We start from the raw sequence: 115,343 nt of genomic DNA, 5'->3' as shown, positions 1-115,343 counted from the left end.
GGCGCTGCTCTACATCGAATTTTCCGCCGAGCAGTTCCGTAGCATCCCGGCCGTGACGGTCGAGACCAAGCTGAAAAAAATGCAGGTGCCGAGCAACTACGATCCTGTGTCGCGCTCGTACAGTGGCGTTTGGGACGGCACCTTTAAGCAGGCCTGGACCGACAATGCTGTATGGATGACCTACGACATCACCACCGCCGATCGTTTTGGCCTGGGCCGTCGCATCAAGCCGTGGATGGTGGACAAGTGGGAGCTGTATCGAATTTCCCAGTACTGTGACCAACTGGTGCCGGACGGGAAGGGCGGCCAGGAGCCGCGCTTCATCTGCAACTTGAACCTGCAAAGCAAGGCCGATGCTTGGTCGCTGCTGCGCGATATCTCGGCGATCTACCGAGGCATGACCTACTGGGCCCAAGGCCAGGTGTTCACTCTCTCGGATATGCCGCGTGCTACCGACTTCGACTTTGCCTACACCCGAGCAAACGTCATCGACGGCAAGTTCACCTATTCCAGCGCATCGGAGCGGACCCGCTACACCCGTGCGCTGGTCAGCTACGACAATCCGCTGAACAACTACGACACCGATGTCACCGCGGTGACCGACCAGAAGCTGCAGCGGCGCTACGGCGATAACCCGCTGGAGATCAGCGCTATCGGCTGCACCCGCGAATCGGAGGCCCAGCGCCGCGGCAAGTGGGCGTTGCTGACCAACTCCAAGGATCGGGCCGTAACGTTCAAGGTTGGCTTGGATGGCCGTATCCCGCTGCCTTGCTACGTGATCCCGATTGCTGACGAGCTGCTGGCCGGCCGTGCCATTGGCGGCCGTATCTCAGCTGTAAACGGCAAGGTCATCAAGCTGGACCGCGACACCCAGGCCAAGCCCGGCGACCGACTGATCCTCAACCTGCCTGACGGCAAGTGCGAGGGGCGTACCGTGGAGGTGGTCAGCGGGCGGCAGGTCACGGTCACCGTGGCCTACTCAGTGCCGCCTGAGCCGGAATTGGTGTGGGCGCTCGATGCTGACGACTTGGCAGTCCCGCTTTACCGGGTGGTCAGCGTGGCCAGGCCAGAGCCTGGTGTTTTTGAAATATCGGCCGTTCAGTACGACCCGAGCAAGTTCGCGCACATCGACACTGGTGCACGGCTGGAAGAGCGCCCGATCAGTATTATCCCGATCACCGTGGTACCGCCGCCGGCCAGCGTCACGCTGACGTCGAGCTACGCGGTTAACCAGGGCATCGCCATCAGCACCATGAACATCTCTTGGCCCGCTGTTGCTGGCGCTGTCGCCTACGACGTGGAGTGGCGGAAGGACAACGGAAACTGGATCAAGGTGCAGCGCACAGGCTCGACGAGCGTGGACGTCACCGGCATCTACTCCGGGGCCTACCTGGCGCGTGTGCGTGCGGTGAGTGCGTTCGAAATCTCGTCGATCTGGAAAAACTCCAGCCTGACCAATCTGGAAGGAAAGACCGGCCTGCCGCCGGCGGTGTCGTTCCTGACCACCACCAGCCTGATCTACGGCATCGGCATCCAGTGGGGCTTTCCACCAGGTGCCGAGGACACCCAGCGGACGGAGCTCTGGTACAGTCAGTCGCCCGACCTGACGACGGCGGTCAAGCTGAGCGACTTCAGCTACCCGCAGGCCTCGCACGAGATGCACAGCCTGTTGGCCGGGGCGAGTCTGTTCTTCTGGGCGCGCCTGGTTGACCGGACTGGCAACGTCGGCCCGTTCTTCCCTGTGCCCGGCGCCGTCAACGGTCAGGCCAGCAGCAAGCGGAGCGATTATGAGGCGTACTACGCCGAGAAGATCGGTAAGGGCGCCCTGTACCAGAGCCTGCGCGAAGAGATAGAGCTCATCACCGGCGACGGCCCTGGCTCAGTAAATGAACGCCTCGAGGAAGCCAAGCAGGAGCTGGAAGATCTGATCAAGCAAGTGAGCGATGCCCTCGCTTACGACCCGGAAAAGCCCTATCTGAAGGGCGACATCGTGCGGCTGGATCAACGTCTCTACCAAGCGAAAGGCCCTGTGCCTGTGGGCGCAACGCCGCCTGACGCTACGTACTGGATAGATATCGGCACCATCCTTGAGACCACTGATGCACTGGTGTCCCAAGTCCAGATCATCGAAACGAAGATCGAGGAAATCGACGGCAAGGTGTTGGCCACCGCCACCTCAGTTGAGGCGTTACGCTCAGCTGCCCGTGGTGATGATGGCGCCGGCGATCTAGCCGACGCCATCAAAGGCTGGACTTCGACGGCAGATCTGGCGGTCGAGCGTAAAACCCGAGCCAGCGAAAACGATGCGATGGCTCAGCAGCTGCTCACCCTGGGCGCCCAGGTCGGTGACAACAAGTCGTCGCTGACCGTCCTGGAACAGGTGGTTGCCAGTAATCGCGAGACGTCCGCAGCGCAGATCAACCAGCTTAAGAGCGATCTATCTGCGGTCGATCAAAAGGCGACCGGCAATGCACAGGCGCTCAACAGCCTCGACACAAAAGTCACCAACCTGGACGGGAAGATCACATCCCAGGCATCGAGCAACGAGGCGCTGCGGGCTTCGGTTCGTGGGGACGATGGCTCTGGTGATCTGGCAGGGGCGATCAAGGCATGGGAGTCCACCGCAGCAATTAGCACGGAGAGGAAGGTGCGAGCTTCTGAAATTGAGGCCCAGGCCAAGGTTTCGGAGACGCTGCAGTCGAGCATCGGCGAAACCAGTGCTTCAGTTCAGTCGGTGAGCGAGACAGTGGTTAGGCTGGACGGGAGGGTTTCAGCTCAGACCACCATGAAGGCCCAGACCATAGTGGATGGGAGGAGGGTGGTGTCTGGTTTGGCGTTCGGTTCGAACGGAGAGCAGTCGGAATTCCTTATCTTCGCTCAGCGCTTTGCGGTGGTGAACGAGGTGAACGGAAAGGTCGACCCGATGTTCGTCATCGAGAACGGCCAGGCTGTTTTCAATACGGCAATCATCAGCAAGGCGATCATTCAGGAAATTGTTCTGGGGATGGTGCTCCGCTCTCCGGCAGTGGATTCGCTTGGACGTCCGCTTCTGGAAATCAACATTCCTGCTGGCACGTTCACGTTGCGAAGCGCGGGCACTGGTGGTTCATCGCTGCTCAACAACGACGGATTGACGGTGTTTGATGCAGGCGGTGTTGACCGCGTATCGGTCGGGAGGCTTTCGGTATGACTTTCGGTATGCGGATCAAGGGGCCTACAGGCGTCGTTGAACTTGATGAAACGTCATTCACAATGAGGGTGGTGTATTCCGAAATAATCACGCCTCAAACTTGGGGGGCGAAGTTTATAGATATAGCGATCCCTGGAATTACCCCTCAAAACGCGGCCGCTTTTCCGACGCCAGTACAGGCAGTCAATTCGCTATTCGACGCGCAGGTAGAACCCGAAGTCCTGAATGGATTGGTGCGAGTATGGAGAACCATTAAGGGTGATCCATACAACACATCTGCGATAACCATTACAAGGCAGCGTCTGACAGTCGTGAGGTTTAAGTAATATGGCAGAATCTTATGGTTTGGTCTTTAAGGCCGGGGACGACAATCGAGTAGTAATTGATTCGGAATATTCGAGACTTGTTGTAATGTACAAGGGTAGGTATGTTGGAACCGAGGAAGACGGTAATTCCTCGTCAACATACTTCCCTTCACCTATCACAACCCAAGAGCAGCCACTTGTTTTTATTCGGCCTGATAGTGCAAGCGGCATCATCGGGATGAGCAACCTTGAAATATTTGGATCTGCGGGTAACTGGACGGGGTTCAGGGTCCGTATTTTCAATATGTATACGATCAAGCCCGTTGGGCGTTGGTTCGTTGCTGGATACGTGGCGCAGCCATTAGCTACATTTGGTGTGCGGCTTCGCGATGCAAGCCGCAAAACTATTTTCGATTCAGGCACACCTGCCGCTCAGTTTGTCAGGGCTAGTAACACGTGGACTTATGCAGGTAGCGGTACGACCGGCCAAGGCGTGACAATAACGTACTTCAATTCACAATTTAACTTGAATGAAGACGAGTACATGCTAATAAATAACCTATGCATGCAGGCGGTGACAATTGCCTCAGGAACAGCGAATCGCCAAATTGCAGCTATGTGGAACTACCCAAGCAGAATTCTTACTCTGGGGATGATTGCGGTACAGAACGCGATTGTCACTGGCATAACTGTGATGGTTGGAAGGATTTCACAATAGCATCAGGCGGGCTGTTAAATATCAATTAACTCTTGGGGAAACCTATGTCGTCTTGGTTTACAGAAGGAACGGTAACAGTCACCAACGGGAATACCGTGGTGAATGGTGTTGGCACGAAGTTTTCTAATTGCCGATCTGGAGATATGTTTGTCGGTCCTGATGGTGGAATCTATCAAGTCGTTAACCCATCTAGTGATCTTGCCCTATCAATCACACCCGCTTATCGCGGGGCAACTGCTGCCGGAGTCTCTTACGGCGTCGTACCCGTGAACGGCTATCCCAAAGCTCTGGCTGATGCAGTCAATCTTATGGTGCAGCAGTGGGGCGCAACCCTGGCTGGCCTTGGCCCGGTCGCAAGTATGACCACTGTGCCGGTGGCAAACGGTGGTACCGGCGCTACGAATGCAGCAACTGCCCGAACTAACCTGGGTCTGGGTTCGGCAGCCACACGTTCAGTGGGCGTCGTAACGGGCAACCTGATTGAGGTTGCGGCAGCGCCGGCTGTGGTAGGCAACTCATCCTTTGCAGTCGATGGCAGCCGGTTCATCTCCCATCTGGACGGCACTACTACAGGCGGCGCACCTGGCGCACCTAACGCGGTTGGGTTTCGCTCAAGGTTTGCGGATAACAGCCTTTGGGCTGTTGACATCGTTGCTGGCGTTTACCAGACCGCCGCCGGTCTGTACTGGCGTCAGGTGAACGCAAGCGGTGTGCCCCTGGGTTGGCGACAGGTGTACGACACGACAAATACCACCCGTGCCCAAGACGGCACTCTCAAGGCGATTTAATCATGGCAAGAGCAGCAATCAATGTTATTGGCGAGACCGGTGCGAAGTTTGATCTCACCTCTCTCGGTGGAACAGACGTCGACAGTTACCGTTCCGGTGTCGGGGTGTATTGCGTCACTGGCACTCTGGGCATAGTTCCTTTTCCGCCATTAGATCAGGGCTGGGGCTACTCACTACATCCTTCGGAGAACACAGCGAAGGTCGATATCGCTTTCGCTGAAGGCCTGTTGACCGTGGCCGTCACTATGGATGGCGAACCCTACGATCTGAAAACGATGGTCACGCTTCACATCCTGGTGCCCGATATTCCGCTGGAGGAAGTGCCGGAGCTTCCGTCGATTGTCGTTGATCCTCTGGAGGCTGCCCAGGCCGAGATCATCCGTCTTCGAGCCATCGCAGATTACGCCGTTGCGCCACTACAGGATGCGGTGGACGTCGACGAGGCCACGGATTCAGAGGTTGCCCAGCTTAAGGGCTGGAAGAAGTACCGCGTTGCGCTGAGCCGAGTGCCCGAGCAGGAGCAGTACCCGGACGCTATCGAGTGGCCCGTGGTTCCGGCCTGACCGCCGACCTGGAAACCATCACCGCCTTGTGCGGTTTTTTTTCGCCTGGAGAAAAGCATGAACGCAACCGAGAAAGACCGGGACATCCTGGCGCGCACGCTGTGGGGAGAAAGTAGAGGTGAGGGTTTTGAGGGCCAGATCGCCGTGGCCTGGACCATCCGCAACCGTGTGTTCGACGGCAAAGCTAAATCATGGTGGGGGGAGGGCTACGCCGGTGTATGCCTGAAACCCTGGCAGTTCAGCTGCTGGAACCAGAACGATCCGAACTACGCCTACCTGAGCGGTGCCAAGCAGATCCCGGCGGCCCAGTTTGCCCAGGCGCAGCGTGCGGCTGACCAGGTGATGTCTGGTGCGGTACCGGATCCAACCGGCGGCGCCACGCACTATTACGCAACCACAATGCCCAAGGCCCCGGCTTGGGCGGCAAAGGCCACGCAGACGCTGCGCCTTGGGCATCACGTCTTTTTCAAGGATGTGCCGTGATGGCACCCTTGCAGAAGCTGGCTTGCCTTGGGCTTGCGGTTGTCCTTCTGCTGGTGTTGGGCGCTGGCGGTGGTGCGTGGCTGGCGGCCTGGCATTATCGGCCGCTACTCGACGCCGCGAACACCAACCTGGTCAGAGCTCAGTCGGCGCGTAACAACTTGGAAGCGCTGGCGGGAGAGCAAGGCAGGAAACTGGGCGAGCTTGTCCTGGCCGGCGACCTGCGGGAGCGAACTGCCACCCAGGCTCAGGCAAAAGCAGCGCAAGAGGCCCAGCCCGACTACGCCGCTGCCAATCAGTTGTTGCGGGAGCGAACCGGTGGCGACCCAGAACAGGCTGCTGAGGCCATCATCAATCAGGAGTTGGGGTTATGAAGTCTTTTCTGGTGCTGTTAGCGCTGGTGCTGACTGGCTGCGCTGGCAGGGAGCCAGAAGTGCGCACTGTCCGCGTGGAGATGCCGGTCCTGGTTCCGTGCAAAACAAAGGAGATCGCTGTGCCGCCATGGGCAGCTGCTGGACTGAAGAAGTCCGACAGCCTGGAAGTAAAGGTTCGGGCGTTGTTGGCCGAGCGTCGACAGCGGATTGGGTACGAACGGCAATTGGTAGCGGCGGTTGGAGCTTGCAGGGACGAATAAGACGTTACGCGTACTCCACCTCAAGGGTCATTTTTCCGTTACTCCCCATCATTGCAGAGATGTTTACACCCTCAACCGGAATATTGAGATTTGCACCTGCCTCTTGATCAATAGTTACTTTGATCCTTTTTGCGCCACTCTCTTTTCCTTGCTTGATAATTTCAACGGCCGCTTTCCCTTGGCTTTCAACTGAGGTGCTTTCTGAGTTTGCTTTAAGGAGTTGCTCTCCAGCGAAGAGAGCTGTCGCTAGCGGATTAACCAGCCACGCAAAAACGCTGCCTTCACGAAAAAAATCTGCGGCAGATTTAAGCCCGGAGGGTGTGGTGACGTCGAATTCATCCTTCATTTTTACTCCTGGCATTTTGCCATCCATTGATTTGGATAGCTTACCGAAAGCCTTATCGGCGTGCCAGACGTAAGCCAGGGCTTATTGCTCGGTGACTGGCTTGATCAGATCTGGCCCTTTATTTCTGACATTGCCCACGGCGTTGCTGACCTTGAACCACTCGAAAGTCTCGGTCGGCTCGCCTTGGTGCAAGAGCATCTGCTCGGCGCGCTCTTTGGGTGTGCCAGGATCCAACCATTCCCGTGCCAGGTCCGGAGTTAGGACCACCGGCCGGCGGTCGTGAATGTCCACCATCCCCCCGGCACTGTCGGCGGTGATGATCACGAAGCCGTCATGCTCGCCCGGACCTTCATCGGCGTCAGGCAGTTGGCCAATGGCAGCGCAGAGTATCGGTGCACCATCCCTCCGACGGATGAGGTAGGGCTGCTTTTTTGGGCCGCCTTCGTCTACCCACTCAAACCAGTTGTCGATAGGTGTGATTGCCCGGTGCGGCCAGATGGCCCGGAAGAACGGGCCATGGGCTACCTTCTCCACGCGAGCATTGATTGGCGCTGCCCGGTCTTTTGCCCAGTGTGGTCGCCAACCCCAGCGAACTGGATCGGCGTGTAGCAGGTCTCCCTGCAGGTGCAGCAATGCAACCGTCGTTGATGGCGCCACGTTGTACCGCTCAATCGGCTGATCGCCCACAGAGTTCGCCAGAGCATTGGGCATGCTCAGCGCTGCAACGAAGTCGTGGATTCCCCGGTACTGCGAAAGCCTTCCGCACATAGGCACCTCTCCGTCTGTCGAAATCCCCTACAGAAAAATTGACCGCAAGCCGGCCGCAAAGTTAACTGTACATTCGCACAGTATGTGTAGAAGGCTGCATCATGAGCTTTACCATTTTAGGTCCTATATCCGAAGGCGGCACGAAGCTGCCTTTCTGCTCGTTTCGTGTACCTGCTGGGTTCCCATCACCGGCAGCCGATCACATCGAGCAGCACATCTCATTGGATGAGGTCCTAAATATCAGGGCGCCGCACGTCTATCTGATCGCGATTACTGGCGAAAGTATGCAAGGGGCGGGAATTTTTGAGGGAGACCTGGCTGTTGTGGATCGGTCAATTGAGCCGGCCCATGGGCACGTTGTCGTGGCTCTCTTGAATAATGATCCTGTTTGCAAGCGACTGTGCAAGCGTGGGAAAGAGGTGATTCTTCTGTCAGAGAATCCGAAATACCCAGCGCGGTATGTCCTGGAGGGGGATGAGCTATCGATCTGGGGCGTGATCACCAGCACGGTGCGCAGTCATGTCTAACGCGCCGGTCTTCGCGCTGATTGACTGCAACAGTTTCTATGCGAGCTGCGAACGGGTCTTTCGTCCAGATCTGGCAAAGGTGCCTATCGTCGTACTGAGCAATAACGATCTGAGGGGTAGAAATCGTTAGTAAATCCTGTAGAGTCCGCGCCACCTTCTGAACCCCTTTGGAACAATAGTTTCCAGACTTCATAAGGCAATCCATTGGTGGTGGTTTAGGGCAGCGGCATGAGGCTGGTATTCGCAACAAAAGACCTAGCATTGGCAGGTCGATCCTTTGAAGGCTTTCCTTTGCTGATCGGGTCAGAGGGATGGCCAGTCGAGCCAGCCCAGTCCTTCCTTTGGCACACGCTCATCGAGTCAGGTGAGGCCCTAAGCGATTTGACTTGGGAAGCCTATGGGCGGCGTCTGTACGATTATTTCGCCTTCCTGGAGGCCAATGGTTTGGCCTGGAACGAGGAAAGCCCGGCCCATGGTCTGAGCATCCTGTCGAGGTACAGGGATTGGTCTAGCGGAGAATTAGCGCTTGATCCCAAAACGGTGAACAGTCGCTTGGCCCTGATTGTGAAGTTCTACCGATGGGCCAAGCAGCGCAACCTGATAACCGTGCTGCCCTTCGGGGAGAAAAGGGTCAGGGTGGCTCCACATTCCGGTCTTCTCAGTCATGTTGCTCAACCCGGAGCCGAGAGCACGAAGGCTTCGGTGATGGTGCGTGACCGAAAGCGCCTGACCAAATTCTTGACCAAGGATCAAGTCAAGGTATGCGTTGCCTTGGATACTGATCCAAGCCACCAGATATTATTTCACCTCATGGTGCGTACAGGGCTTCGCTCCTGTGAGGCCAGGTCTTTTCCTCTCAAATATGTGTTCAACCCTAGGTTAAAAAATGGACTGCGCCCAAGGCAAATGGTCAGCGTTGCTCTTGATCCTTCAGACATGCATATCAAGTACGACAAGCCCAGGACTATCGATGTGCCATGGTCGCTGATGGAGAGCATGTGGTCTTATTCCCTTCACCAGCGAGAGGTTCGTAAGTCCAATGGTGATGGAGGTGTAACTGCGCTACTCCTAACTAATGAAGGCAGGCATTATTCAAAGGATTCCGTAGTGGACGTTATGAAGTCCTATGAGCGAAAGTGCGGCTTCTATGTTCGGGCTCATATGCTACGCCACACTTACGGGACTTATACCTTGCTTGCCCTTAGAAAAAGCAAAGAATTTGAAGGTGAGCCGCTGTTGTATGTCAGAGACAGGTTGGGGCATTCAGATGTTCAAACAACGATGATCTACTTGCACCTCATCAACCAGCTGGAGGCTCAATCCGTTCTTGCGCATGAGGACGAAATTGACATGATGTTCACGGCTGACTCCACTAAGCGCACCTGAGGTAGTTACGTTGGCCCGGCAAAAGAACTATAAGGCGGCCCTGCAATCCGTCACGAAAGGATTCGAGGCTGTCGAAGATAGCATCAAAATTGATTTGCCGAGAAACCCGAGAAATCATAGGCAGCTCGACCACTCTCAATACCTAGGTTCGGGCTTCGACGCCTGGGCAATTCAAAGCATTTACGTTATCAGGGCGTTGCTGCAAGGAGGAAACTTCTCCGTAGCCACTTTGATTGGTTACTCTGTGAACGGGTTGAGGTTCTTTCTGAGTTTCTTAGGTGGAGGCTCGGTCGAGTCGCCACCCACAACGCCGAACGGCCTGACCAAACGTCATTTGGAACGTTATATCTCTTGGCTAAAGCTAAAGTACCCCAATGGCTCGACGGCTAAGAACTACTACACCAGCTTTAAGTCATTGGTCATTGTTCTAGCTGATTATGGATTTGTAGAAACCGATACTGACGATCTCTTGCCGCCAAATCCATTCCCCAACAATGCGCGGAATACGAAAGACGCAGATCCGCTCACCATGGGGGAAATGCAAAGGCTACTCGGGGCATTAAAGTCCGACCTTGTTGCTATCCATAAGGGCACGTTCCTTGGCAATGGAGCAGAGGCCATGGCAGTGATGCTACTAATCACGGCGGCAAGATCAGGTATTAATACCACGCCACTTTTAGAAATGACGAGAGATGCCCTAAAGCCTCACCCGTTTGTGCCAAATCTCAGATTGATAACTACTATCAAGCGGCGGGGCAAAGGTGCGCAGAGTAAAACAATACGTCAAACTAATCTGCTAGACGATTACAGCGCCATTCCGCTCGATGGGGTTGCAGTCTTGAATAAGGCCCTTGAAATCAGCAAGCCACTTGTGGCGCTGGCATCCGAGGAGATTTGTTCATATGTATGGTTGTATCGCTCAGGGCAACGGGGTGGGGCGAACAATATTGTTACCCTTACGCCCGGCGCTTTATACGTGACTACCAAAAATATTTGTGAGCGTCATGCACTTCAAGACGATCTAGGTAATCGACTGCATGTCACGCTTAGTCGGCTGCGGAAGACTATGGAAAGCCGTTTGTGGAAGCTGAGCGGTGGAGACATTTTAGAAGTGTCCTCTGTCATGGGCCATACGCCAGGCGTTGCGGATAATCACTACTTAAAAATTAATGATGAAATTAAGACCGAAGGCGCAACTTTTGTCGGGGAGGCTTTTCCAGACAAGCTACGGGGCATCCACGTCACACCTACCCCGCCAGGCGGCTGCAAAGATAGCCTTTATGGTAGTCGGGCGCCCAAGGATGGCGTAAATCACTGTTCGGAGTTTATTCACTGCCTCGGTTGTCCCAGCTATGCGATTGTAGGCACACAGGAGGACTTATACCGGCTGTTCAGTTACCAACAGTTCCTTTACGCCGAAGTCGAATATTTTCTCACTGATGAGTGGGAGGCATGGCGTAGGCGGCAGTTTGACTATATTAAACTTATCAATGAGTTCACTTCACGAAAATTTGATGCCGCTTTGGTTAAGCGAGCAAAGGCAAAGGCTGAATCATCTCCGCACTTGTTCTGGGCTAAAAAGATCGAGTTCATGAAGAAAAGAAGGGGCGGCGGGATTTGAACATAAGAAGCACGAATGCGTTGTTGAAGGCATATGATGTCCTCATTGCGCAACCGGTGACAGCCAATGGTCTGAGTCCCGCAGAACGAAATGCTATTGTGATCAGTGCCATCGTTAATGACCGTGGGGAAACTCTGGTGCTTAGCAGGTTTGGCGATGCGCAGTGGGATCTTCGTCCGTTTTTTGATCAGGCCAATGTTGCCCATTCCTATAAATTTATCAATTGGGATATGAGCATGCCTCGGGCGCTCATTGATGACTGCAAAGCTGTTGCTTACGCATGGTTTAAGCGAGGTCTACCTAGCTCCAAGCCTCCTATCGCACGGGGTATCACTACTTTCGCTGTTGCAAGTGTGATGCCCTTTATTCGTTGGTTGAACAATCTGGGAGTTTCAAGGTTTGCGGATGTTCGTCCGATCCATATCAGTAATTATGTTTATCATTGCAAGAATGAATTAAAGTTAAGGCCGCTCCCGCTCTATGGACGGTTACGGGTTATTGATTTCCTTTGGGTATTTGCTGCTGATACGATTTTTCCCCTTCAGAGTGATCCTTGGGGTAACTCTAAATTATGGCGAATTTGCGGAGTTAGCAAAGTAAAAGGATCGGCTTCTGCTAATAAAAACGTTGGGCGGACGGATATTATTCCTTCTGGTGAACAATCTAAAATTTTCAACTATTGCGAAAGTATCGTTCGGGAGATGAAAGCTGAGTTAGCGGTCAGTGGTATAGGATATCATCCTAGTGATGAGCGAATGTCGATTCGATGCAGAGATGCTGTGCTGTATATAGTTTCAATCACTAGCGGCATGCGTAATGACGAGGCCATTGGGATTGAGGTTGGCGCTTGGCGTAGAGAGATCAAAAATGGAGTTAAATTTTGCTGGGTATCCACAATAGAACATAAGACGGGCAAGGGGCGCGTAGAGTATCTCGTCCCAGAATTGACTCTAGATGCACTGGAGCTTTTGGCCAAATACTCGGTTCCTATCAGGAAAGAACTGGAACTAGAGATTAGAAATCTTGCAAGAACTATCGATCCCAGTAATCCCACCGAGCACCTTCTGAGGCTGGAAAAGGCTCGCAGGGACTCGAAGAAACTATTTTTGGGGCGACACGCCCAGGGCGGTAAACTTCAGGATAAACATGTTGAGGCGCTTAGCGGGCAAGCATCCAATGCTGCGTTTGACCGTATAGCTAAAGCCGCTGGAAGTGATTGGCCATTGAGGACGCACCAATGCAGGCGAACCTATGCAAGGTGTTTTGTTGAGTCCCGTATGGGTCGCACTTCGTTAATCTACCTAAAGTGGCAGTTCAAACACAGTAGCATGAGCATGACTCAACTCTATGCATCCAATCCGCAGCAAGACCTGACGCTTTTTGATGAGATCTTTCAGCAGATGACAGAATTTAAAATCGATCTGATCGAATCATGGCTCGGTGACCAGCCCTTGGCTGGGGGCGCAGGCGAAAAGATTGTGGAATTGCGGGCGATCCCAATCAAGGATAGAGCAGCTCTACTTGCCCAGACCGCTCCACATGCCAACATTCGTGCGACTGGACACGGATGGTGCATTGCCACGGAGCGGGGCTGCGGAGGTGCTGGTCTATATGAGGCCACACGGTGCCCAGGGTGCAAAAATTCAGTCATCGATGAATTCTTCGCTGGCACCTGGCAGGACATTTATATCCAGCAGCAAGAGTTGATTAAGATCGAAGACGCGGGCCCTGCCGTTACGCAGCGAGCAGCGCGCGATTTGCAAGTCGCACTCGACGTCATCACCAGTTTGGGGCTCTCTCCCATAAACGATGAGACGGACGAGGCTGTAAATGGTGAATAAGTCTACTCAGGATCAGACACCAGCCCGTTCAAGGTCGAAGACCCTCGCCGCGCTAGATAAGGTCATTGATGGCCTCGTCGCAGGCAACGAAAAGCTCTCCATTGCTTCGGTTGCCCGAGCAGCAGGTGTTACGCCGGGTCTCATTCATAATACCTACCCAGCGGTGGCGGAAAAAATTCGCACTCTCATGGGCAAGTCGGTGCGCGCCCAGCGAGACTCGAAGCACCAAGCACTGATGAGTGAGAAGGAGAAAAACAGGGCGCTTCGTGCGGAAAACGACCAGCTTTTGGCGGAGCTTGCCCGAATCGCTTCTGTAAACCAGCGCCTCCTTTTCGAAATGGCTGAGTTAAAAGCGGTCTCCAGCGGAAAGGTTGTGGCTCTGACTCAGAAGCCCAGCAGATAAACGGCCTTTCTGCCTGTTCAGAAATACCGTGGTCAATCCAATCGAGGCTATTTGGCTATTGCGGCACCTGCGAGAACACTGCTACGGCTAAGAACTATGATGCCGCCAAACGCAGCCAGGATCGAACCGATCAAGACCCCAACTTTGACTTCATCAATCAAGTGAGCTGATCCGGCAAACGCCAGGTTGCCAATGAATAGGCTCATGGTGAAGCCAATGCCACACAACAGCGCCACGCCGTAAAGCTGAGTCCAGGTGCTTCCTTCTGGTAACTTGGCCAAGCCCAGACGAATGGCTAAGGCCGCCAATAGGAAAATGCCTATCTGTTTGCCCACCAACAAGCCGAGCGCAACACCCAGCGGAACTGGATCGACCAGGTTTTCCATGGAAATACCTGCCAGTGAAACCCCAGCATTTGCGAAGCCAAAAATCGGCACCACAGCGAACGCTACCCACATGTGCAGCTTTTCTTCTAGGAACAGCAGTGGAGACCGGGCTTCCTCTTCAGGCTTGCCCATTGGGACGCACAGCGCTACAGCGACACCAGCAAGGGTGGCATGCACCCCAGATTGCAGCACGAAGAACCACAGCACACCACCGACAAGCAAATATGGGAGCAATCGTCTGACGCCCAATCGATTCATTGCGATCAGAATGACCAGAGTTGCGAGCGATGCCAGCAACATCGGCATGGAAAGACCAGTGGTGTAGAAAAAAGCGATGATGACCACAGCCCCCAGGTCGTCAATGATCGCCAAGGCAGCGAGAAAAACCTTCAGCGAAGTCGGGACTCGCTTACCCAGCAGCGACAAGACGCCCAGGGCGAATGCGATGTCGGTAGCGGCTGGGATGGCCCAGCCCTTCAAGGTCTCAGTATTACCCCAGTTTATTGCGATGTAGATCAGCGCAGGCACAACCATGCCGCCTATAGCACCAAATCCCGGCAAGGCACGCTGGCCCCAGGTGGAAAGCCCACCTGCCAGCACTTCTCGTTTGATCTCCAGGCCGACCATTAGAAAGAAGATGGCCATCAGGCCATCGTTGACCCAATGCTCGACAGACATGCCCAACCAGACACTGTGCAAGGCTGCGAAGTAACCTTGGGATAGAGGCGAATTAGCGACAATCAGCGCAGCCAAAGCTGCCCCCATCAACACAAGACCTCCAGCGGATTCCGATGACAGGAAGCGAGCCAAGATTGCAGCCGCTCTAGGGGTTTCTGCGGAAGTTCTATTGTGGGTCATCAGTTTCCTTGCGCTTTGATCTAAAGCGATTATTTTAACATCCGAGGTTTATCAATATGGCTGAGCAAATAGCCTGTAACAGTTATTGTCCTAGGCTAAGATAAGACTCAACCTATCCCCTAGGGCTCTGGAACGCGTGGTACAGAGTTATGCTCCGAGCAGAACATTGACTTGCAGGCTAGTCAGGGCTTTTTAGCTATGACCAACAAACCTGCCACGATCAAGCCCGCACCGGCGATCATGCGCAACGTGATGATCTCTCGAAGCACCAGGCCGGCGAGCAGCATGGCAACGACCACGCTACCTTTATCGATCAGTGCCACCGTGGCGACATCCCCGACTTTCAGTGCCTTGTAGTAGAAGATCCATGACAAGGCAGTGGTGACGCCAGACAGTCCTAGCCAATACAGATTTCGGCTTGTGATGTTGGCCACTTCCTGTGTCGGAACAGCCCAGGCGGCGAATACGAGTACAAAGGCACACACGAACAGGGTTCGAACTGTTAGACCAAGCTCAGCTGAAATGCCTGCGAGTCCCATCTTGGCGATCACAGAAGTAAACCCGGCAAAAAACATTGAGATGAAGGCATAAGCCACCCATTTTTCCATGCGCGTGTTTCCATCGATATTTAATGTTCCGGGCGACTGAGAGGCCAATTACAAATCACGCGCCCCTCAGTTCGACTCCCGGCTGAATTCCAACTGGCGGAAGAGCTATTTGGGGATATATGCAGCTACCGATTTGCGAATCTCTTCCCGCGCCTCATCTGAGCTCCCCCAGCGGCCCATCTTCACCCACTTGCCTGGCTCCAATGTTTTATAGTTTTCGAAGAAGTGCTGGATCTGCGCGAGGAGTAACGCAGGGAGGTCTGAGCACTCCTTGACGTCGCTGTACATAGAGCTGAGTTTTTCATGAGGCACTGCGATCACCTTGGCATCCGCTCCGGCTTCGTCAGTCATGTACATCACACCAACCGGGCGACTGCGGATTACAACACCAGGTGAGACGGGATATGGGCAAATCACCAGAACGTCGAGAGGATCGCCATCGTCGCTCAGCGTGTTCGGGATAAACCCGTAGTTGGCCGGATAGAACATCGGTGTGCTGAGGAAGCGGTCAACAAAAATTTGTCCGCTCGGCTTGTCCACCTCGTACTTAATCGGCGAGTGGTTTGCAGGAATCTCGATAACGGTGAAGAAGTCATCGGGGATTGCGTTACCAGCTGGAATGTCCGCGTAGCTCATGCTCATATCTCCAAGCGTCTATGAAAGGCTAAGGCCGCTGACTTTTTTGCCAACGGATACACGTGATTCGATTTTTACGCTGACCAAACCAACAGATTTCCCGGCTGCAGGACGAATGACTTCCTGATCGCATCCAAGTCAGTCCATGGTCGCGGAGATTTCGAGCTGTCCTCATCACAGTCAAAGTGGTGTGCGAACGGTTGGCGCCGCACTCCAAGGTGACGTCGACTTCAACGGTAGGGTTGCCGCGTGAATCGAGAATTTCACGTGCATAAATGGCCTGAATTTGCGTTTTCATAGATCTTCTCCAAGTAACGATTCGGGAACGTCATTAACCATGTGAAACCGTTGAGAGGCCTCTATGTCGGACGTCAGCTCTCCATGAGTATCCTGAACAGCTGCACTGCCGACACCGCAATTGCGGGAACCAAGAAGCCTCCAATAATTAGTTCAGGAATCTCTCCCACCAAGGGTATGAACTGCCCTCCCTTTGCCATCTGGAAAAGCTCCATCATTTGGTTTGAAGCAACCATTACAGAGCAGCAATACGCCGTTTGGGCTTGTAGCCTGGCGCGCCTTTGATTTAGCAGATAAAAGGTCAGCAAGGACACTCCAACGCTTACGATGAAAAGCGCGGCGAACTCATAGACAGATCCTGTGAAAAACCTGCCCATCACAAGCCCGAATACGATGCTCAGCGTCACTGCGCTCATGTGGTCTCCCAATTCTCTAAAATGATTTTGATGAGCCGACGTCGGTGAGCTCCATTTCGCGATCTCATCTTTGGATTGCCAACCGCCATCGCGCTCAATGTTGCTGTGCTCTCAGCTCGTAGCCCGGTACGCAGGTCTGGGCTACGTCGGCCTTGCAGGACTTCTCACTGGGCATACGCATCGTGACCAATGCGCCTTCGAGCGAGGTGACGATGTACCACCCCTCGCTCGAGACCTTTTGACTGCCTGCGATGCCGGCCAGAAAAAGTGACCAGAAAACCAGTCCTACGAGAAGCGTCTTGTTGTCACGAGCCCAGTTAGCAGGGGCTGGCTGTGGACGTAGGTTATAAACTCGGTACATGGCGTTATCCTTTTTATTGGTTGTCCAACAAGGTGCGTTTTTTAGTTTTTCGCCTGGCCCACTCGACCGTATTCGATGGGCAATTTGATATAGCTCAGTGAAAACGACTCCTTGGCCAATGCCTCCAGCAACCTGTCGCACCCAATTTCATCAGTGGATATAGTCACCGTGACGGGATGATCGGCACCGCTGAGGGAATGCGCCGTATGCAAATGCCCCAAATGATCTAGCCCCTCCGTACCGCTCACCAACGTCGCACCCAACGCGCCCTCTCGCTTGGCGAACTCGACCAACCACTCTCCCAGTGGAAGGTGCTGGTAGTTGGTACTCTGTTCGGTGAAAAACGTCAGCTGAAAGCCGTTCATAGCTACATCCTCTAATGTGGCGAGTGACCGACGCTTCGGTCGGCCTTACTTCTTCATTTCCGAGCTGTTTTCAAACTGAATTACGACGCGTTAGTGAGCGGTAACTCACATAAGAGAAGAACTGCTCGCACCTTGCGTAACTCGTCAGCGTGGTCGCGCAGGAATGCGCGCAGCTTGTCCTCTGTATCTAGCAATTCCAGACACTGGGGATGACGCATATCGCCAAGCTCCGGGTGATGATGGGAGATGCGATGGCCTGGCAAATAACCTGCAGAAATCGTCTTGAGCATGACCTGCTCAATTTTTGCTTTTTGAGCAACTTTAAGGAGGTGCTGGGCTAGTGCAGGTGCGCTTAGGTGGTGCCAGAAGCTGGTCACGCGAGCCCGGCTAGCGCCAGGAAAATAGAGTTGCAAAGCTGTCAGGCGATCTTGGTGATGTTCAATCATTTCTCTTCCCCCACAAGAGTCACTTTCCGCTCGCTGGCGGATTCACTTTGAGCATGAAATTGCTTGAAATCAGAGAGCCGGATTTCCTCCGGAAGAGGACGGTGATGCTTGCTGTGGCCGACGCGCTGGGCGTGATAGATCCCGGTGTGTCCGGATACGAGGTAACTTGCGATACAGGCAATGGCTGCAAGCGGAGCAATTTCGGGCCCGAAGAGCTCCATGGCCATAACGATGGTTGCCAGTGGCGTATTAGCTGCACCGGCAAAGACGGCGACAAAGCCGATACCAGCCAGCATGCCGAAGGGAAGGTGCAAGAGGGGAGCCAGCGCATTCCCCAAGGTGGCACCGATGTAAAACAGCGGTGTCACTTCACCGCCTTTGAATCCAGTGCCCAAGGAGACAACGGTGAACACCATCTTTCCAAGCCAATCCCAAGGGGCCATTGGCATTTGAAAGGATTGGACGATGCTCGGAATGCCTAGCCCGATGTACTTATCAACGTCGATGTAATGGTTACTACCGAGCGCCCACACTGCGACTGCGATCAGCAGGCCGCCGGCAAAGGGTCTTAATGGTGAATAGGTGATAAGCCGCTTAACGAAGGCTCCGAGCTTGTGGGTCGCTGTCGCGAATAGCAGGCCGGTAAGGCCAAAGACAATCCCAGCTACCACCACAGCCATGACACTCCACAGCTGCACCGGAACCACTTCGCCAATGACGTAATGCGTGTGAACCACGCCCCAGGCTTGCCCCACCTGGTCAGCAACGATTGCCGCAACCACGCAAGGGAAAAGCGCGTCGTAACGCATACGTCCAATGGCCAATACTTCAAGTCCGAATAAAGCCCCGGCAAGAGGGGTGCCGAAGACGGACGCAAAGCCAGCACTAATACCGGCCATGAGAATCACCCGACGGTCTTCGCGGCGCAGACGGAAGACATGCGTCAGTTGATCGGCAAGGGCACCGCCCATTTGCACCGCCGTCCCCTCACGTCCCACAGATGCACCAAAAAGGTGGGAAACCACGGTTCCGATCAGCACCATCGGTACCATGCGCAAAGGCACGATCTTCTTAGGATCATGGATCTCATCGATGATCAGGTTGTTTCCGGCATCAACGGGTTTGCCTATCAAGTGATATGCAAGTCCCACAGCAAAGCCGGCCACTGGCAGGAGCCAGATCACCCAGGGATGGGTTTCTCGCCACTGGGTGGCATGATCCAAAGAAAGGAGGAATAACGCAGAAGCAGAGCCTGCCAAAAGAGCTACAAGACCAGCAAGCGCAAGCCATTTCGCTATATAGGGCAGTAAGTCGAGTTGTTCAGGTCGTCGAAATTTAGACATTTGGCCAGCCACAAAAAAGTAAGTGGGCCTGACCAAAAAGGGAATCTGAGCGCGAACGCCTACAGACCTGATTGATCAGGTTTCTGTAGGCATCATCAGCTGCTACGGGCGCAGCGGTTGGTTAATGGAGGAATGCCATCTCCAATCCGTCGATCTTAGCTAGCTCCGCTCAAAATGTAAAATCATGTTACGGAAACAACAAGCACAGGAAGATCTCTTGAAGCCTAGCTTGGTAAAAGGATGCCGGACTAGGTGGTTTTTTTGCCGACGAAGCCCATTTCAATTGGAGTCTTTATGTAAAACACCGAGATTTCCTCAAGCTCCAATCGTACGAACAACCGTTCAGATTCGTCCTCGGTGATAGCCATGCGAATCTCGGTAGGCTGATCCGCCAGTTCAAAAAAATGGGAGGAGTGCAGCCGACCGGTATGCCCAAAACCCTCGATACCCGTAGATAGGGTCGCACCACGTAGTCCCATTTCTTTCGCCAAATCAACGATCCAGTCGCCGAGCATCTTGCCCTGATAACGACGGTTCTGTTGGGTAAAGAAAATCACCAGGAAACCTTTCATTTTCATCTCCTCAGCGCGTACCGATAATTTGATAGGACAGAAGCCCGGCAGCCGTCATCGTCAGCGAGCCCACGACGTGTAATGAAATTGAGCCGAACGCCCAGAGCAATCTGCCTTCCTGGATCAGGGCAACTGTTTCTGCCGAAAACGTAGAAAAGGTGGTGAGCCCTCCACAGAAACCCGTGATGATCAGCAGGCGCCACTCAGGGCTCAGAGTCGGGGATGCGGCCAAAAACGCGATTGCTAAGCCGATGATGTAGCCCCCGATCATGTTTGCAATCACAGTGCCTGGGGGAATCGTGGGGAACAATGCGTTTAGCTTCATACCCAATAGCCAGCGCAACCAGGCACCGAGTGACGCGCCAACGGCGATAACCAAAAGTGATTTCAGCATGGTGGGCTCACCTCGTCAGACCTAGGCCAAATAGGTAACAGGTAAGCACAAAAAAAGAGAGGCGACTGGGGTCGTAGGATCATAATCCTGTCCTAGCTCAGGGACAGGGAGCGGATACACCTACGCACCCTGTCCAGGGTTCACGTAGGCATCATCAGCACTAGGCGGTTAAAGGAGGAATGCCATCTCCTGAAATCATCGTATATCAGCCCCCTCAGAAGTATCAAGGCATACCAAACTTGAATTCAAGGAATACATCGGGGATATCGCGGCGGTGGCGGCTCTCGACAAGGTGGTGCTCAGACTCCGTCGTGTATGTGCGCGGTCGACATCATTGGCATGAACCAAGCGACCTCCATGCTGGTGGATCGGTTCGGCGTCCATGACAAACCTGACGTCATCGATACTCTGATGCGTGATATCGAGGCCTGACTTCGACGAATAACTCTCGATGTGCGCCTCCAGGACGGACGCCACGAGCGTCAAACTATCTATGCCGAATTGCCTTCGTCTGTGTGAATCAAAAGGCTTATTTGATCCCGCTGAATCGCCAAAACCATAAAAAATGTTAGTGGTGTATTTTCAATATAAATCAATATGTTATCTTCCGCTAACTGTTAGTGTCATTCAGATCAAACGATGGCTGCGTCATTGCCCGCAGCTACGACGCCAAGCCGTTTATCAAGATGGGCGAGCCGTATTTTCTAATCAAACACAAGCTGAAGCAACACGGCATCATTCCCTTCTCGTCTAACTACGCGCTCTATGGCGACATGAGCGAGCGAGTGATGACTCTGATCGAATCGATGGTTCCTGCCGTTGAAATTTACAGTATCGATGAGGCATTTGCTGACCTATCGGGTATTCCCGGGCTGGATGCTTTGGGTCGTCAAATCAGGGAGCGGGTGCTGCGCTGCACTGGCATTCCAGTGGGAGTTGGAATAGCGAGCACCAAGACCTTGGCCAAGCTGGCCAACCACACGGCAAAGCGATTGCAAGCTCAAACCGGTGGTGTAGTGAACATCACCGATCCGGTCAAGCGCGATTGGGTCCTGCGTAATACTGACGTCTGCGAAGTGTGGGGCGTAGGCCGCAAAATGAAGCTCCACCTCGACGCCATGGGCATAAAGTCAGCGATGGACCTGGCCAGGGCAGATCCTCGGACGCTCCGTAAGAAATTCAGCGTGGTGATCGAAAAGACGGCGCGGGAGCTGGCCGGCACATCGTGTCTGGAACTTGACGAGCCCGACCCGCCCAAGCAAGAAATATGCTGCAGCCGGATGTTCGGCAAACGGCTGACCGATCTGCCGCCGATCAAGGAGGCGGTGGCCACCTACATGATGCGCGCCTCAGAAAAGCTTCGCGCCCAAAACTCACTTTGTAAAAAGGTCCGCGTCTGCATCCGCACAGGCATGTTCAACCCCGAGGAGGCGAAGTATGCCAACGGCGTGGTGGTCGATATGCCGTACCCCACCGATGACGTGCGCCTGCTCACGAAAGCCGCCGTCGATGCGCTCGACAGGATTTTCCGGCCGGGTTTCAAATACAGCAAGGCCGAGGTAATGCTGCTCAACCTGTGCCAGCCAGGCGAATACACCGATGATCTTTTTGCAATATCGCAGCCGACCGAGGCAACCCAGGTCATGACGGTTCTTGATCAGATCAATGAACGCTGGGGAAGGGGAACGCTTCGATCTGCCAGCGTACCTACCAACCCTGACTGGGGTATGCGTCGAGAGATGATGAGCCAGAGCTATACCACTAAGCTGGACCAACTCTGGACGGTGGCCTGCAAGTAGCGCTCATTCCTCCGTCATAAGGACAGCCAGAGACATTTTGATGAATTCTTCATTGTGGCCGATTGTGAAAAGGGCGCCTCGCACATTGTCTGCCACCTCGGCGGAGCCACGTTGCTCAACCCAATTTGACAGCTCCAGGATGGACGCTTCGAGGGCAAGTTGGTTTTCGTAGAGTTTGGAAAGCAGGGAAGGGATTAGGTCTGAGTTCGGCATCGTTGTTCCTCCGTGGAGCGAACAGCGTAGCAGGCAAATTATTGAGTGGGGAGATCGTTCGGCAGGACGCCGGAGGAGGGGGAAATCATTTCCGCAACCCAATGCACGCCCCTTGATACATGCGGGCTGTAGGCTTGGTAAAAACTCTGAGTTGCGGAAAAGATAAATAGCTAAGGTGTTGATTATTATAGTTAACTCGGCAGTCTTGAAAACCGGCGGACGTTAATAGCGTCTCCAGGGTTCGAATCCCTGGTTTCCCGCCAAGATTTACACGAAAGCCTCGCGAAAGCGGGGCTTTTGCGTTTCTGGGGGTTGGGTGTGCTGATAATCAAACAAATGCTGTTTGTCGCATTCATACCTTTCAAAGACGAACCGCCATTCGTCTAACATCCGGCACTCTTCATCCGTTGCTACCTCTCAATCTTAAGCACGGATATCCCGAGCGATAAACGGAGAGAGCCAGCATGGAAATCAACGAAAAAGCCCCAGGCAACATTTCCCAGCAAGCGGTTACCCGGGGCACCGATAACGAGACAGGGCATGACCCTCGGCGCGATGAGGACAATGTCCCGCTGCCGCCGGACGACGAGGCACCGCTTGAGGAAGACATGTCGGATGTAGACGCGGCCGATTCCGTAGCAAGTGAACATCCCGACACCTGAAGGCGTTCAGGCAAACGAGCCCGGCCCTGTGCCGTAATGCGGTTGTAGGAGCGAGCTTGCTCGCGAAAAACGTCAACGATAACGCGTGTTTCTTGATTGAACGCGGCGCCTGTGAGTTTTTCGCGAGCAAGCTCGCTCCTACAGAGTGGGCGCTTGATGGCTCGGGTAGCGTGGTCTCGTTCACCTCGTTGCTGTAGTCCTATGCTGATCCGACCCGCACCGCTGCACTTTTTTGCATTTTGCTGATCTACCCCTGTCCCAGCCACCCGACTCCTGCGCGTGGCCCACAGATCAGACACGGTGCCGATGGATCGAACGTTAACTGTTTCCACCTCCCGATGGCCGCTGCTGCTTGTTGCGGTTTTCGCGCTCTGCGCAACAGGCTGCAGCCAACAACAGGGCCGCGATATCGCCAGGCAGTTCAGCGATGGCAAGCCCGATGAGTTCTTCCAGACCAGCGTCGACCGCATGGCCACCCTGGGCATGCGTGACAACCTGCAAAGCCTCTACTTGCTGATGAGCAAGCTCTACCTGCGCAACCCCAATCAGTGGCGTCAATCGGGCTACCCGGATGCGGTGACTGCCGCCCGGCAAATCCGCCAGGCCATCGAAAATCGCCAACCCTTGCCCGCACTGGGTGACCGGCGTGACCTGGCTGCCCTGAGCTATTCCCTGAGCCCCGACTTTCGCGGCGACCGCGTCGGCGCGTTCATCTATGCGATTGGCAGCATGCTCGTGACCGCCCACGGCGGGCGCACGCAGTTTTATGTGACCGACTCGATCAACCCGCAGTTTGTCAGCAATGCCGCGCGCAATATCGAAAAGGCCACCTGGTTGCTTAGCCAGCGTCAGGATGCCAATGGCGTGTTGCTGTTGTTTTCCAATGAAATATCGGAGGAGGGCAGTAACCTCAGTTTTGCCGTTGAGTTCGGCAAGATCGTCGCGCGTTTGGACCTGCTTACCCAAATCCTCGATGAGCGTTACCGACGTATCGGCCTCAATTACGCACAAAGCTTGTTGCTGATGAATTTCCTGCCGGTGCAATAAGGCCCATCGCATCGACCAATCGGTGCGGTGTTTCCCTTTCCGCTGTAGGAAGCGGCCTATCTTGCCTTTCGCGGCTTGAAACGCTTGCCTGCGGGCAATAGCCTCGGATTTTTCTTAAACACGAGGCCCTACCTTGGGTAAACGAAAAACGGTTTGGCCCACGGATCGCGAAATACGCTTGCGGTTTATCCTCTATGCGGTGATCGACGCCGCGACGGCCCAGGGCGTGTCTGCCGAGTTATTGCTGCCGGCGCATAAGTTATTGCGTGACTCGCCCACGGAGGCCCAATTGCGCGACACCTTGGGGGAGATTCTCGCCACTGACGAAATGTATGGCTTTCGCTTTGCGCCGGGGTCGGATGCAGATGATCTGCTGCGGGCATTGGCAACTACCGATGGCTAAACTGATTCATCCCTGTTTTTGATACGCCCCTGTCCGTCATTAAGGAGTGACTCGACGGGCGTGCCTGCCTTCCCATCACTGTTCGCGTGGTGGGCTTGGCCCGGCACGTTCCCGGATTCCAAGGACCTGCCCCCAATGCTGCTGCGCCACCCCCCGTTTATTTTTGCCGCCTTGACCCTCAGCTCGCTGGTACAGGCCGAAGGCCTGCAATTGGCGCCGGTTGAAGTCACCACGGCCGAGGCCAGCGCCGCAGAAATCGCCCAGGCGCAGCTCAAAAGCGTGCCCGGTGGCACTAATTACATCGATATGGACAGCGTGCAGCAGGGACGGGTCAGCAGCAACGAGGATGTCTTCAAATACCAGGCTGGTGTGTACGCCAAAGCGGCCAATAACGAAGGGGTGAAGGTGTCCATCCGTGGCTCGGGCCTGAACCGCGCCCCCGGTGCCCATGCCTCCGGCCTGTATGAAATGTTCGACGGCCTGCCGCTTACCGGCCCAGGGGGTACGCCTTATGAGCTGAAGGACCCGCTGTGGCAAAGCCGGGTAGAGGTGCTGCGTGGCGCCAACGGGTTCGATCAGGGCGCGTTGGCTTTGGGCGGTGCGGTCAATTACGTCACCCGCACCGGCTTGGATGCGCCCAAGCTGCAAGTGCGCTATGAGGTCGGCAGTCGCGGCTATGCTCAACGTGAAGTCAGTTCGGGGCAAGTGCTGGGGGACGCCGACTATTACATCAGCCTCACCGATTCGGCGTCCGACGGTTATCAGCACCAGAGCGCTGGTACCGGCAAGGGCATCGCCGCCAACTTTGGCTATCGCTTTAACCCGGACCTGGAAACGCGCTTCTACTTGCGTTATCGCGAAACCACCAACGATTCTCCCGGCAGGCTCACGCGTGACCAGATCAGCCATGATCCGCGTGCCGCCAACAGCCTTAATGCCGCCCGCGACTCAAAACGCCTGCAACCGGGCTCCACCTGGATCGCCAACAAAACCACCTTGCGCTTGGACGATAATTCACGGGTCGAGGTCGGACTGGCCTACCACGATTACCCCATGGACCTGCGCGAAGGCACCAACCGCCTCAAGGTCGCCTACACCGATATCAGCGGCACCCTGAATTACATCCGCCAGGACAGCCTGTTCGGCCATGCCAGCACCACCACCGTGGGCCTGCGTACCACCCAGGCGATGCCGAACAATGGCGCGTCGGAATACGTCCGCATCCCTGCGGGCAACACCGCCATTTATGCCCCGGGCACCAAGACCCGCGACTACAGCTATCTGGGCTCCGATACCGTGCTGCATGTAGGCAATGAGCTGGAACTGGTGGAGGATCTGTGGCTGACCACCGGCCTCGCCGCCATCTACACGCGCCGCGAAACCCAGGTCACGTATCCCGACGGCCAGGCGCCGATCAGTCAGCATGATTGGGATTACGCGCCGCGCATTGGCCTGCGTTACGACTTCACCCCGCAGCTGCAGATTTACGGCAACCTGAGCCGCTCGGTAGAGCCACCGCACGCATGGTCGATGATCTGGGGGTCGAACAAATATTTCGGCAAGGGCAGTGGGGCAGCCACGGGGTTACAGCGCGAAGGCGTGAAGCTGCGTAATCAGACCGCCACCACTCTGGAAATCGGCGGGCGCGGTGAAGCATGGCTCGGCCAGTGGGACCTGGCCCTCTACCGCTCCGAAGTGCGTCACGAATTGCTCTCCGTGGAAACCCAGGCCCAAACCGTCAACAGTAGCGCCATCATCGCCGAATCCAACGCCAGCCCCACCGTGCACCAGGGTGTGGAGCTGAGCCTGCTCAGCCCGCTGTGGGACGGCGGCCGCAGCGGTAAGCTCGACCTGCGCCAGGCCTACACCTTCAGCGACTTCCACTACCGCGATGACGACCGCTTCGGCGACAACACCTTGCCCGGCATTCCCAAGCACTACTACCAGGCGCAACTGCGCTACAGCCACCCGACGGGTTTCTACACCAGCCTCAACACCGAGCATGCATCACGGGTAGCGGTGGACTACGCCAATTCCTACTACGCGGCGGCCTACACCACCCTCGGCGCCACGTTCGGCTATGACGCGCCCAAGCAGGATTGGCAAGCCTGGGTCGACCTGCGCAACCTCACCAACCGCCGTTACGCCAACACCGTCACGCCGGGCTACGACGACAACGGCATGGACGCGGTGCGCTCTACCCCTGCGGATGGGCGGGGTATCTACACCGGCGTTTCCTGGAGCTGGCGTTAAATCAGCCTTCGTGTTGGCGCAGGCGCTTGTACAGTGTGTTGCGGCTCACCCCTAACTCCCGCGCCAGGTGGGAGATGTTCCCGCCCACGGCTTCCAGGCGCTGGTTCAGGTCAAGGCGTTCATCCAGGTGTTCGGGTTTGGACTGCGGCAGCGTCGCCTGCAAATCCACGAAGAAATCATCGGGCAGGTGCTCTGCGCGGATCGGCTGCTCTTCGGCCATTGCCAACGCCACCTGCAACACGCTGCTCACCTGGCGTAAATTCCCCGGCCACGGGTGTTGCTCAAATAGCCTCAGCACCTCGGCACTCAGCCCGGCCCATTGCGTCGGCTCGCGGTGTTGCTGCCACAGTTGCTGGAACAGCGCCTGCTTGTCGGTACGCTCGCGCAACGGCGGCAATTCCAGGGTCAGGCCGCCGATGCGGTAGTACAAGTCTTCGCGAAAGCGCCCAGCCTGCACCAGCTCGCGCAAGGCGCGGTTGGTCGCCGAGATGATGCGCAGATCCACCGGGAACACCTCGCTGCTGCCCACCGGTTGCACGCAGCGTTCTTGCAGCACCCGTAACAGGCGGGCCTGGGTCGGCAGCGGCATATCGCCGATCTCGTCGAGAAACAGCGTGCCCTTGTCCGCCTTGCGGATCAGGCCGATGCTGCCTTTCTGGTTGGCGCCGGTGAAGGCGCCTTTTTCGTAGCCGAACAGTTCCGATTCCACCAGCTCTGCGGGAATCGCCGCACAGTTCACTGCGATCAACGCCTGCCGGCTGCGGGAACTGGCCTGGTGCAGGGCTTTGACGAACACCTCTTTGCCCACGCCGGTCTCGCCGTGAATCAACAACGGAATGTCTTTTTCCAGCAGGCGCTCGGCCTGGCGCACGGCTTTTTCCACGCGCACATCGCCAAAATGCAGGGTCTGGAGGTTGATCGAGGTCGGTGCTGGCGGCGGCGGTTGGCTGAACACCCGGGCCTGCACCGGCATCTGCTTGGGCCGCTTCAACAGGCACTGAAACCTATTGCGTCCCGCCGCGTGCAAGGCGAAGGGCAGCCCTTCCGGTTGGTTGAGCAACTCCAGCAGCGAGACCTTGAACAGGCTGTCGATCATCACCCGCGACAGGCTGATGCCCAGCAGGTTATCTGCACGCCGATTGGCCGACAGCACCTGGCCGCTTTCATCAAAGATCAGCAGGCCGGCCCATTGGCTGTCGAGGTTGCTCAAGCCGGTGTTGAAGGTCAGTTGGAAGTGTTCGCCGCGAAACAGGTTGAGGATCAGCCGGTTTTCCACGGTCTGGCTCATCATCTTGACCATGCCCAGGGTGTGGGAGGGCGGCAGGTAGCTGTCGCTGGACACATCCAGCACGGCGATGATTTCGCGCTGGGCGTCGAAAATCGGCGCTGCGGAGCCGGTCATGAAGCGGTTGGCCTTGAGGAAGTGCTCATCGTGCTCAATATGCACGGCCTGGGCGCAGGCCAGCGCGGTGCCGATGGCATTGGTGCCGCTGGCGCGTTCCATCCAACTGGCGCCGGGGCTGAAGCCACGGGCCAGCGTGGGTTCGATAAACCGCTGGGTACCCCACGAGGTCAGCACCTGGCCCTGATTGTCGGCGAGCATGATCAGGCAGTTGGAATTGCTGAGAATGTTTTCGTAGTAGGGCAACACTTCCTGGTGGGTGGTCTGTACCAGGGAATGCTGGCTTTCCAGCAGTTGGCGAATGCCCTCGGCGGGCAGTTGGTCAAAGCTGGGGGCGCTCTGGTGGTCCAGGCCATAGGCGCGGCAACGGCGCCAGGATTCCTGGATAAGGGTGTCGTGGGTCAAGGGTTCGGCCATCGTGCGACCTTCATTTTTATTGTTATTGTTTTTGCATATCTAACTGAAGAAACCGATTCAAACTGTGGGAGCGGGCTTGCTCGCGAATGCGGTGTATCAGTCGACCGATGATTGACTGACCCACTGCATTCGCGAGCAAGCCCGCTCCCACATTTAGTCTGTGTTGGTTATGAGAGTGTTGTTCACAACTGTTCATTGTCAACCCCGGCAGTGTTCAGTTGTTCAGCCGGATTGTTCACTCCTGAACATCATGATTCACCCATTTCCTTACACATCAAGCGCTTGCGGTTTTGGCACGAAACTCGCTCTGACAATGGACCAGATTCATTCCAATAATAAAAAAGGTCGTGTCATGTCATTGACCCTGGAACATGTCTCCCGCGTTGTCGACGGCCAAACCTGGATCGACGACGCCAACCTGCGGTTCGAAGCCGGTTCTTTCAACGTCCTGCTCGGTCGCACCCTGTCCGGCAAGACCAGCCTGATGCGCCTGATGGCCGGCCTGGACAAGCCCGACAGCGGCCGTATCCTGATGAACGGCGTGGACGTCACGCAAAAGCCGGTGCGCCTGCGCAATGTGTCGATGGTCTACCAGCAGTTCATCAACTACCCGACCATGACCGTGTTCGAGAACATCGCCTCGCCGTTGCGCCAGGCCGGTGTGTCCAATGAGGTGATCCAGAGCAAGGTGCTGGAAACCGCCAAGATGCTGCGCATCGAGAAATTCCTGCAGCGCCACCCCCTGGAGCTGTCCGGTGGCCAGCAGCAACGCACCGCCATGGCCCGCGCCTTGGTGAAGGACGCCGAACTGATTTTGTTCGATGAACCGCTGGTCAACCTGGACTACAAACTGCGCGAAGAGCTGCGCCAGGAAATGCGCGAACTGTTTAAGGCGCGCCACACCATCGCCATTTATGCCACCACCGAGCCCAACGAAGCCCTGGCCTTGGGCGGCACCACCACCATTCTTCACGAGGGGCGGGTGATCCAGAGTGGCAAGGCCGCCGAGGTCTACCACCAGCCGCAAACCGTGCTCGCCGCTGAGCTGTTCTCCGAGCCGCCGATCAACCTGATGCCAGGGCGCATCAGCGGCAACGAAGTGAGCTTCGCCAATTTCGTGCATTTCCCACTCAATGTTGACCTGCGGCCCATCGGCGAAGGCGATTTCCGCTTTGGCGTGCGCCCCAGCCATATCAGCCTGGTGCCCAGCAACGATGATGACCTGGAGCTGGCGGTGACCGTGGAAGTCGCCGAGATCAGCGGCTCGGAAACCTTCCTGCATGTGCGCAGTGAGCATTTCCTGCTGGTGCTGCACCTGCCGGGGGTGCATGAGTACGATGTCGACGCGCCGATCCGCGTGTATATCCCCACCCACAAACTGTTTGTGTTCGATGGTCAGGGCCGCTTGGTCCAGGCCCCCGGGCGCCGTGTCGCGAGGGTTGCCTGATGGCCGAGATCCATTTGCGCAACCTGGCCCATAGCTACAGCCCTGCGCCCGCGGGGCCAGAAGACTACGCCATTCGGGAAATGAACCATGTGTGGGAGCAGGGCGGAGCCTATGCCTTGCTCGGGCCGTCAGGCTGCGGCAAGTCCACGCTGCTCAATATCATTTCCGGCCTGCTTAGCCCGTCCGAAGGTCAGGTACTGTTTGATACCCAGGTGGTCAACGAGCTCACCCCGGAGAAACGCAATATCGCCCAGGTGTTCCAGTTCCCGGTGGTGTACGACACCATGACGGTGTTCGACAACCTGGCGTTCCCGCTGCGCAACCAGGGCATGGCCGAGGCGAAAATCCATAGCAAGGTGCAGGAGATCGCCGAAGTCCTCGACCTGCAAAACCTGCTGAGCAAAAAAGCCCGCAACCTCACCGCCGACGAAAAACAGAAAGTTTCCATGGGCCGTGGCCTGGTACGCGATGACGTGTCGGCCATTCTCTTTGATGAGCCGCTGACGGTGATCGACCCGCACCTGAAGTGGAAACTGCGGCGCAAGCTCAAGCAGATCCATGAGCAGTTCAATATCACCATGGTCTATGTCACCCATGATCAACTGGAAGCCTCCACCTTCGCCGACAAGATCGCGGTGATGTATGGCGGGCAGATCGTGCAGTTCGGTACGCCGCGTGAATTGTTCGAGCGGCCCAGCCACACCTTTGTCGGTTATTTCATCGGTAGCCCTGGGATGAATCTGATCGAGGTGCAGGCCAAGTCTGGCGGTGTAGGGTTCGCCAATACCCTGTTGCCACTGTCCGAAGCGTTGCAGCAACGTCTCAACACCACTGACTACAAAAAACTCCAGGTTGGTATCCGCCCGGAATTTATCCACGTGTGGGACGAGCACAACCCTGACGCCCTGCAAGCCGACGTCGTCCATGTGGAAGACCTCGGCACCTACAAGATCATGACCCTCAACCTCGACGGCGCCACGCTCAAGGTGCGCCTGGCCGAGGACAAGCCGGTGCCGGAAGGCAAGGCCTCCATCAGTTTCCCCGCGCAATGGCTGATGCTCTACGCCGACGATTACCTGCTGGAGGTGGCGCCATGAACAAGGTGCAGAACAACAAGGCCTGGTGGCTGGTGTTGCCGGTGTTCCTGCTGGTGGCGTTCAGTGCGGTGATCCCGATGATGACGGTGGTCAACTATTCGGTGCAGGACATTTTCGATCAGTCCAGCCGCTATTTCGTCGGGGCCGACTGGTACAAGCAGGTGCTGCTCGACCCACGCCTGCACGATTCGCTGCTGCGCCAGTTCATCTACTCGGCCTGCGTGCTACTCATTGAGATCCCGTTGGGCATCGCCATCGCCCTGACCATGCCCACCAAGGGCCGCTGGTCCTCGCTGGTGCTGATCATCCTCGCCATTCCGTTGCTGATTCCGTGGAACGTGGTCGGCACCATCTGGCAGATTTTTGGCCGTGCCGACATCGGCCTGCTGGGCTCGACCCTCAACACCATGGGCATCAGCTACAACTACGCTGCCAACACCATGGACGCCTGGGTCACCGTGCTGGTCATGGATGTGTGGCACTGGACCTCATTGGTGGCGCTGCTGTGCTACTCAGGTTTAAGGGCCATTCCGGACGTGTACTACCAAGCTGCGCGGATTGATCGTGCATCGGCTTGGGCGGTGTTCCGACATATCCAGTTGCCGAAGATGAAAAGCGTGCTGCTGATCGCGGTGATGCTGCGGTTCATGGACAGCTTCATGATTTACACCGAACCCTTCGTGCTCACCGGCGGCGGGCCGGGTAACGCCACCACCTTCCTGAGTCAGACGCTTACCCAGATGGCCGTCGGCCAATTCGACCTGGGCCCGGCGGCGGCGTTTTCCCTGGTGTACTTCCTGATCATCCTGTTGGTGTCCTGGCTGTTCTACACCGCCATGACTCATTCCGACGCCAACCGCTGAGGCCGCCAACATGAGCAAACGCAAGCTGATTCCATTACTGATATACATCCTGTTCCTGCTGGTGCCGATCTACTGGCTGCTGAACATGTCCTTCAAGAGCAACACCGAAATCCTCGGCGGCCTGACCCTGTTTCCGCAGGATTTCACCCTGGCCAACTACAAGGTGATCTTCACCGACCCAAGCTGGTACACCGGTTACCTCAACTCGCTGTACTACGTGAGCCTGAACACGGTGATCTCCCTGAGCGTGGCGCTACCGGCAGCCTATGCGTTCTCGCGCTATCGTTTTCTGGGTGACAAGCACCTGTTCTTCTGGCTGCTCACCAACCGTATGGCGCCGCCGGCAGTGTTCCTGCTGCCGTTTTTCCAGCTGTATTCATCCATTGGCCTGTTCGATACGCACATCGCCGTGGCCTTGGCCCATTGCCTGTTCAACGTGCCGTTGGCGGTGTGGATCCTGGAAGGCTTCATGTCCGGTGTACCCAAGGAAATCGACGAAACCGCCTACATCGACGGCTATAGTTTTCCTAAGTTTTTCGTGAAGATTTTTATCCCGCTGATTGGCTCCGGTATCGGCGTTACGGCGTTTTTCTGCTTTATGTTTTCCTGGGTCGAGCTGCTGCTGGCGCGCACGCTCACCTCGGTCAACGCCAAGCCCATCGCAGCGGTGATGACCCGCACGGTGTCGGCCTCCGGCATTGATTGGGGCGTGCTGGCAGCGGCGGGGGTGTTGACCATCCTGCCGGGCATGCTGGTGATCTGGTTTGTTCGCAACCACGTGGCCAAGGGCTTTGCCCTGGGCCGGGTCTAGAGGAGTCGATGATGGAATGGATGGCCTGGACCACCCCCACAGCGCTGTTCTTTGGCGGTATTGCCCTGATTCTGGCGGGCATGACCACTTGGGAATTGCGTTCGCCGAGTATCCCCCGGCGCGGGTTGCTGCCGATCAGCACCACCCGTGGCGATCGCTTGTTTATCGGTCTGCTCGGCAGCGCCTACCTGCATTTGCTGGTCATTGGCGTTACCGACTGGAGCATCTGGGTGGCGTCCGCGCTCTCCCTGGTATGGCTGTTGAGTGTGATGCGTTGGGGCTAGCTGTGCACACCTCTGTAGGAGCGAGCTTGCTCGCGAAAATCGTCAACGATAACGCAGTGCTCCTGGTAGCCCGCGGTGTCTTTGCGTTCTTCGCGAGCAAGCTCGCTCCTACAAGGGAGGTGGTTGCCGATAGCCCCGTTTGAAATTAACCTGGAGGTCTCTATGTTGAATAAAAACAATAAGCTGCGACATAGCATTTCATTGGCTGCCGTACTGGCCCTCAGTGGTTTGAGCGCTTCGGCCTGGGCCGATGCGTATGAAGATGCCGCAAAAAAATGGATCGGCAGCGAGTTCAAACCCTCGACCCTTACCGAAGCCCAACAGCTGGAGGAGTTGAAGTGGTTTATCAAGGCGTCGGAGCCGTTCCGTGGGATGAAGATCAACGTGGTGTCGGAAACCCTCACCACCCACGAGTACGAGTCCAAGGTGCTGGCCAAGGCCTTCAGTGAAATCACCGGCATCAAGCTGACCCACGACCTGCTGCAGGAAGGCGACGTGGTGGAGAAGCTGCAAACCCAGATGCAGTCCGACAAGAACATCTATGACGGCTGGGTCAACGATTCCGACTTGATCGGTACGCACTTTCGCTACGGCAAGACCGAATCCATCACCGACCTGATGGCCAACGAAGGCAAGGATTTCACCTCGCCCACCCTGGACCTCAAAGACTTTATCGGCCTGTCGTTCACCACCGCGCCGGACGGCAAGATCTACCAGTTGCCCGACCAGCAGTTCGCCAACCTCTACTGGTTCCGCGCCGACTGGTTCGAGCGGCCGGAGCTGAAGGCCAAGTTCAAGGAGAAATACGGCTACGACCTGGGTGTGCCGGTGAACTGGTCCGCGTATGAAGACATCGCCAAGTTCTTCAGCGAAGACGTCAAGGAAATCGACGGCAAGCGCATTTATGGGCACATGGACTACGGCAAGAAAGACCCGTCCCTGGGCTGGCGTTTCACCGATGCCTGGTTCTCCATGGCCGGCGGCGGCGACAAGGGCTTGCCCAACGGCTTGCCGGTGGACGAGTGGGGCATTCGTGTGGAGGACTGCCACCCGGTGGGCTCCAGCGTCACCCGTGGCGGCGACACCAACGGCCCGGCAGCCGTATTCGCCACGCAGAAATACGTGGACTGGATGAAAGCCTACGCGCCACCGGAAGCGGCGGGCATGACTTTCTCCGAATCCGGCCCGGTGCCTTCCCAGGGCAACATTGCTCAGCAGATCTTCTGGTACACCGCGTTTACCGCCGACATGGTCAAGCCGGGCTTACCGGTGGTGAATGCCGACGGTACGCCGAAGTGGCGCATGGCGCCGTCGCCGGTCGGGCCGTATTGGGAAAAAGGCATGAAGAAGGGCTATCAGGACGTAGGCTCCTGGACCTTCCTCAAGTCCACACCCGAGAAGCAGAAACTCGCGGCCTGGCTCTATGCGCAGTTCGTGACCTCCAAAACCGTGTCGCTGAAGAAAACCATCGTTGGCCTGACGCCGATTCGTGAGTCCGATATCAACTCCCAGGCCATGACCGACATGGCGCCCAAACTCGGGGGGCTGGTGGAGTTCTACCGCAGCCCGGCCCGCACCGAATGGTCCCCGACGGGCACCAACGTGCCGGACTACCCGCGCTTGGCGCAACTGTGGTGGAGCAACATCGCCGCAGCGGCCAGCGGCGAGAAAACCCCGCAACAGGCGTTGGACAACCTGGCCAAGGAGCAGGACGCGATCATGACGCGCCTGGAACGCTCCAAGGTGCAACCGGTGTGCGGCCCGAAAATGAACCCCGAGCGTGACGCGCAATACTGGTTCGACCAGCCGGGTGCGCCGAAGCCGAAACTGGCCAACGAGAAGCCCAAGGGCGAAACCGTGAACTACAACGACCTGCTCAAGCAGTGGGAGGCGGCGCGTAAGTAATTTCGCTGAATGAGCGGAACACAACGGCACGCTGGCGTGCCGTTGTGTTTTTTTGTTTGTGGGTGAGCCACCTGCATTTCATCTGGTGGTCCGAGACAGCCTGCTAGCTTGGGACTAAACTGCTGAGCATTCATACAGGAGGTCATCTCATGGGTGTTCCACTTTCCCCAATTGTTTCCGAATTTGAAACTGAGGAGCAGGCAAGTAGCCATGATCTTTGGTTTCGCGCCAAAGTCGAAAAAAGCTTGGCCAACCCCGGACCCGGTGTACCCCATGACGAAGTCATGGCGAGGGTTGAGGCGATTATTCTTGAAGCAGAACGCAAGCAGAGGGTCAAAGCCTGATGTTGAGTGTTGTTTGGCTTGATGAGGCTATCAGCGACCTGATTGACATCGTTACTTTCATTGCAGCAGAGAATCCTGGGGCTGCGCGCCGTATCAAGACACGCCTTGAAGGTGCGCCTCTGCCACTGACCGAGCATCCTTACCTGTATCCGAACGGGCGTGTGCCCGGCACTCGGGAGGTCGTCGTTCACCCCAATTACGTCCTGGTGTATCGAGTAACGGCGGAGCGCATCGAGATAGTCAACGTGTTGCACGCTCGGCAGGAGTATCCCTGATTTCCCCTCATATCGCGTTGGGCACGACTATTGATCCAATGCCCCCATCGCAATAACACCGCGACCGCTTGTCTCCAGGTTAACAATCCCATCTGAATTTTCCGCACCTCTCAAGGTTCTGCATCTTAGAAGCGCATGTTTTTCAAGCGCTCTTGCGGGGCCACCTTGTGGGAGGCCCGTTGTAACGGACTTTGCGGAAACTGCCATCATGACACTCCTTACAGCGCTGTCTGGCCAGCCGGCCTCTCTCACTGATTCGGCCCAGGGCCGCCATCAACGGGTCTACCAACAGCTGCATGGCGAAACCCAAGACGCCGCCGAACTGGCGCGTGAATACCTGCACGATCAATTGGCCCTGGTAGAGGCAACCGATTGCGACTTGCCAGAGGCGCCCGAACAGCTGCTGGCCTGGGTCGAGCAGCGCTGCGCCGAGGTGGCCCAGGCCTATGCCGACTATCTGGAACAGCGCCGAAACGGTGGGCCGCGGCGGTATTTCCAGAACAAGGCCCATGCGTTGTATTTCCTGCAGTGCGTGGCGCCGACCAAACAGGTGGACGGTGCCTGGCTCTACGGCTTGCTGCGCTATTGGCAAGACCTGCGCTTTGACGGCCTGCTCACCACTTACCTGGAAGAATTGGGCGACGGTGAAGCCGCGCAGAACCATGTGGTGATCTACCGCAAGTTGCTCAGCGAACACGACGCCGACAGCGAAGCCGGCCTTGAGGATGACCATTACCTGCAAGGCGCGCTGCAACTGGCGCTGGGCATGTGCGCTGACGAGTTCCTGCCGGAAGTCATTGGCTTCAACCTGGGTTACGAACAGCTGCCACTGCACCTATTGATCAGCGCCTATGAACTCAGTGAGTTGGGCATCGACCCTTATTACTTCACGCTGCATGTCACCATCGACAACGCCAGCAGTGGCCACGCCTGCAAGGCCGCACAATCGGTGCTGAACCTGTTGCCGCTGGGTGAGGGCAGGGCAGACTTCTATCGCCGGGTGGCCGCAGGCTACCGTCTGAATGATCTGGGCCTGGGTACCACGTCTGTCATCAAACAGTTCAACCTGCAGGACCAAGTGGTGGCGATGCTCGAACGCAAGCGCGCCTTCGGCCAGCACATGCATTCGGACTATTGCCGCTTCGAAGGCCAGACCGTCAACCAATGGCTGGCCCAGCCTGGGCAGATCGGTGCGTTCCTCAAGGCCCTGGAAGACAAGGGCTGGATCCAGCACAACCAGGACCCCGCCAACAGCCGTTTCTGGCAACTCATCGAGGGTGCTGGCGCCGCGATGTTCGGGGTGTTCAGCGGTTATGAAAAACAACTGATCCATGACTGGATCGCCGGTGAATGGGTGGCCAGCGAACGCGTGGCGCCCGTACGGCCGGGACGCGGCAGCCGGTTTTCCCGCGAGCAGCATCGCCCGGCGGACCCGGATACCCAGGCACTGGCGGAGTCGTTGTGCAACTTGCCCGATGTGCAACAGCTCAATGCGCTGATCCCATGGCTGTCGGCACGCCGTCATTGCACGCCTGCCGGGCTGTATGCCACTCGCCGCTTTATCCAACTGCGTGCGCGCCTGCGCTAAGGAATGTGCCTATGTCTGCGCAACAACTGGCTGATCGTGCCTTGTTGAACCTGGGCCGGGGGTTGAAGGAGGGCGGTTATCGCTTTATCACACCGACGCCCTTGACCCATGAGCGTGTCTATCGGCGGCTGGCGACGCCCCTGGCAATGACGCTGCGCGATGTGTTCGGGTGGTCGATGCCGTTCGATCAAGGCCTGTTGCCCGAGGCCTTGCGTGAGGAGTTGCAGCAAGCGGATGTGATCGAAAAACACGGCGCGCTATGGCGCAGCACGGTGCGTTGGTCGAGCCTCGATGAGCTGTTGTTCGCTCATTCGCCTTATCCCACCGACCAGGCGGACGCGGTGTTTTTCGGCCCCGACAGCTACCGTTTTGCCCAGGTGATCGAAGCCTACCTGCAACAGCGTTTCGAGCCGCTCAAGCGCGCTGTGGACATTGGCTGTGGCGCCGGTGTTGGCGCGCTGGTGATTGCCCAAGCCCGGCATGACGCCCAGGTGCTGGCAGTGGACATCAACCCGCGCGCCCTGCGCATGACCGCGGTGAATGCCGAGCTGGCCGGGTTGAATAACGTCAGCGTTTACCACAGTGACGTGCTGGCCAGTGTGGAGGGCGAATTCGACCTGATTGTCGCCAACCCGCCGTACATGAAAGATGACCGTCAGCGCGCCTATCGCCATGGTGGTGGCGCCCTGGGGGAGCAGTTGTCGCTGCGCATCGTCAGTGAGTCCATCGGGCGGCTGGCCCTGGGCGGGAGCCTGCTGCTGTATACCGGGGTGGCGATGGTGGCCGGCAGCGACCCTTTCCTGGAGGCGGTCAAGCCACTGTTGGGCAGCGACGCCTACGGCTGGACCTACCGCGAACTGGACCCGGACGTTTTTGGTGAGGAACTGGAAAAGCCAGGCTATGAGCAGGTGGAGCGCATCGCCGTGGTCGCGCTGACTGTCACCCGATTGCGCTGAATGCCGATGCTCACCTTTGGTATTGAAGAGGAATACTTCATCACCGACCTGCACAGCCGTCAGATGGTCGGCGAGCCGTCTGCGGCGGTGCTGGCGGCCTGCCGCGAAGCGATTGGCGCGGGCTTCTCCTTTGAGATGTTCCAAGGTCAGATCGAGGCGGCCTCGCCGGTGTTTACCTCCAGCGCCGAAGCGGCGGATTATTTCTCGACTGTGCGCGGCAACCTGGCGCAATCCCTGGCTGAGTTCGGTCTCGGTGTGGTGTGCGCCGGCAGCCACCCGCTGGCCGATTGGCGTGGGCAACGGCCGACCGATCAGGCGCATTTCCGGCAACTGTTCGACGATATTCAATACGTAGCGCGGCGCAGTGTGTTGTGCGGGCTGCATGTGCATGTGCAGGTGCCGCAGGCGTTGGACCGCATCGCGGTGATGAACCAGGTGTCGCCGTGGTTGCCGTTGTTGCTGCTGCTCAGTTGCTCGTCGCCTTTCTGGGACGGCGCGCCCAGCGGCTTTATGAGCTACCGCCAGGCCGCGTGCGACGAGTGGCCCCGCATGGGCGTGCCGGAGCACTTTAGCGACTGGGCCGAGTACCTGCGCTACCTGGCCCTGTTGCAGCGCATTGGCGCGATCAAGGCCGATGGCAATGGCTGGTGGGGCATCCGCCCCGCGGCGCGTTACCCCACCCTGGAACTGCGCATGACCGACGCCTGCCCACGGCTGACGGACGCCTTGGCCCTCGCCACGCTGTTTCGGGTGATGGTCACCCACGCCTGCGCGATGCAGCGCCCTGGCGCCAGGTTCAATACCGAAGCGAGCTGGCTGCTCAAGGAGAATCGCTGGCAGGCCAAGCGGTATGGGACTGCTGGCACCTTTGCGTTGGACGACACCGGCACCCTGGGCAGCGCTGAGCAATGGCTGCAATACGCCCGACAGACCTTTGCCGCCACCGCAGAGGCCATCGGCGAGCCGCTGTTGTTCGATACCTTGGATGCCTTGCTGCAACGCGGCAACAGCGCGACCGAACAGTTGCGTTGGCACGCCCAGGCCCAGGCCAGCGGCGCCGAGGCGCTTGGTAGCTTGCGCCAGGTAGTCGACCTGCTGTTGGCCCAGACGCGCGGCGACCATTGATCGGGTGTCGCTCTACGTCGAAGGAACACTGAGGGGCTGCTCTGTCCTTAATTAGTAACCCCTCAACGGCAGGAGCGCAGAGCATGCGAGCGATGACTTACCAGGGCGCACACAAGGTGCAGGTGGATACCGTGCCCGATCCGATCATTGAACAACCCGACGACATCATTCTGCGGGTCACCGCCACCGCGATCTGTGGCTCGGACCTGCACCTGTACCGTGGCAAGATCCCGACCGTGGAGCATGGCGATATCTTCGGCCATGAGTTCATGGGCATCGTCGAAGAAACCGGCCCGGCCGTCACCGCCGTGCAAGCTGGCGACCGTGTGGTGATTCCGTTTGTGATTGCCTGTGGCGATTGCTTTTTCTGCCAGCTCCAGCAATTCGCCGCCTGTGAAACCACCAACGATGGGCGCGGTGCGATCCTGAATAAAAAAGCCATCCCACCGGGGGCCGCACTGTTCGGCTACAGCCGTCTGTATGGCGGTATTCCTGGCGGCCAGGCGGAGTGGGTGCGGGTGCCCAAGGCCAACGCCGGGCCGTTCAAGGTGCCCGGCACCTTGGCGGATGAGAAGGTGCTGTTCCTCTCCGATATTCTGCCCACCGCTTGGCAGGCAGTGACCAATGCGGGCATTGGCAAAGGGTCCAGCGTGGCGATTTATGGCGCCGGGCCGGTGGGCCTGCTCAGTGCGGCGTGCGCGCAGATGCTGGGCGCCGAGCAGATCTTCATGGTCGACGACCATCCGTACCGTTTGGCCTACGCGCAGAAAATGTACGGGGTGATCCCGATCAACTTCGAAGAAGACGAGGACCCGGCTGACACCATCATCCGCCAGACCGCCGGCATGCGCGGCGTCGATGGTGTGGTGGATGCGGTGGGTTTCGAGGCCAAGGGCAGCACCACGGAAACTCTGCTTACGGCCCTCAAGATCGAGGGCAGCAGCGGCAAGGCCCTGCGCCAGTGCATCGCTGCCGTACGCCGCGGTGGCGTGGTCAGCGTCGCCGGGGTGTATGCCGGGTTTATCCATGGCTTTATGTTTGGCGATGCTTTCGACAAGGGCCTGACCTTCAAGATGGGCCAGACCCATGTGCAGCGGTTCTTACCGGAGTTGTTGGAGCATATCGAGCTGGGGCATCTGCACCCGGAGGCGATCATTACTCACAGGCTGCCCCTGGAGCAGGCGGCGCGGGGGTATGAGCTGTTTGATAAAGCCGAAGAGGAATGCCGCAAGGTGATCCTTCTGCCGGGTGGGAGCGACCGGCCGCTGACCGAACCGCTGGACGAACTGACGCCTGAGTTGCGCGTACAAGGGGTTCCCGGGTTCTAGGCCAATACCCGGAAAATGGGGGGGCTTGCCTGCGATAGCGGTGGTTCAGTTGAATATTCAGTGACTGACACGCCGCCTTCGCGGGCAAGCCCGCTCCCACAGGAGATCTGTGCCAGGCGCTGATTCTGTGGGCAATACCTGACCAATGTGGGAGCTGGCTTGCCTGCGATGGCGGCCTCCCAGCCGACACCTATCTACCTGACACCCCACAATCCAACTGTGGGAGCGGGCTTGCTCGCGAAGGCGGCCTGACAGCCGGCGCCAATCTACCTGACACCCAGCAATCAAACTGTGGGAGCTGGCTTGCCTGCGAAGACGGCCTGACAGCCAACACAGTTGGATTGTGTACATATCCATTCCTGCGGTAACGGCCACCTAGGGTTCCGCCCTGACGGCGGCTCACTTTTGAACAGCGCAAAAGTAAGCAAAACGCTCTTGCCCCACCACTCGGCACCTCGCTTAGGCTCGGTGTGCCCGTAATCCGCCAGTGATTTGGGGGGCCGCCGCCACGCGCCATCCATGGCGCGGGGCGGCTAAACCGGCATCCCTGCCGGTTTACCCCCCAAATCCCTGTCGAATTCCGGCCAGCGTGGTTTGACGGGGCGCCTGAGATCAAAAGCAGAGCAAGATCAAGAGCGGCTCGCTTCGCATCGTGGTTACCGACTGCGCCTACAGCCCACAGAGTTGTATGCTGCGATGGCGGTGTGGCAGTCACTGCATCTGTTACTGCACTACCGCTATCGCAGGCAAGCCAGCTCCCACATTGGATCTTCTTTGCCTAGAAAGATGTGTTCCCCCCAACATTAGCCTGTGTCAGGCCATGGCTTGCGGCTGGATGCGCAGTTCGCCGTCCACATCCTTGACCAGCCCACTGGCCACAAACAACGGCGCCAGGCGTTTGTGCAACTGCGGCTCGACGAATTCCTTCACCGTATCCAGCGCCAACACACCACTGAGCGGCAGCTCGGCCTTGGTGTACGACAACCAGGCCTTTTTCAACGCCATCAGTACATCACTGCCCGCCGTTGAAGCGAAGCGGCGGTGCACGGGCTTACCCTCGAAGGTGAAGGTGTGTTGGAACTCATAGCCGCTTTCATCACCACCGCTGGCCGTGCAGCGCACGCAGGTGCAAGGGCCGTCGCCGAAGGCGCTGCGCAGGTAGGCGTTGAAGTCCACCACGGGCTTGAGTGACAGGCGCTTATCAACCTCGAACAGGTCCCCGGTCATTTTTTCGTCAGTGTTCAACGTCCATTTCCTCGCAGTCGGTTGCTGTGTTTCAAAGCGCGGCACAATACCAGCCGAGCGTGGGGTTGGGGATTATTTGCATCGTGGGAAAGGGTCAGCGGAAGAATTCACCGGGGGTGGAGTCAAACTGCTGACGAAACGCATTGATAAAGGCTGAGGTCGATTCATAGCCACAGCCCAATGCCACATCCGTCACCCGCTCGCCTTGTTCCAGGGCGGGCAGGGCGCTTAACAGGCGCAGGCGCTGGCGCCACGCGCGGAACGTCAGCCCGGTGTCACTCAGGAACACCCGACTGAGGGTTTTTTCGCTGACTCCAAGCTTGCGGCTCCACTCGCCCAACGTGGTCTGTTGCTCGGGGTGCAGGTTCAGGCTGCGGTAGATCTGCCGCAGCCGCGGGTCGTGAGGCAGCGGCAACATCAAGTCCACCTGGGGCGCGGCGGCGAGTTGGTCGAGCAGTACCTGGGCCAGGCGTCCGTCTGGCCCGTCTTCGGTATATTCCACCGGCAGTTGGCTGAAGTTGCGGATCAACTCGCGCAACAAACTGCTCACCTCCAGCACCTGGCAACGCTCGGCGGCCCAGGCGGTGACGCTGCAATCGAGGTACAAGCTGCGCATTTCCGTATGGGGCGAACTGAACACCCGGTGGGGCATGCCGGCCGGGATCCACACTGCGCGCTGGGGTGGCGCGACGAAACGGCCGACGCTGGTCTGGATCTCCAATACCCCGGAAATCGCGTAGGACAACTGCACCCACGGATGACTGTGCCGTCGCGTCAGCGCACGGTTGGGCAAGGATTCAGTGCGCCCGTACACCGGCCGTGGCAGGCTGGAAAGCCCAGGGACACTGCGGCGAACGGCTTTTTCATGTCCTTTAGGCGGCATTTACTGGCTCATTGGCGTTAGTCGGTAACAGGTGGTTACGTTAGAGTCGTCGCGACGCTCTTGGCAACCCCTGGAAGAATTGCTTATGACCCGGCCCCGGTTTCTGCCCGACAACTTCACCCTCACCCTGATCGCCACGGTGATCCTCGCCTCACTGCTGCCCGCCAGCGGCCAGACTGCCGTGGCGTTCGGCTGGGTCACCAACCTGGCCATCGCGCTGCTGTTTTTCCTGCACGGCGCCAAGCTGTCGCGCAAGGCCATCGTCGCCGGTGCCGGCCACTGGCGCCTGCATTTGCTGGTGTTCAGCCTGACCTTCGTGCTGTTCCCGCTGCTGGGCCTGGCGCTCAAGCCGCTGCTGTCGCCGTTGATCGGCGACGAGCTGTACATGGGCATGCTCTACCTCTGCGCCTTGCCGGCCACCGTGCAATCGGCGATTGCCTTTACGTCCCTGGCTCGCGGCAATATCCCTGCGGCTATCTGCAGCGCGGCGGCGTCCAGCCTGTTCGGTATCTTCCTGACACCGCTGCTGGTAGCGCTGCTGCTCAACGTGCACGGGGATGGCGGCTCCACAATCGACGCGATTGTCAAAATCAGCGTGCAGTTGCTGCTGCCGTTCATTGCCGGGCAGATCGCCAGCCGCTGGATCGGTGGCTGGGTCGGACGTAACAAAGCCTGGCTCAAGTTTGTCGATCAAGGTTCGATTCTGCTGGTGGTCTACGGGGCTTTCAGCGAGGCGGTCAACGAAGGTATCTGGCACCAGATCCCGCTGTGGGAATTGGGCGGGTTGGTGGTGGCCTGCTGCGTGTTGCTAGCACTGGTGCTGGTGGCATCCACGGTGCTGGGCAAGGCGTTTGGCTTTAACCAGGAGGACCGCATCACCATCTTGTTCTGTGGTTCGAAGAAAAGCCTGGCAACCGGCGTGCCGATGGCGCAGGTGCTGTTCGCCGGGGCGAGCATGGGCGTGTTGATCCTGCCGTTGATGCTGTTTCATCAGATCCAGTTGATGGTCTGCGCGGCGTTGGCCCAACGCTATGCCCAGCGGCCGGAGAGCATTCCTGAGTTGATGGGGCAGGTGGATCCGTGACGCACCTCTCATTCGCGGGTAAATAAGCTCAAGTTAACCGGCGTGCCGACGACTTACTTCTTAACTAACCCAAGAAGGAGTGTCGGCATGAACGTTCATCGTGTAGCGGTAATGACTGGCCTTCTGGGGCTGTGGGCAAGTACCTGCGGCGCCGCACAAACCGTGGGGCAGGGCACCATCAGGTTCAGCGGCGCCATTGTCGAGTCAGGGTGTGCGACAAATGCGCGCAGCGGTTCGGTGATGGAACTGCGCGGCTGCGCCCAATCCACTCGTGGTAGCCGAATCGAGGTGCGCAGTGTCGCGCCGGTGGCCAGTATCGACGCACCCCATGTGCGGCTGGTGGCGGATACCGGCGAGGGGCGCTATTACGATCAGCGTTACGTGTTGGTAGACCGCGCCGGCAAGCTCATCCAGTCAGGCAACTACATCATTACCATGACTTCGCCGTAGGTCGTCGAGCGACGATCCGCAGCAACAGCGGTGCGAGAAACCTATAGAATGCTCGGCGGCGGCGCTTGTCCTGGGTGGCCGCTTGATCATCGTCAGAGTACCGCGCCCGTCAATGAGCCTTTCAGCCGCAACCCCCCAAGCCAACTGGCAACCGGTCATCGCCCTCGCGCTGGCCGCGTTTGTGTTCAATACCACCGAATTCGTCCCCGTCGGGCTGCTCAGCGCCATCGGCGCCAGCTTTGACATGCCCGTGGCCAGCGTCGGCCTGATGCTCACCATTTATGCGTGGATCGTGTCGCTGACCTCGCTGCCAGTGATGCTGCTGACCCGCAACGTCGAACGGCGCAAATTGCTGATCGTGCTGTTCGGTCTGTTTATCGCCAGCCATATCCTCTCCAGCGTCGCCACCAGTTTCGGCTTGCTGATGGTCAGTCGGGTCGGCATCGCCCTGGCCCATGCGTTGTTCTGGTCGATCACGGCTTCCCTGGCTGTACGCCTGGCGCCAGAGGGCAAGCAGGTGCAGGCCCTTGGCTTGCTGGCCACCGGCACATCCCTGGCGATGGTGCTGGGCATTCCCTTGGGCCGCCTGTTGGGCGAGGCCATGGGTTGGCGCACTACCTTTTTGGTGATCGCCGCGTTCGCCGCCGCGCTGGTGTTCTGGCTGGCGCGCACCTTGCCGCTGCTGCCCAGCCAGAACTCCGGCTCCCTGCGCAGCCTGCCGCTGTTGTTCAAGCGTCCGGCGCTGGTGGCGCTCTACGTGCTGACGGCGATGACCGTCACTGCCCAATTCACCGCCTACAGCTACATCGAACCCTTCGTCGAAGGCGTCGCCGGCCTGGGCGGCAGTGCTGTGACCCTGATCCTGCTGGTGTTCGGTGGTGCTGGCATCATCGGCTCGTTGCTGTTCAGCCTGGTGCATCGCTTCAACCCCCACCTGTTTGTGATCGGCGCGGTGTCTATCCTGGCCGCGTGCCTGGCGCTGATGCTGCCGTTGAGCGGCGCCGAGTCTTACCTGGTGGGGCTGAGCATTTTCTGGGGCATGGCGATCATGGGCTTTGGCCTGGCCATGCAGTCCAAGGTGCTGGTGCTGGCACCGGACGCCACCGATGTGGCCATGGCGATGTTTTCCGGGATCTACAACATCGGCATCGGCGGTGGCGCGTTGATGGGCAGTTGGGTGGGCAGCCACTTCGGCTTCGCCTGGATCGGCGCGGCGGGCGGTTTGCTGGCGGGGTTGGCGTTGGTGGGGTATTGCCTGGCGATTCGGCGGTTTGGGCAGGGTGGTGCCCCGACGCCAAGCTGATCCGGATAACTGCAGGCTAAATGTGGGAGCTGGCTTGTCGGGTCGCCGCATCGCTGCGATGGTGGCCTGACAGCCGACACAGTCATACCGAGTACATATCCATTCCTGCGGTAACGGCCACCTAGGGTTCCGCTCTGACAGCGGCTCACTTTTGAAAAGCGCAAAAGTAAGCAAAACGCTCTTGCCCCACCACTCGGCACCTCGCTTAGGCTCGGTGTGCCCGTAATCCGCCAGTGATTTGGGGGGCCGCCGCCACGCGCCATCCATGGCGCGGGGCGGCTAAACCGGCATCCCTGCCGGTTTACCCCCCAAATCCCTGTCGAATTCCGGCCAGCGTGGTTTAACGGGGCGCCTGAGATCAAGATCACAAGCAGATCAAGAGCGACTCGCTTCGCATCGTGGTTACCGTCTGCTACTACAGCCCACAAAGTTGTGTAGATACCTATGCTGCGATGGCGGTCCGATAAACGACACATACCTACCTGATGCTCCGCGATCAAACTGTGTGCGGGCTTGCTCGCGAAGGCGGAGTGTCAGTCACTGCATCTGTTACTGCACTACCGCTTTCGCAGGCAAGCCAGCTCCCACAGTTGATCTTCATTGCCTTGAGCATTGTGTTCGCTTAACTGACTGGCATTGAGGCTTGCCTTCGATCCTACGCCACCGGGATCAACGGATCCGCCGCCGCCAACGCCACCTTTCTATCCGCCGCCGGTGGGTAGATCCACACGCTATTGATCTGCTGTTTGAGGTCCTTGGCTTCCTGGCCCACCAGCTTAAGCTGACGGTCCCAGCCTTCGGTGTACACCGCGCCCCAGGCGCCGAGGTCGAGGCAGGTGACGTATTTGGGTTGGCTGTAGGCCATGGGGGCTACGCCGATCAGATCGGCGGCGACGTTGTTGCCGGCGTAGCGGCCCAGGGCGATGGCGTGCTGGCAGGACATGGCAGCGAAGTTGCCCAGCTCGTCTGTGGCGGCGTAGGCCACGTCGCCGGCGGCAAAGATGGCGGCCTGGCCCTTGACCTTGAGGGTGGCGTCCACGTGCAGGCGGCCCTGGGGATCGCGGGTGGCACTCACCTGTTCGGTCAGCGGGTTGGCACGAAAGCCGATGGTCCAGATCACGGTGCTTGATTCAATCCGCTGCCCATCCGCCAGGGTCACGCCACCGGCGTCCACCGAGGCGACCGAGGTGTTCAGTACCCATTCAATCCCCAGCTCGCGGCTGGCTTCGATGATCGAGGGGCGTATGCCATCGCCCATCGACGCGGCAATCTGTGGCCCGCGGTCTACCACGATCACACGGATGTTGGCCGTTTCACCCAGCGCCTCCCGCAGGCGCGCCGGCATTTCGGTGGCGGTCTCGATACCGGTAAAGCCGCCGCCGGCCACCACCACGGTATTGCGGGCCGGGCTGTCGGGCAGATTTTTGAGGGCCTTGATATGGGCCTCAAGGCGCGCGGCGTCTTCGATCTGATCCACATCGAACACATGCGCGATGCCGTCCATGTCTGGGCGGTTCAAGCGGCTGCCGGCAGCCACTACCAGGCGGTCGTAGGCGAGGGTGGCCGGGATGCCGGCCGCGTTGCGATAGGTCACTTGCTTATTAGGGGTGTCGATGCTGTCGGCGGCGCCTTGCACAAAGGTCACGCCCACAGCGTCGAACAGCGCATCAAGCGGGGCCAGCATGGTATGTACATCGGGCTCGTAGAACCGCGGGCGGATACGCAGCTCCGCTTGGGGTGCGAGCAGGCTGATGCGCACATCGTTGCGGTCGTGTTTATCCAGTAGCCGAGCCGCGCTCAAGGCGCTCCACACGCCACCGAACCCGGCGCCAATGATCAGAATATGTTGTTTCATGGGGTTGCTCCAGAGACCAGATAAGCCGCAAGGCATTGCCGGATCACTGTAAAAGCAGCAGGGCCTGTCCGAAAGGACATATAACCCTGGATGACTGCCACCTCTGCCGGCCTAGCGGGAAAAGCGCTCGCGGTAGTCGCGGGGTGAGATGGCCAGGTGGCGGTGGAAGGTGCAGCGCATGCGTTCCTCATCGCCAAACCCGCAAAGCCCGGCGATCTGGTCGATGCTGCGCTGGGAGTCTTCGAGCATGCGGCGCGCCGCTTCCATGCGAAACAGTTCGATGGCCTTGGCCGGGGTGCGACCGGTTTTTTGCTTATAGACCCGGGCAAAGTTGCGTGGGCTCATATGGCTCTGCGCGGCCAGGCGCTCGACGCTGAGGTCGCTGTCGCGCAGGTTGTCGCTGATCCACGCATGCAGCGCATCAAAGCTGGCGCTGTCGGCGGTTTGCGCTTGCAGCACCTGGCTGAACTGCGCCTGGCCACCGGGGCGCTTGAGGAACACCACCAGTTCGCGTGCCACTTGCAGCGCCACTTCGCGCCCGCAGTCGGCCTCCACCAGCGCGAGCGCCAGGTCGATCCCGGCACTGACGCCCGCCGAGGTCCACACCTGGCCCTGCTGCACGAAGATCGCGTCCACGTCCACCTCGATGCTCGGGAAGCGTTGCTTGAGCAGCTCGCACATGGCCCAATGCGTTGCCGCGCGGCGCCCCTCCAGCAAGCCCGCCAGCGCCAGCAAAAAAGTGCCGCTGCACACCGAGGCGGTACGTCGCGCCTGACCGGAGGCGTTGCGCAGCCAGTCCACCAGCGCAGTATTGTCTAGCATGGCTTGCTCAATGGCGGGCGCGCCGGGTACCACAAGAGTGTCGATGGCGGCTGGGTCCAACTGCGCCAAAGCCACAGTGTCGACGCTCAAGCCTTCGGCGGTTGGCATCAGCCCGCCCGCCAGGCTGGCGTTGTGCAGCACATAACCTTGCAAACCGCGCTCGGCCATGGCCTTGGTCGCGGCCCAGAACACCGTTTGCGCGCCGGTCAGGTCGAGCAGGCCCATGTGCGGGTAGGTCAGGAACACCAGAGTGCGGGGTTGGCCAAGCGGGGAGAGTGCGGTCATGCGCTGGTCAGTTGCTCAATTTGGCTCAAGGTGCAGAAGCTTGCGCCCATGACCACGCTCAATTGCTCGGGTTGTTCAAGTTTGCCTGTCATGGTGGCGGTCTCCGGTGAAGGGGCTGGGCCCTGTTTTACCATGTCCCGCCAGTCAGTTTAAGCAGTCGCGCAGTGTTTGGTCTTGGTTGAATACTGTTTTGGCCAGGCCCTTCTGCAAACGTCGGTCAGGATTCACCTTTCTGATCGCCTCTGTTTGTTACTATCGCCAGCCCGTCACCCGGAGTCGCCGCTCTATGCAACACCAGTGGGATGAAATGCACCGCACCCGCCAGCCCACGTTCGTCCTGTGTGGCGAGCCCCAGGGGGATGTGCTCAATCTCTATGTTCACGGTTACTCGGCGTTCTTCAACCGCCAGCAACTGGGCAATTTCAAGCAGCAGTTGGCGGGTATCGAAGGCTCGACCAACCTGATGCTGTTCTGGCCGGCAGGGCATTTTCTGGAAAACCTGTTTGCACCGTTCAAGGACGTGCTCGCCTCATTGCTCGGCGGTGGCGGCCTGGGCGCGGCGACGGTGGGCGTGGGCAAGGCCATTGCCTATTTTCTTGACCATTACAAAAGCGTCGAGGCGCGGGTGGATGAAGTGGCCAAGACCTTGTTGCCAGAATTGGCCGGCTACCTGCACGACCAGTCGCTGCCGGTACGGCGCATCAACCTGATCGGCCATTCCCTGGGCGCGCGCATTCTGGTCAAGAGCCTGCTGGCCAGCCCCGAGATCGCTCGCGAACTGCCGTTGAATAACCTGTTGTTGATGGGCGGGGCGATCTGTACCTCGAGCCCCTGGGACAAGGTGTCGGCGCCGCTCAAGGGGCGGTTGATCAATTGCCATTCGAGCAAGGACTGGGCGCTGGCCATGAAGCCCGATACCGAGCGTTGCATTGGCCGCTATGCGATTGATGTAACGCCCGCGCTCAAGGCCAAGGTGACCAATGTGCACCTGGCCAGCTTCGATCATGCCGCCTATTGGCCGCAGTTGAAGACGGTGGTGCAGTACACCGACCTGCTGCAGGAGCGGCGCGGCATGATCCGTGTGGACTCGCGCAGCAGTGACGTGCGGTTTGCCGAAGCGGACGTGGACCTGTACCCGGCATTGGTACAAGCGCGGCCGGAGGAGCTGAAGTTTCTTGCCGAACTGATGGCGCAAAAGCGCAGTGCCGCGATTGATGCCAGTGTGCGCGAACCGTTGAAACTGGCCATTGAGTTGCAGCGCATGGGCGGCGACAGCTTCATGAACCTGGCCCGTGGCCATGGCGTGGGCTATCGCCAGATTGCCGAAGACGTGGCGCAACGCCTGGGCATCAAGTTCGACCAACCACTTGAGCATGTGGCGCTGGCAGAGATCGAAGGGCAGGTCGCAGAAACACTGATCGAGCAGTACAAGGACAAACTCAGCCGCGCTGATCGTCAGGCGTTCGAGGCCGAGCTCCAGGCCGCTGCACAAAAAGAGCAGGGGGTGTTCAACCGCTTGGATGTAGGCCGTTCGGCTACCGCAGCTTTGAGCGGCACGGCGTTGGCCGGGCTGACCGGGTTTATCCTGCGGCGCGGTGCGGCGACGGCGATTCCGGTGGTGGGCCAGGCGCTGGCTGCGGCGATGTTGCTGGTCAGCGGTGTTCGGGCGTTTTCCGGCCCGGCGTATTCGATCACCACCTTGGCGGTACTGGTGGTCGGCGTGATCCGCCAACGCATGGAGCGCGAGGCGCTTAACCAGGAGCTGGATCTGGTGGTGCAAGTGGTGGAAGCGTTTGACCTGCCACGGGACACGGTGATGCGCACGGTCGCCACCGACTGATAAGCTGCTGCCCAAGTCTTGTGTATTTGCCTGGAATACCGCGTGAAATTCAGCCTGCCAAAAATCGCTACCGCTCCGTTTTGCCCGCCGGAAGTGGCCGGCTCTGTCGCTGTTGATCCCAAGGCCTCGTTTTTTAAACGGGTGTTGATGTTCGCTGGCCCCGGCCTGTTGATCTCCATCGGCTACATGGACCCCGGCAACTGGGCAACGGCCATCGAAGCCGGTTCACGCTACGGCTACAGCCTGCTGTTTGTGGTGCTGCTGGCCAGCCTGGCGGGGATGGCGGTGCAGTGCCTGTGTTCGCGGCTGGGCATCGCCACTGGCAAGGACCTGGCGCAACTGTGCCGTGAGCGCTACAGCCAGCGCTCTGCTCGCACCCAGTGGGTGTTGGCGGAAATCTCCATCATCGCCACCGACCTTGCCGAAGTGCTCGGCTGCGCCCTGGCGTTTCACCTGTTGCTCGGCGTGTCGCTGACCACCGGCATTGTCATCACGGCATTCGACACGCTGTTGATCCTGGCCCTGCAAAATCGTGGTTTTCGCCGCCTTGAAGCGATCATGCTGGCGCTGGTCGCCACCATCGGCGTGTGTTTTTTCATCGAGCTGGTGCTGATCAAACCCTATTGGCCGGATGTGCTCAGCGGGTTCACCCCGTCACTGTCGGCCATCAGCGATGCGGCGCCGTTGTACCTGGCCATCGGCATCCTCGGCGCTACGGTCATGCCCCATAACCTCTACCTGCACACCTCTATCGTGCAGACCCGCCTGATCGGCAAGGACCTGGCGAGCAAGCAGGACGCGGTCAAGCTGGCGCGTATCGACACCATCGGCTCCCTGGCCTTGGCGCTGTTGGTCAACGCCGCGATTCTGGTGCTGGCCGCAGCTGCTTTCTACAAGACCGGCCATACCGATGTGGTGGAAATCCAGGACGCCTATCACCTGCTCGACCCCTTGGTCGGCGGTGCTTTCGCCAGCATCCTTTTCGGTATCGCCTTGTTGGCTTCGGGCCAGAGTTCGACCTTTACCGGCACCATTGCCGGGCAAGTGATCATGGAGGGTTACCTGAACCTGCGCATACCCTGCTGGCAGCGCCGCCTGATTACCCGTGGGCTGGCGCTGATCCCGGCGTTCCTGGGGGTATGGCTGATGGGCGACGATGCCATCGGCAAGCTGCTGATTCTCAGCCAGGTGGTACTGAGCCTGCAGTTGCCCTTTGCGTTGTACCCGTTGATCCGCATGACCGGCGACAAGCAACTGATGGGGCCGTTCGTCAACCGGCTACCCACACGGCTGCTGGCGTGGTTTCTGTTCGCGGTCATCAGTGGGGCGAATGCTTGGTTGATTGGGCAGTGGTTGTTCTGAGCTAGGGTTGAGTCATGTGCTCTTTTTCTCAAACTCCCGAAGCAGGCTGTCAGGAAGCGGTGTATCAAAGTCATCAGGAATAATCAGTTTCCCTTTCATCGCTCCTATCCGGCGTTGAGGAGCCTTTCGCACAGCCAAAAGCTGGACAAATGCCACTCCATTTCTGGTGATAGTTATCACCTGGCCAGTGCTGGCCTGATGAGCCAATTTCAAAAAATCGGCTTTTGCTTGGCTGAGTGAGACAGTCAGTGTCGAACACGTAGCGTTCATGTCGGTATCTCGGTAGTGGACGTTGCCAAAGTCTGCCCCAGCGCACCGTCCCCAGAAATACTGGCCCCCAAAATCAGAACGAGCCTACTTTTCCTACTAGGAATATTCCTTCACTGGCGCCGTTCAGCAGCGCCAACCTCCGTCACCGATCCCAATACGGCACCGTCCCAAAACACTCCACGAAATAGTCGATCACCGTGCGCACCTTCAGCGAGAGCCTGCGGCTGCCCGGCCACAACGCGGCGATCTGTTGGGGCTCCAGGGTTGTCGCCACTTCGTATTCGCCGAGCACCGCCTGCAAGGTACCGGCGCGCAGGCTTTCGCCAATCAGCCAGGACGGAAATACCACCAGGCCCAGGCCTTGTTCGGCGGCGTGGGTGAGGGTGTCGGCGTGGTTGCCGGTGATGGGGCCGCTGACGCTGTAGGGTGTCCAGTCGCCTTGGCCGCGGCGGAAGAACCAGCGCTCCTGGCCGGTGATACCTTTGTAGGCCAGGCAGTGGTGGTGCGCCAGTTCGTCGGGGTGGCGCGGCGTGCCGTGCTGGGCCAGGTAGGCAGGGCTGGCCGCGATGCGAAAGCGTTGCGGCGCGAAGATGCGCGCCTGCATGCCCGAGTCGTTGAGCACGCCGATGCGAAACAGCAGGTCGGTGCCATCTTGCAGCGGGTCGACGAAGGTGTCGGTCTGCTGGATATCCAGCTGCAACTTCGGGTAGCGCCGGCACAGCGCTCCCAGCCAGGGTGAAAGGTGGCGCTGGCCGAACACCATGGGCGCGTTGATGCGCACCAGGCCGCTGGGTTCGCTGTCTTGCTCCTGCAGGGCCTGGTTCGCCGTCTCCAACTGCTCGAGTAGCAAGCGTGCGTGACGGCCCAACAGGCGGCCGGCTTCGGTGGGGCTGACGGCGCGCGTATGGCGATAGAGCAATTGCTGGCCGACGGCCTGTTCCATCAGTTGGATCTGCCGCGAAATGGAGGAGGGCGCCAGGCCTTCGCGGCGGGCCACTTCAGAAAAGCTGCCCTGGTCCAGCACGGCCACAAACAGGCGTAGCGCCTTGAAACTCAGTTCATTCAAGCCCTGCATCATCTCTCCAGGCTGTGCGTTTTGCGCAAAGGTGTTGTACGCATGCTCCCATTTATCGCACAGCACGGCCACCGGATAATGCGCGCCATGTTTTTCTTTCTTGAGACACGGGTGATGTATGCAGGCACGTTCTACCGAGGGGCTGGCGCAGGCCAGGCCGAGCAATAACCTTCTACGGCTGCTGCTGTTGCCGTTGGTAATTCTGGCGGGCATGGGCCTGTCGGTGGAGGCCGGGTTGCTCGGGCCATTGGGTGCGCAGGTCGGGCATTTGTGGGCGACGTTGAGCATCTTCGGCGTTGGCACGGCGATTTTGTTTTTACTGCTGCTGTTCAGCGGCCCGCAAAAGGGCCCGGCATTCACGCAGTTGCCGCGCTGGCAGCTGATCGGCGGGTTTCTGGGGCCGATGTACGTGGTGGTGCTAACCCTGGCCACACCGCATATCGGTATCGCGATGACCATGATCGCGATCCTCTCGGGCCAGGTGGGCAAGAGCGTGTTGATCGACCACTTCGGCTGGTTCGGCACGGCGCGCAAACGGGTCAATGGTGAGCGCTGGATCGCGTTGGCGTTGATTGTGGCGGCATTGATTCTGATTGCACGAGGTTAAGGCGATGAATCTGTTTATGTTGTTGGTGCTGGTGATTGCAGCGGGTGCGGTGCTGAGTGTGCAGGCCGCTATCAATGGGCGTCTGGGCCAGACTGTGGGGGTGTTGCGCAGCAGTCTGTTGACCTTCGCGGTGGGCGCGCTGACCACGGCGCTGTTGATATTTTTCTTCGAGCCGGCCCAGGCCGTCAGCCTGCTGGAGGTGCCCAAGTGGCAATTGACCGGTGCCCTGTTTGGCGTGGTGTACATGATGGTGATGGTCGGCGCGGTACCTGTGGTCGGCACGGCCGTCGCCACGGTGGCGGTGATCGTCGGGCAATTGGGCATGGGCATGTTGATCGACAACTTTGGCTGGCTGGGCAACCCGGCGATCGAGCTGTCGGGCAGCCGTATTCTCGCCATGCTGTTACTCGCCCTGGCGTTGGTGTTCATGTACCGCAGCAATAGCCGCCGGGCCGACTGACGGCGCTGAACCATGCTGGCTTGCCCAAGGTCACTGCTTAAGGTGCGGCGCTCGCTGCATCGGACGACCATGAAAAAGGAGTCTGACCATGCCAGATCAAACCTGTGCTTGCCCTCACTGCAAATGTGTATTGGGCGCTGACGCAATCATGAAAGACGGCAAGGGCTATTGCTGCCAGGGCTGTGCCGAGCACCATGCGCACGGTGAGCCATGCGCCGCAGCGACGGGCTGCGAATGCGCCAAGTCGGCCCACGGTTGACAGGATTGACCTGCAGGCCCGGGCACCCGGTGCCTGCAGGATGAGTAAAAACAGTTCGTTTGCAGGCGACCAGTCTTTACCATGGTCGCCCGTCCTTGATTGATGTGTACCCGCCATGGCCCTGGCCGCGCCTCCCGACCTCACTGATCACGCCGTTCCCGTGCAACCGTTGGCGCGTACCTACCCGCGTGGGTTGTACGTAGAGCCGCACAGTCACGATTGGGGTCAACTGCTCTACGCCATGAGCGGGGTGATGTGGGTCGAGACGCCCCATGAGGCCCTGGTGGTGCCGCCCCAGCGCGCGGTGTGGTTGCCGCCGGGGGTGGAGCACGGGATCCGCGTGGTCTCCGATTTGCAAATGCGCAATATCTACCTGCGCCCGGCGTTGGCGGCGACGCTGGACAGCCAGGTGCAGGTGATCGAAGTGGGTCGCTTGTTGCGGGAGTTGATCGTGACCTTGGTGGAGCAGGGCGGTCACGGCGATGCGGCCTACTACGAGGCTGTCGTAGGCCTGGCTCTGCTGGAGTTGCAACGCGCACGTCGCTCGTCTATTCGCATCGCCATGCCGGTGGCGGCTGATCGTCGGCTGATCAATGCGTGCCAGGCGGTCATGGCGTCGCCCTCCCTGGACATCCCGTTCGAGCAGCACGCCGAGGCGGCGGGCGCCAGCGTGCGTACCCTGGCGCGGTTGTTCCAGCATCACCTGGGCATGGGGTTTGCCCAGTGGCGCCGTCAGGTGCAGTTGGCCACGGCGGCGGCGGAGTTGATCCAAGGCCAGTCGGTGAGCGGCATAGCGCGCACCCTGGGTTACTCGCCCAGCAGCTTCAGCGACATGTTCCGACGCGAACTGGGCGTGTCGCCGTCGCAGTACCGGAGTTGGCCGAAATCCTGAAGCACTTGGCCGATACCCACGGTAGGCGCGCCCTAGACTGAGCCCATCAATCCACCGGGCGCAGCCTTCATGAGCTATTTGATTTCCTTGGCCATCGGCCTGTTTGTCGGCGTGATCTACGGCGTGCTGGACTTCCGCTCACCGGCACCGCCCGCTATCGCACTGGTCGGCCTGATGGGCATGCTGCTCGGCGAAAAGCTCTGGCCCATGGCGCGACAGTTGGTCAGTGGTTGGTTGTCCTGATCCCTTTTCCCTTCGACGGATGCCCTCGATGAACGCACTGCAATTTACCGCCACCGGCGACCTCGCCCACCTGAGCCTGGTGGAGGTGCCCGTGCCGGTGCCGTCTGCCGGCGAAGTGCTGGTGCAGATTAACGCTGCGGGCCTGAACCCCAGCGACGTGAAAAACGTGCTTGGCCGCTTCCCCTACACCACGCTGCCACGCATCCCAGGGCGTGATTTTGCCGGCGTGGTGGTGGAGGGGCCGCAAGCATTGCTCGGCCAGGCAGTCTGGGGCACCGGTCGCGACCTGGGTTTTTTCGCTGACGGTTCCCATGCCCAATACCTGCGCGTATCCGCCAAGGGCGTGGCGCACAAACCCGCGCATTTGAGTTTTGCCCAGGCGGCCAGCCTCGGCGTGCCCTATACCACCGCCTGGGATGCCCTGGAGCGCAGCGGCGTTGGCCAGGGCACGCGCTTGCTGGTGATCGGCGCCAACGGCGCGGTCGGCAGTGCGGCGCTGGCGCTGGCGAAGATACGCGGCGCGCAGGTGCTGGCGGCTGTGCGCAAGGCCGATCAGCTCGAGTTGTTGCAGGCTCAAGGGTTGGACGCGATTGCCTTGGGCAAGCCAGAGGCGCTGGGCGCGCAAGTGCAGGCTGTGTTCAAGGGCGGCGCCGACGTGATCTTTGACACCACCGGTTTCTGGCTGCCTGCCGCGGTGGCAGGGCTGGCACCGTTCGGCCGCATCGCCATCATCGCCGCCCCGGTTGACGGCCACGTGCAGTTACCGGCCCTGGCGCTGTACCGCAAGGGTGGTTCGGTAGTGGGGGTCAACTCGTTGCTCTATAGCTGCGAACAATGCGCGGTGATGTTGGAGGCGTTTGGGCGCTTCTTTGATGAAGGCCTGTTGCCGCTGCCTACGGGGTTGCGTGAAGTGGCGTTGGTGGAGGGTGTTCAGTGCTATGAACAAGTAAATAGTGGCAGCCCGGACAAAATCATTTTCCTGCCTTGATGGGATCAAAAATGTGGGAGCGGGCTTGCTCGCGAATGCGGTGTATCAGTCACCTATATATCGACTGACACTCTGCATTCGCGAGCAAGCCCGCTCCCACATTTTTTTGATCTTTATTCGGTTTCGGGAACGCCTTTTTCCCACGCCGACCAGTTCTTCACAATCGCCTGGACCAACGGGTTGCCCGTGCGGTACAGGTTTTCCAGCGCCGGTACAAAACCACCCTGGTCGGCATACTTGAGCAGGTTGTCTACCTCGCTGTAGCCCGGATAAGGCCGGTCAAAGTCGGAGCCGGCGCGTACCACGGCCAGGCGCTGGATATCCACCAAACCTTCGCGGCTGGCGCGCAGCAGCGCTTCGTAGGTGGAGTTGTCCTCTTGTTGGGTGGTGCAGTATTCGCCTTTGTTGTCGGTGAGCAACTGGGTCCAGACCTCGGCACGTTCGCTCAACCGCGTGCCGGAAAACCAGGTGTTGCCCGCCAGGGTATCGCAGCGCGTGACTTGCGGCGGTTGGTTGGCGGGGGCGGCGGGGTAGTGTTTGCGCCAGGCGGCGGACTCTTTGCTTTCTGTCAGTTCCACCTTGTGCGACAAGGCAAACGCCTTGGCTTGCAGCTTTTGGTTGAGCTCAAACACTTCGGTCTTGTAGTCCAGCGGGGGTTTTTCGTTGGGGCCCTTGGTGTTGATCCCGATATAGCCCGTCGGCCAGTCCTTGGGTGCATCCCGTGAATCCAGCTCCCACTGCGTGCCGAACTCCACCAGGTAATGAGCCCAGGCGGCGGTGCCGATGGTGCCGTGCTTGGGGTTGATGCCGGCGATCCCGGCGACCAGGAAGTAGCTCTGGCGCAGGTCGAACTTGGGCGATAAGGCCAGGGCCAGGGTAGACGCGGCCGCGTTGGTCTGGCCCATGCCGGTCACCAGCAGGCACACGTCCTGGGCGTTGCAGCGAATTACCGGGTATTCGGCGGACAGGCCCGGTACGCGCACTTCTTGTTTGAGGGCCAGGCGGTCGATCCAGGTTTGCGCCTCGGGGGCGAACATGGTGATCAGCATCACCTTGGGTTTGATCGGCGTCGGGTTATCCGCCAGCACCACGTGGGGCAATAGGGCCAGGCCTGCGGCCAGCGAGATACGGGTCAATGCGTTCATCTACAGCTCCTTGATCAGAATTGGTAGCCCACGCCGGCGTAGTAACCCCAGCCGTCGGAGCGTGCACGGAAGTTGCCTTCGCCGAAATTCAACTCGCTGCCGTCCTCCCAGTTGCCGCCGTTATGAAAGTAACGGCCGACCAGGGTAAAACGCAGGTGGGTAAACGAGTACAGCAACACGTTGGTGGCCACCAGGGAGTTGGCGGTGCGCGCCGGGTTGTCCTTGTGCAGGTCCGAGCCGAAATCGTAGTTGGTAAAACCGATGTAGGTCAGCGAGGCGCCGTTGTCGAACTTGCCGATGGGCACGATGTACTTCATCTGCGCCCGGTAGCCGTCCCACGAGTATTCATTGCTGGCGCCATAGTTTTCCCACTGGTAGCGCCCGTAGAAGTTGGCCGACAGGTTGACCCGCGAGTGGGTGTCGATATCGGTGCCCAGGCCGCTGTACAGGGTGTTGGCGCGGTTTTCCTTGCGGCTGCCGTGGTCGTAGATCCAGTCGAAGGCCACATACCATTCCTTGAACGGGCCGATCGCCAGGCTGCGTCCTGCGAGGTAGTCGATGGAGATCCGCGGTTCATGCTCCATGAACACCGGCGAGCCATGGTCCCACACGCCTTTGTCATTACTGTTACCGATGGTGAGGATCTTCGGCACATCGATATAGCCGTACAACTCAAAGGGGCCTTTGCGCCCGAAGTACTCGTATTCCAGGTAGACGTCATCCTGGGGCTTGGGGCCGAAACTGATGTCTTTGCTGCCGATCAGCGTAAGGTCCTGGTTGAACCACTCGGACAAATAGACGCCTTTTTTCGCCGGGGGGTTGGCTTCAGGGCTGAGGGTTTCGCCCTGTGCTGAGTCATCCACGGGCTTTTGCTGCGCCAAAATGGGTGCACTGAGTACTCCCGTAACGGCGGCCAGTAGCAAAGAAGCGCCAAGACAAGCGCGAGGCTTTGAGGTGGGGTGCATTGAAAGTCCTTATTCTTACGCGGTTTAAGCCCGATCAGACGGGTAGGAGTGAACTTGGCGGTCAAGTTCGTTCCGCAAACGTTTGCACAGGCTGTACCAACTTGGCTCAATGGCTTGAACTGTTTAGAAAAAAGACGAATTTGCCGACGCTTTGGTCAGGAAAACAGTGGGTTTTCTGTCATCCTGACGCGCCAACCCTGTGGAGGAACCCGATGTTCGAACACTACCTGCGTGCCTGGAACCTGAGTGCCGATGGAGAGCCTATCGTCACACCGGGCAGCCACCTCTTGCCGGTGCGCTGGCAAGGCGTGCCGGCGATGCTGAAAATTGCCCATACCCCTGAAGAAAAACTCGGCGGCCGCCTGTTGAGCTGGTGGGCAGGTGACGGCGCGGCACGCGTATTCGCCCATGACCACACCGCCGTGTTGATGGAGCGCGCCACGGGGCCAGGTTCCTTGATGCGCATGGCCCTCAATGGCCAGGACGATGAAGCCAGCCAGATAGCCTGCGCCACCCTGGCCCGACTGCATGCGCCTCGTGCGTCACCGCCTGAAGGGTTGGTTGGGCTGGATGAGTGGTTCAGTTCCTTGTGGCACGCCGCCGACCAGGAGGGCGGCGACTTACGCGACTGCGCGACGATGGCCCGCACATTGCTGGCTGCGCAACAGGAGGTGGTGGTACTGCACGGTGATTGCCATCACGACAATATCCTCGACTTTGGCCCGCGGGGCTGGCTGGCGATTGATCCCAAGCGGGTGATGGGCGAGCGCGGTTACGATTACGCTAATTTGATCTGCAACCCGGATTTGCCGACCAGTAGCGACCCGCTGCGTTTCAGCCGCCAGGTCGAGGTTATCGCCCAGGCGGCCAGCCTCTCGCGTCCGCGATTGTTGCAATGGGTAGTGGCTCATGCCGGGTTGTCCGCCGCCTGGTTTCTGGAAGACCAGGAGCGCGAGCGTGCCATGAATGAGTTGCAGGTTGCTCGCCTGGCACAGAAGGCACTGGCTCAGTTGAATACTTGAAGTGCGGCCTGGCGCCGGTACTCACTCGGCGTCTGGTGCATTTCGATACGAAAGTGGCGGTTGAAATTCGACAGGTTGACGTAGCCCACCTCAAAGCAGATGTCCGCCACTGACATCTGGCTGTGCAACAGCAAGCGGCAGGCACGCTGCACGCGGAACTTGCGCATCAGGTCGATAAAACCGTGACCGGTGTTGCGTTTGAAAAACCGCGAAAAGCCCGGTTCGCTCATGTCCAGTTGCCGGGCGATGTCCGACAGGCGTACATCGCCGGTCAGCTCCCGCATCAGGTAGTCAAACGCCTTGTTGATGCGTTGGGCACTGCGCGCGTCCAAAGTGGGTGCGTAGCAAGGGCTGGCCAGGGTTTTGGCCTGTGAAGGCGGAGCATTCTTCAGGGTGTCGAGCAGTTGCAGGAACAGGGTCAGGCGTTGCAAGCCCTGGGCGCTGCCGATGGCCTCCATCAGCCGTGCCGCGCCCGTTGCGGTCTCGCCGGTGAATTCGATGCCCCGGCGCGCCCGTTCAAACAGTGGCTGTAAATCACCGAGCTCAGGCAGGGTGGTGCGCAGGGCGAGGAGGGCGGCGCCGTCGAATTGCAGCACCACATCGCGCCCGTGCAGGTGTTCGCCGGGGGCCAGGTCGCCGATCCAGTCGTGGGGCAGGTCAGGGCCGATCAGTGCCACATGCCCGGCGCCGAACGCACCGATATAGTCGCCCGCCACCAACTTGCCGCTGCCTTGGCGGATCAGGTGTATTTCGAATTCAGGGTGATGGTTCCAGCGCGCCAATTCATAGGGATAGTCATGTTCGAACCAGCGAAAGCCATGTTCTGGTTCGGGCAGTATCACCTCAAGTTCCGCAGGGCGGTGCTCGAACAGGGTGGCGGGGCTGATGGGCATGGTGCTGCCTCTTGTGAGGGTGCAATCGCCCCAAAATACCCGCACTGGCAATTGGTGCGCTAGCCCCGGTTTCGCCTGAGGCTGATACTTTTTTGATCCTATGCCTGCGGTTAAAAAAGTATCAGCCGAGCCTTCGCCAGTCGTTTGTGAGATGGCAGGCCAAGCTGCTGTAATCGAAGCTCAACAACAAAGGTGGCAAGCTGTTCTCGGCGGCGCTCACCGGCTACCGGCAATAACCTTTACAGGACCCTCCCATGAAACGACTCGAAGGCAAAAGCGCGCTGATCACCGGATCGGCGCGGGGCATTGGCCGTGCGTTCGCCCAGGCTTACATCGCTGAAGGCGCCACGGTGGCCATTGCTGACATCAACCTGCAAAGGGCACAGGCCACCGCCGCCGAGCTGGGCCCCCAGGCTTACGCCGTAGCGATGGACGTCACCGACCAAGCCTCCATCGACGCAGCCATCGCCACAGTGGTGAGCCACGCCGGCAAGCTCGATATCCTGATCAACAACGCCGCCCTGTTCGACCTGGCCCCCATCGTCGACATCACCCGCGACAGCTTTGAACGGCTGTTCTCGATCAACGTCGCCGGCACCCTGTTCACCCTGCAGGCTGCAGCTCGACAGATGATCAGCCAGGGGCATGGCGGCAAGATCATCAACATGGCCAGCCAGGCCGGGCGGCGGGGCGAACCCTTGGTGGCGGTTTATTGTGCGACCAAGGCGGCGGTGATCAGCCTGACGCAATCGGCGGGGTTGAGCCTGATCAAGCAGGGCATCAACGTGAATGCCATCGCCCCCGGTGTGGTGGACGGCGAGCATTGGGATGGGGTGGATGCGTTGTTCGCCAGGCATGAAGGGCTGGCGCCTGGCGAGAAGAAAAAGCGTGTAGGCGATGAGGTGCCGTTTGGGCGGATGGGCACGGCGCAAGACCTGACCGGCATGGCGATCTTCCTGGCGTCGACGGAGGCCGACTATGTGGTGGCCCAGACCTATAACGTTGATGGCGGGAATTGGATGAACTAGCGGTTGACGCTGATCCAACTGTGGGAGCTGGCTTGCCTGCGAAGACGGCCTGCCAGCCGACACCTATCTAGCTGACGCCCCGCGATCAAATTGTGGGAGCGGGCTTGCTCGCGAAGGCGTCCTGGCAGTCAACACAGTTGGATTGTGTACATATCCCTTGCTGCGGTAAAGGCCACTTAGGGTTCCGCCCTGACGGCGGCTCACTTTGCAAAAGCGGCAAAGTAAGCAAAACGCCCTTGCCCCACCACTCGGCACCTCGCTTGGGCTCGGTGTGCCCGAACACAGGCTTGAATCCGTGGGCCGCCGCCACGCGCCATCCATGGCGCGGGGCGGCTAACCCGGCGTCCTGCCGGGTTACCCACGAATTCAAGCCTGCGTTCGGCCAGCGTGGTTTAACGGGGCGCCTAAGATCAAAAGCAGATCAAGAGCGACTCGCTTCGCATCGTGGTTACCGTCCACCTTTACAGCGTTGTGTAGATACCTGTGGTCATCGCAGGCAAGCCCACCTTTGAGCTTCAGCGTTATTGAGAATAGGGTGAGTCAGCAACGCGTCGATCCACGCAGTAAACTACCCCATACTTCAACTTCTCTACGCTCGCCCTGAGGCGGTCGTACGTGCAGACCACCAGAGAACGACCATGAGCCTTTCGAAAGCCGCCATCGCTTCATTCGACGTCGACGCCCAGAAGAGCTTCACACCTTTATGCCCCAACGAGTTGCCGGTAGCCGGTGGCGATCACATCGGTGCCGAACTCAACTACATGGCCAGCCTCGCCGGCCACCGCATTGGCAGCAAGGACGCCCACACCCCCCACGCGCCCTGGGTGGTCGCGCAGCACAGCGAGATGCTGCAACCCACCGGCCTGGTCCATGCCGATGTGACTTGGGTCATCCACTGCGTGCCGGGCACTGAGGGGTTCACGCTGCTCGATGAGTTGCCCGCGCCCTATGACTACGACTACTTCATCTGGAAAGGTGTCGAACCCGACCTGCACCCCTACGGCGCCTGTTACCACGACCTGCACGACAAGCTGTCCACTGGCGTCATCGAGTACCTCAAGGCCCACGGCGTGGTTCGTGTGATCGTCGGCGGCTTGGCGCTGGACTACTGCGTCAAGACTACCGCGTTGCAATTGCTCAAGGCCGGCTTGCACGTTGTTCTGCATTTGCCGGCGTGCCGCAGCATCAGCGAGGAGGGCGGTGTACAGGCCGTCGACGAATTGCTCAAGGCCGGTGCACACATCAGCCGCACCCGCGAAGAACTGGCCCTGATTGCGCAGGGCTAAGCCTCAACGCTCAATCGAGCGACTCCACCGCGCGTTCCACTCTGGCCGTGCCTGGTTGACCTGGTCCCAATCAATCGAAATGGCCGTTTGCAGATAACCCTGCATGGCCTCCACCCGCGCCCGGGTTTTGTCGGTGGTGGGGGTAGTCGGGTTCGACGGGATCTGGTCACCTTCTTCCAACGCCGGCGCCTGGGCCTCGGCGGTCAGCAAGAACGCTGCGAGCTTTTGCGCCAGTTCTGGCTGGTCATTACGGGCGATCACGCATTCGGCCACGTTGAGCACCACCGCACCTTCTTTGGGCTGCGCGTACTCCATCGGTATGCCGAGCAGCTTTTGCGTGGCGACCTGGGTCGGGGTCAGGGGGAAGATCGCGGCCTCGTCGGTCTGCACCATCTCGGAGATCTTCGCGGAGCTGGCGATGTATTCCAGCACGTTGGGGCCCACGCTCGTAGGCCAGGCCTTGAAGCCCGGTTCCACATTGGTTTCATCGCCACCCTGGATGCGGTTGAACATCAGGAAGCCATGCAGGCCGAAGGTGGAGGAAGCCAGGGACTGGAACACCACTTTGTCCTTGAAACGCGGGTCGGCCAGGTCCATCCATGAGGTGGGCGCGGCCCAGCCTTTGTCCTTGAACATCTTGGCGTTGTAGCCAAGGCCGGTGACGCCCAGGGTCACGGCCACGGCTTCATCCTTGATGCGGGCCTTGGCCGGGATCTGCTCCAGCGGCGGGCTCGGCGCGAGCTTGTCGCACAGGCCCATGGAGATGGCGCGGTACATGATGCCGTCGTCGAGGAACATCACATGCATCTGCGGGTTGGCCTTGTTGGCCTGAACCTTGGCGAGGATGTCCGAGGAAGTGCCAGGTACGATCACGACCTTGACGTTATTAGCCTTTTCGAAGGCGGGCAGCACCTTGTCGGCGTACACCCGTTCCATGGTGCCGCCGTTCATGCCCAGGTACAGCGTGGGTGCGGCATGGGCCGTGCCGGTGAGCAAGGCGAGGGACAAGCAGGACAACGCGAGACGTGATTGCATGGGGTTTTTCCTCTCAGGCTTGGAAACGACGGATGGAAAACGCTTCGATGGGTTGGCGGCTGCTGCCGTCGCAGACGATCTCTGCCAGGGCTTCACCGACGGCGGGGCCGAGCTGGAACCCGGCGCCGGCAAAGCCGAAACCGTGGAGCAGGCCGGGTTGGGTACTGCTGGGGCCGATCACCGGTTCGTGGTCAGGCAGGTAACCTTCGGTGCCACTCCAGGTGCGAATGGCCTGGGCACCCTGAAGAAAGGGGTAGAGTTCGCCAGCATTGCGCAGAATCTCCAGCACCGCCGCCTGGCCCGGCCTGGCCTGCTGCGGGCCCAGGGCAAAGCCGCGCCCGCCGCCGAGGATGCAATTGCCACGGGCGACTTGCCGCGCATAGATGCCGCCACCCTCGACGCCGGTGCTGACGGTCATCACCCCCGGCAGCGGCTCGGTGACCAGCATCGCCGGGTGCGCCGAGATGATCGGCACCGGCTCGCCCAATTGCGCGGCGACCTTGCCGGCCCAGGCGCCCGCGCAGTTGAGCAGCCACGGCGCATGCAAGTGCAGGCCGTTGGCGCAATCCACCTGGAACAGCCGACTGTCGTGTTCGATGCGGATTACCTCGGCTTGCTCGTACACCGCAGCGCCGTGGCGCTGGGCGGCACGCGCAAAGGCCGGGGCCACCAGGCGCGGGTTGGCATGCCCGTCGTCCGGGCACAATGAGGCGCCCACTGCCACGTCGCCCACCCAGGGGAAACGCCTGCGCAACTCGCTGCGGTCCAGCAGCTGCAAGCCCAGGCCGAAGCCACGGGTCTGCTCGGCGTAGGCTTGCAGTGCGGCAAAGTCCGTGGGGCTGCGTGCCAGCTTCAAATGCCCGGAGCGCACGTATTCACCCTCGATACCAATCAACCCGGGCAGGTCGGCCCACAGTTGATGGGCGCGTTGCGACAGCGGCAGCTGATGCAAGGGCCGCCCCTGGCGCCGTACGCCGCCGTAATTGACGCCGCTTGCATGCGAGCCACAAAAATCCCGTTCTACCAGGGCCACACGCTGGCCTTTCTGGGCGAGCATCAAGGCCGCCGAAGCCCCGACGATGCCGCCCCCCAAGACGATGACGTCGATCATGGCTGCACCTGCACGCCAAACGGCAGTGGCTTGATCGGTGCCTGGCCCCGCAAGCGCCCAACTTGGGGGAGGTCACGCCCGCTACGCTCGGCAACGATTTCCGCCGCCGCCAACCCGCACATTCGCCCCTGGCAGCGGCCCATGCCGACGCGGCAATGGGCTTTGACCCGGTTGATTTCCCAGTGACCTTCATCCACCACGGCGCGCACCTCGCCGACGCTGACCTCTTCGCAGCGGCACAGGATCAGGTCATCGGGCGCCTGCGCGGCCCAGTGCTCGGGGAAGGGGAACGCAGTTTCCAGGCCCTGGCGAAAGCACTGGATACGCGCCAACTGCCGTTCCAGTGTGACGCGGCGGTGCGGGTCGACTGCGACGCCGGTATCTTCCAGCAGCGCCAGCGCAGCACACTCGCCGGCCATTTGCGCAGCATCGGCGCCCATTATTCCGGCGCCGTCGCCCGCCAGGTACACCCCTTCGACACTGCTGCGCCCGGCGCTGTCGCGTTGTGGCAACCAGGCGCGGTTGAGGCTGCTCCAGGCAAACTCACAGCCGAGCAAGTCCGCCAATTGCGTTTCGCTGCGCAGGGCATGGGCGAAGGCCACCGCGTCGCATGGCAGGGTCTGGTCGCCCCAGCGAATGCCACGCACCCGTTGGTCGCCATTGATCTGCTGGAGCATTGCGCCCTGATGCACGGGAATCCCGTGGGCGGTCAGCCAGGCGCGGTAATACATGCCCTTGGCCAGGGTCGCCGGTTGCCTGAGCAGCGCCGGCAAGGCACGGCATTGGGCGCTCAGCGGTGCACTGTCGAGCACCGCCAGCACCTTGGCACCGGCCTTTGCGTATTGGTAAGCAACTAAATAGAGCAACGGCCCGGAGCCGCAAAACACCACACGTTCGCCTATCGCGCAGCCTTGGTACTTCAAGGCGATTTGCGCCGCGCCCAGGCTATAGACGCCGGGTAACGTCCAGCCCGGCACAGGCAGGATGCGGTCGGTGGCGCCGGTAGCGACAATGACCTGCGCGTATTCGAGGCTGTCGGCGCGCCCGTTATTGAGCATGTCCAGACGACCATTCTCGGCATTCCACACCAAGGTGTCCGGCCGGTAGTCGATCAGCGCTGCCAGTTCATCCATGGTGCGGTGCACGGCTTGGGCCTTGCGCGCTTCAAATCCGTAGATCTGCCGGGCAGTGCGTTGGAACCCTGGGGGTTGGCGCCGATAAATCTGCCCGCCACCGCGCGGGCTCTCATCCACCAGGCACGGTGTGATGCCATGGTCGAGCAAGGTGCGCGCCGCACTGATTCCCGCCGGGCCTGCTCCCACTATCACTACCGGCTTCATGACTGGCGCCCCGGATCACGGCTGATCGCCTGGCCTTCTTCCAGTAGGGTCGAGCAGGCGCGTACCCTCCGCCCATCCGCCAGGCGCACCCAACAATCCTGGCACGCGCCCATCAGGCAAAACCCGGCGCGGCGCTCGGCACTGAAATCGCTGCTGCGCAGGTGCTCGGCGCAGGTCAGTATGGCGGTCAGCAGGGTATCGCCGAGCAACCCCGTGGCGGGCTGGTCGTCGAGGGTGAAGGCCAGGGCAGGGCGTTGGGTTTCGCTCAGTCGCTTGAACAAGGCCATCAGTGTTTCCCCACCAGCACGCGGTCCAGGCCGTAGACCCGGTCGAGCACAATCATGGTCGCTGCCGTCAGTGCGATCACCAGCGCCGACACGGCCGCCATCATCGGGTCGATGGACTCGGTGGCGTATACGTACATGCGCACCGGCAGGGTTTGCGTGGCCGGCGAGCTGACGAAAATCGACAGGGTCACTTCATCGAAACTGTTGATGAACGCCAGCAACCACCCACCGGCCACACCGGGCAAAATCATCGGCAGGGTGATCTGCCGGAACAGCGTAAAGCGCCCGGCGCCGAGGGATTCGGCGGCCTGCTCGGCACTGCGATCAATGCCGATGGCCGCCGCCAATACCAGGCGCAATACGTAGGGGGTGATGATCACCACGTGTGCGAGCATCAGCCAGGTAAAGCTGCCGTTCACGCCCATCAGCGCAAACAGGCGCAGCATCGCCACCCCCAGCACCAGGTGCGGAATGATGATGGGCGACAGGAACAGCGCACTGAAGAAATTGCGCCCTGGGAACGAATAGCGGCTGATCGCCAGGGCCGCCGGCACCGCGATCAGGGTCGCCAGGGTGGCGGCAGTGAAGGCCAGGATCAGGCTGTTGTAGAACGCCTGGATAAAGTCGGCGCGTTCGAACACTGCGCGAAACCAGCGCAGGGAGAAGCCCGACGTGGGCAGGCTCAAGGTGTTCTCTGGCGTGAACGCCACCAGGCACACCACCACCAGCGGCGCCATCATGAACAGCACCACCACCGCATGAAAGCCGAGGGCCAAAGGACCGTTTCTGGACATGCGCTTAAACCCCCAGGGACTTTTTGTAGCGGCCTTCGACCATGCGATTCCAGCTCAGCATGATCAGCAGATTGACCAACAGCAGCGCCACCGCGAGGGTCGCGCCCATGGGCCAGTTGAGTTCCGAGAGGTACTGGTCGTACACCACGGTGGCGACCATCTTCAGGCGTCGCCCGCCCAGCAGACCGGGGATCGCAAAGGAGCTGGCGGCCAGGCCGAACACGATCAATGTGCCGGACAGCACACCGGGCATCACTTGGGGCAATACGATCTTGCGCATCACCGTGGCCTGGCTGGCGCCCAGGGACAACGCTGCCTGTTCGGCCGACGGGTCAAGTTTTTGCAGCGAGGTCCACACCGGGATAATCATGAACGGCAGCATCACATGCACCAACGCGATGATCACCGCGAACGGCGTATACAGCAGCTTCATCGGACTGCCGCCGAGGGCCTGGATCATTTGGTTAATCAGTCCGTCGGCACCCAGCAACAGGCTCCAGCCAAACGCACGCACCACTACCGAAATCAGCAGCGGCGTGAGGATCACGATCAGGAAGATCGAGCGCCACGGCGTGCCCATGCGGCTGAGAATGTAGGCCTCCGGCACGCCGATCACCACGCACAGCAGTGTCACCAGGGCGCTGATCCAGAAGGTGCGCCAGAAAATCTCGTAGAAGTAGGCGTCGCTCAACAGCGCCCAGTAATGGGCCAAGGTCCACTCATCGGCCTTTACGCCCACTTGGTAGTCGAACACATTGAACGACAGCACCAGGGTCAGGCCCAGCGGCATGATCAAAAGCCCGGCAAACAGCACCAGTGCAGGCAGCGAGAGCAGGTAGCCGCGACTCATGGGTGCACCTCATCGGCCGCCAGTACGCGCAGCAAATCGGCCTGCCATTGCAGGCCCACCACCGCGCCGTTAGCCAAGGGCGCGCTGCCGTCGTTACTGCGCACAACGGTGATTTCGCCCAGGGCGGTGTGCACGCGGTACAGCCATTGGCTGCCGAAAAAGTAGCGGTCCAGCACTGTACCTTGCATGCGCCCGGCGCCCGCGTCCACCAGTTGGATTTTTTCCGGGCGCAGGCTCAGGGTCAGTTCGCCTGCGCCGCCGTCGTGGCGCACTTGGGGGATGCCGAGCGCATCGTAGTCGCCGGCCAGCAGATTGGCCTTGCCGACGAAGTCCGAGATAAAGCGCGTGCGCGGGTGTTCATAGAGCTTGTAGGGCGCGTCGATCTGGGTCACGCGCCCGGCCTGCATCACCACCACGCGGTCGCTGATGGACAGGGCTTCGGCCTGGTCATGAGTCACCATCAAGGTGGTGATGCCCACCGCGCACTGGATACGCCGGATTTCAAACTGCATCTCTTCACGCAGGTTGGCGTCGAGGTTGGACAGCGGCTCATCGAGCAACAACACCGGCGGTTCGATCACCAGCGCACGGGCCAGGGCCACCCGCTGGCGCTGGCCGCCGGACAGCTCGCGGGGGTAGCGCTCGGCATGTTGAGCCAGGCGTACCAGCTCCAGCACGCTGTTGACGCGGGTGGCGATGTCGGCCGCTGGCACCTTGCGCATCTTCAGGCCGAAGGCGACGTTGTCGCGCACGCTCATATGCGGGAACAGCGCGTAGCTCTGGAATACCACGCCCAGGCCACGGCTGGCGGGCTTGGCGTGGGTGATGTCGCGACCGTCGAGCAGGATCTGGCCACCGCTGACGTCGACGAAACCGGCGATCATTTGCAGGGTGGTGGTCTTGCCACAGCCTGAAGGGCCGAGCAGGGAAACGAACTCGCCTTGTTCCACCGCCAGATCAGTGGCGACCACCGCATCGACGGCGCCATAGCGTTTGCTCAAGGCCTTGAGTTGGAGAAATGCCATGTTTGCGTTCCACCTTTATTCAGTCGCGTCAAAAACGCGCTTTCTTGTTTTGGGCAGATGCGAAAAGTGGTGCCGGTGCGTTGGCGCTCGATCTCAAGTCGGCTGCCGGTTGTTGTTCATTTCGCCCCTGTGGACGCAGATTAGGACGAAGACTAGGATGGGCGGAAGATAGAATTTCACTCAGTGGACTACTATTTTAAGATTTATTCATTGAGCAGAATTATTAACGAGATTAGGTGTTATGGATTCCACTGAGCGGAATAACGACGGTAAGGATATCGGTGCGGGCAGCGTGTCCCGGTTGTTTGCCGTGCTGCGAGCGCTGGGGGAGGTACCGGAGGGTGGCGAGCGGGTTACCCAGCTCGCCCAACAGGTGGGCTTGTCCCAACCCACCACCCATCGCCTGCTGCGTAGCCTGATGGACGAAGGCATGGTCGAGCAGGATGCCCGCAGCAAACGCTATCGCCTGAGCCTGGAGTTCTTCGCGTTGGCGGCCAACGCAGGCAAGACCGGCAACCTGCGTGACCTGGTGCGCCCCAGCCTGTTGCGCCTGAGCGCTTCGCTGGGGGACTCGCTGTTCCTGCTGGCGCGCTCAGGCTTTGACGCCATTTGCCTGGACCGCAGCGAGGGTCCTTACCCGATCCGTACCTTCACCGGTGATATCGGCGGGCGCGTGGCCCTGGGCGTGGGGCAGGGCAGCCTGGCGATCCTGGCGTTTCTGCCGGAGGAAGAGCGCGAGACGGTGATCCGCTACAACCTGCCACGGCTCAAGGACTTCCACCTGTATGACGAAGTGCTGCTGCGCTCCGAAGTGGAGAACGTGCGCCACCTCGGTTACGCGGCACGCAACACTGGTGTGCTGGAAGGCATGGCGGGGCTGGCGGTGCCGATCCTCAACCGCGACGGGTATGCGGTCGCGGCGTTGAGCGTGGCGACCATCAGCGACCGCCTGGGGCCGAGCCGCCTGCCGATGGTGGTGGAGTTGCTCAAGCGCGAGGCGGCGGCCATCGGGCCGCGCCTCAATCCGTTTGATCCGACGTTGCGCAGGCCTTCGCAGACCTTTGGGGGTTAACCCGAGCCTTCACAACAGCATATTGGATCCAGTTACGGTATAACCCTGAGACGCTTTCGTCATTCGAGGCCCCGTTTTTCATGCAAAACCCTTTGCAACGTCCGCTGTGGCAAATCTACCTGTTGTTCCTGGCACCGATGGTGCTGTCCAATTTCCTGCAAAGCTTTTCCGGTACCCTCAACGGCATTTACGTTGGGCAAATGCTGGGCACCCAGGCGTTGGCTGCGGTGTCGGGGATGTTTCCCATCGTGTTTTTCTTTATCGCGCTGGTGATCGGCCTGGGGGCGGGCGCCTCGGTACTGATCGGCCAGGCATGGGGCGCCCAGGAGACCGGGATGGTCAAGGCGATCACCGGTGCCACCCTGACCCTGGGCGCATTGGTGGGCATGGTGGCCGCCGTGCTGGGCAGCCTGTTTGCGCGCCCGGCGTTGCAAGCGTTGGGCACCCCGGTGGACGTGCTCGACGATGCGGTGGGCTACGCCCAGATGATGATGTTGATCATGCCGTTGCTGCTGGTGTTCATCCTCTATACCCAACTGCTGCGCGGGGTTAGCGACACGATTTCGCCGCTCCTGGCATTGATGGTCTCCACCCTGGTGGGCTTGCTGCTGACACCTGCGCTGATTCGCGGCTGGATCGGCGTGCCGCCCATGGGCATCCAGAGTGCGGTGTATGCCGGGCTGGTGGGTAACGCCTTGGCGATGCTGTTTTTGGTCCTGCGCCTGCGCCACAAAAACCACGTGATGGCGCCAGACCGCGAGCTGCTTGCCGCCTTGCGCCTGGACCGCGTCATCCTCGGCAAAGTCCTGCGCATCGGCCTGCCGACGGGCTTGCAGATGGTGGTGTTGTCGCTGTCGGAGCTGGTCATCCTGGCCTTGGTCAACGGCCACGGTTCCCAGGCCACGGCGGCCTATGGCGCGGTGACGCAGATCGTCAACTATGTGCAGTTCCCAGCGCTGTCGATTGCCATCACCGCCTCGATCCTCGGTGCCCAGGCGATTGGCGCCGGGCGCCTGGAGCGCATCGGGCCGATCCTGCGCACTGGGCTGGTGATCAACCTGTGCCTCACCGGTGGCTTGATCGTGCTCGGCTACGGGTTGTCCCACTGGTTGCTGGGCCTGTTCATCACCGACGACAGCGCACGGGTGCGGGCCGAACACCTGCTGCACATCATGCTCTGGAGCATTCTGGTATTCGGCTTCCAGGCGGTGATCGGCGGCATCATGCGCGCCAGCGGCGTGGTGCTGATGCCGGTAGCGATCTCGATCTTCTGTGTACTCTGCGTGGAACTGCCAATGGCCTATCTGTTCAACGCCCACTTCGGGTTGGAAGGGGTGTGGATGGCATTTCCGGTGACCTACCTGGCGATGCTGGTGTTGCAGATCGCCTATTACCGCTTGGTGTGGCGGCATAAGCAGATCAAGCGGTTGGTGTGATAAAAAGCTGCGCAACTTGAAGCAAAGAAGGCATTAACGTCATGGCGAACCCCTACGCCGAACTATTCCAGGCCCCCGGTGCCCGGGCCTTCGTGCTCGCCGGCATGCTGGCGCGTATGCCGATATCCATGACCGGCATCGGCCTGATCACCATGTTGTCCCAGGTGCATGGCGGCTATGGCCTGGCCGGTTCGGTGGCGGCGGTGTTTGCTTTGGCCACGGCGATTTGCGCGCCGCAAGTGTCGCGTTGGGTGGACCGCTACAGCCAGGGCAGGGTGCTGCCGATTGCCGCGCTGATTGGCGGCGGCGCGCTCTTGATGTTGCTGTTGTGTACGCGGTTGCAGGCGCCGAATTGGACGCTGTTTCTGTTCGCCGCGCTGGCGGGCTGCATGCCCAATATGTCGGCCATGGTGCGGGCGCGCTGGACCGAGTTGTACCGTGGCCAGCCCAGGCTACAAACCGCGTTTGCCCTGGAGTCGGTACTCGATGAGGTGTGCTTCATCATCGGCCCACCCATTTCGGTGGGGTTGAGCGTGGCGGTGTTTCCAGAAGCCGGGCCCTTGGTAGCGGCGCTGTTGCTCGCGGTGGGCGTCACCACCTTTGTGCTGCAACGGCAAACCGAGCCTCCGGTACACGCGCATCAGGGGGCGCACGGTCGCTGGCTGATTGCTTCGCCGTCGGTATTGATCCTGATGATTCTGCTGCTGGCCATGGGCGTGATCGTCGGCGTGGTGGATGTGGTCAGCGTGGCCTTCGCCCAGTATCAGGGCCAGCCGGCGGCGGCGAGTATCGTGCTGTCGGTGTATGCCATTGGTTCGTGCCTGGCCGGGTTGGCCTTCGGTGCCCTCAAACTCAAGGCATCGTTGCCACGCCAGTTCCTGTACTGCGGCGTAGCCACGGCGTTGACCACCTTGCCCTTGCTGCTGGTGAGCAATATTCCCGGCTTGGCCGCTGCGATCTTTATCTCCGGGCTGTTCTTCGCGCCCACCTTGATTGTGTCGATGGCCATGGTGGAGCAGATCGTCCCGGCCAGCCGCCTGACCGAAGGCATGACCTGGCTGATTACCGGCCTGAGCATCGGCGTGGCCATTGGCGCCGCCAGTTCGGGGTGGATGATCGACCACTTTGGCGCCACCAGCGGGTTCTGGGTGGCGCTGGCGGCGGGGGCGGTGGTAGCGGGCTCGGCGGTGTTGGGTTACCGGCGGTTGGGCTAGTCAGCCAATCGTTGGGCATGGCTCTGGGTAATGATGCTGCAGAAACTCGTTCAGCGCCTGACGCGTGAGATCATTCAATGTCACTTTCTTACGGTTTGCCGCCAGGGCAGCGGCCAAATGCAAGTCATGCCCGACGCGTACGTTGAATGAACCTTTGCACGGTTTCTCCGGCGTGTGCCCCAGGCTCTGGCAGGTAGCGAGATAATCATCCACCGCGCCACGGAAGGCTGCGTCCAGTTCAGCCACAGTTTTGCCTTCATAGCTCACCAATGCCTTGATGAACAGGATTTTACCAAACAGGCAGTTGTCCTCGAGGCTGGCTTCGATGGAGCCGATGTAGCCTTTGTGTTTCAGTTGGTTGTTCACTGAATCAGTTCTCCTGATTTCAATTGTTCGATGATCTGGCGCCGAATGTAGTGTTTCAGTTCGTTGCCGGGGTGAGGCTTGTGCAGGGTGATCATTGCACTGGGGTCGCCAATGTCGAACTTGACCCGGCTTCCGGCCCCTTCAATCTGTGTGTATCCCAATCGGCGTAATAACGTGACGAGCTCAGACCAGGTAAATGCCATGTGCTCATTGAGCAGTTTGGCGAGCAGCTTTTCATTTTTGGACACGGCGTTCCCTGCGTGTAACTAAATGTAGTTGCAAAAAGTGGTATTCGTCAATCCTAGCTCAGGTTCGCGTTGCTTCCCGGGGATTGATGTAACCCCTGATGACAGCTCCCTCGGCGCCACCCATCCCCTCGCTAATTTTTCCCCGCCCGGTTCGTTTTATAGGGACGACGTGCCTTTGTGCTTCCCGCCTATTGCCCCGGATTCCAAGAAATGAATGCTGAAGACTCCTTGAAACTTGCTCGCCGGTTTATCGGGCTGCCCCTGGAAAAACGCCAACTGTTCCTGCAAGCCTTGCAGAAAGAAGGCGTGGATTTTTCAAGGTTTCCGATTCCGGCAGGGGTGGAGGTGGAGGACCGCCAGGCGCTGTCCTACGCACAGCAGCGCATGTGGTTTCTATGGCAATTGGACCCGGCCAGCGGCGCCTACAATTTGCCCGGCGCGGTGCGTTTAAGTGGCGTGTTGAGCCTGCCAGCGCTGGAGCAAGCGTTCGCCAGCCTGGTGGCGCGGCACGAAACCCTGCGCACAGTGTTCCAGCGTCAGGCCGATGAGCGGCTGGCGCAGGTGGCGGTGGAGCCGTCGGTGACCGTCGAGCACCTGGACTTCACCGCCTTGGCCGTCGACGCGCGGGAGCAGGCCGTCAACGCCGCCGCCACCCGTCAATCGCTGTTGCCGTTCGACCTGGAACATGGGCCACTGCTGCGCTTGCAACTGCTCAAGCTTGCCGAGCAGGAACACGTGCTGCTGCTGACCCTGCACCACATCGTCTCCGACGGTTGGTCGATGAACGTGCTGATCGACGAATTCATCCGTTGCTATGACGCCCATGAACGCAACGAAACGCCCCAACTGCCAGCGCTGCCCATCCAGTACAGCGACTACGCCCTGTGGCAGCGCCGCTGGCTGGAAGCGGGCGAGCAGGCGCGTCAGTTGGAGTACTGGCAGGCTCGCCTGGGTGATGTGCATCCGGTATTGGAACTGCCCACTGATCACCCACGCCCGGCCATGCCCAGCTACCAGGGCACACGGCATAACTTCGCGATTGAGCCGGCGCTGGCCGTGCAACTGCGCAGTTGCGCGCAAAAACACAACGTCACCCTGTTCATGCTGTTGCTCGGCGCCTTCAATGTGCTGCTGCACCGCTATACCGGCCAGGGCGATATCCGCGTCGGTGTGCCGATTGCCAATCGCAATCGAACCGAAGTCGAGGGGCTGATCGGTTTCTTCGTCAACACCCAGGTGTTGCGCACCGAACTGACCGGGCAAACGCGGGTTGCCGAGTTGCTGCAAGGTATCAAGGAGCATGCCCTGGGCGCCCAGGCCCATCAGGAGTTGCCCTTTGAACGTCTGGTTGAAGCGCTGAAAATCGAGCGCAGCCTGAGCCACACGCCGCTGTTTCAGGTGATGTATAACCATCAGCCGGTAGTCGCCGACATCGCCTCGGTCAGTACCGCATCGGGGCTGGAATTGGCCCTGGTGGAATGGCAAGGCCGCACCACCCAGTTCGACCTGACCCTGGACACCTACGAAAAGTCCGGCACCCTGCATGCCGCGCTGACCTACGCCAATGACTTGTTCGATACGCCCACCATCGAGCGCATGGCCCGGCATTGGACCCGCCTGCTGCAGGCCATGGTGCTCGATGGCGAACAGCGCATCGGCGAATTGCCCATGCTTGATGCGGATGAACAGCAACGGCTGGTTCACACCTGGAACCAGACCGACGAGACGTACCCGACCGAGCGCGGCATTCATCACCTGATCGAAGACCAGGCACAGCGCAGCCCCGATGCACCGGCGCTGGTGTTCGGTACCACCACCTTGACCTACGCCCAACTGGATGCGCGCGCCAACCAGTTGGCCCATGCCTTGGGCGAGCAGGGCGTAGGGCCGGACGTGCTGGTGGGCATCTGCATCGAGCGCTCCATCGAGATGGTGGTTGGCCTGCTGGCGATTCTCAAGGCCGGTGGCGCCTACGTGCCCCTCGACCCTGAGTACCCCCAGGAACGCCTGGCCTACATGATCGAAGACAGCGGCATACAACTGCTGCTCAGCCAGCAGAGCCTGCTGGCGTCGCTGCCCGTCGCCGGTATCCAGGTGATTGCCCTGGACCAGCCGGCGCTATGGCTCGACGGCTACAGCAGCGAATTGCCGAATGTGGCCTTGCATGCCCTTAACCTGGCCTACGTGATCTACACCTCGGGCTCCACCGGCAAGCCCAAAGGCACCGGCAACAGCCATCGCGCCTTGGTCAACCGCTTGAGCTGGATGCAGCAGGCGTATGGCCTGGGTGCCAATGACGCGGTCTTGCAGAAAACCCCGTTCAGCTTCGACGTGTCGGTGTGGGAGTTCTTCTGGCCGCTGATGACCGGCGCACGCCTGGTGGTCGCGGCGCCTGGGGAGCACCGTGAACCGGCGCGCCTGATTGACACCATTGGCCGGCACGCCATCACCACCTTGCACTTTGTACCCTCGATGCTGCAGGCGTTTATCCATGAACCGGGCGTACAGGCGTGCGCAAGCCTCACGCGTATCGTCTGCAGCGGCGAAGCCTTGCCCCTGGATGCGCAACAGCAAGTGTTCGCCAAGTTGCCGACTGCGGCGCTGTACAACCTCTATGGCCCGACCGAGGCGGCCATCGACGTCACGCACTGGACCTGCATCGACGAAGGCGCCGACAGCGTGCCCATCGGCCGCCCGATCGCCAACCTCGGCACCTACGTGCTGGACGCGCAACTCAACCCGGTGCCGGCTGGCGTCAGCGGCGAACTCTACCTGGGCGGCGTTGGTCTGGCGCGCAGTTACCACCGACGCCCGGCGTTGACCGCCGAACGTTTTGTGTCTAGCCCGTTCGTGACGGGCGAACGCCTGTATCGCACCGGTGACCGCGTGCGCCAACGTGCCGATGGGGTGATCGAATACCTTGGCCGTCTCGATCATCAGGTCAAGTTGCGTGGCTTGCGTATCGAGCTGGGCGAAATCGAAGCACGCCTGATGCAGCATCCACACGTGCGCGAAGCCGTGGTGCTGGTACATGGCGGCAAGCAGTTGGTCGCCTATCTGGTGCACGCAGGCGAGGCGCCAACGGACCTCAAGGCCTGGTTGCTTAGCAGCTTGCCGGAATACATGGTGCCGACGCATTTCATTGCGCTGCCCAAGCTGCCGGTGACCGCCAACGGCAAGCTCGACCGCAAGGCGTTGCCAGTGCCGGACGCGGCATTGCAACAGGCGTTTGTGGCGCCACAAGGCGACCTGCAAACAGCCCTGGCCGCCATCTGGAGCGATGTGCTGGGCGTTGAGCAGGTCGGCCAGGACGATAACTTCTTCGAGCTGGGCGGCGATTCGATCATCTCCATCCAAGTAGTCAGCCGCGCCCGTCAGGCCGGTATTCGCCTGAGTCCGCGTGACCTGTTCCAGTACCAGAGCATCCGCAGCCTGGCGCTGGCGGCCAGCTTCGAGCAGGTCAGCCTGATCGACCAGGGCCCGGTCAGCGGCGCGGTCATGCTGACGCCCGTGCAGCACAGCTTTTTCGACCAGCCGATCCCGGCGCGGCATCACTGGAATCAATCCTTGTTGCTGGTACCCGGCGAGATGCTTGAGCCGGCACGCCTGGAAGCAGCGCTGGCGCGATTGATGCAGCATCACGACGCCTTGCGCCTGCGTTTTGTGCAGCAGGCTGACGGCTGGCAGCAGAGCCATGCTGCCTACGTCAGCGAACCGCTGTTGTGGCAATGCCAGGCCAGCACCGACGCCGAGTTGGCGGCGCTGTGTGATGAAGCCCAGCGCAGTCTTGACCTTGCCCAAGGCCCACTGTTGCGCCCCGTGTTGGTGAGCATGGCCGATGGCAGCCAACGTGTGCTGCTGGTGATCCATCATCTGGTGGTGGATGGCGTGTCCTGGCGCATTCTGCTTGAAGACCTGCAACAGGCCTACCGCGAACAGGCACTGCCGGCGAAAACCAGTGCCTACCAGCACTGGGCGCAACAGTTGCACAGCCACGCGCAGACCCTCGATGAGCAACTGCCGTACTGGCAAGCTCAGTCCATCGACGCGGAACTGCCGTGTGATCACCCCGAAGGCGGCCTGCAAAACCGCCTGGGCGCCAAGCTGGAAACGCGCCTCGATGCCGAGCAAACCCGCCGCTTGCTGCAAGACGCACCAGCGGCCTATCGCACCCAGGTCAATGACCTGTTGCTGACCGCCCTGGCACGGGTGATCAGCCGTTGGAGCGAGCAACCGGCTGCGCTAATCCAGCTGGAAGGTCACGGCCGTGAAGACCTGTTCGACGATATCGACCTGAGCCGCACCGTCGGCTGGTTCACCAGCTTGTACCCGGTGCGCCTGCAGGCCGAAGGCGAACTGTCGGCGGCGATCAAGTCGGTGAAGGAGCAACTGCGCGCCGTACCGAACAAAGGCATTGGCTACGGCCTGTTACGTTACCTCGGCACGCCTGACACCCGCGAAGCGTTGTCGACCCTGGCCGCGCCGCGCATCACGTTCAACTACCTGGGCCAGTTCGACCGCCAGTTCAACGAATCGGCACTGTTCGTGCCGGCCAGCCAGGGCAGTGGCCAGGCCCAGGATCCAGAGGCACCGCTGGCCAACTGGTTGACGGTGGAAGGACAGGTCTATGGCGGTGAGCTGTCGCTGCAATGGGGGTTCAGTCGAGAGATGTTCGAGGCGGCGACTGTTCAGCGGCTGGCGGATGATTATCGGCAAGAGCTGCTGGCATTGATTGCGCATTGCATCGACCCGCAACAAGGCGCTCTCACTCCGGCCGATGTAGCCTTGGCCCGACTGACCCAACAGCAATTGGACGAGCTGGCGCTGCCGGCACGCCAGGTGCAAGACCTGTATCCGCTCTCGCCGATGCAGCAGGGCATGTTGTTCCATAGCCTCTATCGGCAGGGCGAGGGTGATATCTACGTCGGTCAACTGCGCGCCGATGTGCAGGGTATCGATGTGGCGCAGTTCCAGAGCGCCTGGGCGCAGGTACTGGCGCGGCATGACATGTTGCGCACTGCATTTGTGTGGCAGGACGACCAGGGGCAGGCCCTGCAAGTGGTGTATCGTCAGGTCAGCCTGCCGTTTACCGAATACGACTGGCGCGGGCGTGAAGACCTTGGCGCAGCATTGGATAGCCTGGCCACCGAACATCACCGCCAAGGCTTCGAACTGGCCCGGCCGCCATTATTGCGGGTGGCACTGGTTCGTAGCGCCGAAGATCGTTGGCACCTGATTTACACAAGCCACCACATCTTGATGGACGGCTGGAGTAACGCGCTGGTGCTCAACGAGGTACTGCAAGCCTGCAAGGGCCAGACCTTGCCGCCGGTTGGCGCGGCGTTTTCCCAGCACATTGCCTGGTTGCAGCAACAGGACCCGATGGCGGGGGAGAGGTTCTGGCGTCAACGCTTGGAGCAGCTGGACGAACCGACGCACCTTGCGCGCAGCGTGACCAGGACCGCAGTGCAGAGTGCCGGTGAATATGGGGAAGTTCACTGCGAACTGGATGAGGAACAGACCCGACGCATGGTCGCCTTCGCCCGAACTCATCAAGTAACGCTCAACACGCTCGTGCAATCAGCGTGGTTATTGTTGCTGCAACGCTATACCGGCCAGGCCAGCGTGGCCTGCGGGGTGACGGTATCGGGGCGGCCGGCGCAGTCGGTGGGCGTCGAGCAGCAGGTCGGCCTGTTCATCAACACCTTGCCGCTGATCGCGGCGGCCAATCCGGCGCAGAGTGTCATCGACTGGGTGAGCACGATACAGGCGCTTAACCTGCAAATGCGCGAGCATGAGCACACACCGCTGTTTGATATCCAGCGCTGGGCGGGTTCGGCCGGTGAAGCGCTGTTCGATACCTTGGTTGTGTTCGAAAACTTTCCGGTGGCCAAGAGTCTGCAGCAGTCGCACGAGGGCGGGCTACGCTTCAGCGGCGTCAGCCATCAGGAACGTACCAACTACCCACTGACTCTTACCGTACATGGCGGCCAGCGCTTGAACCTGCACGTGGAGTACCTGTGCGCGGATTTTGCCACCGATGCGGTGCAACACATCGCGGCGTACCTGCAAGGTCTGTTGCAGCAGTTTGTCGACTCCCCTCAGCAAGCCCTCGGCGCTATCCCTTTGCTGCTTGCCCATGAACATCTGCGTGTGGTCCATGACTGGAATCCGCGTCACGTCGCTCAACCGGCACAGGCCAGCGTGTTACAGCGCTTCGAGCAACAGGCGCAGCTTTATCCGGATAACGTCGCGCTGATCCTTGATCAGCGACGCATGACGTACGCCCAGCTCAACATGCGCAGCAATCGCCTCGCTCATCGGCTGATCGATTTGGGCGTCGCAGCCGACAGCTTAGTGGGTGTCGCGGTGGACCGTTCCCTGGAAATGATTATAGGCCTGCTGGCGGTGCTCAAGGCCGGCGGCGCCTATGTGCCACTGGATCCGAAATACCCGGCCGATCGCCTGCAATGCATGATCGAGGACAGCGGCCTGAAACTGCTGCTGACCCAGCAGCCACTGGTCGAAGGATTACCGATCACCGACAACCTGGCCCTGGTGTGCTTGGAAGATGCGCCCGGCTGGCTTGCTGACTACAGCGCGCAAAATCCATCGCCGCGTGCCCAGCCCGGCAACCTGGCCTATGTGATGTTCACCTCAGGCTCTACCGGCCGGCCCAAAGGTGTGGGTATCGACCATGCTTCCCTGGCACGGCATGTGGAAGTGTTCAGTGAGTTGTTTGCACTGGCGCCTCATGATCGTGTGCTGCAATTTGGCACCTTCAATTTCGACGGTTTCGTCGAGCAGTTGTACCCGGCCTTGTGCTGTGGTGCAGCTGTAGTGGTACGTGGCGGCGAGCTATGGGACAGCGACACCTTCTACCAGCAGCTGCTTGACCACGACATTTCCGTGGTCGACCTGACCACCGCCTACTGGTTGCAACTGGTGCGCGATTTTGCCGAGCGGGGCCCGCGCGATTACGGGCGCTTGCGCCAATTGCACATTGGTGGCGAAGCGATGCCACCGGAAGGGCTGAATGCTTGGCGCGAAGCAGGCTTGCAGCCTGTGCGGCTGCTCAACACTTATGGTCCGACTGAGGCGACGGTGACCGTCACCGCGCTTGATTGCGCAACCTACGTGGAAGGGCGTGAAGCCTTGCCGTCGATGATGCCTATCGGGCGGGTGCTTGATGGGCGCGCCATCTACCTGCTGGACGCCAACCTCAATCCGGTGCCGGTGGGGGTCGCGGGCGAACTGGTGATCGGTGGGCCGTTGCTCGCGCGCGGCTATTTCAATCGCCCCGGCCTGACGGCGCACCGTTTCATCCCCGATCCATTCTGCACCGGTGGGGCGGGGCGCCTGTACCGCACCGGCGACCTGGCACGCTACCGCGCCGATGGCATGATCGAGTACGTGGGGCGCATCGACCACCAGGTGAAAGTGCGTGGTTTCCGTATTGAATTAGGCGAAATTGAAGCGCGACTACTGGCCCAGGCCAGTGTGCGCGAAGCCTTGGTGATCGCCGCTGATAACCAGTTGGTGGGCTACATTGTGGCGAAACAGACGCTGTCCGAACCAGCGTGGGGCGCCTTGCGTGAACAGCTAAAGACTCGCCTTCGCAAGGAATTGCCGGAATACATGGTGCCCGCGCATCTGGTATTGCTCGATCGGTTGCCCCTGAGCCCCAACGGCAAACTGGACCGCGCTGCACTGCCCAAGCACGATGTCAGCCAGCCACTGGCCCACTGGATTGCACCGGTGAGTGTCGTGGAAAAGCAAGTCGCTGCGATCTGGGCGCAGGTACTGGGTTGCGAGCGGGTTGGTCTCAGTGATCACTTCTTCGAAATGGGCGGACACTCGCTGTTGGCGACGCAGGTTGTGTCCCGCGTGCGCCATGGCTTGGGTATCGAGGTGGCGCTCAAGACGTTGTTCGAGCAGCCGTTGCTGGCGGATTTCGTTACTGCCCTGGGCCACGAGAGTGACTCGGCACCCAAGATGACGGCGGTATCGCGTGACCAGCCCTTGCTGTTGTCCTATGCCCAGGAGCGTCAATGGTTCCTGTGGCAACTGGACCCGGCAAGCGCCGCCTATCATGTGCCGAGCACTCTGCGCCTCACCGGGCACTTGGACAAGGCCGCCTTGCAGCGCGCCTTCGATACGCTGGTGATGCGTCATGAAAGCCTGCGTACTCATCTGCATCAGACCGCCGAGGGCACGGTACAAGTCATCAGCCCGCAGGCACGCATTCCGATAGCCTCAATGGACGCCGATCAGGCAGGGTTGAAGGCGATGGTCGAAGCGTTGATCACCCAGCCATTCGATCTACGCCAGGGCCCGCTGATGCGCATCAGCCTGTTGCGTTTGGCTCCAGAGGAACACGTGTTGGTGTTGGTGCAGCATCACGTCATCTCTGACGGCTGGTCGATGCAAATAATGGTCGACGAACTGGTGCAACTCTACGCCGCGTTCAGCCAAGGTCAGGCGTTGGACCTGCCGCCGCTGCCTTTCCAATATGCCGACTACGCGATGTGGCAACGCAACTGGATGGAGGCTGGGGAAAAGGCTCGTCAACTCGATTACTGGCGCGATCTGCTCGGCGGTGAGCAGCCAGTATTGGAGTTGCCGTTTGATCACCAGCGTCCAGCCGTGCCGACCCATCGCGGCGCACGTTTGAATATCGCGCTGCCGACGCCGTTGGTCGATAGCCTCAAGCACCTGGCCCGGTGCGAAGGCGTCACGCTGTTCATGCTGTTGCTGGCGTCCTATCAAGTCTTGCTGCATCGCTACAGCGGCCAGCAGGACATCCGTGTCGGCGTGCCGATCGCCAATCGCAACCGTGTCGAGACCGAACGCCTGCTTGGCTTTTTCGTCAACACCCAAGTACTCAAGGCGGATATCGACGGGCATGCCACCGTTCGCCAAGTGCTCGCACAGGTCAAGCAGCGCGCGTTGGAGGCCCAGGCCCATCAGGATCTGCCGTTCGAGCAACTGGTGCAGGCCCTGCAACCTGAACGCAGCCTCAGCCTGAGCCCATTGTTCCAGGTGGCGTTCAACCACCATATCAGCCTGTCCGGCCGCCATTTGCAGCGCTTGGCGCAGTTGCACATGAGCCCGGTGAGCTGGGATGAAGCGCTAGCGCAATTCGACCTGACCCTGGATATTGAGGAGTCCGAGGACCAGTTGAATGCTTCCCTGAGCTACGCCACAGACTTGTTTGATGCCGCCACCATCGAACGCATGGCACTGCACTGGCAAAACCTGTTGCAGGCAATGATTGCTGATCAGCAGCAGACAATTGGCCAGTTGAACTTGCTCGGTGCTGACGAGCAACAGCACATTCTGCAGCTTTGCAATCGTACCGACTCAGGCTTTTCGGCCCAGCGCCTGGTGCACGAGCTGGTGGCCGACCGTGCCCGTGAGAATCCGGCAGCAATCGCCGTGAAATTCGACGCGCAAACCCTGACTTATGGCGAGCTGGATCGCCAGGCCAACCGCCTGGCCCATGCCCTGGTTGCCCGTGGCGTCGGCCCGGAAGTGCGGGTGGCCATCGCGATGCCGCGCAGTGCCGAGAGCATGGTGGCGTTCCTGGCGGTGATGAAAGCCGGTGGCGTGTATGTGCCGCTGGATATCGAATACCCACGTGATCGCCTGCTGTACATGATGCAAGACAGTCGTGCGCAATTGCTGCTGACCCACAGCCGTGCGTTGCAGCAACTGCCGGTCCCTGAGGGCCTGGATACCCTGGCGATTGATCGCACCGAAGAATGGGCCGGTTACAGCGATACAGCGCCGAATGTGGCGCTGGACGGCGACAACCTCGCCTACGTGATCTACACCTCCGGTTCCACCGGCTTGCCCAAGGGCGTGGCGGTGTCCCACGGGCCGTTGGTGGCGCATATCATCGCCACTGGCGAGCGTTATGAAACCTTACCAAGCGATTGCGAACTGCACTTCATGTCGTTCGCCTTCGACGGCTCCCACGAAGGCTGGATGCACCCGCTGATCAACGGCGCCAGCGTGTTGATCCGTGATGACAGCCTATGGCTGCCGGAATACACCTACGAGCAGATGCATCGCCACAACGTGACCATGGCGGTGTTCCCGCCGGTGTACCTGCAACAGTTGGCTGAACATGCCGAGCGCGACGGCAACCCACCGCCGGTGCGGGTGTATTGCTTCGGTGGTGATGCCGTTGCTCAAGCCAGCTATGACCTGGCGTGGCGCGCGCTGAAACCCAAATACCTGTTCAACGGCTACGGGCCTACCGAAACCGTGGTTACGCCGCTGCTGTGGAAGGCCCGTAAAGGCGACCCCTGCGGCGCCGTCTACGCGCCCATCGGCACCTTGTTGGGCAACCGCAGTGGCTACGTGCTGGATGCGCAACTGAACCTGCAACCCATCGGCGTGGCCGGCGAGCTGTACCTGGGCGGCGAGGGCGTGGCCCGGGGTTACCTGGAGCGTCCGGCACTGACTGCCGAGCGTTTCGTACCGGACCCGTTCGGCAAGCCGGGCAGTCGCGTGTATCGCAGCGGCGACCTGACGCGTGGGCGTGCGGATGGCGTGGTGGATTACCTGGGGCGTGTGGACCACCAAGTGAAGGTCCGGGGCTTCCGTATCGAACTGGGGGAAATCGAGGCGCGTTTGCGTGAACAGGACAATGTCGGTGAAACCGTGGTGGTGGCTCAGGACGGCCCGACCGGTAAGCAATTGGTGGCTTATGTTGTACCGGTAGAGTCGGTGGGTGACGAAGCCGTATGGCGCGACGCCCTGCGCCGCGCTCTGAAAACACGCCTGCCGGATTACATGGTGCCAGCGTACTTCGTGTTCCTGGCGCAGATGCCACTCACGCCCAACGGCAAGCTCGACCGCCGTAGCCTGCCCGAGCCGGACGCAAGCCAACTGCAACAACACTACGTGGCGCCGCAAACCGAGCTTGAACAGCAGATTGCCGCGATCTGGGCCGACATCCTGCACCTGCCGCAAGTGGGCCTGAACGACAACTTCTTCGAAATCGGCGGCCACTCTTTGTTGGCTATCCAGATCACGTCCCGCGTCCAGGCCGAGCTGGGCTTGGAAGTGCCGCTGGTGGAAGTGTTCCAGACCGATTCCTTGCGCGCCTATGTCCAGGCTGCTGCCACTTTCCGCGCCGGCACCGCGGAAGACTTTGATGATCTTCGTGACTTTTTGAGCGAACTAGAGGCGATTTGAACCATGCTTTCCAACCCAAATATCGACCTGGTGTCGCGCTTTCTTCGCTTGCCTCTGGAGCAGCGCCAGCAGTTTTATCAGCGCCTGCAAACCCGGGGCATGAGTTTCGCTCAGCTGCCGATTGCCTCGGTGCGCGAGGCCGGCCAGGCTACGCCGCTGTCCTATGCCCAGGAGCGCCAGTGGTTTCTCTGGCAACTGGACCCAGAAAGCACTGCTTACCATATTCCTGGCGTATTGCGCCTCAGCGGCAGTTTGGACAAGCAGGCGTTGCAGCGCAGTTTCGACAGCTTGCTGGCGCGCCACGAAAGCTTGCGTACGCGCTTGAATCTGGACGGCGAAAGCCGCTCCCAAGTGGTACTGGAACATGCGCACATAGAGATGGCTGAGCGCGCTGTGAACGAAGCGCAGTTGCAGGCCAATGTGCAGGCAGAAATTATGCGGCCATTCGATTTGCGGCACGGTCCGTTATTGCGGCTGAGCCTGTTGCATCTGAGCGAATGCGAACATGTGCTGGTGCTGGTGCAGCACCACATTGTCTCGGATGGCTGGTCAATGGGGATCATGGTGCAAGAACTGATGCAGTTCTACGCTGCTTTCAGCCAAGGCCTTGAGTGTCAGTTGGCGCCGTTGTCGATCCAGTATGCCGACTATGCCCTGTGGCAGCGCAGCTGGATGGAAGCCGGAGAGAAAGCGCGTCAGCTTGCTTATTGGTGCCAACAGTTGGGTGGCGCGCAACCGGTGCTGGAGTTGCCTTTGGATCATCCGCGCCCAGCCCGGCAGAGTTACCGGGGCGCACGCCATGATGTTGTGCTGGAGCCTGCATTGGCCGCCAGCCTCAAGGCCTTGGCGCAACGCGAGGGCGTCACCCTGTTCATGCTGTTGCTGGCTTCGTTCCAAACCTTGCTGTATCGCTACAGCGGTCAATCCGATATCCGTGTGGGTGTGCCTAACGCCAACCGAAACCGTGGCGAGACTGAGGGCCTGATCGGCTTCTTCGTCAATACCCAGGTGATCAAGGCTGATATGGATGGGCAGATGACGTTCAGTCAGTTGCTGGCCCAGGTCAAACAGCGTTCGCTGGAGGCTCAGAACCACCAGGACCTGCCGTTCGAACAACTGGTGGAGGCGTTGCAACCTGAGCGCAGCCTGAGCCATAACCCCTTATTCCAAGTGATGTTCAATCACCAGGTCCAGGGGCGCGCATCCAGTGGCGGGCATCTATTGCCGGGCCTGGCCGTGCAGGCGCTGTCGTTCCAAGAGCAGAGTACGCAGTTCGACCTCAGCCTGGACACCGAGGAAGTCGATCAAAAACTCTGCGCCTCATGGACTTACGCCACCGACCTGTTTGAACCGGCCACCGTGGAACGCATGGCGCTGCACTGGCAAACGCTCCTGCATACGCTCGCCAATGCTGGGCAGCAGCGTATCGACCAGCTGGTGATGCTGGCCAGTCAAGAGCAGCGTCAACTGTTGGGCGACTGGAACAACAGCGCCGCCGCGTCAGAAGTTGCAAGCTGTGTTCATAGCTTGTTTGAAGTGCAGGCGCAGCAGCGGCCGCAGGCCGTCGCGCTCTGCCTTGACGATCAGTCGCTTACCTACGCCCAGTTGAATCGCCAGGCCAACCAGTTGGCCCACTACCTCATCGGCAAGGGCGTCGGCCCCGAGGTGATGGTTGGGGTCGCGGTAGAGCGCTCGTTTGCCATGATCATTAGCCTGTTGGCGGTCCTCAAGGCCGGTGGTGCGTATGTGCCACTCGATCCGCAATACCCACGCGAGCGCCTTTTGCACATGCTGCAAGACAGTGATGTACGTTTGGTGCTGAGCCACTCCACGCAGCAGCTGGCGTTGCCTGGTGATGTTGCACGGTTGGACATAGATCGCGCCGAAGAGGCGTTGCAACGCTGTGCGCAAAATGACCCGCAGGTGACAGTGGACCCACTGAACCTCGCCTATGTGATTTACACATCCGGCTCCACCGGCAAACCCAAGGGCGTGGCGATCAATCATGCGGCGCTGACTGAGTTTTCCAGCATCGCCGCCGATTATTCCCGTCTGGTGCCTGATGATCGCGTGCTGCAATTCTCGACCCTGAACTTCGATGGCTTCGTCGAGCAGCTTTACCCGGCATTGACCCATGGGGCCACCGTCGTCTTGCGTGGCGCCCAATTGTGGGACAGCGCACGTCTGTATGCTGAAATCATCGCTCAAGGCATTACCCTGGCAGACTTACCGACAGCCTATTGGAACTTGTTCCTGCTTGACTGCCTGGCGGCGGGGCCACGTTCGTATGGCGCGCTGCGTCAGGTCCATATTGGTGGCGAAGCGATGCCGCTGGAAGGCCCGGCTCAATGGTTGAAAGCTGGTCTGGGGCATGTACGGCTGCTCAACACCTACGGCCCGACCGAGGCCACCGTGGTCTCAAGCGTACTGGACTGTACGACGGGTGAAGACATCGTTGGCACAGCCAGTCCGATTGGCCGCTCGCTGCCGGGCCGTGGGTTGTATGTGTTGGACCGCGACCTGAACCTGGCGCCACTGGGTGCAGTAGGTGAGTTGTATATCGCCAGCCAATGCGGCCTGGCCCGTGCTTACCTGAACCGCCCGTCGCTGACCGCCGAACGCTTTGTGCCTAACCCATTGGGTGGCGGCGGCGCTCGTCTGTATCGCACCGGCGACCTGGCGCGTTACCGCGCTGACGGTGTTATCGAGTATGTAGGCCGGGTAGACCACCAAGTAAAAGTTCGCGGTTTTCGCATCGAGCTTGGAGAGATCGAAGCGCTATTGCAAACCCAAAAGGGCGTGCGTGAAGCCCTGGTTCTGGCGGCCGATAACCAGCTGGTTGCCTATTTGGTGGCCGACCCCCAAGACGCCGACGCACTTAAACGCGTGCTACGCGAGCAACTGCCTGATTATATGGTGCCAGCGCATCTGATGTTCCTGGAACACATGCCGCTCAACCCCAACGGCAAGCTCGACCGCCAAGCCCTGCCCAAACCGGATGCCAGCCAGTTACAGCAGGCATGGGTCGCACCGGTGACTGCGCTGGAACAGCAAGTGGCGGCCGTATGGGCCAAGATTCTGGGCGTCGAGCGAGTGGGGTTGACGGACCATTTCTTTGAAATGGGTGGGCATTCGTTGCTGGCGATGCAAGTCATCTCGCAGTTGCGTCAGTTGTTTGGGCGTGATGTGCCGCTGCGCAGCCTGTTCGAGCAGCCGCGTCTGCAAGGCTTTGTGGCCAGCGTGGTGGCTGACACGGCGCACGCAGCGCCGTCGGCGCCGCCGATGCGAGTGGCCAATCGTGATCAGCCGTTGCGATTGTCATATGCCCAGGAGCGCCAATGGTTCCTGTGGCAACTGGACCCTGACAGCGCTGCTTACCATATCCCCAGCGCATTGCGCCTGCACGGCCAACTCGATATTGCTGCCTTGCAGCGCAGTTTTGATGCCCTGGTGGCACGCCACGAAAGCTTGCGCACACATGTGCAGCAGACGGACGAGGGGGCCGTGCAGGTCATTCAAGCGTGCGCCCCTGTCTCTATCGTGTTGGCCGAGGTGGAAGAGGCCGATGTGCAAATGCGGGTCGAAGCGGAGATCGCACGGCTGTTCAATTTACAGCAGGGGCCGATGTTGCGCGTGACCTTGCTGCGCCTGTCTGCGCAGGAACATGTACTGGTGTTGGTGCAGCACCATATCGTTTCCGATGGCTGGTCGATGCAAGTCATGGTCGAGGAGCTGATGCAGTTGTACGCCGCTTACAGCCAAGGCCGGGACCTGCAGCTGCCGCAAATGCCGATCCAGTACGTCGACTACGCCCTATGGCAGCGCGACTGGATGGAGGCCGGGGAACAGCAGCGGCAACTGAGCTATTGGCGTGACTTGTTGGGCGGTGAACAGCCGGTCCTTGAGTTGCCGTTCGATCATCAGCGTCCGGCCCAGCAAAGCCATCGTGGTGCACGTTTGGAGGTGTTGCTGCCGGCCACGCTCGCTGCAGACCTTAAAGGGGTGGCCCAGGCTGAAGGCGTGACGATGTTCATGCTGCTGCTGGCTTCCTTCCAAGCCCTCTTGCATCGTTACAGCGGCCAGCAAGACATCCGCGTCGGCGTGCCGATTGCCAATCGAAACCGGGTTGAGACCGAGCGTCTGATCGGCTTTTTCGTCAATACCCAAGTGCTCAAGGCTGACATTGACGGGCATACCACCGTGCGCGAGTTACTGGCTCAGGTACGTCTGCGCGCCTTGGAAGCCCAGGCTCATCAGGACCTGCCGTTCGAGCAACTGGTGGAGGCGTTGCAACCGGAGCGCAGCCTGAGCCTCAACCCGCTGTTTCAGGTGATGTTCAATTACCAGGCCGACGGACCCACCGTCGATGCGCCGACATTCACGCAACTGCGTTTTGAAAACCTCACTTGGGAAAGCCGCACGGCTCACTTTGATCTGGACTTGGATGCTCATGACAGCCGTGACGGGCTTTGGGCCTCCCTGGGTTACAGCACCGATCTGTTTGACGCTGCCACCATCGAACGCATGGCTCGTCATTGGCAAAACCTGTTGCGGGCGTTGGTTACCGATCAGCAGCAGACGATTGGCCAGTTGAACCTGCTCGGTGTCGACGAGCAGCAGCATATCCTGCAGCTTTGCAATCGTACCGACTCAGGCTTTTCGGCCCAGCGCCTGGTGCACGAGCTGGTGGCCGACCGTGCCCATGAGAATCCGGCAGCAATCGCCGTGAAATTCGACGCGCAAACCCTGACTTATGGCGAGCTGGATCGCCAGGCCAACCGCCTGGCCCATGCCCTGGTTGCCCGTGGCGTCGGCCCGGAAGTGCGGGTGGCCATCGCCATGCCGCGCAGTGCCGAGAGCATGGTGGCGTTCCTGGCGGTGATGAAAGCCGGAGGCGTGTATGTGCCGCTGGATATCGAATACCCACGTGATCGCCTGCTGTACATGATGCAAGACAGTCGTGCGCAATTGCTGCTGACCCACAGCCGTGCGTTGCAGCAGCTGCCGGTCCCCGAGGGCCTGGATACCCTGGCCATTGATCGCACCGAAGAATGGGCCGGTTACAGCGATACAGCGCCGGATGTGGCGCTGGATGGCGACAACCTCGCCTACGTGATCTACACCTCCGGTTCCACCGGCTTGCCCAAGGGCGTGGCGGTGTCCCACGGGCCGTTGGTGGCGCATATCATCGCCACTGGCGAGCGTTATGAAACCTCACCAAGCGATTGCGAACTGCACTTCATGTCGTTTGCCTTCGACGGCTCCCACGAAGGCTGGATGCACCCGCTGATCAACGGCGCCAGCGTGTTGATCCGTGATGACAGCCTATGGCTGCCGGAATACACCTACGAGCAGATGCATCGCCACAACGTGACCATGGCGGTGTTCCCGCCGGTGTACCTGCAACAGTTGGCCGAACACGCCGAGCGCGACGGCAACCCACCGCCGGTGCGGGTGTATTGCTTTGGTGGTGATGCCGTTGCTCAAGCCAGCTATGACCTGGCGTGGCGCGCGCTGAAACCCAAATACCTGTTCAACGGCTACGGCCCGACCGAAACCGTGGTTACGCCGCTGCTGTGGAAGGCCCGTAAAGGCGACCCATGTGGCGCCGTCTACGCGCCCATCGGCACCTTGTTGGGCAACCGCAGTGGCTACGTGCTGGATGCGCAACTGAACCTGCAACCCATCGGCGTGGCCGGCGAGCTGTACCTGGGCGGTGAGGGCGTGGCCCGGGGTTACCTGGAGCGTCCGGCACTGACTGCCGAGCGTTTCGTACCGGACCCGTTCGGCAAACCGGGCAGCCGCGTGTATCGCAGCGGCGACCTGACCCGTGGGCGTGCGGATGGCGTGGTGGATTACCTGGGGCGTGTTGACCATCAGGTGAAGATCCGGGGTTTCCGTATTGAGTTGGGTGAGATCGAAGCGCGTCTGCGTGAACAGGACAGCGTGGGCGAAACCGTAGTGGTCGCCCAAGAGGGGCCGAATGGAAAGCAACTGGTGGCCTACGTGGTGCCTGCCGCCACTCAAGCTAACGAGGTTGAGTTCCGTGATGCCTTGCGTCGTGTACTGAAGGCTCGCTTACCGGACTACATGGTGCCGGCGCATTTCATGTTTCTGGCACAAATGCCGCTGACGCCCAACGGCAAGCTCGACCGCAAAGGCTTGCCACAGCCGGATGCCAGCCAATTGCAGCAGGTGTATGTGGCGCCACAGAATGGGTTGGAACAGCAGATTGCCAGCCTCTGGGCCGATGTACTGCGCCTGCCACGTGTGGGGTTGAATGACAACTTCTTTGAGTTGGGCGGCGACTCGATCATCTCGATCCAGGTGGTCAGCCGTGCCCGACAGATCGGTATTCGCTTCACCCCCAAGGATCTGTTCCAGCATCAAACGGTACAGAGCCTGGCGGCCGTCGCTCAGACAGGTGGGCAGGGGCTCATCATCGAGCAAGGCTTGGCCACGGGTGAAGCACTGCTGTTGCCGATTCATCAGTACTTTTTCCAGGAAGACATTGCCGAACGTCACCACTGGAATCAGTCCGTGGTGCTACGCCCCGGTACACGGTTGGATGAAGCGACCTTGAACGCTGCGTTGTTGGCGTTGATCGAGCATCACGACGCATTGCGCCTGAGCTTCAGTCAGTTATCGGGCCATTGGAAGGCTGAGTATCGCGATGTAGCCTCATACGGCGATCTGCTCTGGCACAGGCACTTGGAAACTGTTGGGGCGCTTGAGTCTCTAGGCCGGGAGGCACAACGCAGTCTGGACTTGGCGCAAGGACCGTTGATGCGTGCGGTGCTGGTTGAGTTGCCGGATGCGTCCCAACGACTATTGCTGGTGATCCATCACCTGGTGGTGGACGGCGTTTCGTGGCGCATTCTGCTCGAGGACCTGCAGACCGCCTATACCCAGCGTCAAAGCGGGCAGGCAATTGCATTGCCGGCCAAGACCAGTTCAACCCAGGCCTGGGCAAAACGCTTGCAGGCCCATGCACAGAGCCCGGCATTGCAGGAAGAGCTGCGATTCTGGCAAACACAATTGCAGGGCACCGATGCCGGTTTGCCATGCGACAACCCGCAGGGTGGCCTGAATAACGCGCTGGCAATTTCTGTGACCACCCACCTGGATCAGTCCTTTACCCGTCGTCTCTTGCAAGAGGCGCCAGCGGCGTATCGCACACAGGTCAACGATTTGCTGTTGACCGCCTTGTCCCGCGTGATTACCCGCTGGACAGGCAGTGATTCGCTACTGGTCAAATTGGAAGGCCATGGCCGTGAAGATCTGTTCGACGATATGGACCTGACCCGCACTGTCGGCTGGTTCACCAGTATGTACCCATTGGCGTTGACGCCGGCGGCGAACCTTGCGGATTCGATCAAGGGGATCAAGGAGCAGTTACGCGCGGTGCCGGACAAAGGCATCGGCTTCGGCGCGCTACGCTACCTGGGTGATAATCATGCTCGGCAGGTGTTGAGCGGGCTGGCACAGCCGCGCATTACGTTCAACTACTTGGGCCAGTTCGACGGGACCTTCGAAGAGGATGCAACGGGGGCCTTTTTTACTCCGACGGGCGAGGAGGCTGGGCCTGAACAAAGCGAACAGGCCCAGTTGGGTAACTGGCTGGAGATTAACGGCCAGGTCTACGGCGGTGAGCTGAACCTGAGTTGGAGCTTTAGCCGTGAAATGTTCAGTGAAGCCACTGTGCAGCGGTTGGCTGACGCGTATGCACAAGAACTCAAGCAACTGATCGAGCATTGCTGCCTGTCATCCCATCAGGGGGCGACGCCGTCCGACTTCCCGCTGGCCGCGCTCACTCAAGCGCAACTGGAGCAGTTCGAATTGGCGGGCGCCGAAGACGTCTATCCGTTGTCGCCCATGCAGCAAGGCATGTTGTTTCACGCGTTGTATGAACCGCAGGCGGGTGATTACGTTAACCAGATGCGCGTGGACGTAGATGGTTTGGATGTTCCGCGCTTTCGCGATGCCTGGCAGGCTGCGTTGGATAACCATGACATCCTGCGTACTGGCTTTATCTGGCAGGGCGGCCTGGAGCATCCATTGCAAGTCGTGCATCGCCACGTGCAGTTGCCGTTTATTGAAACCGAATGTCCTGAGGGCGCCGGGCAGCAGCAAATGCTGGACCGTCTGGCCGACGCGCAACGCGTACAAGGTTTCAACCTGGAGCATCCGCCGCTGGTGCGTATCGCACTGGCCCACACCGGGCCGCAGCGTTGTCAGTTGATCTACACCAGCCACCATATTTTGATGGATGGCTGGAGCAGTTCCCAGCTGCTCGGCGAAGTACTGGAGCGTTACGCAGGCGTGACTCCGCAAGCTCAGCTCACGCGCTACCGCGACTTCATCGAGTGGGTGCAGTCCCAGGATAAAACCCTGCGCGAAGCCTTCTGGAAGACGCAACTGGTCAATCTGGACGAACCGACACGGTTGTTCCAGGCACTGCCGCGCAACACGGAGCAGACTGCATCGTACCTTGGGGAGTACGCGCATGAGCTGGAAGTGGCGCAGATGACCAGGCTAAAAGCATTTGCCCAGGGGCAGAAGATTACGCTCAACACCTTGGTGCAATCGGCCTGGCTATTACTGTTGCAACGCTACACCGGGCAGGACACCGTGGCCTTCGGTGCCACCGTCTCGGGACGTCCCGCGGACCTGCGCGGCGTGGAGCAGCAGGTCGGTTTATTCATCAATACACTGCCGGTTGTGGCAACACCTCGGCCAGACATGACCGCGGCGCAATGGATGCAGCAAGTCCAGCGACAGAATCTTGCATTGCGCGAGCACGAGCACACGCCGTTGTTCGAGCTACAGCGCCTGGCCGGATTGGGCGGTGAGGCGTTGTTCGACACCATTCTGGTGTTTGAGAACTATCCGGTATCAGAGGTCCTGGAGCAGGGTGCCCCGCTGGGGGTTCGGTTCGGCGAGGTGAAGAGTCGCGAGCAGACGCATTACCCCTTGTCGATTGCCGTCGGTTCCGGTGAAACGCTTAGCCTGCACTACACCTATGACCTTGGCCAAGTTGCGGCGACTACGGTTGAACGCCTGCACCAACATTTACTGCATCTGATCATGGCAATGGTTGCCAGGCCGCAGGAGGCGCTGGCGCAATTGACGCTATTGACAGCGCCGGAGCACCGGGCGCTGATGGCGCAAGGCAATGGAGTGGTCAATAGCGGCTCTTACAGTCTTGTCCAGCACCAATTCGAGCAGCAAGTACGCCGTACGCCAAAGGCAATCGCAGCGATCTTTGACGACCAGCAATTGACCTACGATGCGTTGAACCGGCGCGCCAACCGCCTCGCGCACGGATTGATAAAACAAGGCGTGGGTCCTGACTCGCTGGTGGGTATCGCGCTGGAGCGCTCGTTCGACATGCTGGCGGGTTTGCTGGCGATTCTCAAAGCTGGCGGCGCGTACGTGCCGCTTGACGTGGACTATCCGCAAGAACGCCTCGCCTACATGCTCAAGGACAGTGGCGTTAAATGGCTGCTGACTCAGTCGGACCTGGACCTACCGCCGGCTGAAGGCGTGCAGTGCCTGAGCCTGGACGGTGATCAAGCTTGGTTAAGTGCCGGCGGCGATGCCGATCCGCAGGTTGCAGTGAGCGGCCAGAACCTGATGTATGTGATTTACACCTCAGGCACCACTGGCAACCCTAAAGGGGTGGGGGTGACCCATGACGCATTGGCACAACGTCTAGCGTGGATGCAGGAAACCTACCATTTGCAGGCCGACGATGTGTTGCTGCAAAAGGCCCCGATGAGTTTTGACGTATCGGTATGGGAGTGTTTCTGGCCATTGATCAGCGGCAGCCGGCTGGTGATAGCGGCGCCGGGCGAACACCGGGACCCGGTGCGCCTGATGGAGTTGATCCAGGCATTCGGCGTAACCACGTTGCACTTCGTCCCCTCGTTGCTGCAGCTGTTCATGGACACGCCGGGTGTTGCGCAGTGCGTGCATGTGCGCCGAATGTTCTCTGGTGGCGAAGCGCTGAGTGCTGAACTGCGCAATCAGATCCTGCGGACCCTTCCGGCCGTTGAGCTGCACAACCGTTACGGCCCGACTGAAACGACGATCAATGCAACGTGGTGGGCATGCTCTTTGGAGGACGGCGCGCGTTCGCCGATCGGCCGGCCCTTGGGCAATGTGGTTTGTCGGGTCTTGGACGGTGACCTGAACCCGGTGCCTGCCGGCGTTGCCGGAGAATTGTGCGTTGGCGGAGAAGGCTTGGCTCGCGGTTACCTCGGGCGTGCGGGGCTTTCGGCCGAGCGTTTTATTGCCGACCCATTCGGCAGTGCGGGAGGGCGCTTGTACCGCACAGGCGACCGAGTGCGCTGGGGGGATGATGGCGCCTTGGAGTACCTGGGACGCCTGGATCAGCAGATCAAGATTCGCGGCTTCCGTGTGGAGCTGGAGGAAGTGCGCGCCTTGCTGCTGCGTCAGGCACAAGTGGCGCACGCCGAAGTGATTCTGCGCTCGGGCAGCGGCGGCGGCCAATTGGTTGGCTACTACGTTGCCCAGCCGTCGGCCTCTGACGAACCCGAGCACAACCAGACACTGCGCGACGCCCTGCAGGCACAACTGCCGGACTACATGGTGCCCAAATACTTCGTGCGCCTACCCAGCATGCCGTTGAGCCCCAGTGGAAAGCTGGACCGCAAAGCGTTGCCCGAGCCTGGTAACCAAGTATCGCAGAGCGAGTATGTAGCACCTCAAAGCGATCTTGAGAAACAGTTGGCAGGGATCTGGCAAGACGTGCTGGACGTCGAACAGGTAGGCCTCAACGACAATTTCTTTGAGCTGGGCGGGCACTCGCTATTGGTGATCAATGTGATGTCACGCATTCAGTTGGAATTGGGGGTGAAGATCAGCGTGCATGAGCTGTTCCAGCATGCTCAGTTCAAACTGCTAGCAGACCACCTGCAGGGGCAGGGCACCCGTGTCAGTACAGAAAAATTGTCGTTCCTGGATTCGCTCCTCGACGAAATGGAGGAGGTGTAATGGATAGCCAGATGGCTCAGAAAATCATGAAGCGCTTTATCGGCCTGGGGCTGGAGCAGCGCAAGGTTTATCTGCAGAGGATGTTGCAGGAGGGTGTTTCCCCCGCGAACCTGCCTATTCCGCAAGTGCGGCTTGAAGCGGCTGCATTGCCGCTCTCGTACGCCCAGGAGCGTCAGTGGTTCCTCTGGCAGTTGGACCCGCACAGTGCCGCTTATCATATTCCCAGTGCCTTGCGACTCAAGGGACGCCTGGATATCGCCGCGCTACAGAAGAGTTTTGAGTACCTGATCGCGCGACACGAAAGTTTGCGCACGCGGTTTCGACGGGTCGGTGAGGTCACGCAGCAGGCGGTGCTGCCAGGATTTTCGATCGTCCTGGCACCTGAGGAGATCGATGAAGGCCACCTCAAAGCGCGGATTGAACAAGAGATTGCGCGCCCCTTCGATCTTGAACAAGGCCCGCTGTTACGCATCACGTTGCTGCGCCTGGCCGAGGAGGAGCACGTGTTGGTGCTGGTGCAGCACCACATCATCTCCGACGGCGGTTCGATGCAAGTCATGGTGCAAGAAGTGGTGCAGGCGTATACCGCTCTCAGCCATGGACATGGGATTGACTTGCCCGCCTTGCCGATCCAGTACGCAGACTACGCCCTCTGGCAGCGCAGTTGGATGGAAGCAGGGGAGAAGGAGCGGCAACTGGAATACTGGTTCAAGCTGCTCGGTGGTGAGCAACCCGTACTGGAGTTGCCGTTGGATCGCCCGCGTCCTGCTGTACAGAGCTATCGCGGCGCGTCCCTGGAGCTGGTACTGGATGACGCACTGGCTGCGGGTGTCAGAACTCTGGCCCAGCGCGAGGGGGCGACCAGTTTCATGTTGCTGCTCGCGTCCTTCCAGGCGCTGTTGTATCGCTACAGCGGGCAGCGGGATATCCGTGTAGGTGTGCCGACCGCGAACCGTAACCGGGTGGAGACGCAGCGTCTGATCGGGTTCTTCGTCAATACCCAGGTGTTGAAAGCCGATATCGACGAGCACACCACTGTTCTGACGCTGTTGCGCCAGGCTCGTCAGCGGGTACTCGAGGCCCAGGCGCATCAGGACTTACCCTTTGAACAGTTGGTTGAAGCACTGCGTCCTGAGCGTAGCTTGAGTTACAACCCGTTGTTCCAAGTGATGTTCAATCATCAGAACCGAGGGGCCGGCAGCGACAGCGAGGCACAGGCATCCAGTCTCATACTGGAAGGGTTGGAGTGGGAAAGCCGCACGGCGCAGTTCGACCTCAGCTTGAATGTCTGCGAGGAGGGTTCGAGTATCCAGGCTTCATTTGGCTATGCGACCGACCTGTTCGAGGCCACAACCATCGAACGCATGGCGCATCACTGGCAGCGCCTATTGAATGAAATGATTGCGGCGCCGCACGCTTCGGTCAATTCGCTGGCACTGCTGGATGCCCAAGAGCGTTGGCAGATGGTCGATGCCTGGAATGCGACCGCCACTGATTACCCTCTCGAGCAGGTGCATCATTGCTTTGAAGAGCACGCCGAACGTACTCCGGACCGGCCTGCCCTGGTGTTTGGCACAGAACAATTGACCTATGCGGCCTTGAATCATCGCGCAAACCGCCTGGCCCATGCCTTGATCGCTTACGGTGTCGGCCCCGATAGTCTGGTGGGCGTGGCGATGGAGCGCTCCGTTGAGATGGTCGTGGCCTTGATAGCCATCCTCAAGGCCGGGGGCGCCTATGTGCCTGTGGACCCGCACTATCCCCAGGAGCGTCAGGCCTACATGCTTGAGGACAGTGCGGTAGAGCTGCTGTTGAGCCAGTCGCACGTGAATCTGCCGACGGCCGACAATGTGGTGCGTATTGACCTGGATCTTGATGACGCCTGGCTGAGTGCATACAGCCAGGTGAACCCCGACGTGGCGGTCGGCGGTGAAAACCTTGCCTATGTGATCTACACCTCGGGTTCGACCGGCAAGCCTAAAGGCGCGGGAAATAGTCATTCAGCCCTGGCCAATCGCTTGTTTTGGATGCAACAAGCCTATGCATTGGACGCCAGCGATACCGTGCTGCAGAAGACACCGTTCAGCTTTGATGTGTCGGTGTGGGAGTTTTTCTGGCCTTTGCTCAGCGGCGCCCGATTGGTGGTGGCGCTGCCCGACGATCATCGGGATCCGAGAAAGTTGGTCGACCTGATCGTGCGCGAACGTGTCACGACGTTGCACTTCGTGCCGTCGATGCTGCAAGCCTTCTTGCAGGACGGCCAAGTGGGGCGTTGCACCAGTGTACAGCGCATCATTTGCAGCGGTGAGGCACTTCCCGTCGACGCGCAGTCCCAGGTATTTGCGAAGCTGCCCAAGACCCGGTTGTACAACCTCTATGGCCCCACGGAAGCGGCCATCGACGTCACCCACTGGACCTGTGTCGATGAGGGCAAAGATGCCGTGCCCATTGGCGAACCCATCGCAAACCTGGGTTGCCATGTACTGGACGCTAACCTGGAGCCTGTACCCGTCGGCGTGCTCGGCGAGTTATACCTGGCGGGGAAAGGGCTGGCGCGCGGATATCACCGTCGGCCTGCGTTGACGGCCGAGCGTTTTGTCGCGAACCCTTTCGGGGTGGGGCAGCGGATGTATCGTACCGGCGACCTGGCGCGCTACCGCCCTGATGGGGTGATCGAATACGCCGGGCGTATCGACCATCAAGTCAAGCTGCGTGGCCTGCGCATCGAGCTGGGTGAGATAGAGGCACGCCTGCTTGAACATCAACTGGTACGTGAAGCGGCAGTCGTGGCGCTCGATGGCACTCAACTGGTTGGGTATGTGGTACTTGACGAGACTGTGCCTCAGTGGCGTGAAGCCCTTGCCGGCTATTTATCAATCCACCTGCCGGCCTTTATGGTGCCCGCCCAATGGGTGTTGTTGGAGAAAATGCCGCTCAGCCCCAACGGCAAACTGGAGCGCAAGGCGCTGCCGCGTCCTGAAGCGGGTACAGAGCACCGCGACTATGCGCCGCCGCTCACAGCGCTGGAACAACAGGTGGCGCAGGTTTGGCAGCAAGTGCTGGGTGTTGAGCGTGTGGGCCTTGACGATAACTTCTTCGAGCTGGGTGGGCACTCGTTGCTGCTTCTGGTGGTGAAAGAACGCCTGGCTGCTCACTGCGGGTTGGTGCTCACGGTCAACCAACTGATGACACGCCCCACCGTCAGGGCTCTGGCAAGCGATGCACCGGATGGGGTTCATCATTCGCTGATTGTTGAGCTGAACGGCCATCAGGGTGTCCCGTCATTGTTCCTGTTTCATCCAAGCTTCGGTTCGGCACACTGCTATAAAGCCATCGGCATGGCGCTGCGCCTGGAGATGCCGGTACGCGGCGTCATTTGCCGTGCATTGGTTGATCCGTTGAGCGAAGTGCCGACCTGGGATGCGATGGTCGACGAATATGCCCGGCAGCTTCAGGTGGCTCAGCCGCAGGGGCCGTATTACCTCGGAGGTTGGTCGCTGGGAGGCAATCTGGCGTTGCAGGTGGCGGCGGTCCTGGAAGAGCAGGGCGCCGAAGTCGCGTTTGTGGGGTGTATCGATGCGCCTCCACCCTTGCGTGTCACGGCGTTCTGGGAAAGGGAAAAATCCTTGAGTCCCATTGCCGAGCCAGCGGCAATCAGCGATACGTTAGTGGACCGGCGTGTGGCATTGCTGGCGGTGATGTTCCCTGATGCTGCACAGGCCATTGCCCATGCCTGGCGGGATGTCGAGCACGGCGGCGCCACAGCTGATCAACAGTGGGCGATGTTCTGTGAGTGGGCCGATTCGTTCCTGGGCGAGACGTTCACCAGCCTGCGCAGTGAGTTGCAGCAGGGTGGAGAGCTGGATGTTTCATGGGCTTTGAAACTTGCGCTGGATGAGCGATTGAAAGAGGCCGACTACGTGAGCATTGCCGCGCCAGTGAGCTGTTGGTGGGCCGCTCAAAGCAAGTCCGAAGTGGATCGCCACGTTATTGGCACGGCGCTTGAAGCAGGCATTGGCCATGGGGTTGAGGCTTCGGTGGTGATCGATACGACCCATGACAAGATCGTCCACAACCCTGAGTTCATCGCTTCGTTTGTATCCGCGGTAAAGCGCGTCATACGCAAGTGAGGCCTGGCGTTCGGGCTTGGAACACCGGCTTCGTACCGGTGTTTCTCTTGCAGTCTCAGATAGTGACCAGGTTTGGCGGGGCCAAACAAAACCCCCGCCGATTGGCGTAATGCTGTTCACTTAAGCGTATATCGCCCTTTGTAGGAGCGAGCTTGCTCGCGAAGAACCTCAACGATAACGCGTGTTTCCTGATTGAACGCGGCGCCTGTGAGTTTTTCGCGAGCAAGCTCGCTCCTACAAAAAGCCTTAACTGAACGGCATTACGCCGATTAGCGGGGGTTGGGTTGCTCGAACGGCAGCGCCGGAGTCAGAAGTCCACGCGAGTGGTCAGCATGACATTGCGCGGATCGCCGTAATAGCCGGTGTTGAAGAAGCCAATGTTGGTGAGGTAATGCTTGTCGAACAGGTTGTTGACGTTCAGTGTCGTGGAGACTTTGTCGGTGAACTGGTATTTGGCCATGGCGTCGACCACCCAGTAGGCTTCCTGGCGAACGTCTTCGGATCGAGATTTCGCGCTGTTGTAGACCGATTGCCAGGTTTTACCCTGCCAGCGAGCGCCGCCGCCGATGGTCAAGCGGTCCAGCGGGCCGCTGAGCTTGTACGTGGTAAAGAAGCTGATCTGGTCCTGGGGTTCCAGGGTTGACGCTTTATCACCGTGCTCGTCCCGGATGACCTTGTGGGTATAGCCCGCCTGGGCTTGCCAGCCAGGTGCAAGTTCACCGGACAGCTCGGCTTCGAAACCTTTGGTCTTGGCTTTGATGCCTCTGGAGGCATCGTTGATCGCTGGGTTGGTCGGGTTGGCGTTGTATTCGGTGTCAGATTCCGCGCGGTTGGATTCATGCACTTCGAAATAGGCCAGGCTGGTGTTCAGCCCACCGTCGAAGAACTCGCCTTTCACACCGAGTTCGTAGTTCTTGCCTTCATCGGGTTCCAGTACCTTGTTGTCCCGGTCGCGCGCCGTCTGTGGGTAGAAGATTTCGGTGTAGTTGGCGTAGGCGGTAAAGTTGTCGTTGAGGTCGTAAGTGGCGCCGATATAGGGAATCAGTTTGCCGGCTTCCGTACTGTCGCTGGTGCCTGTCAACCAATAATTGGCCACGCGACTGCCGAGGATCACTTTAAAATCATCGGTAAGGTTCAAGCGTGCAGTCGCGTAGCCGGCAGTTTGTCGGGTGGTTTCATCGAACCTCTGGGTCACTGCGCCCCAGTCGGGTTTGGGGAAATCACCGTCGAAGTTCCAGAAGTCGACGATTCGTCCATTGGCGTGAATCGGGTTGGCGTAGTTTTTGCCCTTCCAGTGGGAGTTAGACGCAGAGGCGCCCACCACGAGTTCGTGTTCCCGACCACCCAAGCTGAACGGGCCGCTGGCGTAAATATCGCCGGAATCGGCGCGGGTATCACCGGTGAATTTGTTCGCATAAAGCGTCGACATGCCGGTGGCTACGAATGGGCCTGTCTGGATCGACCCCATCTGTGCGTCGTAACCACTGAATTGATGGGTGTATTGGCCCTTGACCACCCAGTCATTGGCAAATTGGTGCTCCAGCGTGGCGAACGCGCTTTGGGTGAACTGCTCCCAACTGCTCCACTTGGCAGCGCTGTTAAACGAACGCTTTACGTCGATGCGGTTACCGCTACGGTCAAACAACGGACGGCTGCCTGCCCATCCTGCGCCGGATGGGTCGCTGTTCTGATAATCGAATCCGACAGTCAGCAGGGTATCTTCACTGAGATCGGCTTCAATCGTGCCGAAATACACGTTGGTTTTGCGTTCATAGTGGTCCAGGAACGAGTGCTTGTCCTGATAAGCAGCCACCGCACGGCCGCGGATATTGCCGCTTTGTGTGAGTGGCCCACTGACGTCGACCTGGGAACGGTAGTTATCCCAGCTGCCCGCCCCCAATTCGAGGCTGGCCTTGAAGTCCTTGGTTGGCTTTTTACGGATCAGGTTGAGCGTTGCCCCGGGGGCCCCGGCGCCGGACAACAAGCCATTGGCACCCTTGAGTACTTCAACACGGTCGTAGATCGCCATGTCCGTCAGGGTCTGGCCAGACGAATAAGCCGCGTTACGCAGGGTTGGGATGCCGTCATATTGAAAGTTTTCGATCGAAAACCCACGTGCGAAGTATTGGGTCCGCTCGCTGTCGAGCCTCGATACAGTGACGCCTGGCGTATGACGCATCACATCATCGATAGAGGTCAGCGCAAAATCATCCATGTGCTGGCGTGTGATAACACTGATCGACTGAGGTGTTTCTCGTGGGGTCAGTACCATTCGCGTAGCGGTGGCGATAGTGCCCGGCGTATAGGAGCCTGAGTCTTCAGTCACCGTACCCAACTGGTTGGCGCTAACCTGGGTTGCACCCAATTCCAGCGTGGAAGATTCACTGGCACGGGCCGTAATGGTGATGGTAGTGCCCTGCAGCCCGTAACTGACGCCGGTGTTCTGGAGCAGGGCGGCGATAGCCCGGGTCGGTGCCAGCTTGCCCTTTACCCTATTGCTGCTTTTGTCTTGCACATCCGTCGGGCTGTAGAGCACCTGCAGATTGGTCTGGCGGCCAAACTCCTGCAGCGCCGCTCCCAGTGGCTGGGCTGGAATGTTGACGTCGATCTCTTGGGCTTGTACGTAACCGGCGATGGGCAGGGAGATCGCAAGGGCAAGCGTACAGGGTTTCAAGTTAAAGCTCATGGCCCGTCGCATGGACAGCGCTTTGCTCAGGGGGCTGAGACCGAGTCGTACTGACATGGATGCGTTCACTTCTGTATTTTTGGTTAGCAGATTATAGGTATTTATTGAGGTTGGTTCTCATTAACTTTAATGGGACGTTCCTCCTTCAGTAAACCGGAAAAAAAATTCAAGCGGGTTCCATTTCAGGCACCACCTTGCCCGCGCGTAGACGCACCAGTTGGTCGGCGATATCGAAATAGCGATCGTCGTGGCTGATGACGATGATGGTCTTGCCCAAGCGCTTGAGATCCGGCAACAGCTCTGTGTAGAAGATTCGCCGGAAAGCCGGATCCTGGTCTGCAGCCCACTCATCGAACACCAGTACCGGACGCTCTTCCAGCCAGGCATTGACCAAGGCGAGACGTTTGCGTTGCCCTGTGGACAGGTCGGTGGTGCTGAATGAGCCGTCCTTGATGGTCACTTTGTGCGCAATCTCCAGGCGTTCCAGGTATTGGGCCGCACTGTCCATCGATTGCTGCCCGCCGCCCTGAACTAGGTCGTCAAACAAGTAATAGTCGGCGAACACTGTTGTAAACAACTGGCGGTAATCGTCGCGGGTAGGAGCGATCACTGCCTCGCCGTTAAGGTGGATCTCGCCCGACTGCGGTTGATAAAGCCCCAGTAGCAGCTTGATTAGCGTCGTTTTACCGCAGCCGTTCTCGCCGACGATAAACACGATATCGCCTTGCTTGATGCTCAGGTTGACAGGTCCCAGGTGGAACGGCTCGCTGCCTTCCACGGGGGGAGGGCTGTAGCTTACGTCGCGCAGTTCCAGGCTGTGGACCACCGGTTTTGGTGCTTCGCTGTCTTCGAGCAGCAAATGCGGCTCGGGCGACGAAAAGCGGTCGGACAATTCAGCGATGCGCGAGAACGCGATCTGCGCGCGGCTGACGATCGGTAAGGCGGTGACCACGTGTTCAAGCGGTCCCTTCATATACAGCAGTACCAGCACAAAGCCGGTAATCACAGCCGGGTCGGGGTTTGGGTTATACGCCTGGAACGCCAGCGCCAAGCCGATGACCACGAAGAACAGCATGGAGCCGAAGGTCTTGGCCACAATGAAGATGTTCACCGAGCGAACCTGGATATCGCTGATGCGATCAGCGGTAGCCTGGATTCGATGGGTATTCATCCGGTAGCGGCGAGGCCTGTGAATGCGCAACTCCTTCGCGCCAGAGGCGATTGCGGTGTAGTAGCGTTGCAGCTCATCTTCCTGGTCGCGAGCTGCTTCAAAACCCTTGATCCCAGCAGAGCGTGCGACGTACTGCACGGACGTGCCGATTAAAATCGCCACGATCATCATCAGGAACATCGGCACCGACAGGTACGCCAGGTATCCCAGGCAGCCCAAAGTCACCGTACTGGCGATGGCCAGCGGGGTGAAAGAAAAGGAGAAATCACTGATGGTGTCGACGTCGTGAGTCAGCACCGGAATCAGTTTGTGGGTGCGGTAGCGTTCGATTTGTTCGATAGGTGCTGACAGCACCTTTTCTCCCAGCTCCTTGCGCAGTGCGGCGATGATGCGTTGGCCGACGTAGTTGGTGCCGATATCTGAGACGATCGAGCTGACCAGGGCAAGCGCACACAGCGCAGCGAAGGTCAGAATCACACCTTGCGTCATGCCGGTAGACGAATGCAGCGCAGTGTTAATCGTCGCCAGCAGCAAGGTAATGGCCAGGCCACCCGCCATGCCAAGGGCGACGGAGACCGTCACGATGGTACGAAAGGGCCTGAGCAATGCGAGCAAACCTTTGAAGGCGCCGCGCTTGGGGTCGGTCATAAATACTTCCCGGAAAGTGAAAAAGAGGGGGCTGGGCACACAGACCCTTACCCATGACAAACGAAGCTGTGCCGTGACTATTTAGCGCGGCGTGCCGGGCGGTGGCCGTGGGCGATAAATTGCCCGGGGCCTGGTTCGTTCTTGTTCTGTAGGCGCACGTGCATCAATGCCGTGCGTGGCCCTTTGAGCGAGAGCGAAACACATGACGAAAAAGAACCTGGTGTATGTCTGGTCCCTGAGAAATGCCGCCGCCGACAAGGCGGGGCAGCCGGTGGCCTATAAAGACCACGAGCGCTATATGAAATCGGTGCTGGAGTTTCTGGTGGGCTCGCTCAACGACACGCCGCTGGGCGAGGCTTACAACCTGGTGGGCGTGGTGTATGACGACGATGAGCAAAACCCGCGTGACCAGCAGTTGGTGGCGGACTATGGCTTTGCTTACCAGCCGGGGCGTCAGTGGCTGTATCCGGCGGATTTACGTGTGCAGGGCACGTTGGTCAATGACCTGCTGCTGAGCGTGCCGTCAACCTATCGTCGCCTGCCACGGGGCAGCGCCGAGCATGTCGCCGGCAAGCAGGATTTCGAGCGTCGCCTGCATGACACTTTGGTGGAGTTGAAGGCTGACATCGTGGTGCTGGATGGTTTGCTGGTGATCCTCGACGAACTGGTGCGCCCAGGTGCGCCGTTTGCGCGGCGCATCATGAACATTCATCCGGGCATCACCCGCCTCGAGTCGCCGTACGAACGCCGTGGGGCGTACGCCACTTGGAATGCGCTGTACGGCGCACGTGGGCAGGCAATCACCGACTGGGCGAGCAAAGCGACGCAGGCGTGCGAGCCGTTGTATTGGACCGGTGCGTCATTCCACTACGTGGATAACGGCATCGATTCGGGAGAGGTGTTCCACGACGTGCTCAAGACCGAGATTTCGCCTGAGGACACCATCCTTGAGCTGCGCTGGAACAACTTCAACAACAGCCTGTTCCCGGCGCTGCATGAAGGCTTGGAGCTGTTGGCCAAACAAGGCTGAACCCTGTAGGAGCGAGCTTGCTCGCGAAAAACGTCAACGATTACTTGCGCTTCCTGAATAAGCGCGGCGTCTGTGAGTTTTTCGCGAGCAAGCTCGCTCCTACAAGGTTTTACAGCTCGCGCACGACCCGAAAGCCGATCCAATCCCCGCGCGTCTGCGGGTAGATGTTGTTGCGATTGCCCGAGCGTGAAAACACCGGCGCCTCGCCCCAGTCATTGCCGCGAATCTGGTAGGCCTTGCAGTTGGGCTCAACCCAGGCACTGCCATCCGTCGGCGCGCCGACGTAGTTCGGATGCTCGCAATCAGCCACCCGCTCATACACGTTGCCGTGCATGTCATACATGCCAAAGGCATTCGGTGGGTAGCTGCCCACGGGCGACGAATAGCTGTAGCCGTCCGCCGGGCCGTAGGTGTTGGCGTGTTGGGCGATGCTGTAGCCCTTGCCTTCGTCGAACGGGAAGGGGAACGGGCCGCTGGTGCCGGCGCGGGCGGCGTATTCACGCTGGGCTTCGCTGACCATGTCGTACTTATGCCCGGTTTTCTTCGACAACCAGCTCACGTACTGCTTGATGTCGTCCATGTCCATGCACACCGCCGGCTGACGTGGCCCCTGGGGGTAACGCGGCTTGCTGGCGATGCATTCGCGGCCGGGGCGGTCGTCGCCATTGGCAATCTTGACTCCGGTCTGGCGCACGTAGCTGTCCCATTCGCCGGCGGTGATATGGAAGCGGCTCATGGCGAACGGTTTGGCGAAGGTCACCTCATGCATCGGGCCTTCGTCGGGCTCGCGGCCCACTTCGTCTTCGGGCGTGCCCATGGTGAAGGTGCCGGCGGGCAGCACCACCATTTCCGGGCAGTCCTTGCAGTCTTTGAACACCTTGCCAGGTTGTGGGGTAGCGGCCTGGGCCAGGCCGGGTAGCAAGGCGCCGCACAGGGCGGTGAGTGCCAGTGCGGTGAGGGGTTTGAGTTGGGATGGAATCATGGAGGCATCTCGTTCAAAGGGAAAAGGGGTCATAACCGCTGGCTCAGCAGGGCCATGAAGCGCTGGATCTCATCGGAGTTGTTAAGCAGGCCCGGTGAGGTGCGAATCACCGGGCCAACGTCACGGTCCACCGCGTCCACCACCACGCGGTTTTTCATCAGGTAGGCCGCGACGGCATCGCTGTCCTGGTCCTTGACCCGGAAAAAGGTGAAACCCGCTGACAGCTCGGGGCTGCGCGGCGTGACCAGTTCGATCTGCGGGTGGGCCAGCAGTTGGTCCTTGAATTCGGTGTTGAGGGCATGGATACGCGCTTGCACCGGCGCCTTGCCCAGTTGCAGGTGCAACTTGAAGGCTTCATCGGCGGCCCAGCGATGTTCGAAGGCGTGGTAGCCACCGGGCGTCATGGTCGTGGCGAAGTCCTTGTCTTCGGAGAAGGTCGGAATCATCGGTGTGACGTATTTGTTTTCGGTCTCGCGGGCGCACACCAGGCCGGTGCCGCGCGGGCCGAACATCCACTTGTGGGTGCCGGCGATGAAGAAGTCGCACTGCATGCTCGGGAAGTCGAGGTCTTCCACGCCGAAGCCGTGCACGCCATCAACGATATAGAGCAGGCGATCTGGCTCGTCACGGTTGCGGTTGTGTTCGTCCACCAGCTTGCCGATCTCACCGATGGGCAATTTCACGCCGCTGCCGGACTGCACCCAGGTCATGCCCAGCACGCGAGTGTTGGGGCGAATATTGCGCTGGATATTGCCCAGCACCTCGTCGGCCGAGACCTGATGGGCGTTGTTGAACAGGCGTATTTTACGTACCTGGGTCCGCTCCTTGCGCACCCTGAAATCCAGGCTGAACGCGGTGGCGTAGTGTTCATGCACCGTGGTGAGGATTTCCTGGTCGGCGCGCACCTTGATCCCGCCATAGATCATCGCCAGCCCTTCGGATGTGCTGCCGGTGAGGGCGATCTGCGCCGGTTTGGCGTTCAGGTAACGGCCGGCCCACTCGCGCACCTGGCCTTCACGCTTCCAGGTTTCCTGCAGGTCCCAGTCCATGGCCAGGCCAGGGTTGCGGTCGATCTGCTGGCGGTAGCGCTCGATGGCCTCGCGCACAGGCCTTGGGTGCGAGGCCACCAGGAAGTTGGAAAAGTGCAGGTAGCTCGGGTCCTGGTTGAACAGCTGTTTCAATCCCGTCCATGGGTCGTTCGTAACGGCGGCCACTGCCTGAGGCAGCAACGCGGTGCCCAGCGGCAGGCTCGCGGCAAAGACGCCGGCCTGCTTGAGAAATGTACGGCGGTCGGTCATGGACTTACTTCATGGTAGTTAGCGATTGGCCAATGGCTTGGCGGCTTTTTGGACCTGCTCCCACACCCGCAGGAAGTTGCCTCCCCACAGCTTGGCGATATCGGCCTCGGAGTAGCCGCGCTGGATCAGTTCGGCAGTGACGTTGCGCACCTCGCCGACGTTCTCCCAGCCCTGGAGGCCGCCGCCGTCGTTGAAGTCCGAGGCAATGCCGACATGATCGATGCCGATCTTGCGCACGGTGTAGTCGATGGCATCGCCCAGATCCTTGAGGGTGGCCTTGGGTTCTTCCTCGAGAATGCCGTACAGCGCGCTGGCGTATTGGCCGAAACGTTGCTCGGGCCAGGCGGCAATGATTGCATCGCCGGGCATCAAGGCCATGGCCAGGTTGGGCAGTGGCGGCAGGTCGAAGCGTGCGCGCAGGACGTTGAGCTTGTCCTGGGTCGGCTGGCTCAAGGGGCGCAGGTAGGCGGGGAAGCCCACCACTTGCACCACGCCGCCGCTGTTCTTGATCAGTTGCAGTTCCTTGTCACTGAGGTTACGCGGGATGTCCACCGACGCCCGTGGCGCCGAGTGGGACGCCACCATCGGCGTGCGGCTCAACTGCGCGACCTGTTCCAGGGCCTTGGTCGACATCTGCGACACGTCGATGATCACCCCCAGGTCATTGAGGCGATGCACCGCTTGCTGGCCGATAGGCGACAAGCCCTCAAGGGCGTCGGTGGAGTCATTGAAAAACGGCAGCGGGCGCGAGGAGTCGGACCAGGCATTATTGCCGATGTAGCTGAAGCCGAACATGCGCATGCCGCGTGCGGCCCACAGGTCCAGCTGGTTCAGGTCATTGCCCAGGGGGTAGGCGTTGAGCATGCTGATAAAGATCGCGAACTTGCCTTCGCCGTGCAGGCGGCGCATATCGTCCGGGGTGTAGGCAATGCCCACCTGGTTGGGAAAGTCACGCACCATGCCGGAGATGATCTTGTAGCGCACCTCCTGCTCGTGGCGGGCCTCCTCGACAAAACCGTCGGTGGGCTTGTGCGGGGCGTTGGCGCCGTTCCAGATTTCCGGCCAGCCGAAGATCGTCAGCGCGGCGCCCGACAATCGCCCGCGGGCGGCCTTGGCCAGGTCGAACTGGCCGCTGCCATCCTTGTCGGCCTCATTGCCCGCCGTGCCGAAATCCAGGGGCAGGGTGATGTGGCTGTCGAATGACAACAGGCGATCCTGCATTTCATTGGCCTGCTTGATCACCTCCAGCGGGTAGCCGGCGTTGCCCTTGAACCACTGATCCCAGACCAGCAAGCCCGCCCCGGCGCCGATAGCCAGGGCCAGCGGCAGGCCGATATACAGCGCCTTTTTCGAACGTGATTTTGTCATTGCCATCTCAGTCAGTTGAGGCCTTTGCTATCAGGGAGGAACGAGCGATGGCGGGGGAAATTTAGGTGGCGGGGGCAGGGCGGTAAATTTCGTCGGGCTGCAAACGTTCTAGCTCTGATCAAGCCGTTTCCTAAGGTAGCCAATGACAATCTCTCGACGTGGGTTCATCGCAGGCCTGGCGCTGACTGGTGCAGCCGTGCCCGCGGCTTTTTATGCCCATCGCGAGTTGACACGGGAAGAAGCGTTTCCCATCACCCCCGGCGAAGCCACGGTCGACCTCGCTGACACCCAGGGCCAGCACCTGGCGAACACCCTGCGGGGCGTTTGGAGCCTGCGCCTGGAAGGCCGCGATGCCGGCCTTGCGGGCCTGCCGCTGCAAGGGCTGGAGTTGCTGCTGGACATCGCCCCCCGTGGCCGTGGCCTGCGCGGTTACCTGGATACCGCCGAGCAATTGCGCGCCGACGGCGAGCCGCGCTACCGCGTCTTGGGCGACCTACTGACGGGCGAGGGCGCCGTGCTCTATTGGCGCTTGATCGACCGTGATTCAGCCGGCGACGTGCCGGCCTATGAATTCAAGATGACCCTGGATGAAGTCTGGGCCGATTTCGGCAATGCCGGCAGCGCCACCCTCAGCGGGCACATCCTCGACCTTGAGCGGCCCCTGGCGTTGACCGAACGCGACAACCGTTTTATCGCCCACAAACAACTGTTCCCCGAAGCCCGCCAGCGCATCGGCCTCAACCCGACCTTGCTGGCCTGGCTGATTTCTCCCGAGCACCGCCTGTTTCACCAACTGTGGCACGCCACCCGCGACCAGTGGCACAAGCTCTCCGAAGAAAAACGCGAAGCTCTGCGCGGCATCGGCTGGCAGCCCGGGCCCCGTGGCCAGGAGCGCGACGCCCGCGGCAAGCGCAAAGACCGCAATGGCTCGGGCATCGACTTTTTCTTCATGCACCGCCACATGCTCGGCACCGCACGCTCCATGCAGGACTTGCCGTCCTGGCCGCAATTCCCCGAGCCGCAACCGCCGTTGGAGCGCGATCGCCTGGGCTTTGTGCGCTACTTCGACAATCACGACGGTTTCGCGCTGCCGCCCTGTTGGTCGGCGCCGGATGACGCCGACTACACCCAGTGGGTCAGCGATATCAAGGCGGCCGAGACCTACCACAGCAACTTCCAGGTGTGGGAATCCCAGTACCGCGATCCGCGCTACCTGGCCAAGTTGAGCCTGGGCCAACTGGGCTCGGAAATGGAACTGGGCCTGCACGATTGGCTGCATATGCGCTGGGCCTCGGTGCCCCGCGACCCGTCCAACGGCGCCCCGGTACCCTTCGCCCGTGACCCCGCAGACTTTGCCGCACGTTGGTATGCGCCGGAGAACGACTTTTTGGGCGACCCGTTTTCATCCCATGTAAACCCGGTGTTCTGGCATTTCCACGGCTGGATCGATGACCGCATTGAAGACTGGTTTCGTGCCCACGAGCGCTTCAACCCAGGCGAGGTGAGCCGACTGGAAGTCAACGGCGTGGCCTGGTTCGCGCCAGGCCGCTGGGTCGAAATAGGCGACCCGTGGCTGGGCCCGGACACCCACGGCTGCAGCACCACGCCGGGGCTGCAGCAGGGGCGCTCGATGGAAATGGATCCGGAGATCATGAAGCTGGCCCTGCGCATTACCTTCGGTGCCGATGAAGAGCTGCTCAAGGGCCTGTTCAAACGTGTACCGCAGCGGCCATGGTATGCGCGGCATTTGAAGCTCAAACGCGAGGCTTAGCCGGGGTTTTTAAACCTGCTCTTCCTCGCGCAATTGCGCACTCATCTCATCGCAACTGCGTGCCCAGTCGCACAACCATTGCGGCATCGGCGGTGAAGTGTCGTCCAAGCCCAGCTCGCGGATAAATTCAGCCGGGGGCAGGGTGCCCTTGGCGGAGCGAAACAGCCCGCGCATCACCACCACGCCGACCACCCGCCCATTGCTGACGAAGCGGTGCTCCATCAGGTTCCACTTGTGGTCCCAGCCGAGAATGCGGGTGTGCACGTCGAATGCCTCGAACAGCTTCAATTCCCGACGGAACTTGCCCCAGGTATCGCCAACTATCGGCATAGCCTTGTGACGCAGCGCCACGCGAAAAGCGCCCGTGCGCAGCACAAAATCCATGCGTGCCACATCGGCCAGGGTGAAATACCGGCCATTGGTGACATGCCGGTTCAGGTCCAGGTCCAGCGGCCAGACGCGCATGCGCACCACCGTGGTGGCCAGGCCGTGAACCGGTTTGCGCCAGGGGCGGCGCAACAGCATGTGCAGTAATCGAAACCAGAGATTCATAAAGACGCCAGACAGTTGATCAATGGCCGCACTGTACGGGGGCGGAATCGGCTAAGGTAGATGCGTAAATGACTTATTACATGCGAAAAGTGCAAGCCGGAGTTTTTACATGCATGTCACCTTGCTCCTGGCGGATCAATGTTCCGCTGCCAGTGCCACCCTGGCCATGGAGATGCTCAGTGCGGCCAATCTGTTCGCTGACAGCCCGCCGTTTGAGGTGATGCTCGCGTCTATGGACGGCCAGCCGGTGACAGCATGGGGCGGGCAGCGCTTGCAGGTGCAGGGTTCACTGGCGCAGATCGCGCACACGGACCTGGTGCTGATTCCCGGGTTTCTCTTTACCCTCAAGGAGGCTATGCCGACGTTTGCTGCCTACGGCCGCTGGTTGCGTGAGCAGCATGGGCAGGGCGCCGTGTTGGCTTCCATGTGCACGGCGGCCTTCATGCTGGCCGAGACCGGCTTATTGCACGGCTTGCGTGCGACGACTCACTGGGCATTTGCCGGGTTCTTCCGGCGTCGATATGCCCAGGTCAGCCTGGATGAGGGGCAGATCCTTTGCGAAGACAATCGCCTGATCACGTGCGGGGGCGCTACGGCGGCGATGGACTTGATGCTGCACCTGATCCGCCGTTTCGGCTCGCCGGAGCTGGCTCATACCTGCGGCAAGTACTTGCTGATCGATGCCGGCCGCACCGAGCAGTCGGCCTACGCGATGTGGTCGCTGCCCAAGAGCCACGGTGATGCGCAGATCCTGCGTGTGCAGCATTGGTTGGAGCAGCACTTTGCGCAGTCATTGGTGATTGACGAGGTTGCCCAGCGCTTTGGCTTTGGGGTGCGTAATTTCAAGCGGCGCTTCAAGGAGGCCACGGGGTGTACGCCGATTGGTTATCTGCAGAGCCTGCGTCTGGAGCGTGCCAAGCAGATGCTTGAGTCGACACGGATGACGCTCGACAGCATTACGTATGCGGTGGGTTATGAGGACAGTAATTCGTTTAGGCGGTTGTTTCAGCAGCGGGTGGGGATGCTGCCGGCGGCGTATCGCAAGAAGTTTCTGACTGCCCCGTGATCCAACTGTGGGAGCCTGTCAGCCGACACCTATCTACCTGACACCCCACGATCCAGCTGTGGGAGCTGGCTTGCCTGCGATGACGGCCTGCCAGTCGACGCCTCTCTACCTGACACCCCACACTCCAACTGTGTGGGCTTGCTCGCGAAGGCGGCCTGACAGGCGACACAGTTGGATTGTGTACATATCCATTGCTGCGGTAACGGCCACTTAGGGTTCCGCCCTGACGGCGGCTCACTTTCGAAAAGCGCGAAAGTAAGCAAAGCGCTCTTGCCCCACCACTCGGCACCTCGCCTAGGCTCGGTGTGCCCGTAATCCGCCAGTGATTTGGGGGGCCGCCGCCACGCGCCATCCATGGCGCGGGGCGGCTAAACCGGCATCCCTGCCGGTTTACCCCCCAAATCCCTGGCGAATTCCGGCCAGCGTGGTTTGACGGGGCGCCTGAGATCAAAAGCAGATCAAGATCAAGAGCGGCTCGCTTCGCATCGTGGTTACGGGGGGGTAGTGTGATGTAGAAATTGAAGACGAAAAAAAACCGGCTGATCAGGCCGGTTTGGGGTGTCCCGCCAACAGTGCGGGGTTATACGTGGGTGCTCAGCAGGCGATCGGCACCACCTTCAGCCAGGCCACGTTCTTGCAGGCGATCCGCACCGCCTTCAGCCAGACCGCGTTCTTGCAAGCGATCCGCACCGCCTTCAGCCAGGCCACGTTCTTGCAGGCGATCGGCACCGCCTTCAGCCAGGCCACGTTCTTGCAGGCGATCAGCACCGCCTTCAGCCAGGCCACGTTCTTGCAAGCGATCCGCACCGCCTTCAGCCAGGCCGCGTTCCTGCAGGCGATCAGCACCACCTTCAGCCAAACCGCGTTCTTGCAGGCGATCCGCGCCACCTTCGGCAACGCGGGTTTCTATCAGGCGATCCGCACCGCCTTCAGCGACAACCGGGTGGGCAAAAGCGTTTGCAGCGAGTACCGAGAAAGCGAGGCTAAGCAAGAGTTGGCGTTTCATGATGGTGTGCTCCGAGTGTTTTAGTTGGGTGCCGTTTGGCATGGGTTTGATGTTACGCGTTGCATTTTTTAAGAGAACTTCATTGCGCTGATGGTGACTATCGACGCCAACGATGGTCCCGCTGGCGGGACCATCACTGCGGCCGTCATGGCATTTGCGGCAGTTCGTTGGGGCGCAGGTCAAACACCAGCACTTCGGCGTCTTCACCATGGCTCAGGCGGATCTGGCGTTCGTCCCGTACGCGTACACCGTCGCCTTCCTGCAAGCGCTGGCCGTTAAGTTCCACGCTGCCGCGCGCCACATGGATGTAGGCGTAGCGATCCGGTGCCAGTTCCAGGCGGGCACTTTCGTCACCGTCGAACAGGCCGGCATACACCCGTGCGTCCTGGCGCACTTTCAGCGAACCGTTGGCGCCCTCCGGCGAGATGATCAACTGCAATCGCCCACGTTTTTGCGCTTCAGTGAAATGCTCTTGCTGATAGCGCGGTTTGGCGCCGGCTTCGTTGGGCACGATCCAGATTTGCAGGAAGTGCACGCCATGACGCTGGCTATGGTTGAACTCGCTGTGGGCCACGCCGCTGCCGGCGCTCATCAGTTGCACATCGCCGGGGCGGATCACTGAGCCGGTGCCCAGGGTGTCCTTGTGTTCCAGCGCGCCTTCGAGCACGTAGGAGAAGATCTCCATGTCGCGGTGCGGGTGCTGGCCGAAGCCTTTGCCTGCGGCGACGCGGTCATCGTTGATCACCAGCAGGTCGGAAAAACCCTGCTCCTTGGGGTTCCAGTAGTTGGCGAAAGAGAAGGTGTGGAACGACTTCAACCAACCGTGATTGGCGGCGCCGCGTTCGGAAGCTTTGCGAAGGGTCAGCATGGTCCAGTCCTCAAGTGAGCGCGGGCTGCGAGATGCAGGGCGCTTGCGTTGAGAAGAAGGTTAATGGTTAACAAATGATTGATTAAGAAGATGAAAATAGAATAACTGTCGCTTTCAGGTTGACAGTTAAAGTCGTGCCATAATGCTCGCCGCACTCCTTTTCGATGGACATTTCCCGCTTATGAAAACCGTGGCCATGGCGCTGTTCCCGGACTTCCTGCTGCTCGACATGGCCGGGCCGCTGGAAGTGTTTTCGATTGCTAACCGCTACTTGCCGGCGGCCGATCACTACCAGATCCTGACCATCGGCACCGAGCCCGGCCCGTTGCGGGCGTCCAACGGCGTGAGCGTGCAGACCGATCTGCTGTTGGAACAGGCCCAGGCGGCCTATGACCTGCTGCTGGTGCCCGGCGGCCCCGGCGCCTATAACGAATGCCACCCCGCGTTGTTGCCTTGGCTCAAAGCGGCGGCGGCACGGGCTCGGCGTTTTGGCTCGATCTGCACCGGCGCTTTTGTGCTCGGCCACGCAGGCTTGCTCGACGGGCACCGCGTGACCACCCATTGGCACTACACCGAACGGTTGATCAAGGCGTTTCCCAACGCCATCGTCGAGACCGATCGCATCTATTTGCAGGACGGGCGCCTGATCACCTCTGGCGGCGTCACCGCAGGTATCGACCTGGCCCTGTCGGTCGTGGCCCAGGACCACGGCAAGCAAGTGGCGGTGGACGTGGCCAAGGTGCTGCTGGTGGTGATGAAACGCCAGGGCGGCCAGGCCCAGTTCAGCCCGATGACTGCTGCCGTGGCGCCGCAAGAGACCCCGATCACCCGTGTGCAGAACCACGTGCTGGCGCATCTGGATCAGCCCTTTACCATCGAGTCCATGGCCGAGCTGGCAGGCATGAGCGCGCGCCACTTTGCGCGGCTGTTCGCCAAGGACGTGCAGATGACGCCCATGGCTTTCCTGCAAGGCGCGCGTATCGACCGGGCCCGGCACCTGCTGGAAACCACCGACCTGCCGCTCAAGAC

Annotated in this window: 93 protein-coding genes, 3 pseudogenes and 2 riboswitches (2 of these 98 cut by a window edge); of the genes and pseudogenes, 55 read left to right on the top strand and 41 right to left on the bottom strand. The window is 59.8% G+C overall.

Annotation, left to right across the window (positions count from 1 at the left end; all coding sequences use genetic code 11):
- The 7 genes from ACWHXD_RS17245 to ACWHXD_RS17215 form a co-directional block, all read left to right on the top strand.
- Positions 1-3,190: the 3' portion of a TipJ family phage tail tip protein gene (locus tag ACWHXD_RS17245; protein WP_499084297.1), read on the top strand. It extends 680 nt beyond the left edge of the window; the window shows 3,190 of its 3,870 coding nt (coding positions 681-3,870); the start codon falls outside the window, past its left edge; the stop codon is at positions 3,188-3,190.
- Positions 3,191-3,517: 327 nt separating this feature from the next.
- Positions 3,518-4,213, top strand: a complete 696-nt coding sequence (locus tag ACWHXD_RS17240) for a hypothetical protein (protein WP_186931879.1) — start codon at positions 3,518-3,520, stop codon at positions 4,211-4,213.
- Positions 4,214-4,257: 44 nt separating this feature from the next.
- A complete protein-coding gene (locus ACWHXD_RS17235; RefSeq protein ID WP_499084296.1) occupies positions 4,258-5,001 on the top strand; it encodes a hypothetical protein in 744 nt (247 codons plus the stop codon).
- A gap of 2 nt (positions 5,002-5,003) precedes the next feature.
- Positions 5,004-5,564 (top strand): tail fiber assembly protein, encoded by a 561-nt coding sequence (locus tag ACWHXD_RS17230; protein WP_499084294.1) that lies wholly within the window; start codon positions 5,004-5,006, stop codon positions 5,562-5,564.
- Between the two features lie 57 nt (positions 5,565-5,621).
- Positions 5,622-6,047, top strand: coding sequence for a cell wall hydrolase (locus tag ACWHXD_RS17225; protein WP_499084293.1), 426 nt, complete (start codon positions 5,622-5,624; stop codon positions 6,045-6,047).
- On the top strand, positions 6,047-6,418 hold the full coding sequence (locus ACWHXD_RS17220) for a hypothetical protein (protein ID WP_499084292.1): 372 nt from the start codon (positions 6,047-6,049) through the stop codon (positions 6,416-6,418). Before ACWHXD_RS17225 ends, ACWHXD_RS17220 begins: the two co-directional genes overlap by 1 nt.
- Positions 6,415-6,678 (top strand): hypothetical protein, encoded by a 264-nt coding sequence (locus tag ACWHXD_RS17215; protein WP_499084290.1) that lies wholly within the window; start codon positions 6,415-6,417, stop codon positions 6,676-6,678. Before ACWHXD_RS17220 ends, ACWHXD_RS17215 begins: the two co-directional genes overlap by 4 nt.
- 4 nt (positions 6,679-6,682) lie before the next feature.
- Here the strand turns inward: ACWHXD_RS17215 and ACWHXD_RS17210 are convergent, their stop codons facing one another.
- Positions 6,683-7,024 (bottom strand): hypothetical protein, encoded by a 342-nt coding sequence (locus ACWHXD_RS17210; protein WP_499084289.1) that lies wholly within the window; start codon positions 7,022-7,024, stop codon positions 6,683-6,685.
- Between the two features lie 81 nt (positions 7,025-7,105).
- Positions 7,106-7,792, bottom strand: coding sequence for an SOS response-associated peptidase family protein (locus ACWHXD_RS17205; RefSeq protein ID WP_499084288.1), 687 nt, complete (start codon positions 7,790-7,792; stop codon positions 7,106-7,108).
- Between the two features lie 101 nt (positions 7,793-7,893).
- On the opposite strand from ACWHXD_RS17205, the gene ACWHXD_RS17200 reads away from it, so the two are divergent.
- The 6 genes and pseudogenes from ACWHXD_RS17200 (at position 7,894) to ACWHXD_RS17175 (ending at position 13,570) form a co-directional block, all read left to right on the top strand.
- Complete coding sequence (locus ACWHXD_RS17200; RefSeq protein ID WP_034135895.1) at positions 7,894-8,319, top strand: LexA family protein; 426 nt, start codon at positions 7,894-7,896, stop codon at positions 8,317-8,319.
- Positions 8,312-8,428: pseudogene (locus tag ACWHXD_RS17195) on the top strand (Y-family DNA polymerase); the annotation flags it as partial. The gene ACWHXD_RS17200 and the pseudogene ACWHXD_RS17195, both read left to right, overlap by 8 nt.
- A gap of 119 nt (positions 8,429-8,547) precedes the next feature.
- Complete coding sequence (locus ACWHXD_RS17190; RefSeq protein WP_087715965.1) at positions 8,548-9,705, top strand: tyrosine-type recombinase/integrase; 1,158 nt, start codon at positions 8,548-8,550, stop codon at positions 9,703-9,705.
- A gap of 10 nt (positions 9,706-9,715) precedes the next feature.
- Positions 9,716-11,326, top strand: a complete 1,611-nt coding sequence (locus tag ACWHXD_RS17185) for a site-specific integrase (protein WP_087715966.1) — start codon at positions 9,716-9,718, stop codon at positions 11,324-11,326.
- A 98-nt stretch (positions 11,327-11,424) separates the two neighbouring features.
- Complete coding sequence (locus ACWHXD_RS17180) at positions 11,425-13,167, top strand: tyrosine-type recombinase/integrase (RefSeq protein ID WP_240678625.1); 1,743 nt, start codon at positions 11,425-11,427, stop codon at positions 13,165-13,167.
- Entirely contained in the window at positions 13,157-13,570 is a 414-nt protein-coding gene (locus ACWHXD_RS17175; RefSeq protein ID WP_153330866.1) for a TetR family transcriptional regulator, read from the top strand. The genes ACWHXD_RS17180 and ACWHXD_RS17175 overlap by 11 nt, the downstream gene beginning before the upstream one ends.
- A gap of 47 nt (positions 13,571-13,617) precedes the next feature.
- Here the strand turns inward: ACWHXD_RS17175 and nhaA are convergent, their stop codons facing one another.
- The 11 genes from nhaA to crcB all read right to left on the bottom strand — a co-directional run bounded on the left by nhaA (position 13,618) and on the right by crcB (position 20,252).
- On the bottom strand, positions 13,618-14,814 hold the full coding sequence (gene nhaA / locus ACWHXD_RS17170) for a Na+/H+ antiporter NhaA (protein ID WP_087715968.1): 1,197 nt from the start codon (positions 14,812-14,814) through the stop codon (positions 13,618-13,620).
- Between the two features lie 182 nt (positions 14,815-14,996).
- Positions 14,997-15,422, bottom strand: coding sequence for an EamA family transporter (locus ACWHXD_RS17165; RefSeq protein WP_047338300.1), 426 nt, complete (start codon positions 15,420-15,422; stop codon positions 14,997-14,999).
- A gap of 105 nt (positions 15,423-15,527) precedes the next feature.
- Positions 15,528-16,058, bottom strand: a complete 531-nt coding sequence (gene ppa / locus ACWHXD_RS17160) for an inorganic diphosphatase (RefSeq protein ID WP_047338301.1) — start codon at positions 16,056-16,058, stop codon at positions 15,528-15,530.
- A gap of 28 nt (positions 16,059-16,086) precedes the next feature.
- Complete coding sequence (locus ACWHXD_RS17155) at positions 16,087-16,356, bottom strand: hypothetical protein (RefSeq protein WP_499083557.1); 270 nt, start codon at positions 16,354-16,356, stop codon at positions 16,087-16,089.
- A gap of 73 nt (positions 16,357-16,429) precedes the next feature.
- Positions 16,430-16,771 (bottom strand): hypothetical protein, encoded by a 342-nt coding sequence (locus ACWHXD_RS17150; protein ID WP_173857494.1) that lies wholly within the window; start codon positions 16,769-16,771, stop codon positions 16,430-16,432.
- A 94-nt stretch (positions 16,772-16,865) separates the two neighbouring features.
- Positions 16,866-17,132: a hypothetical protein gene (locus ACWHXD_RS17145; RefSeq protein WP_047338309.1), complete on the bottom strand. Its 267-nt coding sequence runs from the start codon at positions 17,130-17,132 to the stop codon at positions 16,866-16,868.
- Positions 17,133-17,173: 41 nt separating this feature from the next.
- Complete coding sequence (locus ACWHXD_RS17140; protein ID WP_047338308.1) at positions 17,174-17,497, bottom strand: DUF190 domain-containing protein; 324 nt, start codon at positions 17,495-17,497, stop codon at positions 17,174-17,176.
- Positions 17,498-17,577: 80 nt separating this feature from the next.
- A complete protein-coding gene (locus ACWHXD_RS17135) occupies positions 17,578-17,943 on the bottom strand; it encodes a hypothetical protein (RefSeq protein WP_080967020.1) in 366 nt (121 codons plus the stop codon).
- Positions 17,940-19,286 carry a voltage-gated chloride channel family protein gene (locus ACWHXD_RS17130; protein ID WP_499084285.1) on the bottom strand — a complete coding sequence of 449 codons (1,347 nt, stop codon included), beginning with the start codon at positions 19,284-19,286 and terminating at the stop codon, positions 17,940-17,942. The genes ACWHXD_RS17135 and ACWHXD_RS17130 overlap by 4 nt, the downstream gene beginning before the upstream one ends.
- Positions 19,287-19,365: 79 nt before the next feature.
- Positions 19,366-19,438, bottom strand: a riboswitch (Fluoride riboswitch).
- 96 nt (positions 19,439-19,534) lie between these two features.
- Entirely contained in the window at positions 19,535-19,858 is a 324-nt protein-coding gene (locus ACWHXD_RS17125) for a DUF190 domain-containing protein (RefSeq protein ID WP_047338306.1), read from the bottom strand.
- A 10-nt stretch (positions 19,859-19,868) separates the two neighbouring features.
- Positions 19,869-20,252, bottom strand: a complete 384-nt coding sequence (crcB, locus tag ACWHXD_RS17120; RefSeq protein WP_047338305.1) for a fluoride efflux transporter CrcB — start codon at positions 20,250-20,252, stop codon at positions 19,869-19,871.
- A gap of 138 nt (positions 20,253-20,390) precedes the next feature.
- Positions 20,391-20,451, bottom strand: a riboswitch (Fluoride riboswitch).
- Between the two features lie 63 nt (positions 20,452-20,514).
- Here crcB and ACWHXD_RS17115 point away from each other — a divergent pair.
- A pseudogene (locus ACWHXD_RS17115) lies at positions 20,515-20,684 on the top strand (sodium-independent anion transporter); the annotation flags it as partial.
- A gap of 197 nt (positions 20,685-20,881) precedes the next feature.
- A pseudogene (locus ACWHXD_RS17110) lies at positions 20,882-22,051 on the top strand (Y-family DNA polymerase); the annotation flags it as partial.
- 3 nt (positions 22,052-22,054) lie between these two features.
- On the opposite strand, the gene ACWHXD_RS17105 reads toward ACWHXD_RS17110, so the two are convergent.
- A complete protein-coding gene (locus ACWHXD_RS17105) occupies positions 22,055-22,264 on the bottom strand; it encodes a hypothetical protein (protein WP_034135893.1) in 210 nt (69 codons plus the stop codon).
- Positions 22,265-22,728: 464 nt separating this feature from the next.
- On the opposite strand from ACWHXD_RS17105, the gene ACWHXD_RS17100 reads away from it, so the two are divergent.
- The 4 genes from ACWHXD_RS17100 to ACWHXD_RS17085 all read left to right on the top strand — a co-directional run bounded on the left by ACWHXD_RS17100 (position 22,729) and on the right by ACWHXD_RS17085 (position 26,629).
- Positions 22,729-22,926, top strand: coding sequence for a hypothetical protein (locus ACWHXD_RS17100; RefSeq protein ID WP_032896718.1), 198 nt, complete (start codon positions 22,729-22,731; stop codon positions 22,924-22,926).
- Positions 22,927-23,232: 306 nt separating this feature from the next.
- The gene (locus tag ACWHXD_RS17095; RefSeq protein ID WP_032896721.1) at positions 23,233-23,973 is read left to right on the top strand and encodes a hypothetical protein; all 741 of its coding nucleotides are present in this window, start codon (positions 23,233-23,235) and stop codon (positions 23,971-23,973) included.
- A gap of 133 nt (positions 23,974-24,106) precedes the next feature.
- Complete coding sequence (locus ACWHXD_RS17090) at positions 24,107-24,376, top strand: hypothetical protein (RefSeq protein ID WP_032896723.1); 270 nt, start codon at positions 24,107-24,109, stop codon at positions 24,374-24,376.
- Positions 24,377-24,511: 135 nt separating this feature from the next.
- Positions 24,512-26,629 (top strand): TonB-dependent receptor family protein, encoded by a 2,118-nt coding sequence (locus ACWHXD_RS17085; RefSeq protein WP_138761591.1) that lies wholly within the window; start codon positions 24,512-24,514, stop codon positions 26,627-26,629.
- A gap of 1 nt (position 26,630) precedes the next feature.
- Here ACWHXD_RS17085 and ACWHXD_RS17080 read toward each other — a convergent pair whose 3' ends face one another.
- A complete protein-coding gene (locus tag ACWHXD_RS17080) occupies positions 26,631-28,448 on the bottom strand; it encodes a sigma-54-dependent Fis family transcriptional regulator (RefSeq protein WP_032896725.1) in 1,818 nt (605 codons plus the stop codon).
- Between the two features lie 352 nt (positions 28,449-28,800).
- Here ACWHXD_RS17080 and ACWHXD_RS17075 point away from each other — a divergent pair, with 352 nt between their 5' ends.
- From ACWHXD_RS17075 to ACWHXD_RS17020, 12 genes are all read left to right on the top strand, one after another.
- On the top strand, positions 28,801-29,895 hold the full coding sequence (locus ACWHXD_RS17075) for an ABC transporter ATP-binding protein (protein ID WP_003192018.1): 1,095 nt from the start codon (positions 28,801-28,803) through the stop codon (positions 29,893-29,895).
- The gene (locus tag ACWHXD_RS17070; RefSeq protein ID WP_098951054.1) at positions 29,895-30,992 is read left to right on the top strand and encodes an ABC transporter ATP-binding protein; all 1,098 of its coding nucleotides are present in this window, start codon (positions 29,895-29,897) and stop codon (positions 30,990-30,992) included. Before ACWHXD_RS17075 ends, ACWHXD_RS17070 begins: the two co-directional genes overlap by 1 nt.
- Complete coding sequence (locus tag ACWHXD_RS17065; protein WP_138761590.1) at positions 30,989-31,855, top strand: carbohydrate ABC transporter permease; 867 nt, start codon at positions 30,989-30,991, stop codon at positions 31,853-31,855. The genes ACWHXD_RS17070 and ACWHXD_RS17065 overlap by 4 nt, the downstream gene beginning before the upstream one ends.
- A 10-nt stretch (positions 31,856-31,865) precedes the next feature.
- Positions 31,866-32,666, top strand: coding sequence for a carbohydrate ABC transporter permease (locus ACWHXD_RS17060; protein ID WP_003232361.1), 801 nt, complete (start codon positions 31,866-31,868; stop codon positions 32,664-32,666).
- 11 nt (positions 32,667-32,677) lie between these two features.
- Positions 32,678-32,950 (top strand): DUF2160 domain-containing protein, encoded by a 273-nt coding sequence (locus tag ACWHXD_RS17055; RefSeq protein WP_014718862.1) that lies wholly within the window; start codon positions 32,678-32,680, stop codon positions 32,948-32,950.
- Positions 32,951-33,112: 162 nt separating this feature from the next.
- On the top strand, positions 33,113-34,855 hold the full coding sequence (locus tag ACWHXD_RS17050; RefSeq protein ID WP_003192009.1) for an ABC transporter substrate-binding protein: 1,743 nt from the start codon (positions 33,113-33,115) through the stop codon (positions 34,853-34,855).
- Between the two features lie 149 nt (positions 34,856-35,004).
- A complete protein-coding gene (relB, locus tag ACWHXD_RS17045; RefSeq protein ID WP_044273976.1) occupies positions 35,005-35,199 on the top strand; it encodes a type II toxin-antitoxin system RelB family antitoxin in 195 nt (64 codons plus the stop codon).
- Positions 35,199-35,474 carry a type II toxin-antitoxin system RelE/ParE family toxin gene (locus ACWHXD_RS17040; RefSeq protein WP_044273978.1) on the top strand — a complete coding sequence of 92 codons (276 nt, stop codon included), beginning with the start codon at positions 35,199-35,201 and terminating at the stop codon, positions 35,472-35,474. The genes relB and ACWHXD_RS17040 overlap by 1 nt, the downstream gene beginning before the upstream one ends.
- Positions 35,475-35,682: 208 nt before the next feature.
- Positions 35,683-37,062, top strand: a complete 1,380-nt coding sequence (locus ACWHXD_RS17035; RefSeq protein WP_138761589.1) for an iron-containing redox enzyme family protein — start codon at positions 35,683-35,685, stop codon at positions 37,060-37,062.
- Between the two features lie 11 nt (positions 37,063-37,073).
- Positions 37,074-38,018 (top strand): N5-glutamine methyltransferase family protein, encoded by a 945-nt coding sequence (locus tag ACWHXD_RS17030; protein WP_138761588.1) that lies wholly within the window; start codon positions 37,074-37,076, stop codon positions 38,016-38,018.
- 6 nt (positions 38,019-38,024) lie between these two features.
- A complete protein-coding gene (locus tag ACWHXD_RS17025) occupies positions 38,025-39,143 on the top strand; it encodes a carboxylate-amine ligase (protein ID WP_138761690.1) in 1,119 nt (372 codons plus the stop codon).
- An 83-nt stretch (positions 39,144-39,226) separates the two neighbouring features.
- Complete coding sequence (locus ACWHXD_RS17020) at positions 39,227-40,471, top strand: zinc-dependent alcohol dehydrogenase (protein ID WP_138761587.1); 1,245 nt, start codon at positions 39,227-39,229, stop codon at positions 40,469-40,471.
- Positions 40,472-41,284: 813 nt separating this feature from the next.
- Here ACWHXD_RS17020 and ACWHXD_RS17015 read toward each other — a convergent pair.
- Both ACWHXD_RS17015 and ACWHXD_RS17010 read right to left on the bottom strand, forming a co-directional pair.
- A complete protein-coding gene (locus ACWHXD_RS17015; protein WP_032896736.1) occupies positions 41,285-41,716 on the bottom strand; it encodes a hypothetical protein in 432 nt (143 codons plus the stop codon).
- Positions 41,717-41,810: 94 nt separating this feature from the next.
- On the bottom strand, positions 41,811-42,599 hold the full coding sequence (locus tag ACWHXD_RS17010; RefSeq protein WP_032896737.1) for an AraC family transcriptional regulator: 789 nt from the start codon (positions 42,597-42,599) through the stop codon (positions 41,811-41,813).
- A gap of 85 nt (positions 42,600-42,684) precedes the next feature.
- Between ACWHXD_RS17010 and ACWHXD_RS17005 the strand changes: the two genes are divergently transcribed.
- From ACWHXD_RS17005 to ACWHXD_RS16995, 3 genes are all read left to right on the top strand, one after another.
- Positions 42,685-43,683, top strand: a complete 999-nt coding sequence (locus tag ACWHXD_RS17005) for a bile acid:sodium symporter family protein (RefSeq protein WP_138761586.1) — start codon at positions 42,685-42,687, stop codon at positions 43,681-43,683.
- 87 nt (positions 43,684-43,770) lie between these two features.
- Entirely contained in the window at positions 43,771-44,133 is a 363-nt protein-coding gene (locus ACWHXD_RS17000; RefSeq protein ID WP_138761585.1) for a type 1 fimbrial protein, read from the top strand.
- A gap of 112 nt (positions 44,134-44,245) precedes the next feature.
- Entirely contained in the window at positions 44,246-45,436 is a 1,191-nt protein-coding gene (locus tag ACWHXD_RS16995; protein WP_078467624.1) for a sugar transporter, read from the top strand.
- A gap of 655 nt (positions 45,437-46,091) precedes the next feature.
- On the opposite strand, the gene ACWHXD_RS16990 is transcribed toward ACWHXD_RS16995, so the two are convergent.
- Together ACWHXD_RS16990 and ACWHXD_RS16985 are read right to left on the bottom strand one after the other, a co-directional pair.
- The gene (locus ACWHXD_RS16990) at positions 46,092-47,291 is read right to left on the bottom strand and encodes an NAD(P)/FAD-dependent oxidoreductase (RefSeq protein WP_138761584.1); all 1,200 of its coding nucleotides are present in this window, start codon (positions 47,289-47,291) and stop codon (positions 46,092-46,094) included.
- A 111-nt stretch (positions 47,292-47,402) separates the two neighbouring features.
- Positions 47,403-48,398: a GlxA family transcriptional regulator gene (locus ACWHXD_RS16985; protein WP_138761583.1), complete on the bottom strand. Its 996-nt coding sequence runs from the start codon at positions 48,396-48,398 to the stop codon at positions 47,403-47,405.
- A 286-nt stretch (positions 48,399-48,684) separates the two neighbouring features.
- Here ACWHXD_RS16985 and ACWHXD_RS16980 point away from each other — a divergent pair, with 286 nt between their 5' ends.
- Complete coding sequence (locus tag ACWHXD_RS16980) at positions 48,685-50,238, top strand: DUF726 domain-containing protein (protein ID WP_138761582.1); 1,554 nt, start codon at positions 48,685-48,687, stop codon at positions 50,236-50,238.
- A gap of 42 nt (positions 50,239-50,280) precedes the next feature.
- On the top strand, positions 50,281-51,600 hold the full coding sequence (locus tag ACWHXD_RS16975; RefSeq protein ID WP_003191984.1) for an Nramp family divalent metal transporter: 1,320 nt from the start codon (positions 50,281-50,283) through the stop codon (positions 51,598-51,600).
- Between the two features lie 12 nt (positions 51,601-51,612).
- On the opposite strand, the gene ACWHXD_RS16970 is transcribed toward ACWHXD_RS16975, so the two are convergent.
- Both ACWHXD_RS16970 and ACWHXD_RS16965 read right to left on the bottom strand, forming a co-directional pair.
- Positions 51,613-51,870: a type II toxin-antitoxin system Phd/YefM family antitoxin gene (locus ACWHXD_RS16970; RefSeq protein ID WP_032896748.1), complete on the bottom strand. Its 258-nt coding sequence runs from the start codon at positions 51,868-51,870 to the stop codon at positions 51,613-51,615.
- A gap of 142 nt (positions 51,871-52,012) precedes the next feature.
- The gene (locus ACWHXD_RS16965; protein ID WP_098951072.1) at positions 52,013-52,945 is read right to left on the bottom strand and encodes a LysR family transcriptional regulator; all 933 of its coding nucleotides are present in this window, start codon (positions 52,943-52,945) and stop codon (positions 52,013-52,015) included.
- A 118-nt stretch (positions 52,946-53,063) separates the two neighbouring features.
- Between ACWHXD_RS16965 and ACWHXD_RS16960 the strand changes: the two genes are divergently transcribed.
- The 6 genes from ACWHXD_RS16960 (at position 53,064) to ACWHXD_RS16935 (ending at position 56,394) form a co-directional block, all read left to right on the top strand.
- The gene (locus ACWHXD_RS16960; protein ID WP_032896751.1) at positions 53,064-53,552 is read left to right on the top strand and encodes a DMT family transporter; all 489 of its coding nucleotides are present in this window, start codon (positions 53,064-53,066) and stop codon (positions 53,550-53,552) included.
- A gap of 4 nt (positions 53,553-53,556) precedes the next feature.
- Positions 53,557-54,012, top strand: coding sequence for a DMT family transporter (locus ACWHXD_RS16955; RefSeq protein WP_044274535.1), 456 nt, complete (start codon positions 53,557-53,559; stop codon positions 54,010-54,012).
- Between the two features lie 88 nt (positions 54,013-54,100).
- A complete protein-coding gene (locus tag ACWHXD_RS16950) occupies positions 54,101-54,271 on the top strand; it encodes a metallothionein (RefSeq protein WP_019816816.1) in 171 nt (56 codons plus the stop codon).
- A 115-nt stretch (positions 54,272-54,386) separates the two neighbouring features.
- Positions 54,387-55,163, top strand: coding sequence for an AraC family transcriptional regulator (locus tag ACWHXD_RS16945; protein WP_138761581.1), 777 nt, complete (start codon positions 54,387-54,389; stop codon positions 55,161-55,163).
- A gap of 69 nt (positions 55,164-55,232) precedes the next feature.
- Positions 55,233-55,406, top strand: a complete 174-nt coding sequence (locus ACWHXD_RS16940) for a DUF1427 family protein (RefSeq protein ID WP_080751109.1) — start codon at positions 55,233-55,235, stop codon at positions 55,404-55,406.
- A 28-nt stretch (positions 55,407-55,434) separates the two neighbouring features.
- Complete coding sequence (locus ACWHXD_RS16935) at positions 55,435-56,394, top strand: quinone oxidoreductase family protein (RefSeq protein ID WP_138761580.1); 960 nt, start codon at positions 55,435-55,437, stop codon at positions 56,392-56,394.
- A gap of 113 nt (positions 56,395-56,507) precedes the next feature.
- Here the strand turns inward: ACWHXD_RS16935 and ACWHXD_RS16930 are convergent, their stop codons facing one another.
- Together ACWHXD_RS16930 and ACWHXD_RS16925 are read right to left on the bottom strand one after the other, a co-directional pair.
- Entirely contained in the window at positions 56,508-57,539 is a 1,032-nt protein-coding gene (locus tag ACWHXD_RS16930) for a purine-nucleoside phosphorylase (RefSeq protein ID WP_138761579.1), read from the bottom strand.
- Positions 57,540-57,553: 14 nt separating this feature from the next.
- On the bottom strand, positions 57,554-58,504 hold the full coding sequence (locus tag ACWHXD_RS16925; protein ID WP_032896760.1) for a nucleoside-specific channel-forming protein Tsx: 951 nt from the start codon (positions 58,502-58,504) through the stop codon (positions 57,554-57,556).
- A 212-nt stretch (positions 58,505-58,716) separates the two neighbouring features.
- On the opposite strand from ACWHXD_RS16925, the gene ACWHXD_RS16920 reads away from it, so the two are divergent.
- On the top strand, positions 58,717-59,526 hold the full coding sequence (locus tag ACWHXD_RS16920) for an aminoglycoside phosphotransferase family protein (RefSeq protein WP_098951080.1): 810 nt from the start codon (positions 58,717-58,719) through the stop codon (positions 59,524-59,526).
- Here ACWHXD_RS16920 and ACWHXD_RS16915 read toward each other — a convergent pair.
- Positions 59,511-60,419 (bottom strand): AraC family transcriptional regulator, encoded by a 909-nt coding sequence (locus ACWHXD_RS16915; RefSeq protein ID WP_138761578.1) that lies wholly within the window; start codon positions 60,417-60,419, stop codon positions 59,511-59,513. The two genes, ACWHXD_RS16920 and ACWHXD_RS16915, sit on opposite strands and share 16 nt — an antisense overlap.
- 254 nt (positions 60,420-60,673) lie before the next feature.
- Here ACWHXD_RS16915 and ACWHXD_RS16910 point away from each other — a divergent pair, with 254 nt between their 5' ends.
- A complete protein-coding gene (locus ACWHXD_RS16910; RefSeq protein WP_098951084.1) occupies positions 60,674-61,447 on the top strand; it encodes an L-iditol 2-dehydrogenase in 774 nt (257 codons plus the stop codon).
- A gap of 638 nt (positions 61,448-62,085) precedes the next feature.
- On the top strand, positions 62,086-62,733 hold the full coding sequence (locus tag ACWHXD_RS16905; protein WP_499084277.1) for an isochorismatase family protein: 648 nt from the start codon (positions 62,086-62,088) through the stop codon (positions 62,731-62,733).
- Positions 62,734-62,736: 3 nt separating this feature from the next.
- Here the strand turns inward: ACWHXD_RS16905 and ACWHXD_RS16900 are convergent, their stop codons facing one another.
- The 7 genes from ACWHXD_RS16900 to ACWHXD_RS16870 are packed head-to-tail and all read right to left on the bottom strand — an operon-like array spanning position 62,737 to position 69,175.
- Complete coding sequence (locus ACWHXD_RS16900) at positions 62,737-63,768, bottom strand: ABC transporter substrate-binding protein (RefSeq protein ID WP_032896768.1); 1,032 nt, start codon at positions 63,766-63,768, stop codon at positions 62,737-62,739.
- A gap of 13 nt (positions 63,769-63,781) precedes the next feature.
- Entirely contained in the window at positions 63,782-64,879 is a 1,098-nt protein-coding gene (locus ACWHXD_RS16895; protein ID WP_138761575.1) for an NAD(P)/FAD-dependent oxidoreductase, read from the bottom strand.
- Entirely contained in the window at positions 64,876-66,219 is a 1,344-nt protein-coding gene (locus tag ACWHXD_RS16890) for an FAD-dependent oxidoreductase (protein ID WP_138761574.1), read from the bottom strand. The genes ACWHXD_RS16895 and ACWHXD_RS16890 overlap by 4 nt, the downstream gene beginning before the upstream one ends.
- The gene (locus tag ACWHXD_RS16885; RefSeq protein WP_032896773.1) at positions 66,216-66,506 is read right to left on the bottom strand and encodes a (2Fe-2S)-binding protein; all 291 of its coding nucleotides are present in this window, start codon (positions 66,504-66,506) and stop codon (positions 66,216-66,218) included. Before ACWHXD_RS16885 ends, ACWHXD_RS16890 begins: the two co-directional genes overlap by 4 nt.
- On the bottom strand, positions 66,506-67,300 hold the full coding sequence (locus ACWHXD_RS16880) for an ABC transporter permease (RefSeq protein ID WP_003191953.1): 795 nt from the start codon (positions 67,298-67,300) through the stop codon (positions 66,506-66,508). Before ACWHXD_RS16880 ends, ACWHXD_RS16885 begins: the two co-directional genes overlap by 1 nt.
- A 4-nt stretch (positions 67,301-67,304) precedes the next feature.
- A complete protein-coding gene (locus tag ACWHXD_RS16875) occupies positions 67,305-68,150 on the bottom strand; it encodes an ABC transporter permease (protein WP_032896776.1) in 846 nt (281 codons plus the stop codon).
- Positions 68,147-69,175, bottom strand: coding sequence for an ABC transporter ATP-binding protein (locus ACWHXD_RS16870; protein ID WP_138761573.1), 1,029 nt, complete (start codon positions 69,173-69,175; stop codon positions 68,147-68,149). Before ACWHXD_RS16870 ends, ACWHXD_RS16875 begins: the two co-directional genes overlap by 4 nt.
- A gap of 241 nt (positions 69,176-69,416) precedes the next feature.
- On the opposite strand from ACWHXD_RS16870, the gene ACWHXD_RS16865 reads away from it, so the two are divergent.
- The 3 genes from ACWHXD_RS16865 (at position 69,417) to ACWHXD_RS16855 (ending at position 72,897) form a co-directional block, all read left to right on the top strand.
- Positions 69,417-70,247 (top strand): IclR family transcriptional regulator, encoded by an 831-nt coding sequence (locus ACWHXD_RS16865; protein WP_098951094.1) that lies wholly within the window; start codon positions 69,417-69,419, stop codon positions 70,245-70,247.
- A gap of 80 nt (positions 70,248-70,327) precedes the next feature.
- Positions 70,328-71,683: an MATE family efflux transporter gene (locus ACWHXD_RS16860; RefSeq protein WP_138761571.1), complete on the top strand. Its 1,356-nt coding sequence runs from the start codon at positions 70,328-70,330 to the stop codon at positions 71,681-71,683.
- 41 nt (positions 71,684-71,724) lie between these two features.
- Positions 71,725-72,897, top strand: coding sequence for an MFS transporter (locus ACWHXD_RS16855; RefSeq protein ID WP_098951097.1), 1,173 nt, complete (start codon positions 71,725-71,727; stop codon positions 72,895-72,897).
- Here ACWHXD_RS16855 and ACWHXD_RS16850 read toward each other — a convergent pair whose 3' ends face one another.
- The gene (locus tag ACWHXD_RS16850; protein ID WP_014718824.1) at positions 72,898-73,263 is read right to left on the bottom strand and encodes a type II toxin-antitoxin system HicB family antitoxin; all 366 of its coding nucleotides are present in this window, start codon (positions 73,261-73,263) and stop codon (positions 72,898-72,900) included. It lies immediately after the preceding gene.
- Complete coding sequence (locus ACWHXD_RS16845; RefSeq protein ID WP_116665433.1) at positions 73,260-73,511, bottom strand: type II toxin-antitoxin system HicA family toxin; 252 nt, start codon at positions 73,509-73,511, stop codon at positions 73,260-73,262. The genes ACWHXD_RS16850 and ACWHXD_RS16845 overlap by 4 nt, the downstream gene beginning before the upstream one ends.
- Positions 73,512-73,721: 210 nt before the next feature.
- Between ACWHXD_RS16845 and ACWHXD_RS16840 the strand changes: the two genes are divergently transcribed.
- From ACWHXD_RS16840 to ACWHXD_RS16830, 3 genes are read left to right on the top strand one after another with little or no spacing between them, the layout of a single operon-like run.
- Positions 73,722-84,719 carry a non-ribosomal peptide synthetase gene (locus ACWHXD_RS16840; protein ID WP_138761570.1) on the top strand — a complete coding sequence of 3,666 codons (10,998 nt, stop codon included), beginning with the start codon at positions 73,722-73,724 and terminating at the stop codon, positions 84,717-84,719.
- Positions 84,720-84,722: 3 nt separating this feature from the next.
- Entirely contained in the window at positions 84,723-95,738 is an 11,016-nt protein-coding gene (locus tag ACWHXD_RS16835) for a non-ribosomal peptide synthase/polyketide synthase (protein WP_138761569.1), read from the top strand.
- Positions 95,738-99,868 carry a non-ribosomal peptide synthetase gene (locus ACWHXD_RS16830; RefSeq protein ID WP_138761568.1) on the top strand — a complete coding sequence of 1,377 codons (4,131 nt, stop codon included), beginning with the start codon at positions 95,738-95,740 and terminating at the stop codon, positions 99,866-99,868. Before ACWHXD_RS16835 ends, ACWHXD_RS16830 begins: the two co-directional genes overlap by 1 nt.
- Positions 99,869-100,175: 307 nt before the next feature.
- Here ACWHXD_RS16830 and ACWHXD_RS16825 read toward each other — a convergent pair whose 3' ends face one another.
- Both ACWHXD_RS16825 and ACWHXD_RS16820 read right to left on the bottom strand, forming a co-directional pair.
- Complete coding sequence (locus tag ACWHXD_RS16825) at positions 100,176-102,566, bottom strand: TonB-dependent siderophore receptor (protein ID WP_138761689.1); 2,391 nt, start codon at positions 102,564-102,566, stop codon at positions 100,176-100,178.
- 154 nt (positions 102,567-102,720) lie between these two features.
- Positions 102,721-104,373, bottom strand: coding sequence for a cyclic peptide export ABC transporter (locus ACWHXD_RS16820; RefSeq protein WP_138761567.1), 1,653 nt, complete (start codon positions 104,371-104,373; stop codon positions 102,721-102,723).
- A gap of 202 nt (positions 104,374-104,575) precedes the next feature.
- Here ACWHXD_RS16820 and ACWHXD_RS16815 point away from each other — a divergent pair, with 202 nt between their 5' ends.
- The gene (locus ACWHXD_RS16815; RefSeq protein WP_044274493.1) at positions 104,576-105,403 is read left to right on the top strand and encodes a formyl transferase; all 828 of its coding nucleotides are present in this window, start codon (positions 104,576-104,578) and stop codon (positions 105,401-105,403) included.
- A gap of 109 nt (positions 105,404-105,512) precedes the next feature.
- On the opposite strand, the gene pvdO is transcribed toward ACWHXD_RS16815, so the two are convergent.
- The 3 genes from pvdO to pvdM are packed head-to-tail and all read right to left on the bottom strand — an operon-like array spanning position 105,513 to position 109,051.
- Positions 105,513-106,385 carry a dihydropyoverdine dehydrogenase gene (gene pvdO, locus ACWHXD_RS16810; RefSeq protein WP_138761566.1) on the bottom strand — a complete coding sequence of 291 codons (873 nt, stop codon included), beginning with the start codon at positions 106,383-106,385 and terminating at the stop codon, positions 105,513-105,515.
- A 29-nt stretch (positions 106,386-106,414) separates the two neighbouring features.
- Positions 106,415-107,683, bottom strand: coding sequence for a pyoverdine-tailoring periplasmic protein PvdN (gene pvdN, locus ACWHXD_RS16805; RefSeq protein ID WP_138761565.1), 1,269 nt, complete (start codon positions 107,681-107,683; stop codon positions 106,415-106,417).
- An 18-nt stretch (positions 107,684-107,701) separates the two neighbouring features.
- Positions 107,702-109,051: a pyoverdine-tailoring dipeptidase-like protein PvdM gene (gene pvdM, locus ACWHXD_RS16800; RefSeq protein ID WP_032896796.1), complete on the bottom strand. Its 1,350-nt coding sequence runs from the start codon at positions 109,049-109,051 to the stop codon at positions 107,702-107,704.
- Positions 109,052-109,193: 142 nt separating this feature from the next.
- Between pvdM and pvdP the strand changes: the two genes are divergently transcribed.
- A complete protein-coding gene (gene pvdP, locus ACWHXD_RS16795) occupies positions 109,194-110,822 on the top strand; it encodes a pyoverdine maturation tyrosinase PvdP (RefSeq protein ID WP_138761564.1) in 1,629 nt (542 codons plus the stop codon).
- A 9-nt stretch (positions 110,823-110,831) separates the two neighbouring features.
- On the opposite strand, the gene ACWHXD_RS16790 is transcribed toward pvdP, so the two are convergent.
- Positions 110,832-111,374 carry a thioesterase family protein gene (locus ACWHXD_RS16790; RefSeq protein WP_032896798.1) on the bottom strand — a complete coding sequence of 181 codons (543 nt, stop codon included), beginning with the start codon at positions 111,372-111,374 and terminating at the stop codon, positions 110,832-110,834.
- A 109-nt stretch (positions 111,375-111,483) separates the two neighbouring features.
- Between ACWHXD_RS16790 and ACWHXD_RS16785 the strand changes: the two genes are divergently transcribed.
- On the top strand, positions 111,484-112,440 hold the full coding sequence (locus tag ACWHXD_RS16785) for a GlxA family transcriptional regulator (RefSeq protein ID WP_138761563.1): 957 nt from the start codon (positions 111,484-111,486) through the stop codon (positions 112,438-112,440).
- A gap of 580 nt (positions 112,441-113,020) precedes the next feature.
- Here ACWHXD_RS16785 and ACWHXD_RS16780 read toward each other — a convergent pair.
- Together ACWHXD_RS16780 and ACWHXD_RS16775 are read right to left on the bottom strand one after the other, a co-directional pair.
- Positions 113,021-113,446: a hypothetical protein gene (locus ACWHXD_RS16780; RefSeq protein WP_138761561.1), complete on the bottom strand. Its 426-nt coding sequence runs from the start codon at positions 113,444-113,446 to the stop codon at positions 113,021-113,023.
- 145 nt (positions 113,447-113,591) lie between these two features.
- Positions 113,592-114,314 (bottom strand): pirin family protein, encoded by a 723-nt coding sequence (locus tag ACWHXD_RS16775; protein ID WP_138761560.1) that lies wholly within the window; start codon positions 114,312-114,314, stop codon positions 113,592-113,594.
- Between the two features lie 181 nt (positions 114,315-114,495).
- On the opposite strand from ACWHXD_RS16775, the gene ACWHXD_RS16770 reads away from it, so the two are divergent.
- A protein-coding gene (locus ACWHXD_RS16770; RefSeq protein ID WP_138761559.1) for a GlxA family transcriptional regulator crosses the window boundary here: on the top strand, positions 114,496-115,343 show its 5' portion. 103 nt of this gene lie beyond the right edge of the window; 848 of the gene's 951 nt are visible here — the first part of the coding sequence; it begins with the start codon at positions 114,496-114,498; its stop codon lies beyond the right edge, outside the window.

This window comes from Pseudomonas fjordensis (genome assembly GCF_976987115.1).
The sequence above is the reverse complement of the archived record's forward strand: the minus strand, read 5'-3'. Positions and strand labels throughout refer to the sequence as shown.

What these genes read in the sequence shown, in the direction of transcription:
- ACWHXD_RS17240 (WP_186931879.1), top strand. Translation starts at nt 3,518, where the DNA reads ATGGCAGAATCTTATGGTTTGGTCTTTAAGGCCGGGGACGACAATCGA.
- ACWHXD_RS17235 (WP_499084296.1), top strand. Translation starts at nt 4,258, where the DNA reads ATGTCGTCTTGGTTTACAGAAGGAACGGTAACAGTCACCAACGGGAAT.
- ACWHXD_RS17230 (WP_499084294.1), top strand. Translation starts at nt 5,004, where the DNA reads ATGGCAAGAGCAGCAATCAATGTTATTGGCGAGACCGGTGCGAAGTTT.
- ACWHXD_RS17225 (WP_499084293.1), top strand. Translation starts at nt 5,622, where the DNA reads ATGAACGCAACCGAGAAAGACCGGGACATCCTGGCGCGCACGCTGTGG.
- ACWHXD_RS17220 (WP_499084292.1), top strand. Translation starts at nt 6,047, where the DNA reads ATGGCACCCTTGCAGAAGCTGGCTTGCCTTGGGCTTGCGGTTGTCCTT.
- ACWHXD_RS17215 (WP_499084290.1), top strand. Translation starts at nt 6,415, where the DNA reads ATGAAGTCTTTTCTGGTGCTGTTAGCGCTGGTGCTGACTGGCTGCGCT.
- ACWHXD_RS17210 (WP_499084289.1), bottom strand. Translation starts at nt 7,024, where the DNA reads ATGAAGGATGAATTCGACGTCACCACACCCTCCGGGCTTAAATCTGCC.
- ACWHXD_RS17205 (WP_499084288.1), bottom strand. Translation starts at nt 7,792, where the DNA reads ATGTGCGGAAGGCTTTCGCAGTACCGGGGAATCCACGACTTCGTTGCA.
- ACWHXD_RS17200 (WP_034135895.1), top strand. Translation starts at nt 7,894, where the DNA reads ATGAGCTTTACCATTTTAGGTCCTATATCCGAAGGCGGCACGAAGCTG.
- ACWHXD_RS17190 (WP_087715965.1), top strand. Translation starts at nt 8,548, where the DNA reads ATGAGGCTGGTATTCGCAACAAAAGACCTAGCATTGGCAGGTCGATCC.
- ACWHXD_RS17175 (WP_153330866.1), top strand. Translation starts at nt 13,157, where the DNA reads ATGGTGAATAAGTCTACTCAGGATCAGACACCAGCCCGTTCAAGGTCG.
- nhaA (WP_087715968.1), bottom strand. Translation starts at nt 14,814, where the DNA reads ATGACCCACAATAGAACTTCCGCAGAAACCCCTAGAGCGGCTGCAATC.
- ACWHXD_RS17165 (WP_047338300.1), bottom strand. Translation starts at nt 15,422, where the DNA reads ATGGAAAAATGGGTGGCTTATGCCTTCATCTCAATGTTTTTTGCCGGG.
- ppa (WP_047338301.1), bottom strand. Translation starts at nt 16,058, where the DNA reads ATGAGCTACGCGGACATTCCAGCTGGTAACGCAATCCCCGATGACTTC.
- ACWHXD_RS17155 (WP_499083557.1), bottom strand. Translation starts at nt 16,356, where the DNA reads ATGAAAACGCAAATTCAGGCCATTTATGCACGTGAAATTCTCGATTCA.
- ACWHXD_RS17150 (WP_173857494.1), bottom strand. Translation starts at nt 16,771, where the DNA reads ATGAGCGCAGTGACGCTGAGCATCGTATTCGGGCTTGTGATGGGCAGG.
- ACWHXD_RS17145 (WP_047338309.1), bottom strand. Translation starts at nt 17,132, where the DNA reads ATGTACCGAGTTTATAACCTACGTCCACAGCCAGCCCCTGCTAACTGG.
- ACWHXD_RS17140 (WP_047338308.1), bottom strand. Translation starts at nt 17,497, where the DNA reads ATGAACGGCTTTCAGCTGACGTTTTTCACCGAACAGAGTACCAACTAC.
- ACWHXD_RS17135 (WP_080967020.1), bottom strand. Translation starts at nt 17,943, where the DNA reads ATGATTGAACATCACCAAGATCGCCTGACAGCTTTGCAACTCTATTTT.
- ACWHXD_RS17130 (WP_499084285.1), bottom strand. Translation starts at nt 19,286, where the DNA reads ATGTCTAAATTTCGACGACCTGAACAACTCGACTTACTGCCCTATATA.
- ACWHXD_RS17125 (WP_047338306.1), bottom strand. Translation starts at nt 19,858, where the DNA reads ATGAAAGGTTTCCTGGTGATTTTCTTTACCCAACAGAACCGTCGTTAT.
- crcB (WP_047338305.1), bottom strand. Translation starts at nt 20,252, where the DNA reads ATGCTGAAATCACTTTTGGTTATCGCCGTTGGCGCGTCACTCGGTGCC.
- ACWHXD_RS17105 (WP_034135893.1), bottom strand. Translation starts at nt 22,264, where the DNA reads ATGCCGAACTCAGACCTAATCCCTTCCCTGCTTTCCAAACTCTACGAA.
- ACWHXD_RS17100 (WP_032896718.1), top strand. Translation starts at nt 22,729, where the DNA reads ATGGAAATCAACGAAAAAGCCCCAGGCAACATTTCCCAGCAAGCGGTT.
- ACWHXD_RS17095 (WP_032896721.1), top strand. Translation starts at nt 23,233, where the DNA reads ATGGATCGAACGTTAACTGTTTCCACCTCCCGATGGCCGCTGCTGCTT.
- ACWHXD_RS17085 (WP_138761591.1), top strand. Translation starts at nt 24,512, where the DNA reads ATGCTGCTGCGCCACCCCCCGTTTATTTTTGCCGCCTTGACCCTCAGC.
- ACWHXD_RS17080 (WP_032896725.1), bottom strand. Translation starts at nt 28,448, where the DNA reads ATGGCCGAACCCTTGACCCACGACACCCTTATCCAGGAATCCTGGCGC.
- ACWHXD_RS17075 (WP_003192018.1), top strand. Translation starts at nt 28,801, where the DNA reads ATGTCATTGACCCTGGAACATGTCTCCCGCGTTGTCGACGGCCAAACC.
- ACWHXD_RS17070 (WP_098951054.1), top strand. Translation starts at nt 29,895, where the DNA reads ATGGCCGAGATCCATTTGCGCAACCTGGCCCATAGCTACAGCCCTGCG.
- ACWHXD_RS17065 (WP_138761590.1), top strand. Translation starts at nt 30,989, where the DNA reads ATGAACAAGGTGCAGAACAACAAGGCCTGGTGGCTGGTGTTGCCGGTG.
- ACWHXD_RS17060 (WP_003232361.1), top strand. Translation starts at nt 31,866, where the DNA reads ATGAGCAAACGCAAGCTGATTCCATTACTGATATACATCCTGTTCCTG.
- ACWHXD_RS17055 (WP_014718862.1), top strand. Translation starts at nt 32,678, where the DNA reads ATGGAATGGATGGCCTGGACCACCCCCACAGCGCTGTTCTTTGGCGGT.
- ACWHXD_RS17050 (WP_003192009.1), top strand. Translation starts at nt 33,113, where the DNA reads ATGTTGAATAAAAACAATAAGCTGCGACATAGCATTTCATTGGCTGCC.
- relB (WP_044273976.1), top strand. Translation starts at nt 35,005, where the DNA reads ATGGGTGTTCCACTTTCCCCAATTGTTTCCGAATTTGAAACTGAGGAG.
- ACWHXD_RS17040 (WP_044273978.1), top strand. Translation starts at nt 35,199, where the DNA reads ATGTTGAGTGTTGTTTGGCTTGATGAGGCTATCAGCGACCTGATTGAC.
- ACWHXD_RS17035 (WP_138761589.1), top strand. Translation starts at nt 35,683, where the DNA reads ATGACACTCCTTACAGCGCTGTCTGGCCAGCCGGCCTCTCTCACTGAT.
- ACWHXD_RS17030 (WP_138761588.1), top strand. Translation starts at nt 37,074, where the DNA reads ATGTCTGCGCAACAACTGGCTGATCGTGCCTTGTTGAACCTGGGCCGG.
- ACWHXD_RS17025 (WP_138761690.1), top strand. Translation starts at nt 38,025, where the DNA reads ATGCTCACCTTTGGTATTGAAGAGGAATACTTCATCACCGACCTGCAC.
- ACWHXD_RS17020 (WP_138761587.1), top strand. Translation starts at nt 39,227, where the DNA reads ATGCGAGCGATGACTTACCAGGGCGCACACAAGGTGCAGGTGGATACC.
- ACWHXD_RS17010 (WP_032896737.1), bottom strand. Translation starts at nt 42,599, where the DNA reads ATGCCGCCTAAAGGACATGAAAAAGCCGTTCGCCGCAGTGTCCCTGGG.
- ACWHXD_RS17005 (WP_138761586.1), top strand. Translation starts at nt 42,685, where the DNA reads ATGACCCGGCCCCGGTTTCTGCCCGACAACTTCACCCTCACCCTGATC.
- ACWHXD_RS17000 (WP_138761585.1), top strand. Translation starts at nt 43,771, where the DNA reads ATGAACGTTCATCGTGTAGCGGTAATGACTGGCCTTCTGGGGCTGTGG.
- ACWHXD_RS16995 (WP_078467624.1), top strand. Translation starts at nt 44,246, where the DNA reads ATGAGCCTTTCAGCCGCAACCCCCCAAGCCAACTGGCAACCGGTCATC.
- ACWHXD_RS16990 (WP_138761584.1), bottom strand. Translation starts at nt 47,291, where the DNA reads ATGAAACAACATATTCTGATCATTGGCGCCGGGTTCGGTGGCGTGTGG.
- ACWHXD_RS16985 (WP_138761583.1), bottom strand. Translation starts at nt 48,398, where the DNA reads ATGACCGCACTCTCCCCGCTTGGCCAACCCCGCACTCTGGTGTTCCTG.
- ACWHXD_RS16980 (WP_138761582.1), top strand. Translation starts at nt 48,685, where the DNA reads ATGCAACACCAGTGGGATGAAATGCACCGCACCCGCCAGCCCACGTTC.
- ACWHXD_RS16970 (WP_032896748.1), bottom strand. Translation starts at nt 51,870, where the DNA reads ATGAACGCTACGTGTTCGACACTGACTGTCTCACTCAGCCAAGCAAAA.
- ACWHXD_RS16965 (WP_098951072.1), bottom strand. Translation starts at nt 52,945, where the DNA reads ATGCAGGGCTTGAATGAACTGAGTTTCAAGGCGCTACGCCTGTTTGTG.
- ACWHXD_RS16960 (WP_032896751.1), top strand. Translation starts at nt 53,064, where the DNA reads ATGCAGGCACGTTCTACCGAGGGGCTGGCGCAGGCCAGGCCGAGCAAT.
- ACWHXD_RS16955 (WP_044274535.1), top strand. Translation starts at nt 53,557, where the DNA reads ATGAATCTGTTTATGTTGTTGGTGCTGGTGATTGCAGCGGGTGCGGTG.
- ACWHXD_RS16950 (WP_019816816.1), top strand. Translation starts at nt 54,101, where the DNA reads ATGCCAGATCAAACCTGTGCTTGCCCTCACTGCAAATGTGTATTGGGC.
- ACWHXD_RS16945 (WP_138761581.1), top strand. Translation starts at nt 54,387, where the DNA reads ATGGCCCTGGCCGCGCCTCCCGACCTCACTGATCACGCCGTTCCCGTG.
- ACWHXD_RS16940 (WP_080751109.1), top strand. Translation starts at nt 55,233, where the DNA reads ATGAGCTATTTGATTTCCTTGGCCATCGGCCTGTTTGTCGGCGTGATC.
- ACWHXD_RS16935 (WP_138761580.1), top strand. Translation starts at nt 55,435, where the DNA reads ATGAACGCACTGCAATTTACCGCCACCGGCGACCTCGCCCACCTGAGC.
- ACWHXD_RS16930 (WP_138761579.1), bottom strand. Translation starts at nt 57,539, where the DNA reads ATGAACGCATTGACCCGTATCTCGCTGGCCGCAGGCCTGGCCCTATTG.
- ACWHXD_RS16925 (WP_032896760.1), bottom strand. Translation starts at nt 58,504, where the DNA reads ATGCACCCCACCTCAAAGCCTCGCGCTTGTCTTGGCGCTTCTTTGCTA.
- ACWHXD_RS16920 (WP_098951080.1), top strand. Translation starts at nt 58,717, where the DNA reads ATGTTCGAACACTACCTGCGTGCCTGGAACCTGAGTGCCGATGGAGAG.
- ACWHXD_RS16915 (WP_138761578.1), bottom strand. Translation starts at nt 60,419, where the DNA reads ATGCCCATCAGCCCCGCCACCCTGTTCGAGCACCGCCCTGCGGAACTT.
- ACWHXD_RS16910 (WP_098951084.1), top strand. Translation starts at nt 60,674, where the DNA reads ATGAAACGACTCGAAGGCAAAAGCGCGCTGATCACCGGATCGGCGCGG.
- ACWHXD_RS16905 (WP_499084277.1), top strand. Translation starts at nt 62,086, where the DNA reads ATGAGCCTTTCGAAAGCCGCCATCGCTTCATTCGACGTCGACGCCCAG.
- ACWHXD_RS16900 (WP_032896768.1), bottom strand. Translation starts at nt 63,768, where the DNA reads ATGCAATCACGTCTCGCGTTGTCCTGCTTGTCCCTCGCCTTGCTCACC.
- ACWHXD_RS16895 (WP_138761575.1), bottom strand. Translation starts at nt 64,879, where the DNA reads ATGATCGACGTCATCGTCTTGGGGGGCGGCATCGTCGGGGCTTCGGCG.
- ACWHXD_RS16890 (WP_138761574.1), bottom strand. Translation starts at nt 66,219, where the DNA reads ATGAAGCCGGTAGTGATAGTGGGAGCAGGCCCGGCGGGAATCAGTGCG.
- ACWHXD_RS16885 (WP_032896773.1), bottom strand. Translation starts at nt 66,506, where the DNA reads ATGGCCTTGTTCAAGCGACTGAGCGAAACCCAACGCCCTGCCCTGGCC.
- ACWHXD_RS16880 (WP_003191953.1), bottom strand. Translation starts at nt 67,300, where the DNA reads ATGTCCAGAAACGGTCCTTTGGCCCTCGGCTTTCATGCGGTGGTGGTG.
- ACWHXD_RS16875 (WP_032896776.1), bottom strand. Translation starts at nt 68,150, where the DNA reads ATGAGTCGCGGCTACCTGCTCTCGCTGCCTGCACTGGTGCTGTTTGCC.
- ACWHXD_RS16870 (WP_138761573.1), bottom strand. Translation starts at nt 69,175, where the DNA reads ATGGCATTTCTCCAACTCAAGGCCTTGAGCAAACGCTATGGCGCCGTC.
- ACWHXD_RS16865 (WP_098951094.1), top strand. Translation starts at nt 69,417, where the DNA reads ATGGATTCCACTGAGCGGAATAACGACGGTAAGGATATCGGTGCGGGC.
- ACWHXD_RS16860 (WP_138761571.1), top strand. Translation starts at nt 70,328, where the DNA reads ATGCAAAACCCTTTGCAACGTCCGCTGTGGCAAATCTACCTGTTGTTC.
- ACWHXD_RS16855 (WP_098951097.1), top strand. Translation starts at nt 71,725, where the DNA reads ATGGCGAACCCCTACGCCGAACTATTCCAGGCCCCCGGTGCCCGGGCC.
- ACWHXD_RS16840 (WP_138761570.1), top strand. Translation starts at nt 73,722, where the DNA reads ATGAATGCTGAAGACTCCTTGAAACTTGCTCGCCGGTTTATCGGGCTG.
- ACWHXD_RS16835 (WP_138761569.1), top strand. Translation starts at nt 84,723, where the DNA reads ATGCTTTCCAACCCAAATATCGACCTGGTGTCGCGCTTTCTTCGCTTG.
- ACWHXD_RS16830 (WP_138761568.1), top strand. Translation starts at nt 95,738, where the DNA reads ATGGATAGCCAGATGGCTCAGAAAATCATGAAGCGCTTTATCGGCCTG.
- ACWHXD_RS16825 (WP_138761689.1), bottom strand. Translation starts at nt 102,566, where the DNA reads ATGCGACGGGCCATGAGCTTTAACTTGAAACCCTGTACGCTTGCCCTT.
- ACWHXD_RS16820 (WP_138761567.1), bottom strand. Translation starts at nt 104,373, where the DNA reads ATGACCGACCCCAAGCGCGGCGCCTTCAAAGGTTTGCTCGCATTGCTC.
- ACWHXD_RS16815 (WP_044274493.1), top strand. Translation starts at nt 104,576, where the DNA reads ATGACGAAAAAGAACCTGGTGTATGTCTGGTCCCTGAGAAATGCCGCC.
- pvdO (WP_138761566.1), bottom strand. Translation starts at nt 106,385, where the DNA reads ATGATTCCATCCCAACTCAAACCCCTCACCGCACTGGCACTCACCGCC.
- pvdN (WP_138761565.1), bottom strand. Translation starts at nt 107,683, where the DNA reads ATGACCGACCGCCGTACATTTCTCAAGCAGGCCGGCGTCTTTGCCGCG.
- pvdM (WP_032896796.1), bottom strand. Translation starts at nt 109,051, where the DNA reads ATGACAAAATCACGTTCGAAAAAGGCGCTGTATATCGGCCTGCCGCTG.
- pvdP (WP_138761564.1), top strand. Translation starts at nt 109,194, where the DNA reads ATGACAATCTCTCGACGTGGGTTCATCGCAGGCCTGGCGCTGACTGGT.
- ACWHXD_RS16790 (WP_032896798.1), bottom strand. Translation starts at nt 111,374, where the DNA reads ATGAATCTCTGGTTTCGATTACTGCACATGCTGTTGCGCCGCCCCTGG.
- ACWHXD_RS16785 (WP_138761563.1), top strand. Translation starts at nt 111,484, where the DNA reads ATGCATGTCACCTTGCTCCTGGCGGATCAATGTTCCGCTGCCAGTGCC.
- ACWHXD_RS16780 (WP_138761561.1), bottom strand. Translation starts at nt 113,446, where the DNA reads ATGAAACGCCAACTCTTGCTTAGCCTCGCTTTCTCGGTACTCGCTGCA.
- ACWHXD_RS16775 (WP_138761560.1), bottom strand. Translation starts at nt 114,314, where the DNA reads ATGCTGACCCTTCGCAAAGCTTCCGAACGCGGCGCCGCCAATCACGGT.